Below are 107,605 nucleotides of genomic sequence, written 5' to 3'. Positions count from 1 at the left end.
GGCCCGAGGGCAACCTGCTCGAGCCGTCGCCCGAGCACGCGCACCAGCTCGTGCTCCAGCAGCCGATCCTGCGCAACCTCGAGCTCGAGAAGCTCAAGGAGTCCGGGCACGAGATCTTCGAGACCTACACGCTGGACATGACCTGGCCGATCGAGGCGGGTCCCGAGGGCATGGGCGCGCGCCTGGCCGAGGCATGTGACGAGGCCTACAACGCGCTGCAGGCCGGCGCCAACGTGCTGATCCTGTCGGATCGCCGCATGGGCAAGGAGCGCGCGCCGATCCCGGCGCTGCTGCAGGTCTCGGCCATCCATCACCACCTCGTGCGCGCCGGCAACCGCCTGCAGTGCTCGCTGGTGCTGGAGTCGGGCGAGCCGCGCGAGGTCCATCACATGGCCACGCTGATCGGCTTCGGCTGCGGCGCGATCAACCCGTACCTGCTGTTCGACACCGTCGACACGATGTTCGCCGAGGGCCGGCTGAAGGTCGACAGCGACGACCAGGCCGAGCGCAACGTGGTCAAGGCGATCGGCAAGGGCCTGCTCAAGACGATCTCCAAGATGGGGATCTCGACGATCCAGTCCTACTGCGGCGCGCAGATCTTCGAGGCCGTCGGCCTGGAGAAGGAGCTGATCGACCGCCACTTCACCGGCACCGCCTCGCGCATCGGCGGCATCGGCATCGACGTGCTGGCCCAGGAGGCGCTGGACCGCCACACGCGCGCCTTCCCGGCCCCCGAGGGCGACGTGCTGCCCGTCGGCGGCGTCTACGCCTGGCGGCGCGACGGCGAGCACCACATGTGGAACCCGGAGACGATCGCGCTGGTGCAGCATGCGGTGCGGTCCCAGAACGGGGATGCGCAGGCCAAGTACGACGAGTTCGCGGCGATGGTCAACAACGACGCCACGCGCCGCGCGACGCTGCGCGGGCTGATGACCTTCCGCACCGACGGCCTGGAGCCGATCGACATCTCCGAGGTCGAGCCGTCCAAGGAGATCGTCAAGCGCTTCGCCACCGGCGCGATGTCGCTGGGCTCGATCTCGCGCAACGCGCACGAGACGCTGGCCCAGGCCATGAACCACCTCGGCGGCCGCTCGAACACGGGTGAGGGCGGCGAGGACCCGGTGCGCTTCCTGGACGACCGCCGCTCGGCGATCAAGCAGGTCGCCTCGGGCCGCTTCGGCGTGACGATCCACTACCTGGTCAACGCCGACCAGCTGCAGATCAAGATGGCCCAGGGCGCCAAGCCCGGCGAGGGCGGCCAGCTGCCCGGCCACAAGGTCGACAAGTACATCGGCGGCATCCGCCACTCGACGCCCGGTGTCGGCCTGATCTCGCCGCCGCCGCACCACGACATCTACTCGATCGAGGACCTCAAGCAGCTGATCTACGACCTGCGCTGCGCGAACCCGACGGCGTCGGTGTCCGTGAAGCTCGTGGCCGAGGTCGGCGTGGGCACCGTCGCGGCAGGCGTGGCCAAGGCCAACGCCGACCACGTCCTGATCGCCGGCCACGACGGCGGCACCGGCGCGTCGCCGCTGTCGTCCATCCAGGCCGCGGGCGTGCCCTGGGAGATCGGCCTGGCCGAGACCCAGCAGACGCTGCTGCTCAACGACCTGCGCTCGCGCATCACCGTCCAGACCGACGGCCAGCTGAAGACCGGCCGCGACGTGGCCATCGCCGCGATGCTCGGGGCCGACGAGTTCGGGTTCTCGACCGCGCCGTTGATCGCGACGGGCTGCATCATGATGCGCGCCTGTCACCTGAACACGTGCCCGGTGGGCATCGCCACGCAGGACCCGGAGCTGATCAAGCGCTTCCAGGGCCAGCCCGAGCACGTGATCAACTACTTCTTCTTCGTGGCCGAGGAGCTGCGCGGCATCATGGCCTCGCTGGGCATCCGCTCGCTGGAGGAGCTGACCGGCCGGGCCGACCTGCTCGTCGCCGACCAGGCGATCGAGCACTGGAAGGCCCGCGGCATCGACCTGAGCGCGCTGCTGGCCGTGCCGGAGCTGCCCGAGGGCACCCCGCGCCGCCGCGTGCGCCCGCCGGAGCCGGTCCTCGACGATGCGCTGGACTGGGATCTGGTCAAGCAGGCCGAGCCGGCGCTGGCCCGCTCCGAGCGCGTCACGCTGGAGCACACGATCCGCAACGTCAACCGCTGCGTCGGGGGCATCCTGTCCTCGCACATCGCCCAGGCGCACGGCAGCGAGGGCCTGCCCGAGGGCACGATCGACGTGACCTTCAAGGGGTCCGCCGGGCAGTCGTTCGGCGGCTGGCTGGCCCCGGGCGTCTCGTTCACGCTGTTCGGGGACGCCAACGACTACACCGGCAAGGGCCTGTCGGGCGGCGTGCTCGCCGTGCGGCCGCCCGAGGGCGTCACCTACCCGGCCGAGGACAACGTGATCATCGGCAACACCGTGCTGTACGGCGCGACCGACGGCCGCGCGTTCTTCCGCGGCCTGGCCGGCGAGCGCTTCGGCGTGCGCAACTCGGGCGCCAGCGCGGTGGTCGAGGGCGTCGGCGACCACGGCTGTGAGTACATGACCGGCGGCCGCGTCGTCGTGCTGGGCCCGACCGGGCGCAACTTCGCCGCGGGCATGAGCGGCGGCCTGGCCTTCGTGCTCGACGAGGACGGGACGTTCAAGTCCCGCGTCAACCCGACGGCGCACGGTGATCTGATGGCGCTCGACGAGGGCGACCTGATCGAGGTGCGCGACCTGATCGCCGAGCACGTGCAGCGCACCGGTTCGCCGGTCGGCCAGCGCGTGCTCGACGAGTTCGAGACGCTCGCCGAGTCGTTCGTCAAGGTGTTCCCGGCCGACTACCGGCGGGTGCTGGAGCAGATGGAGCAAGAGGAAGTGGCGGCGTAGATGGGCAAGGTCGGAGGGTTCCTGCAGGTCTCGCGTCACGGGATCATCGAGCGGCCACCCGAGGAACGCGCCCATGACTACAAGGAGTTCGTCCTTCAGCGCCCCGACGCGGAGCTGAGCGACCAGGGCGCGCGCTGCATGGAGTGCGGCGTGCCGTTCTGCCACAACGGCTGCCCGCTGGGGAACCTGATCCCCGACTGGAACGACCTCGTCTACCGCGACCGCTGGCAGGACGCGATCGTCCAGCTGCACGCGACGAACAACTTCCCCGAGTTCACCGGCCGCCTGTGCCCGGCGCCCTGCGAGGCCGCCTGCGTGCTGGAGATCCGCGAGGGCGACGCGGTCACGATCAAGCAGATCGAGAACTCGATCATCAACCGCGCCTGGGACGAGGGCTGGATCGAGCCGCGCCCGCCCAAGCCGGAGTTCGAGAGCGGCCGCTCGGTCGCCGTCATCGGCTCGGGCCCGGCCGGCATGGCCGCCGCTCAGCAGCTGCGCCGCATCGGCCACCGGGTCGTGCTGTTCGAGCGCGACGAGGCGATGGGCGGACTGATCCGCTTCGGCGTGCCGGACTTCAAGATCGAGAAGTGGATCGTCGAGCGCCGCGTGCAGCAGTTGGCGGCCGAGGGCGTGGAGATGCGCCCGGGGGTCGACGTGGGCGTCGACGTCACCGTCGACGAGCTGCGCGACGACTTCGACGCGATCGTGCTGGCCACCGGCTCGCGCGTGCCCCGCGACCTGCCCGTCGAGGGCCGCGAGCTGGGCGGTGTCCACTACGCGATGGAGTACCTGTACGGCCGCAACCGCTGGGTCGCGTCCGTCGAGGGCCCCGAGCCGCTCGGCGAGGTCGATCCCGCGCTGATCGCCCCGATCACCGCCGAGGGCAAGCACGTCGTGGTCATCGGCGGCGGCGACACCGGCGCGGACTGCGTCGGCAACTCGATCCGCGAGGGCGCGCTGTCGGTCACGCAGATCGAGATCCTCGACCGCCCGCCGGAGCATCGCCCGGACGACAAGACGCCGTGGCCGCTGTGGCCGATCAAGTACCGCAAGTCCTACGCCGCCCAGGAGGGCGAGGCGCTGCGCGAGGACAACGAGCTGTCGTTCACGCAGGACTACGCGGTGGCCACGCTGCGCTTCGAGGGCGACGAGAGCGGCGTCAAGACGATGCACATCGCGGACGCCGAGAACTTCCAGCCCGTCGAGGGGACCGAGAAGACCCTGCCGGCCGACCTCGTGCTGCTGGCCATGGGCTTCCTGCACCCCGATCCCGAGCTGCTCGGCCAGCTCGACGTGGCCAAGGACCCGCGCGGCAACGTGAAGGCGTCGACCTACGCGACCAGCGAGACCGGCATCTTCGCCGCCGGCGACGCCCGCCGCGGCCAGTCGCTGATCGTGTGGGCGATCAACGAGGGGCGCCAGTGCGCGCGCGTCGTCGATCGCTTCCTGCGCGAGGACCTGCCGCCGCGCGACACGGTCTACTCCGGCAACGTGTCGGGCGCCGACGAGGGCCCTGAGGGTCCGCCCAGTCACGCGCAGGGCGGACTGCTCGGCTCCGAGTAGAGCGCCTGCGCGATCCGGTCGACGACCCAGGTGGGTTCGTCTTCGAGTTGGATCCAGGTGAAGGGCAGGACGGTGTAGCCGAGCGCGCTGAGGGTGGTGATGCGGCGGCGGTCGGTTTCGAAGGCGGCGCGGGTCTTGTGGAAGGCGTAGCCGTCGAGCTCGGCGATGGTCTGGGCGTGGGGCCAGTAGAGGTCGATCTCGTAGCCGTGGTGGTAGGTGTTCACGCTTGGCGTGGGCAGACCGGCGTTTCTGATGAGTCTGAGTGCGATGCGTTCGAGCTCGGAGCGGGTGAAGTGGGGCTCGGGGCGCAGGCGTCTGAGCGCTTGGCGGAGCTCGTCGGTTCCGCGATGGCGTGCGCCGGTGCGGACGACGTGGTCGAAGCAGCGCAGATCGAAGAGGCCGAGCTCTTCGGTGCGTTGGAGTGCGTGGTCGAGGCGTTTGGGGGTGAGGCGGGGTGCGAGGTCCAGGCAGGTGCGCGCGACGGTGGTGATCGGGATGCCGCGGTGGGTCGTGACGTCGCGGGGGTCCAGCGTCATGCGGTGGACGTCGACGCTGCGTAGGGTGCGTCCGCCGGCGCGTGGGGTGATGACCTCGTGGCGGGCGCGGGCGCTGTGGTGAAAGCCCCACACGCCCGAGGCCGAGCGGATCGCCAGGATCGCGCCGTCGCCGCAGGCCAGGACGGCGGCCAGCGCGTAGGCGTCGGGTTTGAGGGCGGTGTGGCCGTAGGCGTAGACGCCGCGGTGCATGCGCACCAGCCGCCGGGCGGCGACGTGGCGCTTGATCTGATCGACGCTGACGCCGGCGGCGATCAGCTGCCGGCGGGCGACGACGCCCCATTGGGCGGCGGCCAGCGCGGCGACCGGGTCCAGATTGGCGACTTTGGGGCGCTGGGCGCCCGTTTCTCGCCAATCTGGAAGGTGCACGGCCATGCGCCCACGATCGCGCGGGCCGTGTCACGGAACAAGACGCGTGCGGTTACGAATCTCCGCGGCCGCTGGAGCCCGAGCCCCAGCCCGCGAACATCCCCGCGACCATGCCCAGGGCCCAGAAGCCGATCGGGAAGATCGGCCAGAAGAACTGAAGCGAACCGCTGGCGATGCAGGTGATGGCCCAGATGCCGACGAGCAGCACGGAGGTGCCCGCCCACGAGCCCCAGCGCAGGCGCCAGTTGGCGCCGTCGCCCTGCGGATCGACGACCGCCGCGGGCGCAGCGGCCGGGGCTGGGGCTGGGGCCGGCGCGGACGACGGCGCCGGCGCGAGGTCGGCGGTCAGCGGCGCGAGCTCGCCGAAGGTCTTGGCCGCGTAGGCCTTCCCGAGGCGATCTTCGAGCTCGTCGGTGTCCAGCCGGCCGTCCTCGCGGGCGGCACGTAGCTGGGACGCGACCACCTCGCGATCGGCGTCGGAGGCGCGCAGCTGAGGGTCAGAACCGGTCACGAAGTGGCGACGGTACCAAGACAGCACCCCGCTACGGTGCTTCGTCGATGCTGTTCGCCGCCACATCCGCCCAGCAGCTCAGCGACGCCTGCGGGACCGACCCCAGCTGGCTGTGCCGCACCAGCCTCGACGTCACCGGCAACGAGACCGCGGCCCGGGTCATCGACGCCGTCCTGGGCAAGCCCCTGGCCATCGTCGCGATCGTCGTCGTCGCGCTGATCATCAACCGCATCGCCCGCCGGGCGATCAAGCGCGGCCTGCGCACGCTGAACTCCGGCGCGGTCAAGGAGCGCCTGGGCGCCGTCCGACGGGCCACGCCCGACGCCCTGCTCGAAACCGGGGAGACGAGCCTCAGAGCCGAGCAGCGCATCGAGGCGCTGGGCTCCGTCCTGGGCAGCGTCACCAGCTTCGTCGTGTTCGTCACCGCCGGCCTGATGATCCTCGGCGAGCTGGGCATCAACCTGGCCCCGCTGCTGGCCGGCGCGGGCATCGTCGGCATCGCGCTGGGCTTCGGCGCGCAGTCGCTGGTCAAGGACTTCCTGTCGGGCATCTTCATCCTCGTCGAGGACCAGTTCGGCGTCGGCGACATCGTCGACCTCGACCAGACCACGTCGGGCACGGTCGAGGCCGTCAGCCTGCGCACGACCCGCCTGCGCAGCGTCGACGGGACCGTGTGGCACGTGCCCAACGGCGACATCCGCCGCGTGGGCAACATGAGCCAGCACTGGTCGCGCGCGCTGCTGGACCTCGAGGTCGCCTACGGCACGGACATCGAGCACGCCAAGACGGTCATCGAGCGCATCGCCAACGAGGTCGCCCAGGAGGACGATGCCATCCTGGAGCCGCCCGACCTGTGGGGCGTCGAGCAGCTCGGCGCGCACAGCGTGACCCTGCGCCTGGTGGTCAAGACCACGCCGTCGGAGCAGTGGCGCGTCAGCCGCCTCCTGCGCGAGCGCATGAAGGCGGCCTTCGACGCCGAGGGGATCGAGATCCCGTTCCCCCAGCAGCAGGTCTGGTACCGGCCCGCGGACGAGCCGGCCCAGACCAACGGCGGGTAGCTCCCTCAGCGCCGCGCCTTGCGGTGCCCGCTGAACGAGATCACCTGCTGGATCCCGCTCGGGCGGTTCGTGTAGCGGATCTTGATGGGCAGCAGGCCCGGGGCGAACGAGATCTTCTCCGCGTCCGCGTCCGAGGTCCACGCCGCCGGATCCTCCGTGCCCTGCGAGGCGGTCAGCGCCAGGCGCGTGTCGTCCACGGCCTGCCACAGCGACGCGCGACACGCGGCCAGGTCGCCGTTGCCACAGAACTTCGTGGCGAACGGTGACTTGAACTGCGTCCCCAGCAGGGAGCGCAGGTCCTTGTCGACGTAGTTGATGCGCCCGCCGGTGAAGCCGCTGCGCGTGGAGTTCGTCGTGCCCTCCAGCTCCGACAGCTGCTGCAGCTGCGGGCCGAGCACCGGCGCCATCACGGCGTCGGCGATCCGCGGGTACAGGCTGTCCATGATCGTGGCGGCCGCGCCGCCGTCGACCTTGCCGTCACCGTCGGCGTCGACGCGCGACCCGCCGGCCGCACGCCAGGCCAGCAGGATGTCCAGGATCTGCTGGTCACGCGCGTTGGGCGCCGGACCGCTGGCCAGCACGCCCGCGATCCCGTCCATGACCGTGCCGACGACGCGCAGGTCCTGCGTCGCCGCGCCGTTCATGGCCGAGACGACCGACGCCAGGTCGTGGTTCTGCAGCTTGTCGATGCCCGCGTTGAGCATCTGCACGCGCTGGATCGAGCCGTACGTCCACTCGGAGTCCGACGAGCCGAAGCCCGGCGCGGGCTTGTTGTTCCAGTTGACGAGCTTGCCCGAGGCGGGGTTGGCCTCGTGCGGGTGGTCCATGGTCTTGAGGAAGCCCTTCCACTCGTACTCGCCCGTGCCGATCGTGGGTAGGCGCGGGTCGACCCGCGGGTCGCGGATCGGCAGCGCGCCGGCGGAGTACGTCGCGATGTTCTTGTCGTCGGCGTAGCCCACGTTGAACGTGAACGGCGAGGTGCCCGCCGCCTCGTAGAACGACTTCAGCCCGGTGACCTTGCCGTCGGTCATGCGCCGGAACATCAGCTGCCAGAGGATGTCCTTGCCGTGGCTGGAGCGCTGGAAGGAGATGGCCACGCGCTTGCCACCCACGGTCGCGTACCCGAGCACCGGGCCGTGGACCGTCGTGTAGTAGCGGACCGGGCCCTGGTCGGCGATCGTGCCCGCGTCGATCGCGGTCATCGCGCGGCACTTGCCCTTGTACAGGTACTTCACGTCCGAGCCGTCGCACAGCGTCTCGACGAACTGGTCGTTGGTGTCCGAGCCGGCCGAGGTCAGCGACCAGGCGAAGTCCGGGCCGCGCCCGATCAGCATCTGGCCGGCGCCGCCGGGGAAGGCCACGCCGCGCGACTCGATGCCCGGCGCCTTGAGGTCCATCTCCAGCGTCAGGCCGGGGTAGAAGTAGCCGATCTGCGGGCCGGCCACGAACAGCGGATGGCCCGTCGCGGAGCGGTTGCCCGCGACCATCAGGAAGTTCGACGCGTACTTGTGCGTCTTGGCCGCGTTGGCCACCGCGCGCGAGCCGGCGGCGTTCAGCGAGCCGTTGTCGACGATCGAGTTGCCGGTCGGGTTGGACGGGATCGTCTCGTAGGGGAAGCGCTGGCCGATCGTCGTGGGCGTGTCCTCGTCGAGGTGCTCGGTGAGGTCGTTCCAGACGGTCTGGCCCGGTGCGGCGCCCATGCGCGACTGCAGCGCGTTGAGCAGCATCGAGCGGCGGGTCTCGTCGCCGCCGCCCTGACCGAAGATCTGGCCGGCCAGCGCGTTGGCCGCGTAGACGTCGACGCGGGTGTACGGCTTCTGCGTCGACTTCTCGACCTTCAGGCGGGCGTTGAGGCCCTTGACGTACATCTCGACGTCGCGCAGCAGCGCCCGGCCTTCCTTGCCGCGCGACTTCAGCGCGCTGGTCTGCTCGCGGTCGATGATCGCGTCGGCCTGCTTGGTGACCGTCACCGACTTCAGGCTCGTGACCAGGCCGAAGGCGTCGATGCCCGGGGCGTCGAGCGCGGCGAAGCGGGCGGGGTAGCGCGCCTGGGCGAGCAGCAGCCCGCGGTCCTCCTGGGCGACCCAGCCCGCGGCCCAGTCGAGATCCAGCTTGTTGCGCCCGGTGATGTGGGGCACGTTGAAGCGATCGCGCACGATCTTGACCCCGCGACGGGGCACCGACTCCGTCCGGCACGGACACTGGCCCTCGGTGCCGAACGTCTCGGGCTTGAAGAACTTGGTCAGGTCGCCGGCCGTGACGTGGTTGAACAGGGGCGTCAGGCCGTCGTACATCTTGGCCTGCTCGTCGGCCCCCGCGGGGACGGGGACGCTGCCGTACTGTCCGGAGGGGACGATGTTCAGCGCGGTGCCGGCGTAGTCCTTCGCCGGTGCGCTTGCGGGAAGGGCGAAGGTTGCCGCGGCAGCGGCCAGACCCAAGCCCACGGTGAAGCGGGACATGCGCCGGAACCTACTCCTGAACGTTGACGTACGTCGAACAACGCTCTAAGGTGACGCCTGCGTCATTTTTGTCCCCGGGAGGAGAACGCGTGTCGAACCGCCTGCCCCGCACCGCCATCATCGGCGCCGGATCGTCCGGCATCACCGCAGCCAAGGGGCTGCACGAGAAGGGCGTCGAGGTCACCGTCTTCGAGGCCTCCGACCGCATCGGCGGCAACTGGGTGTTCGGCAACGTCAACGGGATGTCGGCGGCCTACCGCGGCCTGCACATCAACACGTCCCGGGAGCGGATGGAGTACACCGACTACCCGATGCCGAAGTCCTATCCGGACTTCCCGCACCACACCCACATCGCCGAGTACTTCGAGAACTACGTCGACCACTTCGGCCTGCGCCCGCTGATCCGCTTCGAGACGACGGTCGCGCACGCCGAGCACAACGACGGCGGCGGCTGGACGCTGACGCTGGGCGACGGCACCAAGGAGCGCTTCGACGCGCTGCTGGTGGCCAACGGCCACCACTGGAACGCGCGCTGGCCCGAGCCGGCCTTCCCGGGCTCCGACACGTTCGAGGGCGTCCAGATGCACGCCCACGAGTACGAGAGCGAGGACGTCCTGCGCGACAAGGACGTCGTCGTCCTGGGCATGGGCAACAGCGGCATGGACATCGCCGTCGAGTCCAGCTACGTGGCCAAGTCGACCTACCTGGCCGCCCGCCGCGGCGCCTGGATCCTGCCCAAGTACGTCTTCGGGCGCCCGATGGACCAGGTGTTGAAGAACAACCCGAAGATCCCGTGGCCGATCCGCCAGCGCTTCATGGAGGCGATCGTCATCGCCCAGGCCGGCCGCCCGGAGAAGTACGGCCTGCCCAAGCCCGACCACCACTTCGGCTCCGCCCACCCGACCGTCTCGGGCCGCATCCTCGATCGCATCGGTCACGGCACCGTCCAGCCGAAGCCGAACATCGAGCGCCTCGAGGGCGATCGCGTGGTGTTCACCGACGGCACGTCGGTCCACGCCGACGTCGTCGTCTACTGCACGGGCTACAAGATCACGTTCCCGTTCTTCGACGAGGAGCTCGTCGCCGCGCCCGACAACCACATCGAGCTGTTCCAGCGCGTCTTCCATCCCGACTACACCGACCTGGCCTTCATCGGGCTGCTGCAGCCGCTCGGGGCGATCATGCCGCTGGCCGAGGCGCAGGGCGCGTGGGTGGCCGAGTACCTGTCGGGGCGCTACGCGCTGCCGGCGCCGCCCGCGATGCGCGAGGCGATCCGCAGCGACATGGCGGCGATGAACAAGCGCTACGTCAGCTCCAAGCGCCACACGATCCAGGTCGACTTCGAGGACTACCTGCTCGACGTCGACCGCGAGCGGCGCGAAGGGGCCAAGCGCGCCGCCGCCGGCGGGTTCGCGCTCCCCGTCCCGCGCGACGAGCAGGCGGTCGCCGCTTGAGCGCGACGGAGGCCAGCGGCAAGCGCGAGCGCACCAAGCAGGCCAACCGCGAGGCGATCCTGCGCGCGGCCCGCGAGGTCTTCTCCGAGCTGGGCTACGGCGCGGCCAGCGTGCGCGACATCGTCCGGCGCACCGGCCTGGCCAGCGGCACCTTCTACAACTACTTCCCCGACAAGGAAGCGGTCTTCCGCGCGCTGATCGACGAGACCGCGCGCGAGGCGGGCAGCCGCACGCACGCGGCGCGTCTGAAGGGCACCACGCTGGAAGGGTTCGTGGCCGACGGCTTCCGCGCGTACTTCGAGCTGCTCGTCGAGGACCGCGAGATGTTCGAGCTGATGCGCCGCAACGCGGGCACGATCCGGGCGATGTTCGACGTGCCCGGGATCGCCGCGGTGATCGACGAGCTGGCCACCGACCTGCGCGACGGCATCGCCGCCGGGCTGGTGCCCGATCACGACACCAACCGGATGGCCGCGGCCATGAGCGGCACGGCCTTCGAGGTCGGCGTGCGCATGCTCGACGACGATCCGCCCGACGTCGATGGCGCCGCCGCGTTCTGCGCGAAGCTGTTTCTGGGGGGATTGGACCGTCTGGCTCGGTAAGGTCGGATGATGTTCCGCCCTCTCGTCGCGGCCATCGGCTGCGCTGCCGCCGTCGCCCTGACCGCCCCGGCCACCTCCAGCGCCGCCGAGATCGGCATCGGCGATCAGCAGGCCGCGATGTTCGCCAACCCGCTGTTCCAAGCGCTCGACGTGCCGATCGTGCGCTACATCGCACCGTACGACGCGATCAACCACGGCATCGACGCGCGCAACGCGGACGCCTTCATCAAGGCCGCCCAGCTGACCGGCAAGCAGGTCCTGGTCGCCTTCTACCACTCGCGCTACACGCCGGAGAAGCTGCCCAGCGCCGGCGCGTACTCCTCGGCCGTGAGCAAGTTCATCAAGGCGTTCCCGTACGTACGGGAGTACCAGCCCTGGAACGAGGCCAACCGCGGCACGGTCCCGGGCGCCTTCGCCAGCCCCAGCGCGAAGACCGCCGCGACGTACTACATGCAGCTGCGCAAGGTCTGCAAGGGCTGCACGGTCACCGGCCTGGACCTGCTCGACGGCGTCAACATGGAGCCGTCGCTGGCCTACCTGAAGGAGTTCCAGCGCTACGCCAAGCCGGCGCCGACGATCTGGGGCCTGCACAACTACTCCGACACCAACCGCAACTCGACCACCCGCACGAAGGCCTTCCTGAAGGCCGTGCGCGGCCAGGTGTGGCTGACGGAGACGGGCGGCATCGTCAAGTTCGGCTCGAACTTCCCGGGTGGGCGCAAGGGCCAGGCCCGCGCGGCGCGCGCGCTGAAGCTGATGTTCAAGATCGCCGCGTCCAACTCGCGGATCAAGCGCCTGTACATCTTCCAGTGGACCGGCGCGCCCTCCAGCGCCCGCTTCGACGCGGGGCTGACGAACCCCAACGGGACCGCCCGTCCGGGGTACCGCGTGGTGCGGGGAGAGATCGGCAACTGACGCAACCGCGTCTCAGGGTCCCCCGTTCGTCCAGGACCGGGGGACCCGGGTCAGGTGTCCGGGGCTCCCGCCGATGAATCTGCGGAATGCGCGTGCTCCGTCGACTGCCTCATCTGGTCTTCCTTGCCGCAGGGCTCCTGATCGGCCTGGCCCTGGCCTTGCCGATCGACACGTCCTCGGCGTCGTGCCCACCCGCCGGCGAGGGCCGCAACATGTGCCTGGTCCAGGACGTGTGGGCGCCGGCGCTGACCACGGTCGCGCTGTGCCTGATGCTGAGCTGGCTGATCGCGGACCTGCTGTTCGTCCGCCTGCCCGAGATGCGCGCGGGCAACCGCACCCGCCGGCGCCCCACGGGTGACCGCGGCCGCGAGGCGCTGGAGCGCGACGCGACCCTGCGGGCCGCGACGTGGGGCGTGCTGCCCCCGCCGCGCCGGCCCAAGGCGCGCACGCAGATCACCGTCGCGGCGATCACCGGTGGGCCGCCCAGCGTGCGGCCGATCGACCCGCTCGACCTGCCCAAGCCGCCGCCCGGCCACGGCATCCGCATCGTCACCGGTCCCGTGCGGATCGCCGACAAGACGCTGCTGACCGCGTGCTGGGAGACCGCCACGCGCCGCAGCGCCGAGCTGATCGACGCCGTCGCGCTGGAGCTGGGACTCACGCGCGACCGGCTGCGCCCGGTGGCCGTGGCGGAGCCGGATCCGCTGCTGGCCGCCGCGACGTGGTCGCGGATGGCCGCGTAACACCCGCGTCACAGACCGCGCTCTACGATCAACGGCAGTGCCCTCCTTCTGCCGTCACAACCGCTTCGTCCAGAACTGCCCGATCTGCCGTGAGCCGGAGGCGCCGCGGGAACGGGCGAAGTCGACGGCCTCGCGTCCGCGCAGCGCAGCGTCGGGCACGGCGACCCGCCGTGCGGGCGGTTCCAGCGCGGTGCGCGTGCGCCGCCTGACCCGCGCCGCGGACGACGGCTACAGCTCCTCGCTGGTCCCCGGCCTGCGCGCCACGGCCGACGCCGAGCAGCTGGCCGAGGAGATCGGCTTCGCCACCGGCCGCCTGGCCGAGCTGGCCGTCGCGCCGCCCGGGCTGTACGCCGACGCCGCCGCGGCCGCCGATCGCGACGAGGGCATCTGGCTGGCCGCCCAGATCGTGCTGCTGGGCCCGCTGGACGAGGCCGAGGATCCCTTTGCCGAGCTGGCCGACGTCGTCGTGCCCTGGAACGGCGACGCCGCCGCGCCCGCGCTGGACGGCGTCACGCTGGGCGCCCGCTCCCCGTTCGCCGACCCGGCCTCCGCCGCGCGCGGCCTGGCCTCGCTGCGCGCGTGGGCCGAGCGCAACGGCGGGCCGGCCGCCGCGCTGTCCGGCGATCCCGCGTGGACGCCCGAGCGCCGCTTCGAGCGCCTGTACGAGCGCCTGGGCACGGTGGCCGGCGTGGGCCGCGGGCGCTACGACCTGCTGGCCGTCGTCGGGCGCCTGGGCCTGGCCGAGCTCGACGGGCCGTCGCTGCTGGCCACCGGCAACGACGACGCGACGCTGGCCGCCAAGCGCGTGTTCGGCATCGGCGACACGATCCTGCTGGACCGCCGCGCGCTGGACCTGGCCACCGAGGCCGAGGTGCCGATCGCCTCGCTCGATCTGGCGCTGGCCAACCTGAACCGCCCCGGCGGCCGACCGCGCATGACGATCGGCGCCGGCTCTGCCGCCGCCGATCCCGACGCCTGGGCGCGGGCCGCCGCGGCGCTCGGCGTCGCCTAGCCCGCCAGATCGGCGCGCAGCCGCGAGGGCGGCGGCACGACGACGACCGGCACCGAGCTGTTGCTGACCAGGTGCTCGGTCACGCTGCCCAGCAGCAGCGACTGCAGCGCGCCGCGCCCGCGCGTGCCGACGACGACGAGATCGCAGCCGTGCTCCTCGATCGCGCCGATCAGCGCCGGACCGGCGTGGCCGTGGCCGAGCAGCTTGGTCACGGGCAGACCGTCGGGCACGAGCGCGATCGCCTCCTCGAGCGTCGCGCTGACCTGCTCGGTCATCTCCTGCTCGAGCGCCTGCGGGTTGCCGCCGGCCAGCCAGGCGGCCTGGACGGTTGCGGCGACGTCGGGGACGACGCTCATTACGGTCAGGCGGGCGTTGGTCGCCTCGGCGATCTCGACCGCCTGGCGCAGCGCCAGCTTGGCGTTGTCGGAGCCGTCGTAGCCGATCAGCACGTCGCGGGGCATCTCCCGACAACGGTACTCCTCGGGCTGAGGCTGCCCCCACCGCGACACACCACCGCACCTCAGTCACGGCGACCTGGCGCTGCGTCATGCTGAGCGGCATGCAGCGCTCGTCCGTCCGCATGGCCCTGGGCTTCCAGACCGGCATCTCGGTGGCCGTCGCGCTGGCCGTGTTCCTGCTCTGGTCGACCACGGGCGGCTATTTCTGGCCCGCCTGGGTCTACCTCGGGCTGGCCGTGCCGCTGGCCCTGCACGCCGGCATCTGGTGGGGCCTGGACCGCCCGAGCCCCGCCGAACGCGGCCTGGCCATCCACGTGATCGTCGGCGTCGTGCTGTGCCTGGCCGACGTGTGCGTGTGGGGGCTGACCGGCGGCGGCAACTTCTTCCCGGTGTGGCTGATCTCGCTGTTCTCGATCAGCATCCCGATCCACGCGCTGATCGTCTATCGCCGTCAGCTGTTCGCCCGCGAGCAGCAGCTGACCGAGCGCGTCGACGAGCTGACGCGCACCCGGCGCGGCGCGCTGGACGTGCAGGCCGCCGAGCTGCGGCGCATCGAGCGCGATCTGCACGACGGCGCGCAGGCGCGGCTGGTGGCGCTGTCGATGCACCTGGGCCGCGCCGAGGAGCGCCTCGACGACCGACCGGAGGTGGCCGAGCTCGTGCGCCGGGCCCGGGGCGAGGCGACGGCGGCGATCGGCGAGCTGCGCGACCTGGCCCGCGGCATCGCGCCGCCGGTGCTGGCCGACCGCGGGCTGATCGCCGCGGTCGAGGCGCTGGGCAAGCGCTCGGCGATCCCGGTCTCCGTGCACGGGAGCATCGAGGCCGACCATCGCCCCGTGCCGGTGATCGAGACCGCGGCGTACTTCGTCGTCGCCGAGGCGCTGACCAACGTGGCCAAGCACGCGCCGCGCGCCCACGCCTCGGTCACCGTGTCCCAATCGCCCGACACGCTGAGCGTGGAGATCGCCGACGACGGGCCCGGTGGCGCCGACCCGTCGGGCGGCGGGCTGACCGGCCTGCGCCGGCGGGTGGAGGCGGTCGACGGCACGCTCAACGTGACGAGCATCGCCGCGAGCGGCACACTGGTGCGCGTGGAGCTGCCATGCGGGTCGTGATCGCCGAGGACAACGCGCTGCTGCGCGAGGGCCTGATCGCCCTGCTGTCCGACCACGACATCGAGGTCGTCGCCCACGTCGACGACGGGCCCGGCCTGCTGCGGGTGATCAACGGGCACAAGCCGGACCTGGCGATCGTCGACGTGCGCCTGCCGCCGACCTTCACCGACGAGGGCGTGCGCGCGGCGATCGAGGCGCGCCGCCGACACCCCGACGTGGGGATCCTGATCCTGTCGCAGTACGTGGAGCCGGCCTACACGGCCGAGCTGCTGGCCGCGGGCGCCGAGGGCGTCGGCTACCTGCTCAAGGAGCGCGTGGGCGAGGTCAAGGGGTTCCTGGACGCGGTCAACCGCGTGGCCGCGGGCGGCACGGCGCTGGACAGCGAGGTGGTCAGCACGCTGCTGCGGGCCCGCGACCCGCGCGACGGCGAGGGCGAGCTGGGCGGGCTGTCCCCCCGCGAGCGCGAGGTGCTCGGGCTGATGGCCGAGGGCCGCACGAACGCGGCGATCGGCCGCGAGCTGGTGATCACCTCCAGCGCGGTCGAGAAGCACGTCTCCTCGATCTTCTCCAAGCTGGATCTGCCGGCCAGCGACGACGATCACCGGCGCGTCCTGGCCGTCCTGGCCTATCTGCGCTCCCTCTAGCGAACGGCCACTATGGTGGCGCCATGTCACTGAGGACTCCGCTGGCCGCGCTCGCCGCCACCGCTCTCGTCGCGGCCGCCGCCGCGGTTCCGGCCTCGGCCGCCAAGGCGCCCACCGCCGGGCAGAAGGCGGCGATCACCGCCGCCGTGAAGTCGACGCCGGTGGGCGACGTCAACCAGACGCCCAAGGCCTGGTACGTCGTCGACCGCATCAAGATCTCGTCGGTGGCCAAGAACTGGGCGATCGCCTGGCAGACCGCGACGAAGGCGGGCGAGAACAAGTTCCAGCCGGCCTACTTCATGCTGGTCAACCCCGCGGGCACCAAGGGATGGACGGTCGTCGACGTCGGCACCGCGCTGGTCGGCTGCGGGATCGCGCCCAACGCGGTGGTCAAGGACCTGATGGGCGCCTGCCCGCCCGGCGAGGGCGTCAGCTAACGACGCCTTCGAGGTGCGGCTTCCCGCTGCCTGAGCGCACGGCGAAGCCGCCCGCACCGCCGGCGAAGACCACCTGCGCGGGCAGGAACAGCGGGGCCTTGAAGCGCACGTCGACCGTGTAGGCGCCGGGCAGCACGTCCTCCAACGCGGCCAGGCAGCGGGCCTTGACCCACATCCCGTGGGCGATCGGCGCCCGCAGGCCGAACGCCTTGGCCGACAGGGCGTGCAGGTGGATCGGGTTGCGGTCGCCCGACACGGCCGCGTAGCGGCGGCCGATGTCGCCGGGCACGTCCCAGCGGGCCCGCTCGGCCAGGTCGTCGGGCACCTCGGGACCGTCGTCGTCGGCCGCGGCGGCGGCGTTGCCGCGCCCCTTGGCCAGGTAGGTCGAGACGTCCTCCCAGACGAGCTCGTCGCCGACGTGCGCGCGCCCGACGACGTCGACGGTCTGGCCCTTGGGATGCTCGGCCAGGCGCTCGGCGTGCACGGTCAGGTCCAGCGCCTCGCCCAGCCGTGCCGGGCGGTGCTGGACGATGCGGTTGCGCACGTGGACGAGGCCCAGCGCGCCGAACGGGAACGAGCGATCGACCAGCAGCCGCAGCGCCAGGGGGAAGGCGAGCACGTGGATGTAGGTCGAGGGGAGCGCGTCCCGCAGCCGAAAGCCGCACACGCGGTCGTAGGCGGCCAGCCGCTCGCGCTCGGGCTGGACGCCCGCGGCGCTCGGGGCCAGGTCGGGCAGCGTCCCGTCGCCGCCCCCGCCGACCAGCGGCAGCGACCCGACGACCGCGCGGGCGTACAGGTCCAGCATCAGGCGCCCAGCAGCGACTGCCCGCACACGCGGACGACGTTGGCGGTGATGCCGCCCGCCGCCGGGCTGGCCAGCCAGGCGATCGTCTCGGCCACGTCGATCGGCTGCCCGCCCTGGGACAGGCTGTTCATGCGCCGGCCGGCCTCGCGCGTGAAGAACGGCATCGCCGCGGTCATCTCGGTCTCGATGAACCCGGGCGCGACCGCGTTGATCGTGCGCTGCGGGCCCAGCGCGGGCGCCAGCTCCAGGGTCAGGCCGATCAGCCCCGCCTTGGCGGTGGCGTAGTTGACCTGCCCGCGGTTGCCGGCGATGCCGCTGACCGACGAGACGACGACCACGCGGCCCGCCTCGTTCAGCGTGCCCGCGTCGATCAGCGCCTGCGTGAGGCGCTGCGGCGCGGCCAGGTTGACGGCCATCAGCACGTCCCACTCGGCGTCGTCCATCCGCGCCAGCGTGCGGTCGCGGGTGATGCCGGCGTTGTGGATGACCGCATCGACGCCGCCGTGGCGCTCGGTCAGGTGGTCGATCAGCCGCTGAGGCGCATCCTCGGCGGTCACGTCGAGCTGCAGCGCGGTGCCGCCGACGGCGTTGGCCACCGCGGCCAGCGGCCCGCCCTGGGCGGGCACGTCGACGCACACGACGTGCGCGCCGTCCCGGGCCAGGACCTCGGCGATCGCCGCGCCGATGCCGCGCGAGGCGCCGGTGACGACGGCGACACGGCCGGCCTGCGGGTGCTCCCAGTCGGCGGGGATCACGCTGTCACCGGGTCCCACGCGGATCACCTGCCCGTCGACGTAGGCCGACTTGGCGGAGGCCAGGAAGCGCAACGCGGAGGCCAGGTTCTCCTCACCGCCCGGGGCCACCTCGATCAGCTGGGCGGTGGCGCCCGCGCGCAGCTCCTTGCCCAGCGCGCGGACGAAGCCCTCCAGCGCCCGCTGGGCGACGGCGGCCGGGCCTTCCGGCGGACGGCCGAGCACCAGGACCCGCCCGGACGGGGCGACGCGGCGCACCGTGGGCTGGAAGAACTCGTACAGCCGGCGCAGGTCGGCGGGCGTGACCAGGCCGGAGGCATCGAAGACCAGCGCACCCAGGCGCGTGTCGTCATCGGGAGCCTCGGGTATGGGCGGTGCGCCGGCAGTGGTCAGCACACGCTCGGCCTCGGCGCGCAGCGGCCCGTCGCCGCCGATCAGCGCCGGACCGTCGAGCAGCGACTGGCCAGGCTCGTGGCGGCGCAGCGGCGTCGCCTCGGGGACGCCGAGCTGTTTCGTGATCGCGCGCCCAGGCGGCGATTCCATGAGGTTCGTCAGCAGATCAGGCATAGTTACACGAAATGATGGTACATGGAGAGATGATGAACGTCGCGATCCTCGGTGGCAACCGAATCCCCTTTGCCCGATCCAACGGTCCCTACGCGGAAGCCTCCAACCAGGACATGCTCACGACGGCGCTCGACGGGCTCGTCGCGCGCTTCGGGCTGGGCGGCGAGCGGCTGGGGGAGGTCGTCGCCGGAGCGGTGCTCAAGCACAGCCGCGACTTCAACCTCGTGCGCGAGTGCGTGCTGGGCAGCGCGCTGAGCAGCGAGACCCCGGCCTACGACCTCCAGCAGGCCTGCGACACGGGCATCCAGGCCGCGATCGCCGTGGCCAACAAGATCGCCCTCGGCCAGATCGACGTGGGCATCGCCGGCGGCACCGACACGACGTCCGACGCGCCGCTGGCGCTCAACGAGGACCTGCGACAGGTGCTGATGCGCGCGCGGCGCACCCCGTCCACGGTGGGCCGCGTGAAGCTGCTGGGCGCGCTGCGCCCCGGGCAGGTCGTGCCCGACATCCCACGCAACGCCGAACCGCGCACGGGGCTGTCGATGGGCGAGCACGCCGCGGTCACGGCGGCCAGGTGGGGCATCACCCGCGAGGCGCAGGACGAGCTGACCGCGGCCAGCCACCAGCACGCGGCCGCCGCCTACGAGCGCGGCTTCTTCGCCGATCTGGTCACGCCGTACCTGGGCCTGGAGCGCGACCAGAACCTGCGGCCGGACTCGACGGTGGAGAAGCTGGCCAAGCTGAAGCCCGTGTTCGGCGAGAGCGACGACGCGACGATGACCGCGGGCAACTCGACGCCGCTGAGCGACGGCGCGTCGGCCGTGCTGCTGTCCAGCGAGGCGTGGGCGGCCGAGCGGTCGCTGCCCGTCCTGGCCTGGCTGCGCGACGCCGAGACCGCCGCGGTCGACTACATCCACGGCGACGAGGGCCTGCTGATGGCGCCGGTCCACGCGGTGCCCCGGCTGCTGGCCCGCAACGGGCTGACGCTGCAGGACTTCGACCTCTACGAGATCCACGAGGCGTTCGCGTCGCAGGTGCTGGCCACGCTGGCCGCCTGGGAGGCCGACGGCACGGGCGCGATCGATCGCACCAAGCTCAACGTCGTGGGCTCCTCGCTGGCGCTGGGCCACCCGTTCGCCGCGACCGGCGGGCGGATCCTGGCCACCGCGGCCAAGCTGCTGGCCGAGCGCGGGTCCGGTCGCGCGCTGATCTCGATCTGCGCCGCCGGCGGCCAGGGCGTCGTCGCGATCGTCGAACGCTGATGGCCTTCGACCTGTCGCTGACCCCGGCGCACCTGGAGCTCGTCGAGCGCGCGCACCGCTTCGCCGCCGAGCAGGTGCGGCCGGTCGCGGCGCACTACGACCGCGAGCAGGAGTTCCCGTGGCCGGTGCTGGAGGCGGCGGCGCGCGAGGGCTTCTACAACCCGCTCTTCTACCGCGACCTGATCGGCGACCCGACCGGCCTGTCGCTGCCGCTGTTCCTGGAGGAGCTGTTCTGGGGCTGCGGGGGGATCGGGCTGGCCACGGTGATGCCGGCGCTGGCGCTCTCGGCGATGGCCCAGGCGGGCACGCCCGAGCAGCTGCTGCGTTGGGCACCGGAGTGCTTCGGCGAGCCGGGCGATCTGAAGCTCGCGGCGCTGGCGGTCAGCGAGCCCCAGGGCGGCAGCGACGTGCGCAACCTGCGCACCACCGCGCGGCGCGACGGCGACGAGTGGGTGATCGACGGTCACAAGATCTGGATCGGCAACGGCGGGATCGCCAACGTCCACGTGGTCAACGCGACCGTGGATCCGAGCAAGGGCCATCGCGGCCAGGCGCTGTTCATCGTGCCGGGCGGCACGCCGGGGCTGACGCTCGTGCGCAAGCTCGACAAGCTCGGGTGCCGCGCCTCGCACACGGCCGAGCTGCTGCTGGAGGGCGTGCGCGTGCCGGCCGACCACCTGCTCGGCGGCGACGAGCGCCTGGAGCGCCAGCTGGCCAAGGCCGAGGGTGCCCGCTCCAAGACGCTGGGCGCCTTCGAGCAGACGCGTCCGATGGTCGCCGCCATGGCCGTGGGGATCGGCCGCGCGGCGCTGGAGTTCGCCACCGAGTGGGCCACCGAGCGCGAGGCGTTCGGCGGGCCGATCATCGACAACCAGGGCGTCTCGTTCCCGCTGGCCGACATCGCCTGCGATCTCGACGCCGCCCGCCTGCTCACCTGGCGCGCGTCGTGGATGGCCGCGCAGCGGATCCCCTGGCAGCACGGCGAGGGATCGATGGCCAAGCTGAAGGCCTCCGAGGCCGCGGTCCGGGCCACCGAGCAGGCGATCCAGACCTGCGGCGGGTGGGGCTACATCAACGACCTGCCCGTCGAGAAGTGGTCGCGCGACGCGAAGCTCTTCACGATCTTCGAGGGCACGAGCGAGATCCAGCGCCTGGTCATCGGCCGCGCGCTGGGCGACGGCGTCGGCGACCGGCCGCTGCACCACCGCTTCCCGGCCGACGGCGGCTGGGCCAACAAGCGCTACGGCCGCGGCACGCCGGCCCGCTCCAAGGCGGGCATGGCGATGCTCCGGTCCACCGACCACCTGCCCAAGCCGGTGCTGAAGGCGGCGATGACCGTCCTGCGCCCGCCGAAGTAGGCGGCGCCGCTCAAGCGCGGCGCTCCGGGTGCCGATGCGGACGCGATGCTCATCCGCTCGCTCGCCCTCGCCGTCCTGGCCACGGTCGCCGTTGCCGCACCGGCGGCCGCCGCGCCGCAGGTCACCGGCGCCGTGGCCTACTTCCGCCCGCTGCCGAGCTCGAAGGACTCCGCGGCCACCGTCGTGGTCTTCCGCACGGCCGCCGCGCTGCCGTTCAAGGTGGCGGGCTCCCCGAGCACGGTGGTGTCGATCGACGGGGACGAGACCTCGGTCGTCGACGTCAGCCCCAGCCTGCACTGCTACGAGGCGCGGGTGTACGGCGGGCGTGTCGGCAAGAGCGTGAGCGTGCGCATCGGGCGCGACGGCGTGCCGCAGACGCTGACCGTGCAACCGCTGGCGCCGGACATCGCGCGCGGCGGCACGCTGGGCTGCGGAGCGGACCCGGCCGCCGGCGCGGTGCTCTTCGGGCTGTATCCGGAGCCGATGGTCGAGCCCGGGCGCTGGTTCTTCACCGCCAACTCGGGTCCCTACCTGCGCGACCTGGTGTGGACCGGCTGGGGGAGCCCGACCGCGACCGCGACGGGGACCTACGTCAGCGACTGCGCCTCGTGCGGGCGCAAGCAGCGCTACCCCGTGACCGTGACGGTCGATCGCCTGGTCGACTGCCCGCAGGTGGGCGCTCAGGCCTACGGCCGCTTCTTCTTCGAGCGCGCCTCCGGCCGCCGGCCGTCCGACCCGTCGGCCAAGCGGCGGACGTTGGCCACCGAGACGCACTTCTACTGCTGAGCGCCGGTCAGAGGCCGCAGTTGGCGCTCGGCGGCGCCGGGCGCGGGCCGAACACCGGCGCGTCGCGCAGCGTCGCCGACCCATCGGCCGCGCGCAGCACGAGGCCCTGATCGGCCGCGGTCGCCGCGGCGATCGTGGTGAACGGGGCGGCGGTGAGCGCCTGGACCGCGCCGCCGGCGGCCGGCCAGCGCAGGACCTCGGTGGTCGGCTCGTCGCCCCCGTCGACGCACCGTCCGACGGCCACGATGCCCTCGGGTCCGAGCGCGGCGTCGCGCAGCTCCAGGCCCCCGCCGTCGCCCGCGTTGACCGCGGTGGCCACCGTGCGGGCGCGCCCGCTGGCCAGCGCGACGCTGATCAGGCGGGTGCTGTCGTCGGGCGCGTCGCCGACCTCGAAGCTGCTCTGGTGGATGCGCACGAGCGCGGTGGCGCCGCGCAGGTCGATCGACACGTCGACGCCGTAGAGCTCGACCGGGTTGCCGATCCGCCAGCGCTTGACCGCGTAGCGCCGCTTGGCCTGGGCCGAACCGGCGGCGCGCTCGTAGACGCCGGCGGCGCAGCGCTGGCCGGCGCGACCCTTGCGCGCGACGACGGCGAGCGCGATCCGGCCCCGGTCGATCGCGGCGCCGGTGGTCAGGCAGTGGCGCGGATCGATCGCGGCGATCCGGCCTACCGGCGTGGCGGCCGTCAGGGGCGTCGTGCACAGGGCGACCCCGCCGCCGCAGCCCGCGCGCACGAGGACCGCGGCGCCGCCGCGGTCGGTGCCCAGATCGAGCACCCGCCCGGCCGCCGACGGGGCGGCGACGAACGCGCCGCCGTCCAGCCGGGACACGGTCGCGCCGTTGGCGCTGGCCACCGTCGTGCCCGTCGAGAGCAGCCCGCCGCTGTCCGCGGTCAGGCCGGTCAGCGGCGTGTCGGCGGCCTGCGCGGTCGCCGGCAGCGCGAGGCCGGCCAGGGCGCAGAGCAGGGCGAGGGGGCGGCGCACGACGCGGCTAGCGCCACCAGCGCGGGCGGCGTGGATGCTCGAGCCGGTCCAGCAGCACGGGGTCGATGGCCACGGCCGGTGGGACCGTGGGCGAGACGAAGCCGACGCTGCCCTCGCGGCCGAAGCGGCTGTCGCTCCACTGCTGGGCCAGCAGGGTGCGGACGCGCTCCTCGAAGTCGGCGCGCTCGGCCGCGAACCAGTACGGGCCATCCGGGAGCGTGTTGGGGAAGCCGTCGCCCCGGTCGACGCCGATGTCGACCGAGATCAGCTCGCCCCGGCGCAGCATCCGCCGCGCGCGCTTGAGGCCCGCCGGGCCGCCCCAGGGCGCCAGCTCGCAGTTGCGGCGGCTGAAGTTTGCGGTGCGCCACTCCCCGTTGAGCGAGACGCGGATGACCACGGACACGGTGTTCACCATCCCCGCGATCGTGCCACAGGAACGCCCAACGCGCGCAATTTGCGCCTTTTTGGTCTCCGACGTCTGTCCAATCAGCGTCGGCGCGGGGGCGAATCCGCGCCACCGTGGCCTCGTGCAGGGCATGGACGACGGTCACGACCTCGTCGTGCGGACGATCCGCGAGCACGCGCCGGCGCTGCTGCGGACCGCACGGCGCCATTCGCTGTGTGCCGACGACGCGCACGATGCCTACCAGCGAGCGCTGGAGATCTTCCTCAAGCGGGCGGCGACGCTCGATCCCGCCACCGTCGACCGCTGGCTGCACGTCGTGGTCAAGCACGAGGCGATGGCCGTGCGCAAGGCGCGCCTGGAGCTCGTCGGCACGGAGGAGGAGGCGCTGGACGCCGCGGTCGGCGCGGGCGCGGAGGCAGCCGAGGACCGCGTGCTGCGCTGGGACCGGCTGTCGCGCTCGGCGGAGGCGCTGCAGCGGCTCAAGCCGCAGGAGCTGACCGCGCTGTGGCTGAAGGCGTCGGGCCTGTCCTACGCGGAGATCGCCGATCGCCAGGGCTGGTCCTACACCAAGGTCAACCGCTGCGTGACCGAGGGGCGCCGGGCGTTCCTGAACCGCTACGCGGGCATCGAGGCGGGGGAGGAGTGCGAGCGCTGGGCGCCGGTCGTCGCGGCGCTGGTCGACGGCGAGGCCACGGCGGAGCAGGTGGCCGCCGCGCGCCCGCACCTGCGCCGCTGTGCCGGCTGCCGGGCGACGGTCCGCGAGCTGCGGGTCGCCGGGCCCGGGCTGGCGGGCGTGCTGCCCGCCGCGCCGGTCGTGGGCGCCGCCGGCGCAGCCAGCGGCGGCGGGCGGCTGGAGGGTGCGCTGCGCGCGATCGAGGGCGCGTGGGTGGCGGTCCAGGAACGCGCCGGCCTGTGGGCGGTGAAGCTGCAGGGCGGGGCCGAGGCCGTGTCGGGCGCCAAGCTCGCGGCGGTCGCCTCGGCCGCCGTCGTGGCCGGCGGTGGCGGCGCGATCGCGGTGCACGGCGCCGGGACGGCGCCCAAGCGCACGGCGGTGGCGCGCACGACGGCACCGGTGCGGCCACCGGCCACCCGGGTGGCGCTGGTGACGCCGACCGGTCCGGTCGCCGCACCGATCCCAGCGCCCGCCGCGACGGTCGCGCCGCGGGCCACCGTGACCCAGCCGGCACGCCCGGCCCGGCCCCGACACGAGTTCACACGCACGCGCACGCGCGAGTTCCGGTCGGCCGGGCCGGCCACCACACCCCGCAACACGCGCGAATTTCGGGCCCGGGCGGCCGCGTCGTCGCCGCCGCCGCCGGCCCGCCCCGTGGAGCCGGCCGCGACGACTGCTCGCTCCGAGTTCCGGACCACGAACACGCCCACAGCAGGGACTTCGCCGGCGCCGCCCGCCGCGTCGGCGGGCTCGCCGGTCGTCGAAGGTGGTTCGGGGTCCGAGTTCGGCGGCGGCTGACGCACAGCTTTGCCGTCTGAACCGCCACCTACAGTCCCGACTCGATACGTCATCCGCCCTGTCCGGGAGCTGCGATGCCCCTCTGTTTCATCGAACCGCAAGATGCCATCCGAGTCGTAGCCGAGTCCATCGGTCGCGAGGCGCGTCGACAGCTGGTCGGCGAAGTGGTTCGCGCGTGGGTCGACGAGATCCCCGAGGGCGAGCTCGAGCGCCACTACGTGCAGGCCGTGGCCGACCTCGACGAGCACGACCTGTCGATGCTGGCCGCGTGGCACGCCTCGCTGGAGGTGGGCACGCCGATCGCCAACCGCGAGTTCCTCGTGGGCGCCTTCGCCGCGCTGGGCGACAACCGGCGCGAGGCGCTGAAGATCGCGGCGGGCTTCCGCGGCGAGGAGGCGTTCGACGCCGGCGTGGCCGAGGAGCAGGCCCTGGAGACCGTGCTCCCCAGCCTGTCGCGCGAGCGCGCGATGGAGCTCGCGTCGGAGTGCCTGGAGCTCTACATCTGGGACCGGATGGGCTGCGACAACTAAACGGCTGGAGCGCGCTCCAGCTCGTGCTCGACGCTCCGTAGGGCCCAGCCGGCGGCGATGAACAGCAGGCCGCGGATGATCAGGACGATCCCCAGGATCACCGCGAAGGTCGACAGGCCGAGGTCCGGCCAGGCCAGGATCACGACGCCGGCGACGATGTCGAGCGCGGCGATGACGAGGTTGCCGCTGCGGCCCTCGCGCTCGGCGATCGCGGCGACCAGGCGGGCGATTCCGGCGATCACGAACCACAGGCCGACGATCAGCGCGAACACGACGAGCGTGTCGAACGGGCGCTTGATCAGCAGCAGGCCGGCCAGCAGGCTGACCATCGCGATGATGGCCAGCAGGCCGCGGCCTTCACCCCGGCCGAAGATCGAGCCCAGCAGCGAGAAGATGCCGTCGACGAGCAGGAAGATCCCGGCGATCACCGTGAAGGTGCTCAGGGTCTCGTGCGGGGAGACGACGAAGAAGACGCCGACCGCGAGGACGGCGACGCCGAACAGCGCCAGCAACCACCACAGCTTGCTGACGTCCTGCAGGGTGGGAACAGGCGATGTGGACACGACCCGGCCTTCCATGTGAGGGGTGACGTGCCAAAAGTACGCCGCGCGACAGGAACTTCCTGCCGCGCGGCGCGGATCCGGCTGGCCCGTCAGGCCTGGGAGTCGGTCTCCGACTCCGGCGTCTCGGGCGCGTCATCGGCGAGGATCCGGTACAGGGACCGGCGCGCCTCGGTCAGCACCTCGCGGGCCTTGGCGACCTGCTCCTGCGAGCCGGCCTGCACGACCTGCATCGAGGCAGCGCCGAGCTGCCAGATCAGGTCGCGCAGCTCGAAGGCGCCCTCGCGGACCCCTCCGCTGGCCTGCTCCCACGGGGAGCCGAGCTCCTCGCGGTGCTCCTCGACGTGGGCGTTGCCCGTGTCGGTGAGCTCGAAGAGCTTGCGCCCCTCGCGCTCGGTGGAGCGGACGAGGCCCTCGTCCTCCAGCTGCGACAGCGCGGGGTAGACCGAGCCGGGGCTGGGGCGCCACGCGCCCTGGCTGCGCTGCTCGATCTCCTGCATCAGGCCGTAGCCGTTGCGGGGCTCCTCGGCGAGGAGCACCAGGATGGCGGCGCGGACATCGCCGCGGCCCATCCGCCGGCCGCGGCCGAAGCCACCGCCGGGTCCGCCCATCCCGGGCATCCCGAAGGGCGGCATTCCGCCCCGCGGCCCACGGCCCGGGCCGTGGCGATGGCCTCCGCCGTGCCGTCCACGACCGGTCATGGCCAGCCACTCCAGCGCGCGGGGATCCATCTGTCGGTGCATTGCATGAGCATGCATGTCGTTCTCCTATCGGTCTTTGACTATCGACGATGCATAACGATATATCGCAAACAGTCTTCTGTCAAGACGCCGCGCGGAAGCGACCCGGCGGGGCAGGGAACGGCGACAGGTCGACGCAGGGGAAGCGGAGCTACGCGCGGCGGAGGACGTCGTAGCGACCGACGCCCTCGCGGCCTTCCATGCGGAAGCGGAAGAACGCGCAGTCGAGCGTCAGGCGCCCGAGGTCCAGGGACGTGCCGCACAGGATCTCGCCGGCGCCGCGGCGGGCGTAGCCGTCCTCGTCGTCGGGCCACAGCTCCCAGCCGACGCGGCGCTGGTGGCCGTCGTCGTCGAAGGCGGTGGAGACGAGCGGGTCGGCGATCGCCACCGGCGCGACCGGAGCGCCTTCCAGGACCACGGCGTCGATCTCGTCCTTGCCGTGGTCCTTGGCCTTGGCCGGGCGGAACGCGCCGATCACGACCGCCAGCTGCGGCGACAGCCAGGCGCCCACCGTGCGGGCCATCGCCAGGTGATCCCAGTCGGGCGTGCCCCACTGATGGCCACGCTGGCCCAGGCAGTCGATGGCGATCGGGCGACCGTCGACCGTGGCGGTCCCGGTCACCCGGCACAGCTGCTCGTAGCCGCGCATCCCGCCGCCCTGCACGATGGCCGGCGCGCCGATCGCCGCGAAGGCCAGCGTGAAGCCGCCCTCGGGGGACGCGAACGTCACCGTCCAGCGCTCCAGCGGCGCGTCGACCGTGGTCGTCACGCCCGCGGCGTCGATCGCCTCCCAGCCGGAGCCGGCCAGCGCGACGCCGCCCTCGGCGCGGGCCGCGACCGGGACGCGCTCGGCGAACAGCAGCGCCAGGCCGCTGCCCGCCCCGTCGGCCAGCCCCGCGCGGGCCATCCCGAACACGCCGACGTGCTCGTCGCCGAAGGAGAACGTGACCGCGTCGGAGAACCCGGCGCCGTCGGGGACCTGGGGCGCTTCGAGCGCGGGATCGACGGTCACGGCAGCTGCTCCCGCGGCCGCTCGCTCGCGGTCCCGTCGACGTCGTAGGGCTCGCGGGGACCGCTCCAGCGGCCGGCCACGCGGCCCGCGCCCCAGCTCGCGCCGCCCGCCGCCATGCGCGTGGCGACGTTGGCCAGCGCGAAGCGCCGGATCAGGGCGCGCGTGGGGGGCAGCAGGAAGAGGATGCCGATGATGTCGGTGAGGAAGCCCGGGGTCAGCAGCGCGAAGCCGCCGGCGATGACCAGCACGCCGTCGAGCACCTCGCGCGTGGGGATGCGCCCCTCGGAGACCGCGGCGTTGAAGCGCCGCCAGGCCGCGCGGCCCTGCACGCGCAGCAGCACCGAGCCGATGATCGAGTCGGCCACGAGGATCGCGATCGTGGGCCACACGCCGATCGCCTGACCCACCTGGATGATCACGTACAGCTCCGCGATCGGGACCAGGACGAACAGGAGCAGGAGGAGCGGGAGCATCGGTAGACCTAAGCCTAGGGATGTGCGATCCGGGCGAGGTGTGGGTACCTCTACACTTCCCGTATGCCCTCCGTCGAGGATGTCGAAGAGGCCCTCTCCAACGTGATCGATCCCGAGCTCGGGTTGGATTTCGTCGAGCTCGGGCTGATCTACGGGATCGAGGTCGAAGGCGGCGCCGTCCATGTGACGTTCACGCTGACCACCCCCGGTTGCCCGATCGGACCGCAGGTGACCGAGCAGATCGATGAGTTCGTCAGCGAGCTGCCCGATGTCACCGCGGTCGAGTCGACGATGACCTTCACACCGCCGTGGTCCCCGGACCGGATGTCCGAGGACGCGAAGTTCGCGCTGGGCTTCTAGTGTCCTGAGTCGGTAATTCGTGTGCAGCTGGTGGATGGCGGGGCGGGTCTGCCGGTGATCGCCATCACCTGTCGTACTGGTGGTACGGGTGGTGATGGCGAGTGCCGGCAGACACGATTCCGGCGCCGCCAGATGCGGGCGAATTAGTGACTCAGGGCACTAGCCCCTACGCGACGACCTTCGCCTTCAGCGACGCGAACTCCTCGTCGCTCAGCACGCCCTTGCTGTGCAGGTCGGCGAGCTTGGTGAGCTCGTCGGCGGGCGACGCCGCGACGTGGCGGATGTAGGAGTCCGTCGCCTGCTGGATCTCCCGCTGCTGGGCGATCGCGCGCTCGCGCATGCCCTTGCCGCGGACGATCAGGTAGACCAGCCCGGTCAGGACCGGGATGAAGATCAGGAACAGGACCCAGGCGGCTTTCGCCCACCCGGAGATCTCGTGATCACGGAAGAGGTCCAGCATGATCGTGATCAGGATCCAGATCCAGATCACGAACAGGAAGATCTCGATGACCACGAGCAATGCTTGGCCGAACGTGAATTCGGCGAGAATGGCAGGCATGCTCCGACCGTATCCCTCGGCCGGGACCACGGTCAATGCCGGAAAGTGGTGCGTTAGCAGCGACTAAGCACGGCGGGCCCGCTCGCGATCGAGGTCGATCGCGCGGATGTCATGCTCGCCCGGCAGCTTGGCCAGCACCTCGCCGGCCACGTCACGCACGTCGTGCTCGTCGTGGCCGAGGCCATCGAAGTACGTCTTCAGCGCGGTCCACGTGACCTTCAGCTGGGCGGGGGTGAGCTCGAGCCGGTACGCGGTCTCGTCGGGGCCGATCAGGCCGGTGTCCTCGACAGCCATGCGCGAACGATACACGCGCTCGGTCGCGACGTTCGTCACTATCCTGAGCGGCCGATGCGGCGGCTCCTGCTCGTCTCCTGCGCGGTCGGGCTGCTGTGGCCTGCGGCCGCTGAAGCGCAGCCCACCGGCCGGCTGTTGGTGTCGCTGCGCCCGGACGCCCGCGCCGCCCCGGTGGCCGGCGTCCAGGCCACCGGCCGCGACGTCCCCGAGGTGGGCCTGCGGGTCGTGCGCCCGCGCGCCGGCGAGTCGCTGCGCGCCGCCGCCCGGCGCCTGCGCACCGACCCGCGCGTGCGCGCCGTCGACATCGAGCATCGCGCGCACGAGCGGCTGATCCCCGACGATCCGGGACTCCACCTCGTCGATCCGGTGCCGCAGGCCGACGGCGAGACGCTCCAGTGGTGGGCGGTGCGCGAGAACTTCCCGGCCGCCTGGGCGATCGCCGACGGCGACAGCGTCGCGGTCGCGGTGATCGACCAGGGCGTCGACGCGACGCATCCCGACCTGGCCCCGAAGATCCGCCGGGCGATCGACCGCGACGGCGACCGCCGCCACGGGTCGCCCAGGGTCGACGAGAGCGGCCACGGCACGCACGTCGCCTCGCTCGTCTGCGGTCAGCCGGGCAACGGGACCGGCATCGCGGGCGCCGGCTACGGCTGCGGGCTGATCGTCGTGCGCTCCGACCTGTCCGACAGCAGCCTGGTCGACAGCATCGTCGCGGCCACGAAGGCCGGCGCCAGCGTCATCACCATGTCGATCGGCACCGACGACCGCGCCGACCCGCCCCGGGCCATCCGCGACGCGATCGACTACGCCTACGCCCGCGGCGTCGTGATGGTCGCCGCGGCGGCCGACCACCCGACCACCGAGCAGGGCGACCCGGCGAACCTGCTGCAGCCCACGGGAACCGGCCGCTTCCTCGACGTGGGCAAGGGCCTGAGCGTCACCGCCGCCGACTTCCGCGGCGGCAAGGCCGGCTTCGCGGGCGACGGGTCGCAGATCTCCGTGGCCGCCTACGGCTCGTTCGACCGCGACGGCCCCGACGGCGTCATCGGCGCGTTCCCGACCAGCGCCGCGCGCCCGCGGATCGAGATCGGCGCGCCGGTCGGCAAGCCATGCCTGTGCCGCAGCGGCCTGCTCGGCGACGATCGCTACGCCTTCCTGGAGGGCACCTCGATGGCCACGCCGATCGTCGCGGGCGCGGCCGCGCTGGTGCGCGACCTGAACCCCGACCTCGGTCCGGGCGACGTCATCAAGGTGATCAAGCAGACCGCCCAGCGCGCGCCGCGCAGCGGCTGGAACCAGCAGCTGGGCTGGGGCATCGTCGATGCGCTGGCCGCGGTCAAGCGCGCCGCCCGCCTGGATCGGCGCCCCCCGACCTCGACGGTGACCGCGCCCGCCCAGGCCAGCGGCGACTCGGTCGTCGTCGCGGTGCAGGCCGAGGATCCGCTCGGGCCGCCTTACGTGCGCGTGGCCGGGCTGCGCAGCGTGCGCGTGTACGCGGCCAAGGACGGGGGTCAGGCCCAGCAGGTGGGCGAGCTGGCCGGCAGCGGCGAGCTGCGCGTCGACGTGCAGCCCGGGCACCACTACGCGTTCAGCAGCAGCGCGATCGACCGCGCGGGCAACGCCGAGACCGTGCCCGGACGGGCCGACGCGACGACCGACGTGGCCGCCGCCTAGGCGGGCGCCGGCGCGCCGGCGGGTGCGTCGCTGGCCTGCTTCTCGCCGGCCAGGCGCACGAGCTCGGCCAGCTCGGCCGCGATGCCCGCGGCCAGCTGGTCGATGTCGGGCAGCGCGTCGAGGTCGCCCAGCAGCCCGAAGTTGATCGAGCCGTTGTAGGACATGATCGCCACGGCCAGCGCGTGGCGCTCGGGCAGGAAGGCCACGGGATAGACGTCCTGCAGCTCGCGGCCGCACACGTACAGCGGCAGCTGCGGCCCGGGCACGTTGGTGACGATCAGGTTGAACAGCCGCGTGGAGAACTGGATGCGCGAGGCCTGGGCCAGGATCGTGGGCGGCGCGAACTCCTGCACGTTGGCGATCGCCTCCGCGCCCAGCGCCTGCTTGGACTCCTTCAGCCCGTCCATCGCCTCCTTGACCGCGGCCAGGCGGGCCAGCGGATCCCCGATGTAGACCGGCAGCGGCCCGCGCACGACGGCGATGCGGTTGCCCATCTGCCCGCGCTCGTCCTTGGCCCGGATCGACACCGGCACCAGGGCGCGCAGCTCCAGGCCCTCGCTGCGCACGCCGCGCGACCACAGCCACTCGCGCAACGCGCCGGCGACCACGGTCAGCACCACGTCGTTGATCGTCGTGCCGAAGGCCGACTTGACGGTGCGGAAGTCGCTCAGCCGGTTGCGCACGCCGACGAAGCGGCGGTGCGGGCCGATCTCGACGTTCAGCGGCGTCGCGGGCGCGGGGTTGAGGCCCAGCCAGGCGATCTCGCCGACGCCCTCCAGCGCCTCCAGCCCGGAGGCGATCGTGCGCTCGGGATGGGTCGCCGCGCGCACGGCGCCCTCCGACAGGCTCAGGCTGGTGCGGACCAGGCCGCGCACGCCCTTGGCCAGCATCTCCACGCCCGACGGCTCGCGCTGGGGCTCCCAGGGGACGCCGCCGCCGTCGACGACGCGCGGCACCGGCTCCAGGTCGAACAGCACCGTGGCCAGGTCGACGCCCGCGATGCCGTCGATCAGGCAGTGGTGCGTCTTGGTGATCATCGCCCAGCGCCCGTCCTCCAGGCCCTCGATCGCGTACATCTCCCACAGCGGCTTGGAGCGATCCAGCTGCTGGGAGAAGATCCGCCCGACGAGGTTGAGCAGCTGCTCCTCGGAGCCGGGGGAGGGCAGGGCGCTCTGGCGCAGGTGGTACTCGAGGTCGAAGCTCGGGTCGTCGACCCACAGCGGGCGGCCGGTGGCCAGCGGCGGCGTGGCCAGCTTCTGGCGGTAGCGCGGGACCAGATGCAGCCGCGAGCGCAGCAGGTCGAGCAGGTCCTCGAACGGCGGCGGCGGTCCCTCGAAGACGGTCACGCCTCCGATGTGCATGTGGGACGACGGCCCCTCCTGTGCCAGGAAGGACACGTCAACCGCGCTCAGACGATCTCCGTGTTGCTGCATCTCCTCCCCGCGAGACTACCTACGCTGGGTCGCACCGTGGCGGATGAGACACCCAATCTGACTCCGAAGCTGCTGTTCTGGGCGCTGGGCATCCAGGTCGTGCTGGGCGCGCTGCTGATCTGGCAGGCCTCGACGGGCTTCGCGCTGTTCGGGGGCGGGGACGACGACACCACCACGGTGCCGACGAAGGCCGCGCCGGCCGCCGCCGTGGCGACGGTGGCCAGCGCGCGTCCGAAGGTCGATCGCTTCGACGCGCCGGCCGCGATGGACTGGGCGCGCAAGCAGGTCGCGCTCGGCCCGCGCCCGCCGCGCTCGGAGGCCCAGCGCGCGGCCGCGGAGTTCCTGGTCAAGGCACTCCCCGACGGGCACTTCGTCGACATCGGGGACGGCCTGCGCAACATCGAGGGCGAGCTGCCGGGCCGGGGCAAGCCGATCCTGCTGGTGGCCCACTACGACACCACGCCGGTGCCCGGCTACGTCGGCGCGAACAACAGCGCGGCCGGCGTGGGCGCGGTGATCGAGCTGGCGCGGGCGCTCAAGCGCGACCAGAAGCCGACCGACCGCCCGATCCGCTTCCTGCTCACCGACGGCGAGGAGGCCGACACCTATCCCGTGCAGGGCGAGTTCTACGACCAGGCGCTGCGCGGATCCAAGGCGGCCGCCCAGACGATCGACGCCGAGGCGGTGATCGTCCTGGACTTCATCGCCCAGAAGGGGCTGAGCATCCCGCGCGAGGCGGGCTCGGACCCGGTGCTGTGGAACAAGCTGCGCGCGGCCTCGCGCAAGGTCGGGACGGCCAGCTACTTCCCCGACGACGTGCGCTCGGAGATCCAGGACGACCACACGCCCTTCGTGCGCGCGGGCATGCGGGCGATCGACCTGATCGACTTCGACTACCCGTGCTGGCAGAAGCCCTGCGACACGATGGACCAGCTCTCCACCCGCAGCCTCGACGCCTCGGGCGAGACGGTCTTGCAGCTCGTGCGCGAACTGCGACGCACCTAACAGAGCCGCCGCACCCACACCACTAGGCTGTGGGCATGGTCCAGCGCCTCCTGCTCGCCTCTCCGCGTGGCTACTGCGCCGGCGTCGATCGCGCCGTGCAGACGGTCGAACGCGCGCTCGAGCTGCACGGCGCGCCGGTCTACGTGCGCAAGGAGATCGTCCACAACAAGCACGTCGTCGAGGGCCTGCGCCAGAAGGGCGCGATCTTCGTCGAGGACGAGGTCGAGGTGCCCCAGGGCGCGACCGTCGTCTTCTCCGCCCACGGCGTCTCGCCGGCCGTCCACGCCAACGCGGCGGCCCGCTCGCTGCAGACGATCGACGCGACCTGCCCGCTGGTCACCAAGGTCCACCGCGAGGCGGTCAAGTTCGCCTCCGAGGGCTACACGATCGTCCTCATCGGCCACGGCGGCCACGAGGAGGTCGAGGGCACGATGGGCGAGGCGCCCGAGCACATCGTCCTGGTCGAGACCGAGGCCGACGTCGACAACCTCGAGGTCTCCGATCCGACGCGGATCGCCTACATCTCCCAGACGACGCTGTCGGTCGACGAGACCAAGACGATCATCGCCCGCCTGCGCGAGAAGTTCCCCCACATCACGGGCCCGCGCACCGACGACATCTGCTACGCCACGACGAACCGCCAGGCGGCCGTCAAGCAGATGGCCGGCGAGTGCGACCTCGTGCTGGTGATCGGCTCGCAGAACTCGTCCAACAGCGTCCGCCTCGTCGAGGTGGCTCGCGACTACGGCGCCGAGTCGCACCTGATCGACAACGAGTCGCAGGTGCGCGAGGAATGGCTGGAGGGCAAGCAGGTCGTCGGCATCTCGTCCGGCGCCAGCGCGCCCGAGGAGCTGGTCGAGCGGTTGGTCGGCTACTTCCGCGATCGCGGCGTCGACGACGTCTCCGAGTTCGAGGTCATCCGCGAGGACGTCCGCTTCATGCTGCCCAAGGCCATCCGCCAGGCGATGGCCGCGCAGTCAGCCTGACGGACGGGCCGCCGTTCCCACGAACGGCTCATTTCAAAACGATTTCTCAAGTCCCTGGCCGATCGTCCGACCACGGGACCACTATGAAGATCGTCAGCCCCGGGATGGCGGCGCCAGAGTCGCCGTCCGACCTTCGACGTAATCGCCTTGGCCGCCTGGTCTGCGCCGCCATCGTCGGCGGCTGGACGATCACGGCGCTGCTCGGCGCCCTGCTCGGCACCTACGCGGACCGCAACGCCTACCTGCTGGCCGCGATCGGCGTCGCCACCGGCCTGACCTGGGCCACGAAGCGCTGGAGCGCCCTCAGCGAGCGTTCGCTGCAGGTCCTCCTGCTCGCCGCCTCCCTGCAGGCCTGCGCGGCCGGCATCGCCTTCGACCGCGGCGTCATCGCCGCGTGGCCGTTCGCGATCGCCCTCGCGCTGGTGGCCGGCCAGGTCGGCCGCACCCGCGCCGAGGTGGCCTGGCAGGCCGGCGCCCTGGCCGTCGGCCAGCTGCTGGCCGCGGTCATCGGCCCGGACCGCGCGACCAGCGCCGGCCCCGCCGCGCTGATCACCGCCGGCGCCGTGATGGCCATCGCCCTGGCCGGCCGCCTGCTGTACGAGCGGCGCGAGACGGCGGGCGAGGAGCACGCGATCGCCGCTGACGCGCATCGCCTGCACGAGCGGCTGTCGGCGAACGTCGCGGCCGACCCGCAGCGCTTCGCCGTGCTGACGATGGACGTGCACGCGATGGGCAGCCCGGCGATCACCGCCTTCGGCCAGGAGCTCGCCGGCCAGCTGCGCGGCACCGATCTGGTGGCCCGCTCGGCCGGCGATCAGGTCTCCGTGGTGGCCGACTGCGACGCCGCCGGCGCCGCCGCGCTGGCCCGCCGCATCGAGCAGTCGCTGGCCGAGTACACCCGCGACGAGGTCGGTCACATGAACGCGGCGATCGGCATCGCGATGTACCCGGCCGACGGCCGCACCCCCGACGAGCTGCTGGCCAGCGCCGACGCCGCCCTGGCCGAGGTGCGCGCCGCGGCCGCCGCGGCGATGCTCGAGCCGCTCGCGCCGGTGGCCGAGGCGCCCGCGCAGATCAGCACCCTGTGACAATGCGGCGGGGCGGCCCGAGCCGCCCCGCTCCATGTCCACCAGCCTCGTCATCAGCGACCTCCACCTCGGCGGTCGCGACCACTCCGACGTCCTGCGCCACGATCCCGCCGCGCTCGACGCGCTGGTCGCCGCCCTGGACGGCGTGCAGCGGCTCGTGCTGCTCGGCGATCTGCTCGAGCTGCGCCACGGCCCGGCCCGCGAGGTGCTGGCCGCCGCGCGCCCCGTCCTGCAGCGCCTGGGGGCCGCGGTCGACGAGGTCGTCGTCGTGGCCGGCAACCACGACCACGGGCTGATCGACGGTTGGCTCGAGCGCCTCGGGCGCGACGGCCCGCCGCAGCTGGGCCTCGAGCAGCGCATCGCGCCCGCCGACGCGTCGTGGACCGCGGGCCAGGTGGCCGAGGCGCTCGGCGTCCCGACCAGCGTGGCCTATCCGGGCCTGTGGCTGCGCGACGACGTCTACGCGCTGCACGGCCACTACCTGGACCTGCACACCACGCTGCCCACCTTCGAGCGCCTGGCCGCGGGGGTGAACCTGCGCCAGCTCGGGCCGGTGCCGGCGCGGGCCACGCCGAGCGACTACGAGCGCCGCCTCACGCCCATCTACGGCTGGCTGGACGCGGTCGGGGCGTGGGCGCCGGACGAGCTCGGCACCGGCGCGTCGGGTGCGGCCTCGCAGGCCTACCGGGTGCTGACCGCCGGGCGGCGGGGCGGGCTGCGCAGCCTGCTGCTGGCCGGCGGCTTCCCGCTGGCCGTCGCCGCCGTCAACCGCGCGCGGTTGGGGCCGGTGCGGGCCGACATCAGCGGGACGGCGTTGCGCCGCGCGTCGCTGGAGGCGATGCACGCCGTCGCCGGGCACCTGGAGATCGACGCCGCGCACATCCTCTTCGGCCACTCGCACCGCACGGGCCCGCTGCCGGGCGACGACCGCAGCGAGTGGGGGCGGCTGATCAACGTGGGCTCCTGGGTGGTCGGCGGCGCGACGCGTGAGGCGGCGGCCGACAGCCCGTACCGGGCCGGCGGCGCGATCCGCGTCAGCGACGACGGCGCCGCGCCGCGGCTGGAGCGCTTGCTCTAGACGTCGGGCTCGTCGGGCGTCGCGACGGCGCCCTCGGGCGCCAGCCCCGGGGTGAAGCAGACCGCGTGGCAGCGCACGCCGGGACCGACCTGCAGGTCCAGCACGCCCTCGCTGTGGCGCTCGTGCTCGATCAAGCGATACGCGCCCGCGTGGTCGACCTCGACCTCGTGGCCGTTGACCTCGACCGCGCCGGTGCCGTCCAGCACGGCCCACACGCCGCCCGCCTCGTAGGGGCCCGACCACGGGCCCGGCTGGTCGGCCGTGGGCACGACGACGAGCGCCTCGGGCGCGTCCTCCGGGTGCAGCGGGGGCAGCGGCGCGACGTCGAGGCCGAGCAGCTCGCCGATGGCCAGCTCGGTCTCGGCGTAGCCGCCCTCGCCGAAGTGGACGTCGAAGAGCATGCCGTGCTGGTCGAACAGGTACCGCGCGGGCCAGCCCTCGTTGCCGTACAGCGACCACAGCTCGAACTCGGTGTCGATCAGCACCGGATGCTCGATGCCCAGCCGCTGCACGGCCTCGCGCACGGCATCGGGGTCCCGCGACGCGGCGAAGCCCGGGCAGTGCACGGAGACGACCCGCAGGCCGGCTTCGGCGTAGCGCTCGTGCCACGCCTTCAGGTAGGGGAGCGTGCGCAGGGAGTTGACCCGGCAGAAGTCCCAGAACTCGATCAGGACGGGGCGCCCACGCTGCTTGTCCATGCGCAGCGTGGCCACGTTGATCCACTTGAGCTTGACCGGGAACGGCGGGGCGGCGATGTCGGCGACGGGCGGGCGCACGGCAGGCGACGGAAGGTAGCGGCGCGAGTTCGCCACCTCGGGGTTGCTTCTGGACGGGGAGTCGTGAACACTGGCGCCTTTCCAACCCCGTCTCTTGGAGGAGAGAGGATGCGAAAGATCACTGTGCTGGCGGTCACCGCCATCGCGGCGCTCGTCGTTGCCGCGGTCGCCTACGGCGCCCAGGTCAACACCTACACGGTCACCGGGAAGACCTCACCGTCTTCGCCGGGCAGCAAGAAGAAGCCGTTGCCGATCTCGCTGGACTTCGACTACACCGTCGGCGAGGCCACCGGTCAGCGGCCCAGCCCGGTCAAGCGCTACACGATCGGGTTCTACGGCGTGCAGTCCAACGGCGGGCTGTTCCCGAAGTGCACCGCCGCGCAGATCAACGCGGCGCAGAGCATCAGCGGCTGCCCGAAGGGCTCGGTCGTCGGCTCCGGCTACATCATCAACGCCGCCGGCTCGACCGCCGATCCGACGGACAAGTCGATCGAGTGCAACCTGAACCTGACGATCGTCAACAGCGGCCAGGGCCGCGCGTCGATCTTCCTGCAGGGTGGCCCCTCGACGATGGTTCAGGGCAAGCCGTGCGTGATCGGCATCAGCCAGGCGATCGACGCCCGGTACGTGTCGTTCGACGGTGGCGGCACCGCGCTGCAGTTCGATGTGCCCGCCAACCTGCTGCACCCGATCGGCGGCCTGGACAACGCCGTCGTGCAGGTGCAGTCGACGATCAAGAAGCTGACCGTCAAGAAGGGCGGCAAGACCCGCGGCTACTACGAGTCGGTGGCCTGCAAGGGCAACAAGCGCCCGATCGCCGTCGACTTCCTGTCGGAGGCCGGCCAGTCCGAGACTGCGACAGCGGATCTCGCCTGCTGATCGGCTGATCGTCAGCGTTCAATCGCTAGTGTGACGACCCTCACGCGCGGGGCGGTCTTTCCGGCCGTCCCGCGTGTTGTCTGTGTGAAAGCACCACCCCACCCGGAGGAGTCCCACCCTTGCGAAAGCTCGCTGTCCTCGGCGTCACTGCTGCGGCGCTGCTCACCACGTCGACTGCCGCGTTCGCGCAGGCGACCAGCTACGACATCGCCGCGTCGACGTCGCCCGCGACCGCTGGTTCCACGAAGAAGCCCGTCCCGGCGTCGCTGACGCTGACGGTCAACGCGACGGGCACCGCTCGTCCGACGACCGCCTCGGCCTTCAAGGTCACGTTCGCCGGCATGAAGGCCAACACGGCCGGTCTGAAGACCTGCACGGTTGCTTCGATCAACTCCGCCCAGTCCGACACGGGCTGCAACAAGGCGGCCAAGATCGGTAGCGGCTACGTGAAGAACCTGGTCGGCACGGCCACCGACCCCAACGACACGTCGATCGCCTGCAACCTGGCGGTCACGCTGTACAACGCCGGCAACGGCGCGGTCGCGGTGTTCCTCAAGGGCGCCCCGACGATCACGGTTGCCGGTGGCAACTGCGTCATCGGCGTCAACCAGGCGCTGGACGGCAAGTTCACGTCCAACCGCTCTGGCGTCTCGCTCTCGTTCTCGATCCCGTCGAACCTGCAGCACCCGATCGGCGGCCTGAACCAGGGCATCTCGGCGATCGAGACGACGATCGACAAGAAGACCTTCACCTCGAAGGGCAAGAAGGTCGGCCTGCTCGAGGCGGTCGGCGGTTGCAAGGGCGGCTCGCGTGCGGTCACGCTCGAGCTGACCCAGGAGGCCGGCGGCGTCGGTACGTCGAAGGGCTCTGCCAAGTGCTGATCAGCGCCTCGCGCTGATCTGAAGGACCGCGACGGGGCGGGCACGGTGTGCCCGCCCCGTTCGTATCATCGGGGCATGACCCTGCGGGCCGCCGCTCTGCTGGCCCTCGCCATCCTCGGCATCCACGAGGTCGGCGACGTCTTCGCCACCGACGATCATGCCTCGGCCGGGCATCACGTCCTGCTCGCCGTCCCCGGCCTGCTGGCCATGGCGCTGGCCGTGCTCCTCGGCCGCGCGCGGCGCCTGCTCGTCCACGCCGCACCCTTGCGGCCCGACCTGCGCCTGCAGGTCGTCGGACCGTCCGCGCTGCTCGTCCTGATCGCCGCCCCGCTGGCGGTCGCCCGTGGCCTGGCTCGCAACCTGGCCGGTCGCGCCCCTCCAGCCTTCGGCTGACCCCGACCCCGTCAACCGAAGGAGCATCGAACCACCGCATGTCCAACATCCAGCGCTGGAGCCTGCTGGGCCTCGCCGTCGTCGTCCTCGTCGTCGGGTACATCGTGCTGCGGCCCAAGGACGACGACAGCGACCCGTCCGCCACGATCTCGGTGCCCGCGAGCACGCAGTCCGCCCCGGTGGAGACCACCGCCACGACCGAGACGCCGGCGACGACCGAGACGCCGCCCACCACGACCGAGACGACGCCGCCCGCGCCGCAGATCCAGACGATCACGGTGCAGGACGGCGAGCCGGTCGACGGCGTGCAGGAGCTCGACTTCACCAAGGGCGACACGATCGCCTTCAAGGTCACCGCCAACGCCCCGGGCGGCGAGGTCCACTTCCACGGCTACGACATCGCCAAGGAGATCCCGGCCTCCGGCGGCAGCGTGACCTACAAGGTGCCCGCCACGATCGAGGGCATCTTCGAGGTCGAGCTGGAGGCGACCGGCGTCCAGATCGCCAAGGTCGTGGTCCAGCCGTGATCCGCCGCGCTCTGCTGGCCGGCGGCGCGCTCGCGGCCGTCGCGCTCGCGCTGCCCGCCGTCGCCTCCGCCCACGGGCTGGTGGGCAAGCAGGACCTGCCCATCCCGCGCTGGATCTTCGCGTGGGCGGCGGCCGCGGTCCTGATCGTCTCGTTCGTCGCGCTGGCCACGATGTGGGCCACGCCGAAGCTGCAGGTGCTGCGCGAGAAGCGCGTGTGGCGCATCCCCGCCCCCGCGGTGTGGGAGCTCGTCGGCGGCGCGATCGGCGTCGTCGTCTTCGGGTTCGTGGTCTACGCCGGCCTGGCCGGCACCCAGACCGCCGACGCCAACCTGGCGCCGACGTTCATCTACTACGTCTTCTGGGTCGGCATCCCGTTCGTCTCGGCGATCTTCGGCAACGTCTTCGCCCTGTTCAACCCGTGGCGCGCGCTGGCCCGCGGCGTCTCCTGGGTGGCCGGCCGGATCGCCGGCGGCGAGACCCCCGAGCCGCTGGCCTACCCGCGCTGGCTGGGGCGCTGGCCGGCGGCCATCGGCATCCTGGGCTTCGCCTGGGTCGAGCTCGTGCTGCCCGTCCAGGACCGCACCGACCCCTCGACGCTGGCCATCATGGCGCTGGCCTACGCGGCGGTGCAGCTGATCGGCATGAGCGTCTACGGCATCGAGCCGTGGCTGCGCAACGCCGACCCGTTCGGCGTCGCCTTCGGGCTGATCGGGCGGCTGGCCCCGCTGCACTGGGTCGATGGGGAGCTGCGCACGCGCAAGCCGCTGGCCGGGATCGTGTCGCTCGACCCGCGCCCGGGCACCGTGCCGCTGGTCTGCATCATGATCGGCACCACCGCCTTCGACGGGTTCTCGCTCGGTGCGTTGTGGAACGACGTCGCGCCCGACATCCAGCGGTGGTTCATCGACATCGGCTTCAACGCGGAGAGCGCGTTGGAGGTCACGTTCACGATCGGCCTGATCGCGATGGTGCTGCTGGTCAGCGCCGTCTACCGGCTGGGCGTGACCGGCATGCGCACGGTCGACGAGACGCGCTCGGTGCGCGAGCTGTCGGGGCTGTTCGCCCACACGCTGGTGCCGATCGCGCTGGCCTACATCGTCGCCCACTACTTCTCGGCGCTGACCTACCAGGCGCAGGCGATGGCCTACCTGATCTCCGATCCGCTGGGCGACGGCTCCAACGTGTTCGGGACCGCGTCGGCGACGATCAACTACGGCTGGATCAGCGCCAACGCGATCTGGTACGTGCAGGTGGCCGCCTTGATCATCGGCCACGTCGGCGGCCTGATCCTGGCCCACGACCGGGCGCTGGCCACCTACAAGGACCCCGGCGACGCGACCCGCTCGCAGTACTGGATGCTCGTCGTGATGGTCGGCTTCACGAGCCTCGGCTTGTGGCTGCTGTCCGCGGCGGCGCAGTGATGGCGCCGCCCTTCGCGCACGTCGGCCACTGGTGGGGCTCGATCCTCTATCTGGCTCCCGTCGTGATCGTCGTTGTGTTCCTTGCCGTACAGAGTTGGCGCAGCAAACGCCGTGAGGGCCGATCCGGATGAATCGACTGGCCATCTAGGGGGAATGGAGCGGCCAGCATGATGACCGCGCAGCAACTGCACGATCTGCTCGAAGAGGTCCCCGACACGCGGGAGATCGTGGTCGCCTGCACGGACGACGACGGGCTGACCGCGGCCTGGCAGGCCGCCGAGGCCGAGGCGTCGATCGCACTCGACAGCTGGCGCGCGTGGCCGGGCGGCGAGTCCTTCGCCACCTACCGCGCCGCGCAGGACCGCGCGGACGCCGCGCAGGACGCGCTGGTCGCGCAGGCCGCCTGAGCGGCAGACGACGGGCATCAGGGACGAGACTGGGCGGCGCCGTAGCCGCGACCTACTTCGGCGCCGGCTCGGCCTCGAGCTTGCGGATGTCGTGCACGAGCCCCTCGGGCGTGAGCTGGTCGACGGGGAAGCCGATCCGCTGGCGGCCCTGCTTGTCGATCAGCAGGACGTAGGCGGAGTGCTCGAAGCCCTGGCCCTGGGGCTGGATGCCGTAGGCCTTCCAGATCGGCGCCAGCTGCGCGCGTGAGCCGAGCAGGAAGCGCATGCGGTCGGTCAGATGCTGCTGGAGCAGGAACCGCTGCGCGTGGAACTCGGTGTCGTCGGCCGGATCGACGCTGACCGCCAGCGCGGGGAGGTCGTGGCCGAGCTGGTCCATCGCCCCGCGGATCTGCTGGGCGGTGACCGGGCAGGTGTCCTGACAGGTCGAGTACATGAACGTCAGCACGACGACCTGGCCACGGTACTGGGCCAGGCTGGCCGGCTTGCCGTCCTGATCGACCAGCTGGAAGTCCTGGGGCGGGATCCCGGGCGGCCGCAGACCGCCGGCGAACCCGTTGACCACGGTCGACGCGGTGGAGGAGGATCCGCCTCCACCGCCGGCGGCCAGCAGGAGGGCGACGACCACCGCCGCCAGGCAGGCGAGGACGGTGGCCATGACGAGTCGCAGACGTTGCATCGATCCCTCATCATGGCGAAGGCGGCGACGACCCCCCGCTATACTTTTTGAAGTACCGGAACCCGGATAGGATTTCACCCATGAGCCCCAGCGGCGCCGACTACATCCGCAGCATCAAGGAGCAGATCGCCGAGATCGACCCGTCCGAGGTCCACGGCCTGCTCGACGATGGGATCGCCCTTCTCGACGTCCGCGAGAGCGAGGAGTGGGACGCCGGCCATCTGCCGGGCGCCACCCACGTCGCTCGCGGCTACCTCGAGTCCCGCATCGACGGGGCGATCCCCGACCACGACCAGCGCGTCGTCGTCTACTGCGCCTCGGGCACGCGCTCCGCGCTGGCCGCCAAGACGCTCACCGACCTCGGCTACGGCAACGTCGAGTCGATGACCGGCGGCATCACGCTGTGGAAGGACCGCGGCTACGAGGTCGACCAGCCCCGCAAGCTCACCGCCGAGCAGCGCGAGCGCTACTCCCGCCACTTCCTGCTGCCCGAGATCGGCCAGGCCGGCCAGGAGAAGCTCCTGGACGCCAAGGTGCTGCTGCTCGGCGCCGGCGGCCTGGGCTCGCCGACCGCGCTGTACCTGGCCGCGGCCGGCGTGGGCACGATCGGCATCATCGACAACGACGTCGTCGACCTCTCCAACCTGCAGCGCCAGGTGATCCACACGACCGACCGCGTCGGCACCAAGAAGGTGGACTCCGCCGAGGAGTCGATGAAGGCGATCAACCCCGGCGTCAACGTCGTCAAGTACGACTTCCGCCTGGACTCGTCCAACATCATGGACGTGATCGAGGGCTACGACGTGATCGTCGACGGCCTGGACAACTTCCCGACGCGCTACCTGCTCAACGACGCCTCCGTGCGCCTGCAGATCCCGGTCGTGTCGGCCTCGATCCTCGGCTTCGACGGCCAGCTGACGATCTTCAAGCCCTACGACGGCCCGTGCTACCGCTGCCTGTACCCGGTGCCGCCGCCAGCCGAGCTGGCCCCGTCCTGCGGCGCCAACGGCGTGCTCGGCGTGCTGCCCGGCACTATGGGCCTGCTGCAGGCCACCGAGGTCGTGAAGCTGATCATCGGCATCGGCGAGCCGCTCGTCGGGCGCCTGCTGCTCTACGAGGCGCTCGGCGCGACGTTCACCGAGCTCAAGGTCCGCCGCGACCCGGAGTGCCCGATCTGCTCACGCGATCCCTCCGAGATCACCGACGAGGAGATGGGCGTGTTCCCCGACTACGAGGCGTTCTGCGCCGCGGCGGGCTAGCCTCCGAATCTCTATGGCAACGGTTCGCATTCCCCCTGTCCTGCGCGCGTCGACCGGCGGCGCCAAGGAAGTCGGTGCCGACGGCAGCAACGTCGGCGAGGTCCTGCGCTCGCTGGCCGAGGAGCATCCGGCCACGCAAGGCCAGCTGTTCGGCGACAACGGTGACCTCAACCGCTACGTCAACGTGTACCTCAACGACGAGGACGTGCGCGTCCTCGACGGGCTGGACACGGCGGTCGAGGACGGCGACGTGCTGGTCATCCTGCCGGCCATGGCCGGCGGGGCGCGCTAGCGCCCTCCCGAGCGTCCGCGCCGGCGGGTCCGGCGAACGACGGGCATCGAAGACGAACGGGCCTTCGCCCGCCGCCGTCCCTCGTGCCAAGCGGGCCGGGGGTCGGTTCGAGTTTCGGACTCTGACGTGCCTGCTGTTACGGGCGCTATACACCCTTTACAGCAGGCACGTCGCCCTTTTCTCGCGAGCTACGGCTGCTGCGGCAGCCCGAACAGCGGCGTCTTCACCGGCGCCGCTGCGCCGACCAGCTTCACCAGCCCGTTCCCGCCGACGAACTCCTCGGGCACCGGCGATCCGGTGGACCAGTTGTTGGCCAGCCACACGTTGCCCGACGCATCGATCTGCACGGCCGTGATGTGCTGGAACGAGGTGCTGGTGTAGCCGTGCTTGCGGGGTGAGATGGAGTCGCCGGCCTTCGCGCCGGACGGGCAGGTCTCCGTGCGCACGCCGCACAGCTCGCTGACCGTGGCCGGGAAGAAGTCGGCGACCCAGACGTGGTCGTCGCCGTCGATCGCGGTGCTCCACGCGCCCTTGACCGCCGGGCTGCGGTGCGCCGTGGCCACGCCGGCCGGCGAGATCTGGGTCACCGCGTTGGAGAACAGGTTGGCCACCCAGGCGTTGCCCTGGCTGTCCAGCGCCAGGCTCATCGGCGAGCGCAGACCGCCGCCGGTGATCGGGCTGCCCAGGAACGAGCCGTCCGGGTTGATGCGGACGACCGACCCCTTCAGCCGGGGCGAGATCGAGTTGTTCGTGATCCAGGCGGTGCCCTTGTCGTCGAACTGCAGGCCGAACGGCTTCTCGAGCCCGCCGCCGGTGATCGTCCTGGCCTGGTTGGGGTCGCCGCCCGGGTAGACGGTCACGGTCGAGGTGCCGAAGTTGGCGAACCAGACGTTGTCCTGCGCGTCCACGGCCAGACCCTGCGGCTTGCTCGGGTTGCCCTGCTTGAAGCCGCCGGCGGGGGAGACGGGCACGCCCAGCGAGGTGAACAGGGAGATGCTGTCGCCTGCGTAGTTGCCGGTCCAGATGCGGCCCTGGTGGTCCACCGCGGTACCCCAGCCGACGCCGTAGACGCCGCCGCCGGTGAACGGCGCGCCGGGCAGGGAGCGCCCGCCGGTCGGGTCGGTCGCCGTCAGCTCGAGCCCTGCCGTCGTGCCGAAGCCCTGGAAGTTGTTGCCCACCCAGGCGTTGCCCAGCGCGTCGAAGGCCATGCGCCCGGGCGCGTTGAGCCCCAGGCCGGTGAACGTGATCGCGACGAGCCAGTTGCTGGGCGGCGCGGTCAGCTGCACCGGGTAGGCGTGGGCGACCTGCAGCCCGTAGAGCTTCTTCAGGTTCAGCGTCGAGTTGTGGGCCAGGTTCAGGGCGATCTGCAGCGTGTCGGCCGGGCGGCCGCCCCGCGGCGGGGTGGCGGCGCGGCGCACGAGCGTGCAGCCCTTCGGGTCGGCCGATGCGACCGTGCAGCGCTGCAGCAGGGCGGCGATCGAGTTGAACTTCGGCAGCGCGTCGGTCGTGGTGCCGTTGGGTGCGCCCGAGAACGGGAAGGCGATCTTCCCGGTGCCCGGCTCCATCAGCGACGTCGACGTGAGCGCCGCGTTGGGCAGGCCGGGGAAGGCGCCGTGGATCGCGCCCTGGCCGTCGAAGAACTGCGCGAACGAGTACGCGGTCGCCACGGTCGTCTGCTCGTTGATGGGCAGCGCGTCGGGCACCGCGTCGGCGGGCGCGTTGGCGGCCAGGCGCAGGGTCGCCGGCACGCCGCTGCCGTCCGTGGCGACCGCGTAGATCGCGCCCGCGTCGGCGGGGAGGGCGTAGGAGAGCGTGTACGCGCCGCTGCCGGTCGTCGTCGCGGCGGCCAGGCGGGTCGCTGCCTGGGCGCCCGCGGCGTAGAGCGAGACCGTGGTTCCGGCGACGGGGGTCCCAGCCGCCGTGACCGTGCCGGAGAGGGTGGCCGCGGAGGCGGGCGCGGCCAGCGTCAACGTGGCCGCGACCCCGGCCAGCAGTCCCTTGCGAAGCATGCGCGGGACCTTAACGGCCGACGCTATATTTCGTGAAGTGACTCCTGTCCCTGAGCTGCGCAACCGCCCCTGCGGAGGTCGCTACGGCGACATCGTCCAGGCGATCGGCAACACCCCGCTGATCGAGCTGAAGCGCCTGTCGCCCAAGCCGGGTGTGCGCATCTGGGCCAAGATGGAGTCGTTCAACCCGACGGGCTCGGTCAAGGACCGCGTGGCCCGCGCCCTCATCGAGGACGCCGAGGCCAAGGACGCGATCAAGCCCGGGATGACCATCCTCGAGCCGACCTCGGGCAACACCGGCATCTCGCTGGCCATGATCTGCTCGCGCAAGGGCTACAAGCTCAAGGTCGTCATGCCCGACAACGTGACCCCCGAGCGCACGCAGCTGCTGCAGATGTACGGCGCGGAGATCGTCTACTCGCCGGGCAACCAGGGCTCCAACGGCGCGGTCGCGATGGCGCTGGAGATGGCCGAGGACCCGCAGTACTACATGCCCTACCAGTACGGGAACCCGGCCAATCCCGGCGCGCACTACAACGGCACGGCGCCCGAGATCCTCGAGGAGCTCGACGGCGACATCACCGCGTTCGTGGCCGGTCTGGGCACGGGCGGCACGCTGATGGGCAACGCGCGGCGCTTCAAGGAGGAGCTCGGCGACCAGGTCAAGATCGTCGCGGCCGAGCCCATGCAGGGCGAGCCCGTCCAGGGCCTGCGCTCGCTGGACGACGGCTTCATCCCGCCGATCATCGACCTGTCGCTGCTGGACCGCAAGATCTTCGTGACCAACCGCGACGCGATCATCTGGACGCGCAAGCTGCTCGACGAGGAGGGCGTCTTCGCCGGCGTCTCGTCGGGGGCGATCGCCCGGGTCGCGGTGCGCATCGCCAACGAGATCGACGAGGGCAACGTGGTGTTCCTCGTTTGCGATGATGGCTGGAAGTACTTGTCCAGCGGGATCTACACGCTTCCCGTGGACGAGGTCGAGAACCTCGACTCCACCGTTTGGTGGTAGTCGCTCACTAGGAGCGCGCCGCAATGTTTCCCGGATCCGTTGGCCCCATGGAGATCGTGCTGGTCCTTGTGATCGCGCTGCTCGTGCTCGGCCCCAAGAAGCTTCCCGACGTGGCTCGCTCCGTCGGCAAGGGCATGCGCGAGTTCAAGGACGCGCTGTCTGACGCCGACCCGCGCCACCACAAGGACGACGACGCCGAGTTCCCGGGTCTGGGCGAGTCCAGCTCGTCCAACAAGTCCTAGCGGTGCAGGTCGACGAGGCGCTGGTGGCCGAGATGGTCGCCCATGCGCGGGAGGACTTCCGCGACGAGTGCTGCGGGCTCGTGGCCATGCGCGACGGGGTCGCCGTCGAGGTGCGCCGCACGGAGAACCTGGCGCACACCTGGTTGAAGTTCGAGATGGACGGCCTCGAGGTGCTGCGCGCGCTGGACGACTTCGAGGAGTCGGGCGCCGAGCTAGGGGCGATCTACCACTCGCACACCAAGACGCCGCCGTATCCGTCGCAGACCGACATCAACTTCGCGGCCAACTGGCCCGGCGTCGAGTGGATCATCATCGGGCTGACCAGTCGCGACGGCGAGGCGACCGTGCGCACCTACGTGATCGAGGACGGCAACGTCACCGAGCGCTGACCTGCGCTGCCCGGCCTGCGGGTCGGCGCACGCGGGTGACGAGCGCTTCTGCCCGGACTGCGGGTTGCCGCTCGTCGCGCCGGGCGCGGCCGAGGCCGAGTTGACCGAGCGCCAGGCCCGGGCGCGCAAGATCAAGCCGCAGTACGCCGAGGGCCCGCTCGTGCGCGTGGCCGGCGCGGCCAACCAGCCCGAGGCCGAGTTCCTGCAGGGGCTGCTGCTGGAGGAGGGCGTGCCGTCGACGACCCGCCGCGCGGCCGGGTTCGACGTGCCCGACTTCCTGGCCGCCGGCCCGCGCGACATCCTCGTCGCCGCGTCGGGCGCCGATGTCGCCCGCGAGGTCCTGCTGCAGTCCGACCTGGGCGCGAAGGTCGCCGACCGCTCCACGCGCCCGGTGGCGCCGCTGCCGCTCGCGCTCGTGCTCGGCGGCGTGCTCGTGATCTTCGTGCTCGTGTTGCTGCTCGTCGTCTAGCGGCGCTCCAGCACCCAGAACGGGACCGTGGCGATCGCCGAGCGCGCGCCGTCCGCAGCGACGGCCTGCACGACGACGCGGTAGCGACCAGGGGCCAGTCGCCTGTCCGCCCGCAGCGTCCGCGGCAGCCAGAGGCGGTGCCGGCCCGCCGTGGCGGCGAGCGTGCGCGTGAGCGCGAACCGCGTGGGGCCGTGGCTCGTCCGCCGGGTCTGGGTCACCGTCGCGTAGCTGGAACCGTCGCCCGTGGGGGAGTCGGGGAGGACGTAGACCGCGGGGCTCGTCGTCCGCCGCGGCGTGCGGCAGCGGGCGCGCGGAGCCCGCGGGGGGACACGGCGCCGCTGCACGGTGAAGGTGACCTTCGCCGCCCGGCTGAGCCGGTAGGACAGCCGCGCGGCGGACACGCTGGGCGCCAGGCACCGTGGCGTCAGCGCCACGTCGGACAGCGTCAGCGAGGGCACGACCGGGGCGATCGGGGACGACGACGGTGAGGACGTCGGTGGGGCCGGCGGGACCGGTGGCGCCGGTGGGGCCGGCGGAACGGGGGGCGTCGGGGGCGGCGCCGTCGCCACGGTGACGCCGGCCGTCGCGCTCGTCGAGGGCGCGAAGTCGTTCTGGGTCCCGTCGCCGGAGTAGGCGGCGGTCGCGGTCCAGGTCCCGGTCGTCGGGTAGGTGACCGTGCACGTGGCCGTCGCGCCGGTGAGGGGCTGGGCAGGGCACTGCGTCGTGGCCAGGCCGCCCACGCCGTCGTCGAAGGCGACCGTGCCGCCGGTCGCGGTGGACGGGGTGACCGTCGCGACCCAGGTCACGGGACTGCCCGGGGTCACCGACGGTGCCGCGGGGGCGAGCGACGTCGACGTGGCCTGCAGGAGGTAGGCGCCGATCGCGCAGTTCGCGCCGGCCATCGGCGTCACGCCACGCTGGTCGGCCGTCGCGCAGGCCCGGGTCTCGCCGTCGATGGCAACGGGCAACGTGAACGCCGGAGGGACGACGTCGAACGCCGGGTCGGCCAGCGGAGTGGCGGGGATCGGCGTGTTGCGCAGCGCGATGGTCTGCGTCGGGCCGCCGTTGTTGGCGGGCGCGCCGGCCAGGTAGGCCTGCAGGACCTGCCCGTAGGTGGAGGCGCCGTAGGCGGTCGTGCCGTTGTGGCTGCCGGTCGCCGGCGTGGTGGCGGAGATGCAGGTGCCGTCGGTGTCGAGGTTGTAGCCGGCGTCAGTGACGGCGCTGTTGCCCGGATAGCAGGCGCGGCCGGCGGCCTGCGGACCGATGAGGTTGGCCGCGAACGTGACGTTGCTGTTGCTACTGAAGAGCACCGAGCTGCCGGTGCCCTGGTTGGCGACGAACGTGGACCCCTGCACGGCGATGGTCCCGAGGTTCACGATCGTGCCACCGAAGTCACCCTCGTTCCCCGACAGCGTGGACCGGCTCAGCGTGAGGTTCGCGGCCGTCTGCACGTTGATGGCGCCGCCTTCGTCACCGGTGTTGCCCAGGAAAGCGGAACGGGTCACGATGGTCGTGCCCAGCACGACCATCGCTCCGCCGCCGACGGCGCTGGCGACGTTGCCGGCGAAGGTGGAGTCCCGCACGGTGGTCACCGAGCCGGCCTCGTTGCGGATCGCGCCGCCGTTGGGCGCGGTGTTGTCCGAGAACGTCGCGTCCTGGACCGTCAGCGTCCCGGCGTTCTCGATCGCTCCGCCTTGCGGGCCCTGGCCGGACGCGCGACGGAAGTCGACGCCCTGGACGACCACCGTCGAACCCACCGCGATGGTCAGGAGCTGCGTCGCGCTCCCGCCGTCGAGCACCGGCTCGGCGCCGGGCGCGGCCGCGAGCGTGAGGCTCGGCCCCGTGAACGTGACGGCCAGGGCGGTCGGTGTCGTCGCGGAGACGTCGTAGGTGCCGTCGGCCATGGTGATGCGCACCGAGTCGGACGTCGACTGCGCGTTGGCGCTCGTGACGGCAGCGACGATCGTGCACGCGTCCGCCGCGGTGCTGCAGTCGCCGGCGCCGGTCGCCACTGGTGCGGCGAACAGGCTCACCGTCGCCGCCTGCGCGGCTGCCGTGCCGACCAAGACGTTCACGAGGAGCGCCAGCGCGGCGGCCCGCCCCACCGTCCGTGGATCCATGGTGCGGGCGAGCGTATGCGATTCAGGCGCTGTCGGCCACCAGCCCGCTGAACAGCGCGATGTCGTCGGGCTGCAGCTGGCAGATCTCGATCAGGTGGCCGAGCTGGTCGCTGCAGTCGACGTAACCCGCGCGCACCCGGTCGGGGATGATCACCTGGTAGTCGATGGCCAGGTTGGACTTGGCCAGGAGCTGAACGATGTCGGCCCACGGCTGGTCGCCGACGGGGATGAACGTGGCGTAGTGGTGGAATCGGATCGCGTAGGAGCCGTCGTCGGGTAGGAACCGGGTGTAGTACTCGACGTCACCCGAGATCGGCTCGATCAGCTCGATGATCATGCCGCCGCGCGAGCCCATCGCGATGCGCGTCTCCCACGGGCGCTCGGTGCCGTCCGGGCCCAGGAACGTGGCCCCGACCGGGACCTCGACGCAGTGCTCCAGACCCCAGTCGTCCTTCAGCTCCGCCATGGCCCGATCGAGGTCGGTGGTCACGTAGCCCATCTGCCACGTGTTGGCGAACAGATCGGCCAGCGTCTCGACGGGGCGGGGGTCGGTGAACAGGTCACCCCTCACGCGACCGCCACCTCTCGCTTGTCGCTCAGGTAGCCGTGCGGGTCGGCGTCCAGGTGCGACGCCAGCCGGGTGGCCAGCGCCATGATCGTCAGCGACGGGTTGACCGACAGCGTGCGCGGCATGGCCGAGGCGTCGCCCACGAACAGACGCTTGACCTCGTGCGACTCGCCGTGGCTGTCGACGACGCTGCGGCTCGGGTCGGTGCCCATCGCGCACCCGTTCTGGACGTGGGTGCACGACGTCCCGCTGCGCAGGAACGACGTCGCGCCCGCGGCCCGCAGGATCTCGCGGCCCTTCTCGAACGCGCCCTGGGCCCGATCCAGCTCGTGCGGCTGGAAGTCGGTGAAGATCCGCTCGTTGCCGGCGTCGTCCAGCTCGATCCAGCCGTTGTTGTCGTCGTTGACCATCAGCAGCAGGCCGACCCAGTGGCGGTAGCCGCGACAGGCCTCGTTCAGCGCCCGGCCCCACAGCGGCACACCCGCCTCGTCGCACGCCGACACGCTGAAGCCGATCGGGTCCTGGACGGTCAGCGCCTCGATGATGAACCCGCCGTCCTCGTCGCGCTGGTTCTCCAGGCAGTGCGCGCTGATCGGGTAGACCCGGTGGGCGTCCTGGGGCTCGTCGAAGTAGCCGAACACGAACGACGCGGGGTGGAACCCGAGGTTGCGGCCGATCTGGGGGTTGCTCAGGCCCGATCGCCACAGCACCTGCGGGGTGTTCAGCGCGCCCGCGGCGACGACGACGGCGCCGGCCTGGACCGTGTGCGACACGCCCTCGGCGTCGGTGTACGCGACCCCGTTGGCCTCCCCGTTCTCGATCAGCACACGGTCCACGAAGCAGCCGGCGCGCAGGTCCAGGCGACCGATCGCCCACTGGCGGTGGATGTAGGTGTTCAGCGTCGACTTGCCGGCGTTCGTCGGGCAGCCCTGCAGGCAGGAACCGCACTTCATGCAGTTCTCGTCGGTGTAGGAGTAGACGGGCTCCAGCTCGGAGCCGATCGCCTCGAAGCCCTTGGCGATCATCTGCAGGTTCTCGGGCCAGTCCGCGCGTTCGCGGATGCCCAGCTGCTGCTCGACGCGGTCGTAGTACGGCGCCAGGTCCTCAGGACCGAGATCGAGGCCGGCGAACGCGTGCCACTTGTCGAACTCGTGCTGGGTGGCCCGCAGCGCGACCTTCGTGTTGATCGTCGTCGTGCCGCCCACGCAGCGCCCGCCGATGATCGGCACGGGCGGCTGGGTCATGTCCGACGCCGGCATGGCGAAGCGCATGGGCCACCAGATGTCGGCCGACGCGTGCGACTCCCAGCGGGTGAAGTCGGCGGCCGTGCGGTGCGGGCCGGTCTCCAGCAGCAGGACGTCGCGGCCGGCCTGCGCCAGCTCGCCGGCGATCACACCGCCGCCGGCCCCAGAGCCGACGACGATCACGTCGAAGCGTTCCTCGCTGCTCATGCGTGGACCCCCAGGTAGGACCAGTCCTTGACGTACTTGTCGGCCAGCGGGAACACGAAGCCGATCTCCTGCCACGCGCCGGGCTCGTCGATCCCGGGCGCGACGAAGTCGCTGTAGTAGGCCTCGGCGGCCATCGCCCGGAGCATCTGGAACTCGGGCGTGGGGGCCATCGGCGCGAGCGCCTCTTCGCCGCCGTCGGCGTAGGGCGCGAGCGTGTCGATCGCCCCGATCGCCGCCTCCTGCACCGGTGGTGGCGCGGCCGCCAGCACCGCGTCGATGTACACCTCGGCTCCGACGCGGGCACAACCGGGCACAAGCGTCTCGCACAACGATGCGAGCACGTCAGCGCGCCGGTCGTCCAGGCACCGCAGCTCTCTCCTCCTCGAGCCGGACATGGGGCGACGGTACGCCTCGGCACGCCGGGCGGCTTGCTCCTGCGTGCCGCGAGGCTTGTTCGACCGTGCAGAGTTACAGCAGCGCGGGCAGGCCGTCGACGATCGCGTCGGCCTGCCGCAGGTCGGCATCGGCGTGCGTGGTGCGCAGCGCGATCACGGTGGCCCCCGCCGCGCGACCGGCGGCGATCCCGGCGGGCGCGTCCTCGAGCACGACGCAGTCGGCCGGGTCCACGTCGAGGCGGCGGGCGCCGAGCAGGAACGGCTCGGGGTCGGGCTTGCCGTGCTGGATGTCGTCGGCGGTGACCAGCACGTCGGGCGCGGGCAGGCCGGCCGCGTGCAGGCGCGCGTGGGCCAGCGCGTCCGTGCAGGAGGTGACGATCGCCAGCGGCCGGTCGGTGCGCTCCAGCAGCTGCTGGGCTCCGGGCAGCGCGACTACGCCGTCGGTGTCGGCCACCTCGTCGCGCTCGAAGCGGGCCGCTTCGGCCGGCACGTCGACGCCGTCGGGGGCCAGCGCGCGCACGGACTCGCGCGACGGACGGCCGTGCGCGGCGTGGATGACGGTCTCGGGATCGAGGCCGTGCCGGCGGGCGAACGCGCTCCACGCGCGGCGGACCGCGCCGTCGGAGTCGATCAGCGTGCCGTCGAGGTCGACGAGCAGCGCCCGGGCCTCGGTGAAGAGCGGGCGGGGGTCGGTCATGTGGTGGGTCTCGGGTCGGGGGTGGGGCGGGGCCGCGACGGGCGGGCGGTGCCGGCCAGCGCGAACACCAGCGCGCCGGCGGCCACGAGCGCCAGCGCGGCCGCGCGCAGGGAGGTGGCCTCGGCCAGGCCGCCGATCAGCGGCGGGCCGGCCAGGAAGCCGAGATAGCCCAGCGAGCTGGTCGCGGCCAGCGCCGGGCCGGTGGGGATGCCCGGCTCGTCGGCGGCCGAGCGGAAGAGCGTGGGGGCCACGCCGGACAGGCCGAGGCCGAGCGCGCCGAAGCCGACGATCGCCGCGGCGGGCGTCCCGATGGCCAGCGCGGCGCCGAAGCCGACGGCGGCCAGCACGCCCGAGCGGCGCAGCAGGCCGACCGCGCCCCAGCGCGCCCACAGCCGGTCGGCGACCAGGCGGCCGATGCCCATCCCGGCGGCGAACACGGCGTAGGCGATCGCGCCCAGCGCGGCCGAGCCGGCCAGGTCGTCGTCGACCAGCTTGGCGCTCCAGTCCTGCGCGCCGCCCTCGCCCAGGAAGCAGAAGAAGCAGGCCACGCCCATCAGCAGCAGGCGGGGCGGGAGCCGGTGCCAGGGGACGCGCTCGGCGCCGGCGTCGGGATCCTCGTCGAGCACCAGCAGCGGACGGGTGGCCAGCAGGCCCGGCACCCCGAACAGGACGGCGGCGAAGGCGATGTGGGGGAGCGGCGCGACGTCGAGCGCGGCGGCCGCGGCGCCCAGGCCGGCGCCGGCGAACCCGCCGAAGGAGAAGGCGGCGTGCAGCGAGGAGAGGATCGGCTTGCCCATGCGCCGCTCGATCGTCACGCCCTGCGCGTTCATGGCGATGTCCAGCGCCGAGTTGGCCACGCCGACGAAGAACAGCCCGAGCGCGAGCAGGCCCAGCGTCGGGGCCAGCGCGGGCAGGAGGATCGCCACGGCCAGGCCGCCCACCCCGAACGCGCAGAACGCCCGGCTGGAGCGGCCGGGCAGCAGGTGCCCGACCAGCGGCATGGTGACCAGCGCGCCGACCGCGGGGGCCAGCAGCGCCAGCCCGAGCTGGCCGGTGGTCGTGCCGACGTGGTCGGCGATCGCCGGGATCCGCGAGGCCCATGACGCGAACAGCGCGCCGTTGGCGAAGAAGACGATCGTGATCGCGGCGCGCAGGCGGGTCATACCGAGAGCACCTCGATGCCCAGCGCCTGGTAGGGCGCCAGCGTGGCATCGCCCTCGGGCGCGTCGGTGACCAGATGGGTCACGGCGGACATCGGCGCGACGACGAAGGCCATCGCGGTGCCGAGCTTGTCGTGATCGGCCAGCGCCACGACCTCGCCGGCCCCGGCGATCATGGCCGCCTTCACGTGGCGCTCCTCGAGGTCATCGGTGGTGACGCCGATCTCGGGATGCAGGCCGCAGATGCCCAGGAAGACGACGTCGGCCCGGATCGCCTCCAGCGCCGCGACCGTGGCGGCGCCGACGGTGACCAGCTTGCTGGAGCGCAGCGTGCCGCCGACCACGGTCACGTCGAGGCCGGGATGTCCCGCCAGCTCCATGGCGATCGGCGGGCTGGTGGTGATGACCGTCGCGCGCAGGCCGTCGCGCAGGCCGCGGGCCAGCTCGAGCGCCGTGGTGCCGCCGTCGAGCACGATCACCTGGCCGTCGCGCACGTGCGCGGCGGCGCGCCGGGCGATGCTCGCCTTGGCCGCGGGGGCCCGCTCGGCGCGCTGGGCGAACGGGCGATCGTCGCCCTGGCGCGGGAGCGCGCCGCCGTGCACCCGCCGCAGCAGGCCCGCCTCGTCGAGCTCGCGCAGATCACGGCGGATCGTGTCGGCGCTGACGTCGAGCTCGGCGGTCAGATCCGCGGCCAGAACCCGGCCCTGCGAGCGCAGGCGGTCGAGGATGAGGGCGCGTCGCTCGTCGGTCAGCACTGCACGATCGTACACGTTCGTGCACAAACGTGCAGCCGCCTCCCCGCCGTTGTCCGCTTCGACCCGGATAGCGGGTCGAAGCGGACAACGGCGCGGGGGGCCGGACGGACGTGCTAGTCGAGGCCGTGCGTGCGCACCAGCTCGACCAGGTCCGGGCCCGCCTTCGCGGGCGTGCCCGAGTCGAACGGCGGCTGCGGGTCGTACTCGATCCCCAGCTGGATCGCGCGGGCGACGTTCTCGTGGGTCAGGCGCGCGACGAGCAGCAGGGCCATGTCGATCCCGGCCGAGACGCCCGCGCCGATCATGATCTTGTCGTGCTCGACGATGCGCTCGGCGATCGCCACCGCGCCGGTGGCCTCGAGCTCCTCGTACACCGCCCAGTGCGTGGTCGCGTCCAGGCCGTCGAGCAGTCCGGCGGCGCCGAGCACGATCGACCCCGTGCACACCGAGGCGGTCCACTGCGTCGTCGCGTGCGCGCCGCGCACCCAGTCCAGGACGCGCGGGTCGCGGGCCAGCTTGCGGGTGCCGAACCCGCCCGGGAAGACGAGCACATCCGGCGACGGGACGTCCTCGAGCACCGCGTCGGGGAGGATCCGCAGGCCCCGGTCGGCGCGCACCGGGTCCAGCGTCAGCCCGACCCAGGCGACGGCCGCGCCGGGGATCCGCGAGAGCACCTCGTAGGGGCCGACGGCGTCCAGCGCGGTCATCTCGTCGAAGGCCGGGATCGCGATCTGCATGATGGGGCTCCTTCTCAGGCGGCCGCGCGAAAGCGGCTGCGGTAGGCCGAGGGTGAGACGCCCAGCCGGCGGGCGAAGCTGCGGCGCAGCGTCTCGACCGAGCCGAAGCCGCACTGCGCGGCGACGGTCTCGATCGGCGTGTCGGACGACTCCAGGGCCAGCCGCGCGCGCTCGACGCGCAGACGCTCGACGTAGGCCGCGGGCGTCAGGCCGGTCTCGGCCTTGAAGGCGCGCGCGAAGTGCCGCTCGCTCAGGCAGGCGCGATCGGCCAGGGCGCCGACCGACAGGTCGGCGTCGAGGTGGTCGACCATCCAGGCCTGCAGCTCGCGCAGCGGCGCGCGCTCGGCCGCCTGCATGGCGAGCTGGGCGCTGAACTGCGACTGGCCACCGGGCCGCTTGACGAACACCACCAGGTAGCGGGCGACGGCCAGCGCGACCCGCGCGCCGTGGTCCTCCTCGACCAGGGCGAGCGCCAGGTCCATGCCGGCGGTGACGCCGGCCGACGAGCGGATCGGCCCGTCGAAGACGAAGATCGGCTCCGGGTCGACCGACGCCGCCGGGCAGCGGGCGGCCAGCTCGTCGGCGTAGGCCCAGTGCGTCGTCACCCGCCGGCCGTCGAGCAGCCCCGCGTCGGCGAGCACGAACGCGCCGGTGCACACCGAGGCCACGCGTCGGGCGTGGCCGGCCAGGCGCCGCACCTGGGCGACCACCTCGGGCGCCGCGTGCCGCGCGCCCTCGCCGCCCGCGACGATCAGCGTGTCGATCGGTCCGTCGACGTCCTCCAGGGCGCCGGCCGGGGCGATCGCGTAGCCGGCCGCGGTGGCGATCGGCGTGCCGCCGGGGGAGACCACGCTGAGCGCGTAGGAGCCGGGTCGCCCGACGTTGACGCTGGCCAGCACCTCGGCGGGGCCGGCGACGTCCAGCGGCTGGGCCGGGGCGAAGGCGACGATTACGACACGGCGTTCCATGACGCGACCATCGTCGCGCCCCAGCCCTCTGGCAGCAAGGACGATCATCGGGCAGATTCGGCCACGATTGGCAATGCACCTATTCTTGGACCGTGCATCTGGCCCTGGTGGCGTTCGTCGAGACGGTCGCCCTCTTGTTTCCGATCGTCAATCCCGCCGCGGTGGCCCCGATCTTCGTCGCCTTCAGCGGCGATCGCAGCCCGTCGGATCGACGCGCGCTGCTCAACCGGGTGGTGCTCAGCGTGGGTGCCGTGCTGATCGTGTTCGCGATCGTCGGCGAGCACCTGCTCCAGGCGCTGGGGATCTCGCTCGAGGCGCTGCAGATCGCCGGCGGCCTGATCATCGGCTACGCCGGGTTCCGCATGGTCACCGCCACCGACGACTTCCTCAACCCGCCGCCCACGGAGGGGGATCCGGCCTTCGCGCCGCTGGCCATCCCCCTGCTGGCGGGCCCCGGCGCGATGGCCGCGCTGCTCGCGCTGGAGAGCCGCGAGGAGGACTTCTGGGTCGCGCTGCCCGGCGTGATCGTGGGGATCCTGGTGATCTGCGGGCTGGTCTACCTGTGCCTGGGCGCGGGCGAGCTGATCAGCCGCAAGCTCGGCCGGGGTGGCCTGGCCGCGATGACCCTGATCTTCGGCCTGCTCGTGCTGGCCATCGGGGTCGAGATGATCGTGCACGGCATCACCACCCACGGCGCGATCGTCAAGAGCTAGCCGGCGCATGCACGCGACGCTGATCGCCTTCGCGGAGGCCTTCGTGGTCCTGTTCGTGATCGTCCACCCGCTCGGGGTGGCGCCGGTGTTCGCCGCCTACACGGCCGGCCTGGGGGTCGACCAGCGGCGCGCGATGCTGCGCCGCGTCGTGCTGATCGTCGGGATCACGCTGATCGGCTTCGCGGTCCTGGCCGAGCCGCTCCTGCACGCGTTCGGTCTGTCGATCGAAGCGCTGCAGATCGCCGGCGGCGTGCTCACCGGCGTGGCGGGCTTCCGCATGGTCACCGCCACCGACCAGATCCTCGACCCGCCGCTGACCAACCGCGAGGACCCGTCGCTCATGCCGCTGGCCATCCCCCTGCTGGCCGGCCCCGGCGCGATGGCCGTGCTGCTCGGGCTCGAGAGCCGCCAGGCGGACGTGTGGCGCTCGATGCCCGGCACGATCGCGGCGATCCTGGTCATCTGCGGCTGCGTGTACGCGTGCCTGGGCGCCGGCGACCTGATCGGCCGCAAGCTCGGCCGCGGTGGGCTGGCCGCGCTCACGCTGGTCTTCGGGCTGAGCGTCACCAGCCTCGGCGTCGAGATGATCGTGCACGGCATCACCACGCATGGCGCCTTCGTCGAGGACTGAGCGTCTAGTGCCCTGAGACTCAGGGCACTAGGCCGACGTCGCCATGCGCGCGAGGTGCGCGCGCCAGGTGCCCTCCGTGTGCGTCAACGAGCGCCCGTGGAACGCGTGCACCAGCCCGCCGCGCGGGCCGCCCGGATCCAGGCGCACAGCGAAGTCGACCGCGGCCTGCTCGCCCTCCTCGCGGGCCAGCAGGTCGACCACGGTGCCCCCCAGCAGCGGCGCGTCGCGCAACGCTGGGGGAAACGCCGGCGGCGGGCCCTCGTGCAGTCGGCGGCCGATCGCCGGCCGGGCCAGCGCGGTCTGGCCCGACAGCCAGGCGCCGATCCCGTCGACCAGCCACACCCACCGCGCCGCGCGCACGAGCGTCCCGATTCGCGCGGGCGGCGGGAGACGCGGGGAGGCCCAGCCGATGGCCAGCCGCGCGTACAGCGCCGCCGGGGTCAGGCCGAGCATCGCCTCCGAGCCCTCGGCGCCCGATGCGCGCTCCACCAGCAGGGGCGGCGACAGCACGTGGATGTCGGTGCCCGACAGCGCGCCCGCGATCAGGCGCCGTCCGGCGGGCGCGGTCAGCGCGCGGCGCACCGGCAGCACCGGCCGGGCCATGGCCAGCTGGCTGTCGGAGCCGTGCAGCACGATCGCCACGTCCTGCGGCTGGGCCTCGAGCAGGCCGCCCAGCCGGTCGCGCATCGCCTCCAGCTGCGCCAGCACGACGAGGGCGTGTTCAGCGTCCTCCTCGGCATGGCGGGCGGTGAAGTGCGGGGATGCGGTCTCCAGCCATGACCTCACCCCGCACCGTTCGCTACCGCGGCCGGTGCCCCTGCACCTCGACCACCTGCTGGTAGGTGGGCCGGTTGATCCAGGCCATCATCGGCTGGCTGGCGCCGCCCAACGGCCGGAAGACGATCTTGTCGTAGCAGTCCTGGTCGTGGGGCTCCTTGGCGTCGGTGCACGCCTTGTCGCCGTTGTAGACCGTGTCGTTGGGCGTGTTGACCGCCTGGCGCAGCGTGTCCTGCAGCATCGCCTTGCAGGCCGCCGCGTCCCCGCCACCGCAGTAGGTCAGGGAGTAGGGCTGCTTGACCTTCAGCTTCAGGACGTCCTGGAGGTCCTTCTTGGCGTAGCCGTACCAGCCGTTCTGGTAGGCCGAGCCCATGTGGGCGCCGTCGTTGTTGGGCTCGTTGTCGAACCCGACGTTGGCCACCAGCTGATCGAACAGCGCGGGGCCGAGCGTCGGCTTGAACTCGCCGGTCATCCACAGCGGCCACCACGCATCCAGGATGCGGATCGCGTTGCTGTGCTCGTAGGTGCCGTCGGCGTCCTTGTCGCGCCGGTGGGCGCCGTCCTTGACCCACGCCTTCAGCTCGTTGACCGCCGCCGCGAGCTGCGGGTCACTGGGCGTCCCGATCACGCGCAGGGCGAGCGGCAGGACCGACTCACCGCGCAGGTCGGTCGAGCCCGCCTCCTCCATCGCGTCGACGAGCTCGGGCAGGCGCATCTTCCGGCCCCCGGCCAGGCGCGCGTCGATCTCCTGATCGAGCATGTCGGAGCGGAACACCGACGAGAACACGTTGCTGTCGGCGCCGGCGAACCCGGGCGCCTGCTTGTTGTTCCAGCTGGTGATGTAGTCCTGCCCGTTGATCAGCTGCGGGTGCTCGCTGTCGGGCGTGAGCTTGCTCGTCCAGTTGTCGGCGTTCCAGCCCTGCCAGGCGTCCGTGGCGGCCATCGGCAGCTGCCCGGTGGTGCCCGGCTGACGCAGCGGGTTCGCGCCCGAGTTGAAGTACGCCATGTCGCGATCGTCGGCGTACAGCCAGTTGAACGTGTAGCCGATCTTCGCCGCGGCCTTCTGGAAGTCGCGCGCGTTGCGCATCTTGTCGGGGGCGTTGAAGTCGGCGAAGCCGCGCGCCGAGTCGATCTCGTGGAAGTACGTCGAGCGCAGCTGCGTGTAGGCGACGGGCTCGCCCCGGGACGTGCCGCGGGCGATCACGATGCCCAGCTTCGTGCGCTGCACGCGCAGCGTCTCGCTGCCGGGCGCGGTCTGGTCGGCCAGGTTCGGCGTCCAGGAGTTCTTGCGCTCCAGCGTCTCCATGGCCAGGCACTGCCCCTGGTAGAGGTAGTGGTCGTTGTCCTGGCACAGCGGCACGGCGAACGAGTCGATGATGTCCTGACCGGCCGAGGTGGCCGACCACGCGTAGTCCTGGCCGCGGCCCAGCTGCACGTACAGGTTCACGCCGGGGAAGGCCGAGCCGCGCGCGTCGATGCCGGGCGCGTGCACGTCCTGCTCCATGAGGATCTGCGGCGCGAAGTAGCTGACCTGCGGGCCGAACACGGCCAGCGGACGCCCGGAGGCCGAGCGCTTGCCCGACACGACGAGCGCGTTGGACATCGACTTGGGCAGCAGCCCGCTCTGGACCTGGTTGAGCAGGCCCTGGATGAGCGCCAGCGGATCGGTCGGCGAGGGCAGCTGGGAGACGTCGGGCAGCGAGGGCAGCCCGATCTCCGGGAGGCCGGTGGCCGGGGTCGTGTCGGGCGTGGCCACGGGCGCGAGCTGGATCGAGCCGGGATCGGGGCGCGCCCAGCGGCCGGTGGCCGACCCGTCGGGCGGGGTCTGGTACGGGAAGGCCTTCCCGTGGATCGTGGTCGGCGCGTCGGGGTCCTCGTAGGCCGCCCACTCGCGCCACAGCCGGTCGCCGTCGCCGGAGAAGCGATCCTGGAAGGACTGCAGCAGGATCGCCTGGGTCAGGTCGTGGCCGCCGCCCTTGCCGAAGATGCCGCCGACCATCGACGCGGTGGCGATCAGGTCGGTGACCTTCCACGGGTCGGGGCCCAGCGGCTTGCCGATCGCCGCGTACTCACCGGGCATCTTCGTCGGGTCCAGCTTGGCCTCGGAGATGTACTTGTTGACGCCGGCGACGTACTCGGCCGCGTCGTCCTGGATCTGCTTGCCGTCGGCCCCGTACAGGTCGTCGAGCTGGTCGGCCTGCTTCTGCAGGTCGGCCTCGGTGTAGGGCGCGAGCGTCCACTGCTCGTGGTCCATCTCGCGGTTGCCCTCGGCCCCGCCGGCGAAGCTGGACAGCTGCGCCCGGCCGGCGTGCCGCAGCACGTCGATGAAGAACAGGCGGTCCTCGGCGGCCGCGTAGCCCAGGCCGAACATGGCGGCGGCCCGCGTGGAGCCGTACACGTGGGGGACGCCGAACTCCTTGTCGCGCACGATCGTCACGTCGGCGCGGGGTGAGTAGGTCCGCTCGGCCTGGCCGGCGCGAACGCCGAAGGTCGAGTCCTTGAAGTAGTCGGGGATCTGCGCGCTGGTCAGGCCGGGCGTCGCGCGCACCAGCGACTCGTACATGTCGCGCTGGTCGTCGTTGTGCTTGGGGCGCGTGCCGGCGGTCAGGAAGGCGCCCAGCTCGACCAGGTTCGTGCGGCCGTTGGTGCCCGGGGGCAGGATGTCGTGGAAGCCGCCGTAGTCGTTGGTGCCGTAGGCCTGTGGCGTGGGCGCCGCGGTGGCGACGCCAGGGACCAGCAGCGCGAACGCGGCCAGCCCGGGAACCCAGCTCCTCCTGCGCATGGCGCGGAAGCGTAAAGCGAACGCTGGCGTTTTACAACAAACCAGCGTAATGGTCGCGCTCGAACGCGAGCTCGCTGCGAATCCCCTCGGCATGGAGCAGTGCCTCCGCATCTTCCAGTGACCCGGCGTTCTGCATCAGCGCGGCCATCGGTGCCGCGCGGCTGTCCAATGCCCGCCGCGGATCGAAGACAAACGTCAGCCCGCCGACCGGGCTGAGGGGCACGGTGCGGGCGCCGTTGCGGATGTGCGCGGTGCCGTACTGGCCCTTCACGCAGGCCACCGCCATCGCGCTGGCCTCGGTGGGCACGACGGCGATCGCCCGCTCGAGCTCCGCGATCAGCTCCAGGGGCGTTCCCCAGGTGCCCAGCAGGGCGCCGGCGGCGGCCAGCGCGGCGATCCGCTCGAGCACCTCGTCGAGGGTCAGCTCGCCGTCGCAGGCGGCGCCCCACACCGCGGCGATGACCGGCGTGCGCAGATGGACCCCGGCGGCCAGCAGCAGCGAGTCGGCCAGCGGGCTGCCCAGGCCCGGTTCGTGGCCGACGGCGAGCACGTCGCCGCCGACGTCGACCAGCGCGATCAGGTCGCAGCCCAGCCGGTGCGCGGCGTCATCCAGGCCGGCCGCGACGCCCGCCGGGCCGGCGTGCGGATCGACCAGCAGGACCGGCTGGCCCAGCAGCTCGGCCAGATGCGACTCGGTGAAGCGAAACCCGCCGGGACCGGTCGTGTCCGGGTGGGCCCACGCGACGACGTCGTTGATCGGCTCGGCGCCGATCACCTCGTCCAGGCGCCGCGGGCCCGGGAGCGGGTCGATCACGCGACGCTCCCAGGTCAACCCACCGGGAATCGCCTCGGCGCCGAAGCGCCGGGCCAGGTCGGCCACCACGAGGGTGCCGACGCAGTCGCCACCGCCACCGATGCCGACGCACAGGACGCGGGTCGCGTCCCGGAAGACCCGTTCGATGCTCAGATCGCTAGGCGAGGGCGAGCTCACGCCCGCCGACGATGGCGCAGATCTGCTCCGAGGCCCGCTCGAACTCGTCGTCGGAGAGGACCGGCGTGCCCTCGAAGGGCAGGTCGCGCTGCAGCTCCAGCCACGACCGACAGCCCAGGTACTCGTCCTTGACCTTGACGGTCACCGGGCGGGGGATGCGGTAGGTGCGCAGCAGCAGGACGTGCAGCGGGTGGCGGCGCTTCCAGGCCAGCCGCTTCTCCGCGTAGTCCGGGGTCCACACGTAGTACGGCGACAGGGCGTCGACGCAGCGTGGGTCGTCGATCTCGAAGTGGGCGGCGACCTGCGCCCAGGCGCGGATGCGCACCCGGTCGGGCTGGTCGATCCCGCCGTCGAACCACAGCGAGTCCTCGGGCGTCTCGCCCTCCGGCCAGACCCCCTCCTCGAGGGCACGACGCAGCTCGGGCTGGTGCGACTCGCGCACCAGATCACCGCGCTGATGATCGAAGGTCGGATAGAGGAAGAAGCGGTCATGCTCGAGACGGAAGTTCTTGTCCGTCTCGCGGATGCCGCCCTTCCGGAGGGTCACCAGCTGCTCGCCTTCGGCGAGCGCCCGGACGGTGACCGCCCATTCCTTGAAGGCAGTTGGCATAGGAAGGAAAGGTTCGGGTTCAGGACGACGAAAGTCCCGCGCTTGGCCCGAATCAGTCGCTGCTGAGGGCGGCGCGGGAGCGTGAATGCATCGTTGCAGACATACACGCCGATGTCCAAGTACCCCCACCCATTAGGGGGAAACGACTGGCCGTCCGGCCAAACCCTCCAGGACCTCCAGGACGGCCGAGAAATCGGCGTCCGCCAGCCCGCGGGCCATGCCGCCCTCCAGCAACTGAGCGGCATCCGCGGCGGCGGGGAAGGGGACCTTGGCCTCGTGGGCCTGCTCCAGCGCCAGGCGCACGTCCTTGAGCATGTGTTCGAGCTTGAACAACGTCGTCCAGTCGTGCTCGATCATCGGCTTGGCCTTCAGGTCCAGCATCGCGGAGGCGCCGGAGCTGACCGACAGCACGTCGATCATCTTCTCCAGGTCGATGCCCGAGGCGTCCGCGGCGATCAGCGCCTGAGCCAGGATGATCGCGTTCGAGGACGAGACGACGTTGCCGATCACCTTGATCGCCTGGCCGTGCCCCACGGGGCCCATGTGGACGATCTTCTCGCCCATCGCCTCCAGCAGCGGCATCGCGAAGGCGACGTCCTCGTCGCGCCCGCCGACCATGATCGTCAGCGTTCCCGCCTCGGCGCGCGGGCTGGAGCCGGTCACCGGCGCGTCGACGAAGCGGCGGTCCTGGGCCAGCGTCCGGGCCATCGGCGCGCCGATCGAGGTCATGTCGAGGAACAGCAGGTCGTCGCGGGGCGGCACCTGCTCGATCAGGGAGGTCACCTGGGCGCCGTCGACGAGCATCGTGATGAGCACGTCGGCGCCCTCGGCCGCCTCCGCCGGCGTGTCCGCGGCGCGCGCGCCGTGCTCGTCGGCCCAGGCCTGCGCCTTGCCCTCGGTTCGTGTCCAGGCCGTGACGTCGTGGCCCGCGTTGACGACCTGCGCCGCCATGCGCGACCCCATGATGCCCAGCCCGCAGAAGCCCACCTTCATGGGGCGCAGGATGTCAGTTCGGCGCCGTGCCGTGCCCGCCGCCGCCCGGCGTCTCGATGCGCAGCCGCTGGCCGGCGCGCAGCGTGCCGATCGCCTTGGGCCCGACGTCGGTCCCGTCGACCGTGTTGCGGCCGGTGGCGCCGGGCGCCCCGCCGTCGGCGCCGGGCGGGTGGTGGCGGCGGCGCTCGCTGATCAGCGAGTAGGTCACGTCCTCGAGCGCCTCGACCTCGCGGGTGACGCCGTCGCCCCCGTGATGCGCGCCGGCGCCGCCGGTGCCCCGCCGGATCGCGTACCGGACCATCCGCAGAGGGAACGAGCGCTCGAGCGCCTCGATCGGCGTGTTGAGCGTGTTCGACATCGCCACGTGCACGCCCGACGGTCCGTCGGCGTCCGGGCAGGCGCCCTGGCCGCCGCCGATCGTCTCGTAGTAGGTGAAGCGCTCGTTGCCCAGCGTCAGGTTGTTCATCGTGCCCTGGCCGCAGGCCCGGCCGAACGCGCGCAGCACCAGGTCGGCGACGCGGCTGGACGTCTCGACGTTGCCGCCGACCACCGCGGCGGGCGGGCGCGCGTTGAGGATGCTGCCCGCGGGCGCGATCACCTCGATCGGCCGGTGCGCGCCCGCGCTGGAGGGGATGTCCGGGTCGGTGAGCACCCGGACCGCGAAGAAGCAGGCGCTGCGGGTCACGGCCAGCGGGCAGTTGAGGTTGCCGTCGACCTGGTCGGCGGAGCCGCTGAAGTCGAGGATCAGCCGGTCGCCGTCGACCGTCGCCCGCACGCGCAGCGGCACGTCGTGGTCGGGCATCTCCAGCACGTCGCTGGCCTCCAGCGTGCCGTCGGGCATCGCGGCCAGGCAGGCGCGGGTGCGGCGCTCGGCGTAGTCGAGCACCTCCGCGTGGCCGGCGCGCAGGCCGTCGAGGCCGATCCGCTGGGCCAGCTCGATCGTCCGCCGGACGCCGATGCGGTTGGCGGCCAGCTGGGCACGCAGGTCGGCGCGGCGCTCCTGCGGCTGGCGCATGCGGCCGGCCAGGTCGGCGATCGCCGCGTCGTCGAGCACGCGCGGCGCGATCACCACGCCCTCCTCGTCCAGCGTGCGCGAGTCCGCGGGCATCGAGCCGGGGATGCGGCCGCCCACGTCGGCGTGGTGGGCGCGGCTGGCCGCGAAGCCCAGGTGGTCGTCGTCGTCGAAGATCGGCGTGATCACCGTGATGTCGGGCAGGTGCGTGCCGCCGCGGTAGGGGTCGTTGAGCACCCACGACACGCCCGGGCGGTGCTCCTGGCCCAGCACCGCCTCGACCGCGACCGGCATCGCGCCCAGGTGGACGGGGATGTGCTCGGCCTGCATGACCATCCGGCCGTCGGCGTCGAACAGCGCCGTGGAGGCGTCGCGGCGCTCCTTGATGTTGGAGGAGTGGGCCGAGCGGATCAGCACCGCGCCCATCTCCTCGCAGGCCGCGTGCAGCGCGCCCGCCACCACCTGCAGCTCAATCGCGTCCAAGGATCACCGTCCCCGCGTCGTCGACGGCGCCGCTCCAGCCGGGCGGCACCAGCAGCGTGGCCTCCGGGCCCTGGATCACCGCGGGACCCGTGATACGTGCGCCGGTGGCCGGATCGCCGATCCAGATCGCGGCCTGGTGGCGGTCGCCGGCGATGGTCACGGCCCGCGTGTCGGTGGCCTCCCGCGCGCCGGCGCTGGTGGCCAGCTCGACCGCCGGGCCGGGATCGGTGAGCGTCACCTGGACGGTGACCAGCTCGACGACGCCGTCGGGATCGCGGTAGCCGTAGCGCTCCTCGTGGCGCGCGTGGAAGGCCTCGCGCACGTCGCCGTCCCAGGGGACGGTCAGCTCGAACGACTGGCCGGCGTAGCGCAGGTCCAGGCTGACCGCCTGGCGCTCGGCCGCGGGTGCGTCGGCCAGCAGCTCGGCGACGGCCCGTTCGATCGCCTCGTCGGTGAGCTCGTCGCCGGCCAGCAGCACGCTGCGCCGCACGTCCGTGCGCCGGTCGGCCACGGCCAGGCCCAGGGCCGACAGCACGCCGGAGGCGCGGGGCACCACGACGCGGTCGATGCCCAGCTCGTCGGCGATCGCCGTCGCGTGCAGGCCGCCGGCGCCGCCGAAGGCCAGCAGCGCGTAGCCGCGGGGGTCGACCCCGCGCTGGACGGTCATGACGCGCAGGGCGCGCACCATCTCGGCGTTGGCCACGCGCACGATCCCCTCCGCGCAGGCGGTCTCGTCGAGATCCAGCGCGCTGGCCAACTCGCCCACGGCGGCGCGCGCGGCGTCCAGGTCCAGCGTCACGCCGCCGGCCAGCTCGGCGGCGGGGTCCAGGCGGCCGAGCACGAGGTTGGCGTCGGTCACCGTCGGCTCGGTCCCGCCGCGCCCGTAGGCCGCCGGGCCAGGGTCGGCGCCGGCGCTGCGCGGCCCGACGCGCAGGGCGCCGCCCGCGTCGCGCCAGCCGATCGAGCCGCCGCCCGCGCCGACCGTGTGGATGTCGACCATCGGCAGCGCCAGCGTGCGCCCGCCGACCTCGCGGCCCGAGGTCTCGCGCACGACGCCGCCGTCCACCACGCACACGTCGCACGAGGTGCCGCCCATGTCGAAGCAGAGCAGGTCGCCGATGCCGCTCTGGGTCGCGATCAGCGCGGCCGCCGCGGCCCCGCCGGCCGGGCCGGACAGGACGGTCAGCGCCGCGTGGGCGGCCGCCGTGCGCAGCGGTGCCAGCCCGCCGCTGGACTGCATGATGTCGGGCTCGGGCAGGCCGGCCTCGCGGGTGCGCTGGGCCAGCGCGTCGAGGTAGCGGCCGAGCAGCGGGGAGAGCGCCGCGTCGACCTCGGTGGTGCTGGCGCGCTCGACCTCGCGGAAGGTCCCGACGACGTCGTGGGAGAGCGACACGTGCACGTCGGGGAGCCGCGCCGCGATCGCCTCGCCCAGCGCGCGCTCGTGCTCGGGGTGCGCGTAGGAGTGCAGCAGGACGACGGCGACGCTCTCGGGCGCCAGCGCGGCCAAGCGCTCCAGCACCGCCTCGACCGCCGCGTCGGTCAGCGGCTCCAGGATCCCGTCGGGCAGCGTGCGCTCGGGTACCGCGACGCGCCGCTGCGGCGGCACCAGCGGCGCCGGGTGGGCGGCGCACAGGCGGTACAGCTGGGCGCGCGCCTGGCGGCCCAGCTCGATCACGTCGGTGAAGCCCTCGGTGGCCAGCAGCGCGGTGCGCGCACCGCGGCCTTCCAGCAGCGCGTTGGTGGCGACGGTCATGCCGTGCGCGAACGCCTCGACGTCGCCGGCCTCCCGGTCGGCTCGCTCCAGCGCCGCCGCGATCGCCGCCATCACGCCGCGCGACTGGTCGTCGGGCGTCGTGGGCGCCTTGGCCGTGATCAGGCGCCCGTCGAGCGCCAGCACGGCATCCGTGAAGGTCCCACCGACGTCGACGCCGAGCAACATGCGCGGTCAGAGTACGCGCGCCCTCCAGAACGCGCGTACCCAAACCGGGTGTGTGGACCTGCTTCTCTCTCCTCCGCGCCGCTAGGCGGCGACGAGCTCGACGACGACCGTCTCCTCGGTGTCGGCGAGATGCTGGTGCGACGGGCAGTAGCCGTTGCGGGGCAGCGGCATCCGCTGGCATGCGGTGCCCTTGCGCGTCGTGGCCCGGCACTGCAGCGGGTTGCCGTGGATGTCGAACCCGCGCCGGGGCTGGTTGTCGAGCCATTCCTCGGCGAGCGCCAGCACACGCGTCACCGTCTGGCAGACACGTGCCTGCTGGCTCATCGGGAAGTACATCCGGATGTCGTTGAACAGCGTCCGTGCCGGCCGCGCGAAGTAATGGCGGTCGTTGGCCAAGCGCTCGAGCGTCGACTCACACGCTCGCAGCACCTCTGCGTGGGCATCGACGCCGTGCGACGGGTGCGGCTCCTCGATGAACGGAGCGAGCTCCCGATAGATCACGCGGCTGAATTGATACATGCGAACCCTTGCGCTCCTCGCGTCGCCGAAACCTCTCCTCAGGTCTCCGGCAGGCTGAACCCTCGATGTGAAGAAGAACCGGAATGATGTTGAGTTCGCGTTAAGGCGTGTCTGAGCGCAGCGTCACTTCCAGGGCTCGAACCGGGGTGGCTCGCCCGGCGCGACCACCGTGTGGTGGAGGTCCAAACCCGCATCCTGCTCGGGAAAATCGACCCGATAGTGGGCGCCGCGCGACTCCTCGCGCAGCAGGGCGCAGGCCCCGATCATGCGGGCCAGCGGATACGGATCCAGGCGCAATGTGACCAGGTCGTCGTGGGTGCGCTCGATGCCCGCGTTGCGCCACAGCGCGTCCTTGGTCTCGCGACCGGGCACCGGCAGGGGCACGACGGCGGGCGGCAGCGGGTCGCCGGTCGGGCTCGGTTCGTCCAGCGCGGCCAGCGCGGCGCGGCGTCCGAAGACGCAGCATTCGCTCAGCGAGTTGGAGGCCAGGCGGTTGGCGCCGTGCAGCCCCGTGCAGGCCGTCTCGCCCACCGCGTACAGCCCCGCCACGTTGGAGCGCCCGTTGAGGTCGGTGACGATCCCGCCCATCCCGTAGTGCGCCGCGGGGGCGACGGGAACGAGCTCGCGGGTCACGTCCAGCCCGGACTCGCGCATCGCGGCGACGACGTTGGGAAACAGCTGCGGGTCCACGTGGCGCATGTCCAGGCCGACGCTGCGCGCGCCGGTCCGGCGCATCTCCAGGTAGACGGCGCGGGCCACCTCGTCGCGCGGGCTGAGCTCCTCGACGAACCGCTCGCCGTCGGCGCCGTGCAGCGTGGCGCCTTCGCCGCGGATCGCCTCCGTGATCAGGAAGCCCTCGCGCCCGCCGATGCCGGTCACCGCGGTCGGGTGGAACTGCATGAACTCCAGATCGGCGAGGTCGGCGCCTGCGCGGTGGGCCAGCAGCAGGCCGCTGCCCAGCGAGCCCGGCGGGTTGGTCGTGCGCGACCACAGCGCGGCGGTTCCCCCGGTGGACAACACGAGGCCGCGGGTGGTCAGCGCGCGCCCGTCCTCGAGCACGAGCCCGCGGCAGGCGCCGCTGTCGGGATCGATCCAGGCGGCCGCGGCCCGCGAGCCCTCCAGCACCTCGATCCTCGGATGCTCGACCGCCAGCGCGGACAGCTGGCGGACCAGGCGCCGCCCCGTGGCGCTGCCGCCCGCGTGGACGATGCGACGGATCGAGTGGCCGCCCTCCAGGCCCAGCGCGAGCTGGCCGAAGCGGTCGGCGTCGAACACCACGCCCATCGCGACGAGCTCGTGCACGCGCTCGGCGGCCTCGTCGGTCAGCACCCGCGCGGCGCTGCGGCGCACCAGGCCGCGGCCGGCCCGCTCGGTGTCGACCAGGTGCTGCTCGGGCGTGTCGTCGGCGGCCAGCGCGGCGGCCAGGCCGCCCTGGGCCCAGTAGCTGGCCGTGCGGGCCAGCGGGGTGGCGGAGACGAGCGCGACGCGGGCGCCGGCGTTGGCGGCGGTCAGCGCGGTGAACAGGCCCGCGGCGCCGGCGCCGACCACGGCGACGTCCGCGCGGCGAACGCTGGTAGCGGGGGCGGGCATCGTCGGGCTACCGTACCCGCGTGGCCGATCCGGTCCTGCTCAGCCATCCGTCGTCGCTTGCGCACGACACCGGCCCGCACCCCGAGCGCGCGGCGCGCATCGTCGCGATCGAGCGCGAGCTCGAGCGGCGCGGCGGCCTGGGCTGGGAGCGGCGGCGCTCCACCGCGGCCACGGTCGACCAGCTGGAGCGGGTGCATCCGCCGGCCTACGTCGAGGGCATCCGCGCGCTGTGCGCGGCCGGCGGTGGGCGCATCGACGCCGATACGGTCGTCGTCGAGGCCTCGTGGGAGGCCGCGCTGCACGGCGCCGGCGGGGCCTGCGAGGCCGCTTCGCTCGTGGTCGGGGGCGCGGCGCCCGTCGCGTTCAGCGTGCACCGCCCGCCCGGCCATCACGCCGAGGCCGCGCAGGCGATGGGGTTCTGCCTGCTCAACAACGTCGCCGTCGCCGCCCAGCACGCGCGCGACGCGCTGGGCCTGGAGCGGGCGCTGATCCTCGACTGGGACGTGCACCACGGCAACGGCACCAACGACATCTTCCACACCTCCGACCAGGTGCTGTTCGTCTCGATCCACCAGTCGCCGCTGTATCCGGGCACCGGCTCGATGCACGACGTGGGCAGCGGGATCGGCGGGGGCTACACGGTCAACCTGCCCGTGCCGGCGGGCTCGGGCGACGACGTGTGGACCTCGCTGGTCGCGCACGTCGCGGTGCCGCTGATCCGCGACTTCGAGCCGCAGCTGGTGCTCGTCTCGGCCGGCTTCGACGCCCATGCCGACGATCCGCTGGCCGGCTGCGAGGTGACCGACGGCGGGTTCGCGCAGATGGCCGCGCTGGTGGCCGGCGCGTGCGTCGAGCGGGGGATCCCGTTCGCCGGGGTGCTCGAGGGCGGCTATGACCTCGACGCGCTGTCGCGCTCGCTGTGCGACGTGCTCGACGTGTGGGGTCGCGGCCAGACGGCGTCACCGGACGCGGTCGCCGTGCACGGGCTGTCGCTGCGCGCCCAGGAGCGGCTGGCCAAGGGCGGCGTGTGGCCCACGCTGGGCCAGCAGGCGGTCTAGCGAATCACGACACCAGCGCCGCTACCCGCCGGGGAGCTCGGTGGCCGCGGGGGCCTGGGTCGCCGAGGTGGACGCCTTGACCGCGTCGTCGTTGTTGGTCAGCTCGACGAACGCCCAGGCGACGGCGATCGCGAACACCACGGCGACGACGGCCAGCAGCGCGACCGGCAGGCGCCAGTTCGGCGTCGCCGCGATCGCCGTGCGGGCGGCGGTCCCGCAGTGCAGGCACCACTCCTGCTCGGGCCCCAGCGGCGTCGAGCAGCGCGGGCACAGGAACGGTCCGCGGGTGGGCGCGGGCTCGGGGGCCGGGGGCGCCTCGGGTGCGACCGACGCCTCGGTCTCGGTCGAGCTCACGGCGTGGTGGGCGGGTGCTCGTCGGGCGGGGACTCGCCCTCCGCCACCGCCTCGGTGGCCACGGGCTCCTGCGCCGGGTCGACCGGGTCGGGCTCGGGTTGCGCGACGGCGGCCGCGCTCACCGGCGTGACGGGATCGACCTCGGGCTCGGCGACCGCCTCGGCGGCGGGCGACGGCAGCGCCGGGACGGGGCCGGCCAGCGCGGGGCCGCTGGGCAGGTGGGCGCTGCGGCTGACCGGGAGCCCGCAGGCCGAGCAGTAGGCGGCGTCGCTGGCGTGCAGCGCGCCGCAGCGCGGGCAGCTGGCCAGGCCGGGCTCGTGCAGCACGGTGACGTCGGGATGGTCGTCGAGCAGCGCCTCGAGCGCGCGCATCTCGGAGTCCAGCGTGGCCAGGGCGCCCAGCTTCTGGTCGACGAGGTCGCTGCGCTCGCGGCCGAAGCGGTGCAGGTCGAAGATCAGGCCGCCGAGGTCGCGCAGGGCCAGCTCGCGGGCCCGGCGCACGAAGCGCAGGCGGCGGCGCAGCTTGCCGCGTTCGATGAACCCGGGCGTCTCGTCGCCGGCCACCGTGTCGGCCGCGATCGGCTCTTCGGTGACGACGACCTCGTCCGCGACCGGCGGCGGGGGCGCCTCCTCGGTCGTGGGCGTCTCTTGGGCAGGGGCAGCGGCGGCGGCCACCTGCTCGGCGGTCACGGGCTCCAGCATCTCGGTCGGGGCGTCGGGAGTGGGCTCTTCGCTCTCTCCCCGGCGCAGGCGTGCGAACGGTCCGGCCATCGGCGTCACACCCTAGAACGATCGCTGGGAAGCGGAGATGCGGTGATTGTGCGCCACGCGTCGGCGACGCGCGCCGCCATCGCGTCCGAGCTCCAGCGCCCGGCGCGCTCGCGGCCGCCGGCGACGCGGGTGGCCGGATCGGCCAGGACCGGGCGCAGCGCGGTCGCCCACGCGGCCCGGTCGTAGGGGGCGCACAGCGTGTTGGGCAGGCCGTCGAGCGCCGCGGGATGGATGCCGACGGGCGTGGCCAGGACCGGCGTCTGGCAGGCCAGCGCCTCGATCACCGCCAGGCCGAAGCCCTCGGCCTCGGAGGGCACGAGCACCGCGTTGGCGGCGTTGATCCAGTCGGGCATCCGCTCGGGCGGCGTGTCGCCCAGCGTGACCAGGCGCGCGCCGGTGTCCGCGGCCAGCTCCTGGGCGCGGTCGACGCGCTTGCCCGCGCGGGCCGGGTCCGCGGGGAACAGCAGCAGCGGCTGGTCGGGGTCGAGGCGCAGGCGCGCGCGGGCCTCGGCCCGGGGCAGCGGCTGCAGGCGGTGCAGGTCGGCGCCGCAGGGCAGCACGAGCACCCCCGGGCGGTGCAGCTCGTCGGCCAGCTCCTGGGAGACGGCGGCCACGAGGTCGTAGCGGGGCAGGATCGCCCGGGTCAGCCGGCCGGTGCGAGGGTGGCGCACGTCGGTGCCGTGCAGCGTCAGCGCGCGCTGGGCGCCGGGGACGACGAGGGCGGGGTAGCCGGTCAGGCCGAAGTGGGCGTGGACGACGTCGTAGCCGCGGCGGCCGCGCAGCTCACGGGCCAGCTCCAGGTAGCCGCGGCCGCCGGGCGCGCCCTGCACGAGGTCGACGTCCAGGCCGTCGATGCGCCGCAGCGCGGCCACCTGATCGCGTACGAAGCTCCCGCGGGCGGGGTGCGCGGAGTCTTGACGCATGTTCGACACAACCAGGGCACGCATTTGCAGCAGGTTTGTAGCTGACTGGTGTAGCGCTGTGACGCGACGCCGTCGAGCATCGACATCCGAAGCTGGCAACGACGACGGAGGTCGAGATGGTGCTGTACGGAGTCATGGGGCGCATGCACGCCCTGCTGATGGGCCTGCGCGACGAGCGCGGACAGGGGACGGTCGAGTACGTCGGGTTGATCCTGCTGCTCGCCGGGGTGATGGCCGCGGTGATCGCCTTCGGGGCCGGCAACGCCGACGGGATCGGCAAGGCCGTGATCGACAAGCTGCAGAAGGCGATCGACGGGGTCAAGGGCAAGTGACCACCGCGCCGGGCGTGCACGCGACGCGTGGACGCCCGGCCGGGTTCTGCGACGATCCGCGCCATGAGCACACGGTCCTACGACCGCGGTCCCGACGGGCTGCGTCCCACCCGCATCGAGCCCGGCTTCGTGGCCTCGGCCACCGGTTCGGCGCTGATCACCCAGGGCGAGACGCGGGTCATCTGCACGGCCTCGGTCGACGAGTCCGTCCCGCGCTGGATGGCCGGCCGCGGCACGGGCTGGGTGACCGCCGAGTACGGGATGCTCCCGGCCTCCACCGGCGACCGCAAGGCGCGCGACGTGACCAAGGGCCGGCCCGACGGGCGGACGGTCGAGATCCAGCGGCTGATCGGTCGCTCGCTGCGCGGCGTGATCGACTTCGCCGCGCTGGGCGAGCGCACGGTGTGGCTGGACTGCGACGTGCTGACCGCCGACGGCGGCACGCGCTGCGCATCGATCACCGGCGCCTACGTCGCCCTGGCGCTGGCCATGCAGCGGCTGATCGACGAGGGCAAGCTGAAGACGTCGCCGCTGACCAGCTCGGTCGCGGCGGTCTCGGCGGGCGTCGTCAACGGCACCCCGGTGCTCGATCTCGACTACTCCGAGGACTCGATGGCCGAGGTCGACGCCAACGTCGTGATGACGGGCGAGGGCGGGCTGATCGAGGTGCAGGCCACCGCCGAGCGCACGCCGCTGTCGCGCGCCCACCTCGACGAGCTGCTGGCGCTGGCGTCGGTGGGGATCGTGGAGCTGCGTCAGATCCAGACGCACGCGATCCGCGGCTGACCGGCGATGACCCGGCTGCTGCTGGCCACCCGCAACGACCACAAGGTGCGCGAGTTCGACGCGCTGCTGCCGGCCGGTGTGGACCCGTTGCCCGACGACGTCGTGCTGCCGCCCGAGGACGGCGACACGTTCGCGGCCAACGCGCTGGGAAAGGCGCGCGCGGCCGCGGCGGCCACCGGTCGGGTGGCGATCGCCGACGACTCGGGGATCGAGTCGGCGGCGCTGGGCGGCCGACCGGGCGTTCGCTCCGCGCGCTTCGCCGGTGAGGACGCCACCGACCAGGAGAACCTCGACAAGCTGCTGGCGCAGGCGCCGGCGGGCAGCGCGCTGGCCTACGTGTGTGCGATCGCCTATGTCGACCCCGAGCACGGCGTCGAAGAGGTGTTCGAGGGGCGCTGCACGGGGACGCTGGCCTCGGAGCCCCGCGGTCTGGGCGGCTTCGGCTACGACCCCGCCTTCGTCCCCGACGATCGACCCGACGTGACCATGGCCGAACTGGACCCTGCCGAGAAGGACGCGATCAGCCATCGTGGCCGCGCGGTCGCGCTGCTGCGGGACTGGCTGGCTCAGGGGCCGGGTTGAACGACGCCGTCGAGCGCGCCCAGCGCCGGACGGCGCTGGCCTCCGTGCTGGCCGCGGGCGTGCTCGTCGCGCTCAAGCTCGGCACCGGCCTGGCCACCGGCTCGCTGGCGCTGATCTCCGCCGGCATCGAGTCCAGCGGCGACGTCGTGGCCGCGCTCCTGACGCTCCTGGCGGTGCGCACCGCGCTGCGCCCGGCCGACAACGAGCACAACTACGGCCACCAGCGCGCGCAGAACCTGGCGGCGCTGGGGGAGGCCGCGATCGTCGCCGCCGGCGGCGGCATCATCGCCTTCGAGGCGATCCGCCAGCTGGTCTCCTCCGACGAGTCGCACGTCACCACGGCGTGGTGGCTGTTCGTGGTCATCGGGATCGCGATCGCCATCGACATCAGCCGGATCGTCATCTCCACCCGCGCCGCGGCGCGCTACGAGAGCGCGGCGTTCCGCTCCAACGCGTTCAACTTCGCCGGCGACCTGGCCGGCTCGCTGGCCGTGCTCGTGGGGCTCGCGCTGGTGGCCGCGGGGTGGAAGTCCGGCGACGCGGTGGCCGCGCTCGTGGTGGCCGGCGTGATCTTCTTCGCCGTCGGGCGCCTGATCATCGAGAACGCGCGGGCGCTGATGGACTACGCCCCCGAGGACGTCCGCAACCGGATGCTCGAGGCGATCGCCCAGGTGGTGCCCGAGAACGACCTGCGCCGGCTGCGCCTGCGCGAGGTGGCCGGGCGCTTCTTCGCCGACGTGACGATCGGCCTGTCGCCCGCGGCGGCCGTCGCGGCCAGCCACGACCTGGCCGACCGCGTCGAGCAGGCGGTCCGCGCCTCGGTGCCCAACAGCGACGTCGTCGTCCACGTCGAGCCCCAGGAGACGGGCGTCGAGCTGCGCGAGCGGATCCTGGCCACCGCGCTGGCCGATCCCGGTGTGTCGGACGCGCACGACATCGGGATCTTCTCCCGCGGCGGGCGCTCGATCGTCTCGCTGCACCTGAAGATGCCGCTGGACAGCTCGATCGCCGACGCCCACGAGATCGCCGAGCGCGTCGAGGCGGCGATCGCCGACCTGGGCGGCATCGACGAGGTCCACACGCACCTCGAGCCGCTCGAGCAGCCGATCCGCGTGCGCCGGCCGTCCTCGTCGGCGGAGGACCGGCGCGAGCGCATCCGCGCCGCCGTCGTCGCCTTCAGCGGCGAGGAGCCACGCGAGCTGCAGGTGATCGACACCAGCGTCGGCCCGGTCGTCTTCCTGGCCATCGGCGTGCCGGACGGCGAGTCGCTCACCGACGCCCACCAGGTCGCCTCCGAGCTGGAGAGCGCGCTGCGCCTCGAGCATCCGGAGCTGGCCGAGGTGGTCGTCCACACCGAGCCCTGCTGACCGGTGCGAGCGGGCGCCGAAGCCCGATGCTCACAGGAAACTGCACGTTTGCGCCTGTCAGCACCGGGCAGCCCAGGTGACATGACGCACACCGATCCACCCAGCGAGCCAGACCCTGCCCCGGTACCCGTCGCCGAGCGCGAGGCGCGCTTTGACCGACCGGACCTGCGCGGGCCCCGAGGCAATCCGCAGATCGAGCAGATCGATCTCGAACGCGGCGAGGGGAAGATCGACCGGGTGCTCGGCTGGTGACCCGGGCGGGCGTCAGCGCAGGTTGAACGCCGCCGCCACGGCGACGACGAACGACAGCGCGCCGTAGCCGTCGTATCCGTTGAGCAGCACGACGATCCCGGTCAGGACGGCGACGGCCACGGTGACGAGCCAGGCGATTCGGGGGAGAGGCATGCCCGACACATTGTGCTGACCTCACCCGACAGCCGTCCGACGGGGGCGCGATGATCGCCGCCGCCAAAGCCGCAAACAGCGCAAAAACCGCGCTGGCATCGGGAGAAACGTCCGAAAGCGCTGTTAGCGTCGGACGTTGCTCGCACACCATCCGAAGGAGGAGCAACAGCCGTGACGAAGTCCGAGTTCGTCGATCACATCGCGCAGAAGGCCGGCCTGGCCAAGACCGACGCCGGCAAGGCCGTCGATGCCGTGATCGAGACCATTCAGGACACGCTGCAGCGCGGTGGCGAGGTCAACTTCTCCGGGTTCGGGAAGTTCCACGTGACGGAGCGCGGCGCTCGTGAGGGCGTCCATCCCCGGACCGGCGAGAAGATCACCATCGCCGCGGCCAAGCTGCCGAAGTTCACTGCCGGATCGGGCCTGAAGAAGGCCGTCAAGGGCAGCTAGGACCGCGATCGCCGCCGAAGCGACAGTCCATCGCTTCGATGTCGGACGACGACGGCGGCGCGCGGGCGGTCGGGACCGGGTTCTCCGGCCGGCTGGCCGCGCGCGTCGCCGGACGCGAATCCCAGATCGTCCTGGGGCTGGATCCCGATCCCTCGCGCCTGTGGCCGGACGCCGCTGAGGCGGCCGCCGGTTCCGGCCCCGCCGAGCGCGCGGCCGCCGCGGTCACCGCGCACTGCCGCGCGCTGATCGACGCCGCCGGCCCGGCCTGCGTGGCGGTCAAGCCCCAGGTCGCCTGCTTCGAGCGGCTCGGCCCGCCCGGGTGGGTCGCGCTCCAGGACGTCGCCGCCCACGCGCGCGCCGCCGGCCTGATCGTCATCGCCGACGCCAAGCGCGGCGACATCGACGTGACCGCCGCCGCCTATGCCCACGGCCTGCTCGGCGGCCTGTCCACGCCGTTCGGGGACATCGACGGCCTGCGCGCCGACGCGGTCACGGTCAACCCCTACATGGGGGCCGACACCCTCAAGCCGTTCACCGACGCCGCCCAGCCGATCGGCTCCGGCCTGTTCGTGCTCGTGCGCACCTCCAACCCGGGCGCCGCCGACGTCGAGGATCTCCAGCTGGCCGCGGGCGGCGCGCTGTGGGAGCACGTCGCGGCGATCGTCGACCGCGTCGGCCAGGCCTTCGACGGCGACACCGAGCCGGCCCTCAGCGCGATCGGCGCCGTGATGGGCGCGACCCGGCCCGAGCACCTGGCCCGCGCTCGCGAGCTGATGCCGCGCACGCCCTTCCTGCTGCCGGGCATCGGCGCCCAGGGCGGCCGGGTCGAGGACCTGGTCCCCGCGTTCGCGCCCGGTCGGGCCGGTGGCCTGGTCACCGCGTCGCGCTCGATCGCTCGAGCCCACGAGGCCGCCGGGGGCGATCCGGCGACGGCGGCTCGGGCCGAGGCCGAGCGCCTGCGCGCCGCTGCCTGGTCGCTGGCCTGAGCCACCAACGGCGGGGCCGCCGATGAAATCCCGGATTCATCGTGATTCGGGCGGCAAAGCCACAGCTATGCTTGCGCCCGCATGCACCGTCGCCGCAGCCCCGCGCGCTTTCTCGCGCCCATCGCCCTGGTCGCTGTCGTGGTCGCCGGCTACATGATCTACACGAACAACCGCGACGCGGCCAAGAAGGACGACTCCGCCACGTCGACCGCGACGTCGACCGTCTCCGGCGGGTCCACGACGACCGCGTCCGACGGCTCCGAGGCCAAGAAGAAGCCGAAGAAGAAGGCCAAGAAGACGTACACGGTCAAGCCTGGCGACATCCTCTCGACGGTCGCCGAGAAGACCGGCCTGACCGTCGAGGAGCTGCAGGAGCTCAACCCGGACATCGACCCGCAGGCGCTGCAGGTCGGGCAGAAGCTGAAGCTGAGCGGGAGCGGATCCAGCTCCTCGTCCGGCGACGGCGACGCGACGGACACCACGACGACCCCGTGAGGCGGCTCGCCGCGCTGCTGGCGGTGCTCGCGGTCGCGGGCGCCGCGGCACCCGTCGTCCATGCCGCAACGCCGCCGCCGCAGCTCAGCGCCACCGCCGCGATCCTCGTCCAGCCCGACAGCGAGGACATCGCCTACCGCGACCACGCGACGTCGCGCAAGCCGATCGCCTCGACGACCAAGCTGATGACCGCGCTGCTGACGCTCGAGAACGCCGACCTCGACGACACGGTCACGACGATCAACTACCGCGCCGCTCCGGCCGAGTCGCTGATGGGCCTGCGGCCCGGCGAGAAGGTCACGATCCGCGACCTGATGGAGGGGCTGCTGCTGGCCTCGGGCAACGACGCCGCCGCGACGCTCGCCGTGCGGGTGGGCGGGACCGAGCGCCACTTCGTGGAGATGATGAACGAGCGCGCCCAGGAGCTCGGCCTGAAGGACACGCACTACGCCAACCCGATCGGCCTCGACGACCCGGAGAACTACTCCAGCGCCGAGGATCTGGCCAAGCTCGCGCTCGTCCTGCTGCAGGACCGGTTCTTCGCCCGCACCGTCGACCGCAAGAGCGCCGAGGTCGTCTCCGGCGGCCGCGAGCGCACGCTGGTCAACCGCAACGCGCTCGTGCAGACGGTCCCGTGGGTCGACGGCGTCAAGACCGGCCACACGTCGATCGCCGGCTACGTGCTCGTCGCGTCGGCCAAGCGCCACGGCATCCGCCTCGTCTCCGCGGTCCTGGGCACGCCCAGCGAGGCGGCCCGCAACAGCGACTCGCTGGCGCTCCTGAACTGGGGCATGAAGCGCTACAAGCGCACGACGCCGGTCAAGCCCGGCCAGCAGGTCGACACGGTCAAGCTCGACTTCCGCGAGGAGACGGTGCCGGTCGTGGCCGACGGCCGCGTCCAGGGGATCATCCGCCGCGGCTCCAAGGCGCGGGTGACGGTCACCGGCGTGCCCGCCGAGCTGTCGGGCGCCTATCGCAAGGGCGACCGGGTCGGCACGATCACCGTCACCTATCGCGGGCGCACGCTGGGCAAGGTGCCGGCGGTGCTGGCCCAGGACGTCCCGGCGGCCGGCGTCGTCGACAAGGTCTCCTCCGCGATGCCGCCCTGGTGGGTCATCGCGGTGGGTGCCGTCGCCGTGATCGGTAGCCTCCTTCTGGCCGTCCGGCACCGGCGACGGGTTCGCCGTCGCCGGGCGCAATCCCGGAGGCGTGGAGGCACCGAGACGGCATGATCATCACGGTCACGCTCAACGCGGCAATCGACCGCACGCTGTCGGTTCCCAACTTCCGGCCCGGTCGTCGCCACCGCACGGTCGAGTCGACGACGATGGCCGGCGGCAAGGGCGTCAACATCGCCCGCACGCTGAAGACGCTCGGTCAGCCCGTGATCGCCACGGGGTTCGCGGGCGGCGCGACGGGCACGCGCATCGTCGAGCAGCTCACCGAGGAGTCGATCCTCACGGACTTCGTGCGCATCCGCGCCGAGTCGCGCACGAACCTCTCGGTGGTCGACCCGACCACGGGCGAGCAGACCGAGGTCAACGAGCGCGGCGCGCAGATCACCAGCCGCGAGATGGAGCTGTTCCACGACAAGCTGATGTACCTGGCGCGCGGCGCCGAGGTCGTGGTGTTCGCCGGCTCGCTGCCGCCCGGGGTGGAGGCCGACGCCTACGCCAACCTCATCCACGAGCTGCGCAAGCAGGGCCTGACCACCGTCGTCGACACCGACGGCGAGCCGCTGCGCCTGGCCGTGCGGGCCGAGCCGAGCGTCGTCTCGCCGAACGTGCTGGAGGCCGAGGAGCTGGTCGGCCACGAGTTCAACGACGACGAGGACCGCACGATCGCCGTGCGCGAGATGCTCGATCTCGGCGCCCAGGAGGCGATCATGACCGTCGACGACGGCTGCTTCGCCGCGCTGCCCTTCGAGGGCGGCCATCGGATGGTCCGCGTGCGCGTGGCCATGCGCGAGCCCGTCGCCACCGTCGGCTCGGGCGACGCCTTCCTGGCCGGATACGTGGCCGCGCGCTACAGCGGCGAGGCGCCCGAGGAGTGCCTGCGCTTCGGCGTGGCCTGCGGCGCCGAGTCGACGCAGCGCCTCGGCGCCGGCGTCGTCGATCCGCGCGGGGTCGACCGGCTGCTCGGGGAGGTCTCCGTCGAGACGCTCTCCTCCGGGGCCGAGGTCGGCTGAGATGCGTCGGCCCCGGTCGTTTCCAGGGGCTTCTGTGAGACTCGTTCGCAGCCGAAGGATCCGCCTGATCCGTTGGTAGTGTGAATCCCAGCCGCCGTCCGCCCTGGGAAGTTGAGGATCGTCCAAATGGAAGTAGAGATCGGTCGCGGGAAGAAGGCCCGCCGCGCCTACGGATTCGACGACATCGCGATCGTCCCGTCTCGCCGGACCCGGGATCCCGACGATGTCGACATCACCTGGAAGCTCGGTGACTACCGCTTCGAGCTGCCGCTGCTGGCCTCCGCCATGGACGGGGTGGTCTCGCCGCAGACGGCGGGGATCATCGGGAAGCTCGGTGGTCTGGCCGTGCTCAACCTCGAGGGCATCTGGTGCCGCTACGAGGACGCCGACGAGCAGCTCGAGCGCATCGCCGGCCTGCCCAAGGACGTCGCCACGCGCGAGATGCAGGCGATCTACCAGGCGCCGCTGATCCCGGAGCTGATCGCGCAGCGCATCCGCGAGATCAAGGACATGGGCGTCGTCGCCGCCGCGTCGCTGACGCCGCAGAAGGTGCGCGAGCACTTCGAGCTGGCCCTCGACGCCGGCCTGGACATCCTCGTCGTCCAGGGCACCGTGGTCTCGGCCGAGCACGTCTCCCAGGACGAGTCGCGCCCGCCGCTGAACCTCAAGGAGTTCTGCCGCGAGGTGCCGGTGCCCGTCGTCGTGGGCGGTTGCGCCAGCTACCACACGGGCCTGCACCTGATGCGCACCGGCGCGGCCGGCGTGCTCGTCGGCGTGGGCCCCGGCGCGGCGTGCACCACGCGTGGCGTGCTGGGCATCGGCGTCCCGCAGGCGACGGCGATCGCCGACGTCGCGGCCGCCCGCTCGCAGCACATGCTCGAGACCGGCGAGTACTGCCAGGTCATCGCCGACGGCGGGATGCGCACCGGCGGTGACGTGGCCAAGGCGATCGCCTGCGGCGCCGACGCCGTCATGGTCGGCTCGCCGCTGGCCCGCGCCTACGAGGCGCCCGGTCACGGCTACCACTGGGGCATGGCCACGTTCCACGCCACGCTTCCGCGGGGCGCGCGCGTGCAGACCGTGCAGAACGGGTCGATCCAGGACATCCTCACCGGCCCCGCCCGCGAGAACGACGGCACGTTCAACCTGATGGGCGCGCTGCGCACGTCGATGGCCACGACCGGCTACCGCGACATCGCGGAGTTCAACCGGGCCGAGCTGATGATCGCGCCGTCGCTGCAGACCGAGGGCAAGGCGCTGCAGACGGCGCAGGGCGTCGGCATGGGCGCCAAGGGCGCCAGCGTCGCCGCCCACGCGCCCAACGGCTCCAACGGCGTGGTGGCCGAGAAGGAACTGCAGGAGGCGTGACGCATCCCGACCACGTCGTCACCGCCGCGACGGCCGCGACCGAGCTCGTCGACGAGTCGACGCTCGACGTCGAGGCCCCGCGCGCGGTCGACGAGGTCGTCGTCCTCGACTTCGGTGGGCAGTACTCGCAGCTGATCGCTCGTCGCGTGCGCGAGTGCGGCGTCTACTCCGAGCTGCTGCCCCACCACGTCGGTCTGGAGGAGGTGCGCAAGCGCAAGCCGAAGGGCCTGATCCTCAGCGGCGGGCCCGCCTCGGTGTACGCCGACGGCGCGCCGCGCCTGGAGAAGGAGCTGCTCGAGCTCGGCATTCCCGTGCTGGGCATCTGTTACGGCATGCAGCTGATCGCCCGCGAGCTGGGCGGCACGGTCGAGGGCGCCGAGGTCGGCGAGTTCGGCCGCAGCGACCTGACCGTGCGCGAGCAGGGCCGCCTGCTGGCCGGCACGCCCAACGAGCAGACCTGCTGGATGTCGCATCGCGACACGGTCTTCGCGCCCCCGCCCGGGTTCACGGCGCTGGCCTCGTCGACGGCGTCGCCGGTGGCCGCGCTGGAGAACGTCGAGCGCGGCATCTACGGCATCCAGTTCCATCCCGAGGTCGTGCACACGCCCTACGGGCAGCAGGTGCTGACGACCTTCCTGGTCGACATCTGCGGCTGCGAGACGACCTGGTCGGCGGCGAACATCGTCGAGGAGCAGATCGAGCGCATCCGCGCGCAGGTCGGCGACGGCCGCGTCATCTGCGGCCTGTCGGGTGGCGTGGACTCCAGCGTCGCCGCGCTGCTCGTGCACCGGGCGATCGGCGACCAGCTCACGTGTGTCTTCGTCGACCACGGGCTGATGCGCAAGGGGGAGGGCGAGCAGGTCATCTCCGCCTTCCGCGACTACTTCAAGGTGCCGCTCGTGCCGGTCGACGCGGAGGAGCGCTTCCTGGCCAAGCTCAAGGGCGTCACCGAGCCCGAGGCCAAGCGCAAGGTGATCGGCGCCGAGTTCATCCGCGTCTTCGAGGAGGAGGCGACCAAGCTGCAGGGGGCCAAGTTCCTCGTGCAGGGGACGCTGTACTCCGACGTGATCGAGTCCGGCGGCGGGACCGGCGCCGCGACGATCAAGTCCCACCACAACGTCGGCGGCCTGCCCGAGGACCTCGAGTTCGAGCTGATCGAGCCGCTGCGGGCGCTGTTCAAGGACGAGGTGCGCGCCGTCGGCGCCGAGCTGGGCCTGCCCGAGCGCCTGGTCTGGCGCCAGCCCTTCCCGGGCCCGGGCCTGGCCATCCGCGTGGTCGGCGGCGAGGCGACCAAGGCGCGCCTGGACGTCCTGCGCGACGCCGACGCGATCCTCCAGGACGAGATCCGCAAGGCCGGCCTGTACCGCGAGCTGTGGCAGTCCTTCTGCGTGCTGCCCGACGTGCGCACGGTCGGCGTGCAGGGCGACGAGCGCACGTACGGCTACGTCGTGGTGATCCGCGCCGTGACCAGCGACGACGCGATGACCGCCGACTGGGCGCGGCTGCCCTACGACCTGCTCGAGCAGATCGCCTCACGCATGATCAACGAGCTGCGCGAGGTCAACCGGGTCGTGCTCGACATCACGAGCAAGCCGCCCGGCACGATCGAGTGGGAGTAGCGCGGCCTACGCGCCGCAGCGGGCGACGAGGTTGACGCGGCCCGGCCGTCCGGCGCGGCCGCGGCTGAGCTTGGCCAGGCAGCCCGGGCTGACGTAGAGGCCGCCGCGAGTGCGCACGGCGATGCCCGTCGACACCCCGCGAACACGGAACAGGGCGATCGGCCGACCGGCCACCTCGGGCGGCGGGTCGTCGCCGATGACGTCCTGGCAGACGGGCACCTGTCCGCCGGTCAGGCGCCGCCCGGCGGCCGGTGCGGTGACCGTGGAGGGGACGGCCAGGTAGGTGGCGCCGTGCCACTCCACCGCCTTGGCGCAGATGGCCTGGGCGGGCGAGGCGACGCTCAACGTCGCGCCGAGGACCAACGCAGCGAGAACGACGATCCGGAGCATGCGCCGACCGTACCGGGCGTCAGCAGCTGCCGTCACCCCAGGGCACGCAGGCCAGCACGACGTCGCGGTAGCTGCTCAGGCGGATGGCGCCACCCGCCCGCGGGAAGATCGGCGTGCCCTGACCCCAGCCGCGCAGCAGCGGCTGATCCTCGTCGGGGTCGCGCTCGACGGCGATGCGCAGCGTCTCACCCGGCTGCAGGGTCGTGTCCGGCGCGAACGTGTAGACGTGGTTGGGCTTCTCCATCGAGAGCCGGTAGTCCTCCAGGCCGACCGGGTGGATGGAGATGTTGCGCACCTCGACGTACTGGCCGCCGGTGGTCTTGACCGCCAGCTGCAGCGCGCCCTGGTTGGGGTCGCCGCAGTTCACCCGGCACGGGTACATCATGTAGGCGCGCAGGTCGCCGTCGGGGTCGAACAGGTAGGCGCCGTCGCCCGCTTCCTTGTCGCGGTCGACGTTGTCCAGCAGCGGCACGTTCAGGCCCCAGAAGCGCGTCGTGTCGGTGTTGACGCCCGGGCCCAGGTAGACGGTCATCGTGCCGCCCGGCGGGACCACCGCGTCGCGGCCGAAGACGTACTGGCGGCGCTCGAGCTGCTTGGGCAGATCCGCGTCGCGCAGCCACCAGCCGGCCAGCGGCAGCGGGTTCACCGCGTCGAGGTTCTTGATCCGCACCCACTCGCTGTTCGGGCCGAACAGGTAGTCGTCGGGACCGTCGCCGTCCCAGTTGGCCCATAGCTTGATCGGCTGGCCCTCGTTGGGCCCGTCGCCGCAGGCCGAGGCGTCCCACAGGCCGACGCGGCGGGCGGCGGCGTCCTCGACGATCGTCGAGTAGCGCGCGTTCCAGGCCCATTCCTTGGTCGGCGGAAGCCACAGCGCCAGGCCCTCGGACAGCAACGTGCGGCCCAGGTCGACCCAGCGGCGGCCGATCAGCAGCTCGACCGAGCGGCGCTCGCGGTTGCGCGAGTGCGAGCTGGGGTCGATCGCGCTCAGGCGGACGCGTCCCTTGGCCGCCTTGACCAGCGCCGACGTGCGGTCAGCCGCGTCGACGCCGTGGCAGGCGCCGGCGCGCTGGCGGGTGTTGTAGTCCGTCAGCTCCATCGCGTTGATGCCGGTCACGCGGACGATCACCTCGGGCCCGCCGGTCAGACGCACGCGCATCGTGTCGCCGTCGCTGACCGACGTCACCGTCCCGCCCCAGAACGTGCAGCGCGGCGTGGTCGTGCCGGGCACGCACGGGCCGGTCGCGGCGCGCGCGCTGGCCGACAGCACGGTGGCCATCGCGAGCAGGACGAGAATGGGGAGGAGACGGCGGAGCATCGGTGCGTACGAACCCATCGGCAGCCGCGGAGGTGCGGTCTGCAGGACGTCGTTCAACGCCGAGCGCGCGGTTCCTGGGGCGCTACAGGCCGCAGCGGGCGGGCAGGCGCGTCGGCACGGGGAGCGTCTCGGCCAGCTGGTCGTTGCAGGCCACCGTGATGTACAGCTGCCCGCGGTAGAGGACGGCCACGCGCGCGTCGACGTTGCGGGCCCGGCGCAGCGTCACCGGCGTGGCGGGCTCGTCGGCCGGGACGCCGTTGACCACCGTGTCGTTGCAGGGCGGGATCTCGCCGCCGCGCAGCGCCTTGCCCTTGGCGACGTGGGGGACGGCCAGCGTGCTCGGCGCGGTCAGGTAGTACGTCGACTGCCAGCGCACCGACGCGATGCACGACGCCTGCGCCGGGCTGGCGGTCCACACGGCCAGCAACGTCAGCAAGGCCAGCACGGCGAGAGGGGCGAGGCGACGCATCGTCTTGGCGACGGTAGCGAGGGTTGGGGCGCGCTCGCGCTCGTCCGTTCGTCCAGCTTCAGACCGGCCCGCTGATGCCTGCGACCTGGGGGTAGGTCACCGTGCCGCCCCAGGACGCGAACAGCCGCTCCAGCCAGCGTGGTCCGTCGACCTCGATCTGGCCGGCGTGCATCGCCTGGCCGAGGGTCACGTCGCCGGTGTGCCAGCGCACGAGCGTCTCGGCGTGCTGGACGCGCACGACGAGGTCGTCGCGGTCGCCCACCGGCCGGCGGCAGACCTCGACGGTGGGCCGGTCCAGCACGAGCCAGAAGTGCTCGCGCAGGGGCGCCGCGACGTCGAAGCGCAGCACGTGCCGCTCCGCGGGCAGCGTCGCCTCGTCGATCTTCACGCTCAGCGCCCACAGCACCTTGGACGCGTCGAACTGCTCGGGGGCCAGCTCGATCCACAGCTCGCCCCAGCGGCCCAGCGCGTCGCACACCACGCCCAGCTCGCGGCCGGCCTCGGTCAGCGCGTACTGCCGCGTGCCGTCCGGGCGCTCGACGATGCCGTGGTGCTCGAGCATGCGCAGCCGCTGGCTGAGCAGCGTGCGCGAGATGCCGGGCACCCCGGCATGGATCGCGCTGTAGGTGGTGCAGCCCATCTGCAGGTTGCGCACGATCAGCGGCGTCCAGCGGGTCGCGAAGATCTCCGCTGCGCGCGACAGCGGGCAGTAGTCGCCGTACTGGGCCATGCCCGCGATGGTCCCACTCCGGGCCGGGCGTGGGAAGTCCAATTCCTGGACTCGATCCGCGTTCAAAACGGCGGGATCGTCACCCCATGTCCCAATCGACTACCACGACCTCCACCCCCGCCGTCGACGCGCTGAAGGCCCAGCATCGGGCCACCTGGGCCGACGGCGACTACCCCGCGGTGGCCGAGCACATCGCCGCCGTCCCGCCCGCCGCCGCGTTGGCCCAGGTCGGCGTCGCCGGCGCCCGGCTGCTCGACGTCGCGACCGGCAGCGGCAACCTGGCGCTCGACGCCGCCCGGGCCGGCGCGACGGTCACCGGGCTCGACCTCGTGCCCGACCTGCTCGACGTGGCCCGCGAGCGCGCCGCCGCGGCCGGCCTGGAGATCGAGTGGCTGGAGGGCGACGCCGAGGCGCTGCCCTTCGCCGACGACGCGTTCGACGTCGTCACCTCGATCTTCGGGGTCCAGTTCGCGCCGCGCAGCCGCGTCGTCGCCGACGAGCTGCTGCGCGTGACCCGTCCGGGCGGCACGATCGTGCTCGTCAACTGGACGCCCGGCGGCCTGATCGGGCAGCTGTTCGCGACGATGAGCCGCCACCTGCCGCCGCCGCCCGAGTGGGTCACCACGCCGCCCGTGTGGGGCTCGGACGACCACCTGCACGAGCTGTTCGCCGACGCCGGCGAGGTGTCGCTGAGCTACGGCCTGAACCCGTTCGTGTTCCCCTCGATCGAGGCCTACATGACGTTCTTCGAGGAGAACTACGGCCCGACCAAGCGGGCCCGCGAGAAGCTCGAGGCCGAGGGCCGCTGGCAGCCCCTGGAGGACGACCTGCGCGCGCTGTACACCCGCCTGAACCGAGCCGACGACGGCTCCCTGCACATCGACAGCGAGTTCGTCGTCTGCACGGTGCGCGTTCGGTAGAACCTCTCAACCAGGGCTGGCGCCTGTCCGAGAATGGGGGGGGAACAGGAGACCGGCTCGGCCGGCGCGGTGGCGGTCCTGACGGTCGCGGCGCGCCTGCCCGGCGTCCTATTCGCCGCCCATTCCGGGGCGTCGCCTACGCCGGCACCGCCCCGGCGTCGGCGACGTCGGCCTCGAACCCCTCCTCGCGGGCCCGCTTGGGCAGCAGGAAGGCGAGCGTGAAGGTCAACGCGATCAGGCCGAGCTCGATCCAGAACACCGAGCCGATCGCCGCGTGGAAGGCCGCGGCGGCGCCGTCGGCCACCCGGTCGTCGGCCACCGAGAAGAACACGGTGCCCAGCACGGCGACCCCGATCGAGCCGCCGAGCTGCTGGACCGCGTTCAGCGTGCCCGAGGCCGAGCCGACCTCGTGGTCCTCGACGCCGGCCAGGACGATGTCGAAGAACGGTCCGAACATCATGCCCAGGCCCCAGCCGAAGACGGCCAGGCCGGGGGCCAGCGCCCAGGCGCTGACCGTGTCGCCGCCGTCGTGCAGCGCGAGCTGGATGCCCAGCACGCCGGCGGCCATGATGAGCAGGCCCGCGAACATCGTCGCCCGGCCGAACTTCGCCGTCAGCACGGCGCCGGCCAGCCCGGCGCCGATGGTCAGGCCGATCGACAGCGGGATCAGGGCCAGGCCGGTGGCGGTCGGATCGAACCCGCGACCGAACTGCAGGAACAGCGTCACGCAGAACAGCAGGCCGGTCATGCCCGAGAACAGGGCGAGGCCGACGAGCAGGCCGCCGGAGAACGCCGGCTTGCGGAACAGGCTGGTCACGACGAGCGGCGACCGATCGGCCCGCTCCAGCCGGCGCTCGTAGGCGATGAACCCGGCCAGGACCACGACCGCCGCGGCCATCAGCACGAACATCCAGGCCGGCCAGCCGCGCTCGCGGCCCTCCACGAGCGGGAACAGCAGCGCGAACATGCCGACGCTGACGATGCCCATGCCCACGAGGTCGAGCGTGACCTTCTGCGGGGAACGCGACTCGCGCATGAAGCGCACGGCGGCCAGGACCGCGACGATGCCGACCGGGACGTTGATCAGGAAGACGACGCGCCAGCCCAGGCCGGCCAGGTCGGTGTCGATCAGGAAGCCGCCGAGGATCGGTCCGCCCACCGAGGAGAGCGCCATGATCGGGCCCCACAGGCCGAACGCGGTGGCCATCTCCTTGGGCGGGAACTGCGTCTTGATCATGCCCAGACCCTGGGGGATCATCAGCGCGCCGAAGCCGCCCTGCAGGGCCCGGAACGCGATCAGGGAGCCGGGCGACCAGGCGGCCGCGCACAGTCCCGACATCGCGGTGAAGCCGATCGCGCCGAGGATGAAGATGCGCTTGCGCCCGTAGATGTCGCCCAGGCGGCCGCCGGTGATCAGGCCGACGGCGAAGGCGAGCGTGTAGGCCGCCGCGAGCCACTGCATCGTGGTGTCGCCACCGCCGATGTCGCGGACGATCGACGGCGCGGCGATCGACGAGATCGTCGCGTCCAGCAGGTCCATGATCTCGGCGGCCAGGACGATGCCCAGGACGACCCAGCGCCAGCGGTACGGAGCGGATTCGGAAACGGTGTTCGACATGACGAACGCCGTTCTACACGCGAACGATGTTCGTGTCAAGTACAGTGTTCGAACCGTGACCTCTGAGGATCCGCTCCCGCCGCCCCCCTGGCACAAGGCGCCCCGCGCCGCCCCCAAGCGCCAGCTCACGCGCGACGCGATCGTCGATGCGGCGCTGGTGCTGCTCGACCGCGAGGGGATCGACGCGCTCTCGATGCGCCGCGTGGCCCAGGCGCTCGACACGGGCGCCGCGTCGCTCTACCAGCACGTGGGCAACAAGGACGAGCTCACCACGCTGGTCTTCGACCGCGTCACCGGCGAGGTGCCGCTGCCCGAGCCGCCGGATCCGGCGCGCTGGACCGAGCAGGTGCGCGAGGCCATGACGAACGTGTGGCTGGCGATGACCGCCCACCGCGGCATCGCCTCGGTGGCCATCGGGAGCATCCCCAGCGGGCCCAACGCGCTGGCCTTCACCGACCGCCTGATCGCGATCCTCCTGGCCGGCGGCCTCTCGGCGCAGCAGTGCTCGTGGGCGACCGACAACCTGTTCAAGTTCGTCACCGCCGACGCCTACGAGCAGAGCCTGTTCGCCTCCGAGGGCGTCGAGGAGGCGCACTACCGCGAGATCGAGCAGTACTTCCGCTCGCTCCCGCTGGAGCGGTTCCCGAACATCGCCGCGACCGTCGACGAGCTGTTCACCGGCGACGGTGAGGAGCGGTTCGCGTTCGGCCTGGAGATGATGATCTCCGGCCTGCAGGCGATGGTCAGCCGTCCCAGCTCTTGAGGAACGGCAGCGGGTCGATCGGCTGCCCGCCTTCGTACCAGCCCGGGGCGTCCCAGATCTCGAAGTGCAGATGGCACTCGGTCGCGTCGCCCGTGTCGCCGGCGTAGCCGATCAGCTGGCCGGTGCCCACGTGCTCGCCCTTGGCGGGCAGCGCGGGATCGCGCAGGTGCATGTAGGCGGTGTCCTGGGCGGTGCCGTCGCCGTCGATCACGACGTAGTTGCCGGCGGCCGCGTGGAACTCCTTGAACTGCACGGTGCCGCCGCGGGCGGCCAGCACCGGCGTGTCGCAGGCGGTGAAGACGTCCTGGCCCTGGTGGGCGTGGCCGCTGCGGCCGGTGCCGAACCGGCCGTTGCCGCCGATCCCGTAGTCGTGCTTGCCGGCCAGCGGATAGGCGAACGGCCGCAGCTCGACCGTGTCGGCCAGGACGGGCGTGGGTGAGAGCTGCGCGGCGATCGCGCTGCCGGCGGGCGGGGCGGTCCACACCTGGAACTGGAAGCGGGCGGTCTTGGCGGGCACGCCCTTGCCGACGATGCCGTCCCAGACGATCGCCTGCGTGGCGGCCGGGGCGACCGGGAGGGTGGTCCAGCGCCGCACGACGCTGCTGTCGCTGGCCCGCACCAGCGCGACGTTGAGCGCGACGGGGGCCGTGCCGGTGTTGGTGACGTTCAGCGTGGCCGGCGTGGCGCCCGCGTAGTACACGGTCCGGGCCACGACGGCGGCGGCCAGGCCGGGCGTCGCCCGTTGGTTGGCCACGACGGGGGAGATCGTCGGGGTGGTCAGCGGCTGCTCGGTCACCGCCGCCGTGGTCGACGCGGCGGTCGTCGTCGACGACGTCTTGGGTGCGGGCATCGCCGCGCCTCCGGTCGCGGGAGGGGCGGTCGCCACCGCGGGTGCGGCGACGAGGGCAGCGAGGGCGGCCAACCCGGTGGGAATGGCCCAGAACCTCGCGTTTCGCGGGTTTCTCACGTCGTCAAATCGGCCACGTCGGAGGATGTGGCACCATATACGCCCGCTCGGCGCACACGCAGGAATCGCGCTGAATTCAGGATTGCCTATCCTCTGTCCCCGGCCGCGCCCTGACGCGGCCCTCACGCTGCCATGACCAAGACCTTTGTTGCCACCCCCGCTACCGCCGAGCGCAATTGGCTCGTCGTCGACGCGAACGGCCAGACGCTCGGCCGTCTCGCCACCCAGATCGCCGATGCCCTGCGCGGCAAGCGCAAGCCCGAGTACACCCCGCACTGCGACACGGGTGACTTCGTCGTGGTCATCAACGCCGAGAAGATTCAGGTGACGGGCAACAAGCGCACCGAGAAGCGCTACTACCGCCACTCCGGCTACCCGGGCGGTCTCAAGAGCCGCACGTTCGAAGAGATGATCGAGCGTCGTCCTGAGGACGTCATCCGGCTCGCGGTCAAGGGGATGCTTCCGCGCAACCGCCTGGCCCGCAAGCAGATCACGAAGCTGAAGATCTACGCCGGCCCGGAGCATCCGCACGTCGCCCAGAAGCCGCAACCCATGGAGATTTCGTAGGCATGGCCGACGACGCCACCCCGCAGGACGAGCAGGTCGAGGAGACTCCCGCCGTCGAGGAGACCCCGGCCGCCGAGGCTGACGAGGCGACCGAGGTCGCCGCCGCCGAGGTCGAGGAGCCGGTCGCCGACGCTCCCGCCGAGGAGCCGGTCGCCGAGGCCCCCGCCGCCGCCGAAGAGGACGACGACGAGGAGCCCGCTCCCCGCGTCAAGCCCGCGATTCCGGGCATGGACCTCGAGGTCGACATCGTCCCCGAGGGCGTCGATCCGCTGACGCGCGAGGAGGCCGAGGAGGAAGAGGCCGCGCGTCTCGCCGCCGAGGCCGAGGAGGATCTCGACGACCAGCCGGTCGCCGCGACCATCGACCTGGGCGCCAGCGCGCGCTACACCGCGACCGGCAAGCGCAAGACGGCCATCGCCCGCGTGATCCTCAAGCCCGGAACCGGCGCGTACACGATCAACGGCAAGACGCTCAACGAGTTCTTCCCGCGCGCCACGCTGCAGCGCAACATCCGCCAGCCGCTGGAGGCCGTCGGGTACGACGACCGCATGGACGTCATCGCGACGATGACCGGCGGCGGCGTCTCGGCTCAGGCCGGCGCGCTGCGCCACGGCGTCTCCCGCGCGCTGCTCGAGGCCGACCCGAACCTGCGTGGCGAGCTCAAGCGCCGCGGCTTCCTGACGCGTGACTCGCGCGCCAAGGAGCGCAAGAAGGCCGGCCTCAAGAAGGCCCGCAAGAAGCCGCAGTTCTCCAAGCGCTAGCGAGCCCTGTGGCTCGCAAGCTCTTCGGCACGGACGGTGTTCGTGGCGAGGTCGGGTCCGTTCTGACCGCCGACCTCGCCCTGTCCCTGGGGCGAGCGGCGACGGCCGGCCTGCCCGCCCGGGCCGACGGCACGCCCCCGCGCGTGCTGCTGATTCGCGACACCCGCGAGTCGGGCGAGATGCTCCAGGCGGCGCTGGCCGCCGGCATCACCGCCGCGGGCGGCGACGCCCACCTGGGCGGCGTGCTGCCCACGCCGGCCGCGCCGCTGCTCGTGCGCCGCTACGGGTTCGACCTGGCCGCGGTGATCAGCGCCTCGCACAACCCGTTCGCCGACAACGGCATCAAGTTCTTCGGCCCGGACGGCTTCAAGCTGTCCGACGACGCCGAGCTGGAGATCGAGCAGGCCCTGGAGGGCCCGATCGCCACGCCCGACCGCGTCGGCCGCGTGCAGGACCTGCTGGGCACGCAGGAGGACTACCTGCGCGAGCTGCTCACCCGGTTCGGCTCGCTGGACCTGAGCGGCCGGCGGATCCTGCTGGACTGCGCCAACGGGTCCACGTTCGCCGTGGCCCCGGAGATCTTCCGCCGGCTGGGCGCCGAGGTCACGACGCTGGCCGCCGATCCCGACGGGCGCAACATCAACGACGGCTGCGGCTCGACCCATGTCGAGGTGCTGGGCGCCTACATCGCCCAACATCCCCACGACGTCGGCTTCGCCTTCGACGGCGACGGCGACCGCCTGCTGGCGGTCGATCGCACCGGGACCGTGGTCGACGGCGACGAGCTCGTCGCGCTGGCCGCGCTGCATCTGCAGGTGCCCGGCGTGGCGATCACCGTGATGACGAACTACGGCTTCCACGCGGCGATGAACGCCGCGGGCGTCGAGATCGCCACCACCAGCGTCGGCGACCGCTACGTGCTGGCCGAGCTGCGCGCCCGCGACTGGCGCCTGGGCGGCGAGCAGTCGGGCCACATCATCGACATGGCCTTCTGCCCGTCGGGCGACGGCATCGCCAGCGCGCTGCTCACGCTCGAGGCGCTGGGCGACGGCGACCTGGCCGACCGCGGCGTGATGGAGAAGCTGCCCCAGCGCCTGGTCAACGTCCGCGTGACCGATCGCGACGCCACGATGGCCGCGCCCGCGGTGACCGAGGCGACCGCCCGCGAGACCGACGCGCTGGCCGGCCGCGGCCGCGTGCTGCTGCGCCCCAGCGGGACCGAGCCGCTGGTCCGCGTGATGGTCGAGGCCCCGTCGGCCGAAGAGGCCGACGCGGTGTGCGAGCGCCTCGTGGCCGTCGTCACGGACGCGGCGTAGCCCCGGCGCAGGCCGGGTCACGCCCTACCATCCCTGGCCATGTGCGGGATCGTGGGATACGTCGGCAGTCGCCAGGTTCAAGAGATCCTGCTGCAGGGGCTGCGCAAGCTGGAGTACCGGGGCTATGACTCGGCCGGGATCTCCGTCATCTCCGGTGGCGAGATCGAGTCCGTGCGCGCGGTCGGCAACCTGAGCCACCTCGACGACGCGATGCACGCCGCCGGGAACGTCGCCGTGGCCACGCAGCCCGCGACGATCGGGATCGGCCACACGCGCTGGGCCACGCACGGCCGCGTGTCCGAGCAGAACGCCCATCCGCACTTCGACACCCGCCACCACGTGCACGTGGTGGTCAACGGGATCGTCGAGAACTACATGACCCTCAAGGACCGCCTGATCGAGGGCGGGGCGGTGTTCACCTCCGAGACCGACGCCGAGGTGATCGCCCACCTGACCGCGACGTACCTGGTCGACGGCAACCTGCCCGAGGCCGTGCGCCGCGCCTACGCCGACCTCGAAGGGCACTTCGCCTTCGTGGCGATGTCGCTGGACGACCCCGACACGCTCGTCGGCGTGCGCAAGGAGTGCCCGCTGATCGTGGGGCGCGGCGACGGCGAGCAGTTCGTCGCCTCGGCCGTGCCGGCGTTCATGGCCTACACGCGCGAGGTCCAGTACGTCGAGAACGGCGAGCTCGTGGTCCTGCGCCCGGAGGGCGTCGAGCTGATCCGCCCCGAGGACGGCTCGCCGATCGAGCGCGAGGTCGTGCACGTCGACTGGGACGAGGAGACCGCCGAGAAGGGCGGCTACGAGACGTTCATGCTCAAGGAGATGTGGGAGCAGGCCGACGCGCTGGCCGACACGATCTTCGACCGCACCGCGCGCGGCGACGGGGTGGACCTCGACGAGGAGGACGCCCTCGACGAGGCGCTCCTGGCCGACACCAAGCGCATCGTGGTGGTGGCCTGCGGCACGTCCTTCCACGCCGGCCTGATCGGCCGCTACGCCGTCGAGGCCTGGGCGCGGGTGCCCGTCGACGTGGAGATCGCCTCCGAGTACCGCTATCGCGACCCGATCGTTGGTCCCGGCGACCTGGTCATCGGGATCACGCAGTCGGGCGAGACGGCCGACACGCTGGCCGCCATGCGGCTGGCCCGTGAGCGCGGCGCCACCGTGCTGGCCGTGACCAACGTGCGCGGCTCGCAGGCCACGCGCGACGCCGACGGCGTGCTCTACACGCGCGCCGGGCTGGAGATCGGCGTGGCCGCCACGAAGACCTTCACCTGCCAGGTCGCGGTGATGCTCCTGCTGGCGCTGCGCCTGGCCGAGCTGCGCGGCACGCTGACCCCGGAGCGCCTGGGCGAGCTGGTGCCGGAGGTCAAGCACCTGCCCAGCCTGGTCACGGAGCTGATGGAGACGCTCAGCGAGCCGGTCGACGCGCTGGCCGAGCGCTGGTGGCAGGCGAACTTCTTCCTGTACCTGGGCCGCCACGCCGGGCTGGCCGTGGCCCACGAGGGCGCGCTGAAGCTCAAGGAGATCTCCTACATCTCCACCGACGCCTACGCGGCGGGCGAGATGAAGCACGGGCCGATCGCGCTGCTGGACGAGATGACGCCGGTGGTCTGCGTGGCCACCGACTCGCCCGTGCTCGACAAGGTGATCTCCAACATGGAGGAGGTCCGGGCGCGCGGTGCGCACGTGATCGCCATCACCACCGCGGGCAACGAGCAGATGGCCAGCCACGCCGAGTCGACGCTGGCCATCCCGCGCACCGACTGGATGCTCCAGCCGATCCTCGCGGTGATCCCGCTGCAGCTGCTGGCCTACGGCATCGCCAAGCGACGCGGGCTGAACGTCGACCAGCCGCGCAACCTGGCCAAGACGGTCACCGTCGAGTAGCGGCTCCCGCGTGTCCGCCGTCGGCCTGGACCTGCTGGAGATCGATCGGCTGGAGCGCGCGCTCGCGCGCCGGCCGCGCCTGGCCGACCGCCTGTTCACCGAGGGCGAGCGGGCCTACGCCGCCGCCCGGACCCGGCCCGCGCAGCACCTGGCCGCCCGCTTCTGCGCCAAGGAGGCGGTGGCCAAGGCGCTGCGGTTGACCGCGTGGAGCTGGCAGGACATCGAGGTGGTCAGCGGCGACGACGGCCCGCACGTGCGCCTGCGCGGCGCGCTGGAGTCCCTGGGCGTCGACGTGGACGTCTCCCTGACCCACACGGGCGCCATGGCCGGCGCCGTCGCCCTGATCCGATGACCGAGGCGCTGCGGCCGCTCTACGCGGCGCCGGAGATGCGCGAGAGCGATCGCTGGGCGATCGAGGAGCGCCGGGTGCCCTCGCTGGAGCTGATGGAGCGGGCCGCCGCCGGCCTGGCCGCGGTGACCGCCGGCGTGGCGCCCGAGGGGCTCGTGGTGGTCCTCTGCGGGATTGGCAACAACGGCGGCGACGGGTTCGCGGCCGCGCGCATCCTGCACGACGCGGGGCGCGACGTGCGCGTCGTCCTGGCCGGGGACCCCGAGAAGGTGTCGGGCGACGCGGCCGAGAACCTGCGCCGTCTGACGATTCCCGTGGCCGCCTGGGACCCCGGGTGTCTGGACGGCGCGGCGGTGATCGTCGACGCGCTGCTGGGCACCGGCTTCAGCGGGGCGGTCCGGGGCGTCGTGGGGGAGGCGGTGCGCGCGCTGGCCGACCCGCCCGTGTCGGTGGTCGCCTGCGACGTGCCCTCCGGCGTGGACGCGTCGACCGGCGAGGTCGAGGGACCCGCCGTGCGCGCCGTGGCCACCGCGACCTTCCACGGACCGAAGATCGGCCTGTGGGTCGCGCCGGGCAAGACCTACGCGGGCGACGTCACGGTCATCGAGATCGGGATCCCGGAGGAGGCGCCGGTCGTGCCGTCGGCCGGGCTGATCGCCCCCGCGGCGACCGAGCTCCTGCCCCGGCGGCTCCCGGACTCGACCAAGTTCTCGTCCGGCCACGTGCTGGTCTGCGGCGGCTCGATCGGCCTGTCGGGTGCGCCGTCGATGTCGGCCCAGGCGGCGATGCGAGCCGGCGCGGGCTACGTGACCGCGTGCGTGCCCCGCTCGCTGAACCTCGTCTTCGAGATCCGCCTGACCGAGGTGATGTCGATCCCGCTGCCCGACGACGACGGCACGCTGACCGTCGCGGGCGCCGGCGCGGTGCTGGCCGAGGCCCACAAGCGGGGCGGGGCGCTGATCGTCGGGCCCGGCTTCGGGCGGACCGACGGGGCGGTCGCGCTGGCCCGCACGCTGGCCGCCCAGGCCGCGGTGGCGCTGGTGCTCGACGCCGACGGCCTCAACGCCCACGCGGGCGAGCTCGAGCGGCTGGCCGCGCGCACCGCGCCGACGGTGATCACGCCCCACGCGGGCGAGCTGGGCCGCCTGCTGGAGGTCGAGTCCGCCGAGATCGGCCGCCGGCGCCTGCATCACGCCCGCGACGCCGCCCGCCGCTCCGGCGCGATCGTGGTGCTCAAGGGCGACGACACGATCGTGGCCGAGCCCGAGGGCCGCGTCGCGGTCAGTCCCGGCGGCGCGGGCGCGCTGGCCACCGCGGGCACGGGCGACGTCCTGTCGGGCGTGATCGCCGCCGCGCTGGCCGTCGTCGACGATCCGTTCCTGGCCGCGTGCGCCGGGGTCGAGCTGCACCGGCGGGCCGGGCGTCAGGCCGCGCTGGACGTCGGCGCCGCCGAAGGCGTCATCGCGTCGGATGTGATCGCGGCGCTACCGCGCGCACGGGCAGCGCGCTGACCACGAGGATCGCCGCGCCCACCAGGATCGTCACGGAGCCGCTCGTCCACCGGCTGAGCGCCCCGCCGGCCACCGCGCCGCCCAGATAGGCCAGCCAGGTCAGCGGCGGCGCCGATTCGACCGCGGTGCCCCGGCGCCGGACGAACTGCATGCCCATGCGGGTCATCGTGCCGCTGACGAACGTCGTCGAGACGCCCGGCACGCCGATCTGGATCCCCACCGCGCTCTGCAGGCCCATGGCCAGCGACACGAGCGCGATCAGCGCGATCGTGCCCAGCGGGCCCCACAGCGCCGCGATGACCACCAGCAGCAGCGCCTCGGCCACGAGCAGCGCGCTGATGCGCACGTGCCAACCGGGCGCCAGCTCGCGGACGACGAGCCCGGCCAGCATCACGCCGATCAGGAACCCGGCCACCGACACGCCGGTGCGGGCGATCGCCGCGCCGTCGCCCTCGCCCAGGGCGATCCCCAGCAGCACGGTGTTGCCGGTCTGGTTGGCGGTGAAGACCTGATCGAGGCCGAGGAAGCTGGCCGCGTCGACGCAGCCGGCGGCCGCGGCGAGGGCCACGAGCCGCACGTGGATGTAGGCTCTGGCGCTCATGACGGTCCGCGCCGGAATTATGCAGCGGGACCCGGTCAGCGCCGGGAAGTAGCGCGCTGGTGCCGCGCGCCGAAGCGCTCGTCGACCTCGACGCCATCCAGGCCAACGTCGCGCGCCTGCGCGACGACCTCGCGCCCGGCGTGCAGCTGTGCGCGGTCGTCAAGGCCGACGGGTACGGCCACGGGGCGATCGCCAGCGCCCGCGCCGCGCTGGCCGGCGGTGCGACCTGGCTGGCCGTGGTGACCGGCGCCGAGGCGCTCGCGCTGCGCGAAGCGGGCATCACCGCGCCGCGCATCCTGGCCATGGGCGCGCTGGACCAGACCGAGCTGGAGCGCGCGATCGCCGCCGACGCCGACTTCGGCGCCTGGAGCGCACGCTGGCTGCGCATGCTGGGCAACCGCCCCGCGCGCGTGCACGTCAAGCTCGACACCGGCATGGGCCGCCTGGGCACGCGCGACCCGCGGCAGGCCGACGAGGTCGTCGCCGCGCTGGGCGAGCGCTGTGTCGGCCTGTGGACGCACTTCGCCACCGCCGACGAACGCGACGATCGGTTCTTCGGCGAGCAGCTGCGCCGCTTCCGCGACTGGGCGCTCCCGCACCGGGAGCGCGATCCCGGCCTGCTGCTGCACGCGGCCAACAGCGCCGCGACGCTGCGCGACCCCGACAGCCACTTCGACCTGGTGCGCTGCGGCATCGCGATCTACGGCCTGGACCCCTTCGGCGAGAGCGCGCCGGCCGAGCGGTTGCGCCCGGCGCTGCAGCTGCGGTCCTACGTGGCCGCGCTGAAGGACGCCCAGCCCGGCGACAGCGTGGGCTACGGCCGCCGCTTCATCGCCGAGGAGCCCACGCGCGTGGCCACGCTGCCGATCGGCTACGGCGACGGCTGGCGGCGCGGGTTCTCCAACAACGCCGAGGTGGTCATCCGCGGGCACCGCTACCCGGTGGTCGGCAGCGTGTCGATGGACAACATCACCGTCGACGTCGGCCTGGACTCCGACGTGCGCCCTGGCGACGAGGCGCTGCTGATCGGCGGCGGCCTCACGGCCGAGGAGCTGGCCGAGCGGCTGGGCACCATCAACTACGAGATCACCGCCGGCCTGCTGCCCCGCACGCAGCGCACGTACGTGGGAGCCACCGCGTGAGCGGGGCCGGACCGCTGGACATCGTCGCCGCCGCGCTGGGCGATCAAGCCGCATGGGTCGTCGGTGGCGCCCTGCGCGACGAGCTGCTCGGGCGCGCGGGCGTGGTCTCCGACGTCGACGTCGCGCTGGACGGCGACGTGCGCGCGGCCGCCGCCGCGGTGGCCGCGGCCGCCGGACCAGGCGCCGCGCGCTTCGAGCTCTCGGGGCCGTTTCGGACCTGGCGGGTGGTCGGGCCCGCGCACGCCTGGCAGGTCGACATCAGCGGGCTGCGGGGCGGATCGATCGACGTCGACCTGCACTTCCGCGACCTGACGATCAACGCGATGGCCCGGCCGGTGGCCGGGGGCGAGCTGATCGATCCCACCGGCGGGCGCGCCGACCTGGAGGCGCGCGTCGTGCGCGCGGTCTCCGAGCAGGTGCTGCGCGACGACCCGCTGCGCACGCTGCGCGTCGCCCGCTTCGCCTGCGAGCTGGACATGACGGTCGATCCGCAGACCGCGCGGCTGACCGCCGAGCACGCGCGCGGCCTGGACGGTGTCGCCGGCGAGCGCATCTTCGCCGAGCTCAAGCGGATCATCGCCGCGCCGCGCATCCGGGCCGGCCTGGCGCTGATGGACCAGCTCGGCCTGACCGCGCACGCGCTGCCCGAGCTGGACGCGCTGGCCGGGGTCGAGCAGAACCGCTACCACCACGCCGACGTGCTCGGGCACACGCTCGAGGTCCTCGACGAGGCGCTGGCCATCGAAGCCGATCCGGCGGCCACGTTCGGTCCCGAGCGGGCCGACGAGGTGCGAGCGCTGCTGGCCGAGCCGCTGGCCGACGGCCTGACCCGCGCCCACGGCCTGCGCTTGGGGGCGCTGCTGCACGATGCGGCCAAGCCGCACACGCGCGCCGTCGGCCCGGACGGCGAGACGCTCGGCTTTCCCCGCCACGACGTGGAGGGCGCCGCGCTGGTGCGGGAGCTGTTCGGACGCCTGAAGACCAGCGAGGCGCTGCGCGCGCACGTGGCCGCGCTCACCCGCTTCCACCTGAAGCTCGGCTTCCTGGTCCACGAACGCGACGAGCTGGGCGTGCTGCCCCGCCGCGCCGTCTACCGCTATCTGGTCACCACGGACCCGGTCGAGGTCGACGTGACGCTGCTGTCCACCGCCGACCGCCTGGCCACCCGCGGGCGCAAGGCCGACGAGGCGATCGCCAAGCACGTCGCGCTGGCCCGCCTGATGCTCGCTGACGCGCTGGACTGGCGCGCGGGAGGCACCCGGCCCGCGCCCCTGCTGCGCGGCGACGAGCTGGCCCGTGAGCTGGGGATCGATCCCGGACCGCGGCTCGGGGAGCTGCTGGCCGCCCTGGCCGAGGCGCGCTTCGCCGGCGAGATCGGCGACCGTCAGGAAGCGCTGGCCGCGGCGCGCGCGCTGCTGGACGCCTCGCCGTCGGAGGCCTGAGCGGCCAGCACGCGCACGGTCGCCTCGACCGCGCGGGCCGCGTCGACGACCGTCTCGTAGACCACGTTGTCGGCGTGGTCGCTGGGCCAGTGGTAGTTGGCCGGCTCCTTGCGATGGTTGACCGAGCCCATCAGCGCGGTCCGGTAGCCGTCGCGCACGCCGATCAGCGCGTCGGAGCCGAAGCTGAACTTCAGGCCGCGGCGCAGCGTGACCCCGACGCCCCGGGCCGCCGCTTCGACGGTGTCCTTGAGCTCTGAGTCGTAGCGGTAGAAGCGGAGCATGCCCTCGCGCTCGGGCAGCGTCAGCTCGGGTGAGCCGACGGTGTCGATGACCAGCACCTGCGTCGTCTCGCGCGGCAGCTTCGGCCACCACTCGCGCGCGAAGCCCTGCATGCCCTCCTCGAAGGACTCCTCGCTGCCGGTGGAGACGAGCAGGACGCGCAGGCCCTCGACCGGGCGCTCGCGCAGCAGGCGGGCCACGGCCAGGACGGTGGCCACGCCGGTCAGGTTGTCGTTGGCCCCGGGCACGACCTGGCGCGCGCCGATGTCGGCGAACGCGGCGGCACTGCCCAGGGAGATCAGCGTGCCCAGGATCCGCGCGCGCCGCGAGCCGGTCACGCCGCCGGCGGCCACCAGCACGGGCCCGCCGAAGACCAGCCACATCAGCGGCGGCGAGGTGTCGAGCTTCTGGAACACCCACGGTGCGACGCGGTCGATCGCGTCGGGCACCTGCGGGTCGAAGATCGCGCCGGAGTGCGCGGCGTCGTGATGGGCGACGACGACGAGCGTGCGCTGGGCGTCGCGGTCCCCGGCCTCGGCCACGACGTTCCAGGTGCGCTTGCGCCGGCCGGCCAGGCGGCGCGTCCAGTGCCTCCAGATGACCAGGTCGTCCCACACGGCGGCCGCACCGGCGGCGCCGACCAGCGCGGCCAGCCCGCGGCGGTTGGCCCCCAGCAGACCGGCGACGCCGGCCGCCGCCGTGGCCACGCCCAGCGGCCACCAGTAGCCGCCGTGGGCGGGATGGTCGGTCAGCTCGGGGGCCAGGCCCTCCTCGCGCAGGCGTTGCGCGATCCACTCGGCCGCCTCGCGCTCGCCCGGCGAGGCCGAGCCGCGCTCGATCGCCGCCAGGTGGCGGATGGCCGTCTCGATCAGGTCACGGTCCGGATCCATGCGCAGCGCGCCCAATGTATAGCCTCGCGTCCATGTCCCTGCGCCTGGAGCACGACGGCCCGCTGGCCATCCTGACGATCGACCACCCGCCGCTGAACCTGTTCGATCGCGACCTGATGGGCGACCTCGCGACGCGCATCGACGAGCTGTCGGCCAACCCGCCTCGGGGCCTGCTCATCTGCGCCGAGGGCAAGGTCGTCTCGGGCGGCGTCGACGTCGGCAACGTGTTCGACGGCCTCGACGCGCAGGACGCCGCGCGGCTGTGGTCGCAGCTGCTGGCCGTCATCCACCGCATCGAGCAGCTGCCCTGCCCGACCGTGTTCGCGGCGCACGCGCTGACGCTGACCGCGGCGTTCGAGGTCTCGCTGGCCTGCGACCTGCTGATCGCCGCCGAGTCGGCCAAGTTCGGCCTGGTCGAGCGCGTCGTGGGGCTGACCCCGTCGATGGGCGGCACGCAGCGGCTGGCCGAGCGCGCCGGCCCGGCGCGGGCGCGCGAGCTGGTGATGACCGGCGAGCTGTTCTCCGCCACCACGCTGGCGCAGTGGAACGTCGTCAACCGCGTGCTGCCCGACGAGGGCTTCCAGGCCGCCGCGCGGGGCTTCGCGCGCGGGCTGGCCGAGGGTCCGACGCTGGCCCACAACGTGACCAAGCAGCTCGTGCGCGCCTACCTGGACGGCGGCGTGCTGCGCGCCGACTACGCGGTGCCCAAGCTGTCGGGCGAGCTGTTCGCCACCGACGACCTGCGGAACGCGGTGCGCTCGTTCATCGACCGGGGGCCGGGGAAGGCGACGTTCGAAGGGCGTTGAGCCGGGCGCGCATCGCGGTCTCCGCGCGCTCGAAGACCGCCTCGCCCTCGCCCATCAGCGCGGCCGCGTTGGCCGCGCCGACGAACGCATCGAGCTCGAACGCCAGCTGGCCGGTGTCCACGTCGGCGGCCAGCTCGCCCGCCTCGCGGGCGCGCTCGATCGTGTGCTCCAGCAGCTGGGACCACTGCTCCTTCTCCGCGGCGATCGCGTCGTGCACGCGGCCGGGGCGGCCGGCGAACTCCATCTCCACCGAGTAGAAGAAGCAGCCGCCCGGGAAGATGCGGGCGCGCTGGTAGGCCAGGCGGTTCTCGCACATCGCCCACAGGCGATCCACGCCGCGCAGCTCGCGGGCCGGGGCGATCACCTCGTTGATGAACACCTCGCGGGCGCGCTCGATCGTGGCCAGCTGCAGCTCCTCCTTGGAACCGAAGTGCGCGAAGACGCCACTCTTGGACACCTGGAGCTCCGTGGCCAGCCGTCCGATCGACAGCCCTTCGAGGCCCTCGACGGTGGCGATCTGCGCGGCCCGCTGCAGGATCGCGCGGCGCGTCTGCTCGCCGCGCAGCACGCGTCCATCGGTGGTCGTCATCGAATCGCAGCTTGACAGGTCCGCCATGAGCAACTAATAGTACGACCGTTCGTACAGTTTGTCGAGGCGAAGGGAAGCAGGCTGATGAGAGTGCTGACGCTGGCTGCCGGGGCGACGTTCCTGGCCATGCTCGACGCGACGGTCGCCAACCTCGCGGTGGCCGATCTGGGTCGGGACTTCGGCGCCCCGATCGCCGACCTGTCGTGGGTGGTCAGCGCCTACTTCATCGCCTTCGCGGCGCTGCTCACGCCGGCCGGGCGGCTGGCCGGCGTCCTCGGCCTGCGCACGCTGTTCGCGGCCGGCGTGGGCCTGTTCACGCTGATGTCGCTGGCCTGCGCGCTGGCGCCGACCCTCGGTTGGCTGATCGCCGCGCGGTGGCTGCAGGGTGCCGGCGCCGCGGCGATGATCCCCGCGTCGCTGGCCGTGCTGCTCGTCGCGGTGCCCGCCGAGCGGCGCACCGGCGCGATCGGCCTGTGGAGCGCCGCCGCCGCCCTGGCCGCCGCGGCGGGTCCGTCGCTGGGCGGCGTGCTGGTCGACGGGTTCGGCTGGCGCTCGGTGTTCGTCATCAACGTCCCGCTCGGCCTGGCCTTGGTCCTGCTGGCCCGGCGGACCCTGCCCGCCACCGCGCGGGACGGCCGCCTGCCGGATCTGGCCGGCACCGCGCTGCTGGTCGGCGGCGTCGCCGCCGTGGTGCTGGGGCTGACCGAGGGCCCGCAGTGGGGCTGGGCCGCGCCCGCGACCGTCGCGGTGCTGACCGGCGGGGCGCTGGCCACGCTGGCCGCGCTGTGGCGCAGTGCGCGTGTGCCCGTGCCCGCCATCGAGGTCGGCCTGTGGCGGTCGCGGACCTTCGCCGTGGCCAACGTCGCCTCGCTGCTCTACGGCCTGGCGCTGTACCCGTGGATGCTGCTCGGCGTCCTCGTGCTGACCGACCTGTGGGGCTACTCGGTGTTGGAGGCCGGCCTGGCCATGAGCCCCGCCGCGGTCGTCGCGGCGGCCGCGGCGATCACCGCGGGGCGGCTGAGCGCCCGGGTCGGCACCCGCGCGATCGTCGCCGTCGGCGGCGCCGTGCTGACCGCCGCCGCGCTGTGGATCTCGCTGGCGCTGACCGCGCAGCCGGACTTCTGGGGGCTGTGGCTTCCGGGCGGCCTGCTGATCGGGATCGGCACCGGCGCGCTGACCACGGGCACGTCGACGGCGGCCGCGCTGTCCGTCGCCCCCGCCCGGTTCGCCGACGCGACCGGGCTGAACACCACCGCCCGCCAGCTCGGCGGCGCGCTGGGCATCGCCGCCCTGGCCGTGCTGACCGCGTCGAGCGGCGGTCTGGACGGCTACCTCGACGTCTACCGCTTCTGCGCGCTGGCCTCGGCCGGCGCCGGGCTGGCCGGCCTCGCGCTGGTCTCGCCCGCACCGCTCACCCGCACCGCCCCGATCCCCGAAGGGAGCCACTGACCATGGACCACATCACCGAACCCCTGCTGACCGCGCCCTGGCGCCGCTTCGCCGTCCTCGGCGACTCGGTGGCCGAAGGCCTCGGCGACCCCGTCGACGGCTACGCGCACCGCGGCTGGGCCGACTCGGTGGCCGCCGCCCTGCGCGGCGCCCACCCCGAGCTGGAGTACCGCAACCTCGGCGGTCGCGGGCTGCTCATCGAGGAGGTGCGCGAGACGCAGCTGGACGCCGCGCTGCGCTTCAAGCCCGACCTGGCCCTGATCGTGGCCGGCGGCAACGACCTGCTCGGCCCGGGCTTCGACGGCCCCGGGGTCGAGGACGAGCTGGAGGAGATGGTCGCGGCGCTGCGCGGACGCGGCGCCGACGTGATCACCACCGGCATGTTCGACATCAGCCAGGCGCCGGGCGTCGTGTCCGAGCCCTACCGCCTGATCGTCGGCGAGCGGCTGCGCGAGCTGTCCTGGCGCACGCGCGCCGTGGCCGGCCGGCACGACACGATCCACGTCGAGCTGACCTACCACCCGCTGAGCGCCGACCCGTCGATCTACAGCGCCGACGGGCGCCACTGCAACGCCCGCGGCCACGCGATCGCGGCGGCCGAGGCGCTGAAGGTGCTCAGCGCCCGGTCCGGCGCATTCCTCGTGCCGCCAGTGAGCCCAGCACCGTGGCCATTCCGGCGACGGCCAGCAGCGCCGGCCATGTCGACGCCCAGCTGACCGGGCCGATGAAGCCCTGGCGGACGCCCTCGAGGACGTAGGTGACCGGGTTGATCGTCGCGATCGCGTGCATCCACCCGGCCAGCAGCTCCATGGGGGCGAACGCCGGGGTGAACAGCACCAGGACGAAGCCGCCCATCTGCATCAGCGGCGCGGCCTGCTGCGTGCGGAAGTGCAGGGCCAGCGTGACCGAGTAGCAGGCCAGGCACATGGCCAGGCCCATGACCAGCACGTAGGCGATCAGGAGGCCGAGCAGACCGGGCCACTGCGCGCCGATGGCCAGGCCGGCGATCAGCACGACGCTGCTGGGCAGCAGGCCGCGGACGGCGGCCGACACGACGATCCCCGACAGCAGCGTCGTGCGCGGCGCCGGCACCAGCAGCAGGCGGTCGAACCAGCCGCGTTCGATGTCGCGGGCCAGGTTGACGCCGGTGGCCGCGCCGCTGAACGCCGCGCCCTGCAGCATCCCGACCGGGACGATGTAGTCCTTGAAGCTGGCGCCGCTGAAGCCGGGCAGCTGCGCGGCGGCGCCGAACACGCTGGTGATGCCCAGCATGAAGATCGTCGGCGCCAGCAGCCCCGGGATCGACGCTCCGGGCACGCGCAGGATCTCGTTGAGGCCGCGCTGGCCCAGCCGCCCGACGATGCGCAAGGAGGCGGTCATGCGCGCCGCAGCCGGTGGCGGAGGGCGACGACGGACAGCGAGATCATCACGGCGGCCAGGCCCAGCGCGGCGCCGAGGCCTTCCAACACGGGCTCCAGCGAGGTGCTCGACGTGATCGGGTCGCGGATGCCGCTGGCGATGTAGCTCAGCGGGTTGTAGACGGCGATCGCCTTGACCGGGTCCTGCAGCAGGTCGGCCGGGAAGTAGGCCGAGCTGGCGAACAGGATCACGAACGTCAGCGGGAAGACGCCCTGGACCGTCGAGGCGTTGCGGGCCAGGAGCGCGATCAACACGCCGATCGCGCTGAAGCCGATGCCCGCGATGATGCCGATCGCGAAGATCGCCACCACGCCGACGAACCCGCCGTGGATGGCCGCGCCGAAGATCAGCCCGATGGCCAGGAAGTAGATGATCTGCACCGTGGCCAGGGCGCCGCCGGCGGCCAGGCGGCCGAGCACGATCGTCGTGCGCGGGATGGGGGAGACGACGAGGCGGTCGAAGAACCCGGACTCGATCTCCAGCGCCACCGCGATGCCCGACGAGAGGCCGCCGATCAGCAGCGCCTGGGTCATCGCGCCCGGGAGCTGGAAGTCGAGGAAGTTCTCCACCGGCGGGAAGCCGGGCAGGTCGGTCGTGTGGGTCAGCCCGCCGACGTTGGCGGCCAGGAACAGCGTGGGGAAGACCAGCAGCGGCGCGGCGAACTGGGGCCGGCGCAGCGTGTTGACCAGTGCCCGCCGCGCCAGCGCGGCGACGACGGCGATCACGCCGCCTCGTCGCCCTCGAGCCGGTGGCCGGTGTGGGCGGCGAACACGTCGTCCAGCGTGGGCTGCACGACCTCCAGCCCGGCGACGACCAGGCCCGCCTCGTCGAGCGCGCGCACGATCGGGGCGAGCTCCTCGGCGCCGCCGTTGAGCGCCAGCGACAGGTGCGCGGCCAGGCCGTCGCGGTGGGGCGTGGACTCGCCGAACGGGCGCAGCGCCTGCGCGGCGCGCTCCAGGTCACAGGCCGCGTCGGCGAAGGTCAGCTCCAGGTGCGCCTTGCCGATCTGCGCCTTCAGCTCCGCGGGGGTGCCCTCGGCGACCAGCCGTCCGCCGTCGATGATCCCGACGCGGTCGGCCAGCTGGTCGGCCTCCTCGAGGTACTGCGTGGTCAGGAAGACGGTCGTGCCCGCGTCCTTCAGGCGGCGCACCTCCTCCCACAGCGTCATGCGCGACACGGGGTCCAGACCGGTGGTCGGCTCGTCGAGGAACAGCACCTCGGGCTCGTGCACGAGCGCCAGCGCGAGGTCCAGGCGGCGC

General features: G+C 72.7%; 114 protein-coding genes (2 of these 114 only partly in view). 62 read left to right on the top strand and 52 right to left on the bottom strand.

Going from position 1 to position 107,605, the window contains the following annotated elements:
• Nucleotides 1-2,870, top strand: partial view of a glutamate synthase large subunit gene (gene gltB / locus ACZ5UI_RS13450; protein ID WP_464187550.1) — the 3' portion only. 1,618 nt of this gene lie to the left of the window's left edge; only the last 2,870 of its 4,488 coding nucleotides appear in the window; the start codon falls outside the window, past its left edge; its stop codon occupies nucleotides 2,868-2,870.
• A complete protein-coding gene (locus ACZ5UI_RS13445; protein WP_464187548.1) occupies nucleotides 2,871-4,433 on the top strand; it encodes a glutamate synthase subunit beta in 1,563 nt (520 codons plus the stop codon).
• Here ACZ5UI_RS13445 and ACZ5UI_RS13440 read toward each other — a convergent pair.
• Both ACZ5UI_RS13440 and ACZ5UI_RS13435 read right to left on the bottom strand, forming a co-directional pair.
• The gene (locus ACZ5UI_RS13440) at nucleotides 4,400-5,362 is read right to left on the bottom strand and encodes a type IV toxin-antitoxin system AbiEi family antitoxin domain-containing protein (protein ID WP_464187545.1); all 963 of its coding nucleotides are present in this window, start codon (nucleotides 5,360-5,362) and stop codon (nucleotides 4,400-4,402) included. The two genes, ACZ5UI_RS13445 and ACZ5UI_RS13440, sit on opposite strands and share 34 nt — an antisense overlap.
• 46 nt (nucleotides 5,363-5,408) lie before the next feature.
• Nucleotides 5,409-5,867, bottom strand: coding sequence for a DUF1707 SHOCT-like domain-containing protein (locus tag ACZ5UI_RS13435; protein ID WP_464187543.1), 459 nt, complete (start codon nucleotides 5,865-5,867; stop codon nucleotides 5,409-5,411).
• Nucleotides 5,868-5,914: 47 nt separating this feature from the next.
• Here ACZ5UI_RS13435 and ACZ5UI_RS13430 point away from each other — a divergent pair, with 47 nt between their 5' ends.
• A complete protein-coding gene (locus ACZ5UI_RS13430; protein ID WP_464187540.1) occupies nucleotides 5,915-6,925 on the top strand; it encodes a mechanosensitive ion channel family protein in 1,011 nt (336 codons plus the stop codon).
• A gap of 5 nt (nucleotides 6,926-6,930) precedes the next feature.
• Here the strand turns inward: ACZ5UI_RS13430 and ACZ5UI_RS13425 are convergent, their stop codons facing one another.
• Nucleotides 6,931-9,384, bottom strand: a complete 2,454-nt coding sequence (locus ACZ5UI_RS13425; RefSeq protein ID WP_464187538.1) for a penicillin acylase family protein — start codon at nucleotides 9,382-9,384, stop codon at nucleotides 6,931-6,933.
• A gap of 89 nt (nucleotides 9,385-9,473) precedes the next feature.
• Here ACZ5UI_RS13425 and ACZ5UI_RS13420 point away from each other — a divergent pair, with 89 nt between their 5' ends.
• The 5 genes from ACZ5UI_RS13420 to ACZ5UI_RS13400 all read left to right on the top strand — a co-directional run bounded on the left by ACZ5UI_RS13420 (nucleotide 9,474) and on the right by ACZ5UI_RS13400 (nucleotide 14,110).
• Nucleotides 9,474-10,838 (top strand): flavin-containing monooxygenase, encoded by a 1,365-nt coding sequence (locus ACZ5UI_RS13420; protein WP_464187535.1) that lies wholly within the window; start codon nucleotides 9,474-9,476, stop codon nucleotides 10,836-10,838.
• A complete protein-coding gene (locus tag ACZ5UI_RS13415) occupies nucleotides 10,835-11,440 on the top strand; it encodes a TetR/AcrR family transcriptional regulator (protein ID WP_464187533.1) in 606 nt (201 codons plus the stop codon). Before ACZ5UI_RS13420 ends, ACZ5UI_RS13415 begins: the two co-directional genes overlap by 4 nt.
• Before the next feature lie 9 nt (nucleotides 11,441-11,449).
• Entirely contained in the window at nucleotides 11,450-12,355 is a 906-nt protein-coding gene (locus tag ACZ5UI_RS13410) for a hypothetical protein (protein WP_464187531.1), read from the top strand.
• Nucleotides 12,356-12,441: 86 nt separating this feature from the next.
• Nucleotides 12,442-13,098, top strand: a complete 657-nt coding sequence (locus ACZ5UI_RS13405; RefSeq protein ID WP_464187528.1) for a hypothetical protein — start codon at nucleotides 12,442-12,444, stop codon at nucleotides 13,096-13,098.
• Between the two features lie 37 nt (nucleotides 13,099-13,135).
• Nucleotides 13,136-14,110, top strand: coding sequence for a hypothetical protein (locus ACZ5UI_RS13400; RefSeq protein ID WP_464187526.1), 975 nt, complete (start codon nucleotides 13,136-13,138; stop codon nucleotides 14,108-14,110).
• Here ACZ5UI_RS13400 and ACZ5UI_RS13395 read toward each other — a convergent pair.
• Nucleotides 14,107-14,571 carry a universal stress protein gene (locus ACZ5UI_RS13395; RefSeq protein WP_464197727.1) on the bottom strand — a complete coding sequence of 155 codons (465 nt, stop codon included), beginning with the start codon at nucleotides 14,569-14,571 and terminating at the stop codon, nucleotides 14,107-14,109. The two genes, ACZ5UI_RS13400 and ACZ5UI_RS13395, sit on opposite strands and share 4 nt — an antisense overlap.
• Before the next feature lie 98 nt (nucleotides 14,572-14,669).
• Between ACZ5UI_RS13395 and ACZ5UI_RS13390 the strand changes: the two genes are divergently transcribed.
• The 3 genes from ACZ5UI_RS13390 to ACZ5UI_RS13380 are packed head-to-tail and all read left to right on the top strand — an operon-like array spanning nucleotide 14,670 to nucleotide 16,764.
• Nucleotides 14,670-15,683: a sensor histidine kinase gene (locus ACZ5UI_RS13390; protein ID WP_464197725.1), complete on the top strand. Its 1,014-nt coding sequence runs from the start codon at nucleotides 14,670-14,672 to the stop codon at nucleotides 15,681-15,683.
• Nucleotides 15,671-16,327 (top strand): response regulator, encoded by a 657-nt coding sequence (locus ACZ5UI_RS13385; RefSeq protein WP_464197723.1) that lies wholly within the window; start codon nucleotides 15,671-15,673, stop codon nucleotides 16,325-16,327. Before ACZ5UI_RS13390 ends, ACZ5UI_RS13385 begins: the two co-directional genes overlap by 13 nt.
• 23 nt (nucleotides 16,328-16,350) lie before the next feature.
• Nucleotides 16,351-16,764, top strand: coding sequence for a hypothetical protein (locus tag ACZ5UI_RS13380; protein ID WP_464197721.1), 414 nt, complete (start codon nucleotides 16,351-16,353; stop codon nucleotides 16,762-16,764).
• Here the strand turns inward: ACZ5UI_RS13380 and ACZ5UI_RS13375 are convergent.
• Both ACZ5UI_RS13375 and ACZ5UI_RS13370 read right to left on the bottom strand, forming a co-directional pair.
• Nucleotides 16,757-17,569 (bottom strand): MaoC family dehydratase, encoded by an 813-nt coding sequence (locus ACZ5UI_RS13375; RefSeq protein WP_464197719.1) that lies wholly within the window; start codon nucleotides 17,567-17,569, stop codon nucleotides 16,757-16,759. The two genes, ACZ5UI_RS13380 and ACZ5UI_RS13375, sit on opposite strands and share 8 nt — an antisense overlap.
• Nucleotides 17,569-18,888 (bottom strand): 3-oxoacyl-ACP reductase, encoded by a 1,320-nt coding sequence (locus ACZ5UI_RS13370; protein WP_464197717.1) that lies wholly within the window; start codon nucleotides 18,886-18,888, stop codon nucleotides 17,569-17,571. The genes ACZ5UI_RS13375 and ACZ5UI_RS13370 overlap by 1 nt, the downstream gene beginning before the upstream one ends.
• A 29-nt stretch (nucleotides 18,889-18,917) precedes the next feature.
• Between ACZ5UI_RS13370 and ACZ5UI_RS13365 the strand changes: the two genes are divergently transcribed.
• From ACZ5UI_RS13365 to ACZ5UI_RS13355, 3 genes are read left to right on the top strand one after another with little or no spacing between them, the layout of a single operon-like run.
• Complete coding sequence (locus ACZ5UI_RS13365; RefSeq protein ID WP_464197715.1) at nucleotides 18,918-20,153, top strand: acetyl-CoA C-acetyltransferase; 1,236 nt, start codon at nucleotides 18,918-18,920, stop codon at nucleotides 20,151-20,153.
• Nucleotides 20,153-21,511: an acyl-CoA dehydrogenase family protein gene (locus ACZ5UI_RS13360; RefSeq protein WP_464197713.1), complete on the top strand. Its 1,359-nt coding sequence runs from the start codon at nucleotides 20,153-20,155 to the stop codon at nucleotides 21,509-21,511. The genes ACZ5UI_RS13365 and ACZ5UI_RS13360 overlap by 1 nt, the downstream gene beginning before the upstream one ends.
• A gap of 45 nt (nucleotides 21,512-21,556) precedes the next feature.
• On the top strand, nucleotides 21,557-22,297 hold the full coding sequence (locus ACZ5UI_RS13355) for a hypothetical protein (RefSeq protein WP_464197711.1): 741 nt from the start codon (nucleotides 21,557-21,559) through the stop codon (nucleotides 22,295-22,297).
• A gap of 7 nt (nucleotides 22,298-22,304) precedes the next feature.
• Here the strand turns inward: ACZ5UI_RS13355 and ACZ5UI_RS13350 are convergent, their stop codons facing one another.
• Together ACZ5UI_RS13350 and ACZ5UI_RS13345 are read right to left on the bottom strand one after the other, a co-directional pair.
• Nucleotides 22,305-23,279, bottom strand: a complete 975-nt coding sequence (locus ACZ5UI_RS13350; protein WP_464197709.1) for a hypothetical protein — start codon at nucleotides 23,277-23,279, stop codon at nucleotides 22,305-22,307.
• Between the two features lie 7 nt (nucleotides 23,280-23,286).
• On the bottom strand, nucleotides 23,287-23,682 hold the full coding sequence (locus tag ACZ5UI_RS13345) for a hypothetical protein (RefSeq protein WP_464197707.1): 396 nt from the start codon (nucleotides 23,680-23,682) through the stop codon (nucleotides 23,287-23,289).
• Between the two features lie 133 nt (nucleotides 23,683-23,815).
• Here ACZ5UI_RS13345 and ACZ5UI_RS13340 point away from each other — a divergent pair, with 133 nt between their 5' ends.
• Both ACZ5UI_RS13340 and ACZ5UI_RS13335 read left to right on the top strand, forming a co-directional pair.
• Entirely contained in the window at nucleotides 23,816-25,156 is a 1,341-nt protein-coding gene (locus tag ACZ5UI_RS13340; RefSeq protein ID WP_464197705.1) for an RNA polymerase sigma factor, read from the top strand.
• Nucleotides 25,157-25,320: 164 nt separating this feature from the next.
• Nucleotides 25,321-25,686 (top strand): hypothetical protein, encoded by a 366-nt coding sequence (locus ACZ5UI_RS13335; RefSeq protein ID WP_464197703.1) that lies wholly within the window; start codon nucleotides 25,321-25,323, stop codon nucleotides 25,684-25,686.
• Here the strand turns inward: ACZ5UI_RS13335 and ACZ5UI_RS13330 are convergent.
• The 4 genes from ACZ5UI_RS13330 to ACZ5UI_RS13315 form a co-directional block, all read right to left on the bottom strand.
• Nucleotides 25,683-26,249 carry an HdeD family acid-resistance protein gene (locus tag ACZ5UI_RS13330; protein WP_464197701.1) on the bottom strand — a complete coding sequence of 189 codons (567 nt, stop codon included), beginning with the start codon at nucleotides 26,247-26,249 and terminating at the stop codon, nucleotides 25,683-25,685. The genes ACZ5UI_RS13335 and ACZ5UI_RS13330 overlap by 4 nt on opposite strands.
• An 89-nt stretch (nucleotides 26,250-26,338) precedes the next feature.
• Complete coding sequence (locus ACZ5UI_RS13325; RefSeq protein WP_464197699.1) at nucleotides 26,339-26,989, bottom strand: PadR family transcriptional regulator; 651 nt, start codon at nucleotides 26,987-26,989, stop codon at nucleotides 26,339-26,341.
• Nucleotides 26,990-27,137: 148 nt separating this feature from the next.
• Complete coding sequence (locus ACZ5UI_RS13320; RefSeq protein WP_464197697.1) at nucleotides 27,138-27,998, bottom strand: hypothetical protein; 861 nt, start codon at nucleotides 27,996-27,998, stop codon at nucleotides 27,138-27,140.
• Complete coding sequence (locus ACZ5UI_RS13315; RefSeq protein WP_464197695.1) at nucleotides 27,995-28,471, bottom strand: FxsA family protein; 477 nt, start codon at nucleotides 28,469-28,471, stop codon at nucleotides 27,995-27,997. Before ACZ5UI_RS13315 ends, ACZ5UI_RS13320 begins: the two co-directional genes overlap by 4 nt.
• Before the next feature lie 63 nt (nucleotides 28,472-28,534).
• On the opposite strand from ACZ5UI_RS13315, the gene ACZ5UI_RS13310 reads away from it, so the two are divergent.
• Nucleotides 28,535-28,831, top strand: a complete 297-nt coding sequence (locus tag ACZ5UI_RS13310) for a metal-sulfur cluster assembly factor (protein ID WP_464197693.1) — start codon at nucleotides 28,535-28,537, stop codon at nucleotides 28,829-28,831.
• A gap of 166 nt (nucleotides 28,832-28,997) precedes the next feature.
• On the opposite strand, the gene ACZ5UI_RS13305 is transcribed toward ACZ5UI_RS13310, so the two are convergent.
• Complete coding sequence (locus ACZ5UI_RS13305; protein WP_464197691.1) at nucleotides 28,998-29,390, bottom strand: SHOCT domain-containing protein; 393 nt, start codon at nucleotides 29,388-29,390, stop codon at nucleotides 28,998-29,000.
• A gap of 63 nt (nucleotides 29,391-29,453) precedes the next feature.
• Nucleotides 29,454-29,684 (bottom strand): hypothetical protein, encoded by a 231-nt coding sequence (locus ACZ5UI_RS13300; RefSeq protein ID WP_464197689.1) that lies wholly within the window; start codon nucleotides 29,682-29,684, stop codon nucleotides 29,454-29,456.
• Nucleotides 29,685-29,738: 54 nt separating this feature from the next.
• Between ACZ5UI_RS13300 and ACZ5UI_RS13295 the strand changes: the two genes are divergently transcribed.
• Complete coding sequence (locus tag ACZ5UI_RS13295) at nucleotides 29,739-31,361, top strand: S8 family peptidase (RefSeq protein WP_464197687.1); 1,623 nt, start codon at nucleotides 29,739-29,741, stop codon at nucleotides 31,359-31,361.
• Here the strand turns inward: ACZ5UI_RS13295 and ACZ5UI_RS13290 are convergent.
• A complete protein-coding gene (locus ACZ5UI_RS13290) occupies nucleotides 31,358-32,758 on the bottom strand; it encodes a WS/DGAT/MGAT family O-acyltransferase (RefSeq protein ID WP_464197685.1) in 1,401 nt (466 codons plus the stop codon). The genes ACZ5UI_RS13295 and ACZ5UI_RS13290 overlap by 4 nt on opposite strands.
• Nucleotides 32,759-32,830: 72 nt before the next feature.
• Between ACZ5UI_RS13290 and ACZ5UI_RS13285 the strand changes: the two genes are divergently transcribed.
• The 4 genes from ACZ5UI_RS13285 (at nucleotide 32,831) to ACZ5UI_RS13270 (ending at nucleotide 36,951) form a co-directional block, all read left to right on the top strand.
• Entirely contained in the window at nucleotides 32,831-33,799 is a 969-nt protein-coding gene (locus ACZ5UI_RS13285) for a M28 family metallopeptidase (RefSeq protein WP_464197683.1), read from the top strand.
• 35 nt (nucleotides 33,800-33,834) lie between these two features.
• Complete coding sequence (locus tag ACZ5UI_RS13280; RefSeq protein WP_464197681.1) at nucleotides 33,835-34,785, top strand: 4-hydroxy-3-methylbut-2-enyl diphosphate reductase; 951 nt, start codon at nucleotides 33,835-33,837, stop codon at nucleotides 34,783-34,785.
• A gap of 83 nt (nucleotides 34,786-34,868) precedes the next feature.
• Nucleotides 34,869-35,873 carry a diguanylate cyclase domain-containing protein gene (locus ACZ5UI_RS13275; RefSeq protein ID WP_464197679.1) on the top strand — a complete coding sequence of 335 codons (1,005 nt, stop codon included), beginning with the start codon at nucleotides 34,869-34,871 and terminating at the stop codon, nucleotides 35,871-35,873.
• Between the two features lie 34 nt (nucleotides 35,874-35,907).
• On the top strand, nucleotides 35,908-36,951 hold the full coding sequence (locus tag ACZ5UI_RS13270) for a metallophosphoesterase (protein WP_464197677.1): 1,044 nt from the start codon (nucleotides 35,908-35,910) through the stop codon (nucleotides 36,949-36,951).
• Here ACZ5UI_RS13270 and ACZ5UI_RS13265 read toward each other — a convergent pair.
• Nucleotides 36,948-37,727, bottom strand: coding sequence for a redoxin domain-containing protein (locus tag ACZ5UI_RS13265; protein ID WP_464197675.1), 780 nt, complete (start codon nucleotides 37,725-37,727; stop codon nucleotides 36,948-36,950). The two genes, ACZ5UI_RS13270 and ACZ5UI_RS13265, sit on opposite strands and share 4 nt — an antisense overlap.
• 108 nt (nucleotides 37,728-37,835) lie before the next feature.
• Here ACZ5UI_RS13265 and ACZ5UI_RS13260 point away from each other — a divergent pair, with 108 nt between their 5' ends.
• From ACZ5UI_RS13260 to ACZ5UI_RS13235, 6 genes are all read left to right on the top strand, one after another.
• A complete protein-coding gene (locus ACZ5UI_RS13260; RefSeq protein WP_464197673.1) occupies nucleotides 37,836-38,606 on the top strand; it encodes a hypothetical protein in 771 nt (256 codons plus the stop codon).
• Between the two features lie 119 nt (nucleotides 38,607-38,725).
• Complete coding sequence (locus tag ACZ5UI_RS13255; protein ID WP_464197671.1) at nucleotides 38,726-39,487, top strand: hypothetical protein; 762 nt, start codon at nucleotides 38,726-38,728, stop codon at nucleotides 39,485-39,487.
• Nucleotides 39,488-39,562: 75 nt separating this feature from the next.
• Nucleotides 39,563-39,880 carry a hypothetical protein gene (locus ACZ5UI_RS13250; RefSeq protein ID WP_464197669.1) on the top strand — a complete coding sequence of 106 codons (318 nt, stop codon included), beginning with the start codon at nucleotides 39,563-39,565 and terminating at the stop codon, nucleotides 39,878-39,880.
• 38 nt (nucleotides 39,881-39,918) lie between these two features.
• Nucleotides 39,919-40,407 carry a hypothetical protein gene (locus ACZ5UI_RS13245; protein ID WP_464197667.1) on the top strand — a complete coding sequence of 163 codons (489 nt, stop codon included), beginning with the start codon at nucleotides 39,919-39,921 and terminating at the stop codon, nucleotides 40,405-40,407.
• Nucleotides 40,404-41,828, top strand: a complete 1,425-nt coding sequence (locus ACZ5UI_RS13240; protein WP_464197665.1) for a fenitrothion hydrolase — start codon at nucleotides 40,404-40,406, stop codon at nucleotides 41,826-41,828. Before ACZ5UI_RS13245 ends, ACZ5UI_RS13240 begins: the two co-directional genes overlap by 4 nt.
• A 170-nt stretch (nucleotides 41,829-41,998) precedes the next feature.
• Nucleotides 41,999-42,235, top strand: coding sequence for a hypothetical protein (locus ACZ5UI_RS13235; protein ID WP_464197663.1), 237 nt, complete (start codon nucleotides 41,999-42,001; stop codon nucleotides 42,233-42,235).
• 52 nt (nucleotides 42,236-42,287) lie between these two features.
• On the opposite strand, the gene ACZ5UI_RS13230 is transcribed toward ACZ5UI_RS13235, so the two are convergent.
• Nucleotides 42,288-42,890: an SCO family protein gene (locus tag ACZ5UI_RS13230; protein WP_464197661.1), complete on the bottom strand. Its 603-nt coding sequence runs from the start codon at nucleotides 42,888-42,890 to the stop codon at nucleotides 42,288-42,290.
• A 101-nt stretch (nucleotides 42,891-42,991) separates the two neighbouring features.
• Between ACZ5UI_RS13230 and moeB the strand changes: the two genes are divergently transcribed.
• Nucleotides 42,992-44,170, top strand: coding sequence for a molybdopterin-synthase adenylyltransferase MoeB (gene moeB / locus ACZ5UI_RS13225; RefSeq protein ID WP_464197659.1), 1,179 nt, complete (start codon nucleotides 42,992-42,994; stop codon nucleotides 44,168-44,170).
• 13 nt (nucleotides 44,171-44,183) lie between these two features.
• A complete protein-coding gene (locus ACZ5UI_RS13220; RefSeq protein ID WP_464197656.1) occupies nucleotides 44,184-44,462 on the top strand; it encodes a ubiquitin-like small modifier protein 1 in 279 nt (92 codons plus the stop codon).
• Between the two features lie 188 nt (nucleotides 44,463-44,650).
• Here ACZ5UI_RS13220 and ACZ5UI_RS13215 read toward each other — a convergent pair whose 3' ends face one another.
• Nucleotides 44,651-46,471 (bottom strand): NHL repeat-containing protein, encoded by a 1,821-nt coding sequence (locus ACZ5UI_RS13215; protein ID WP_464197654.1) that lies wholly within the window; start codon nucleotides 46,469-46,471, stop codon nucleotides 44,651-44,653.
• Between the two features lie 37 nt (nucleotides 46,472-46,508).
• Between ACZ5UI_RS13215 and ACZ5UI_RS13210 the strand changes: the two genes are divergently transcribed.
• The 4 genes from ACZ5UI_RS13210 (at nucleotide 46,509) to ACZ5UI_RS13195 (ending at nucleotide 48,583) form a co-directional block, all read left to right on the top strand.
• Complete coding sequence (locus tag ACZ5UI_RS13210) at nucleotides 46,509-47,483, top strand: PLP-dependent cysteine synthase family protein (RefSeq protein ID WP_464197652.1); 975 nt, start codon at nucleotides 46,509-46,511, stop codon at nucleotides 47,481-47,483.
• Nucleotides 47,484-47,530: 47 nt separating this feature from the next.
• On the top strand, nucleotides 47,531-47,725 hold the full coding sequence (tatA, locus tag ACZ5UI_RS13205) for a twin-arginine translocase TatA/TatE family subunit (RefSeq protein WP_464197651.1): 195 nt from the start codon (nucleotides 47,531-47,533) through the stop codon (nucleotides 47,723-47,725).
• A gap of 2 nt (nucleotides 47,726-47,727) precedes the next feature.
• Nucleotides 47,728-48,114 carry a M67 family metallopeptidase gene (locus tag ACZ5UI_RS13200; RefSeq protein WP_464197650.1) on the top strand — a complete coding sequence of 129 codons (387 nt, stop codon included), beginning with the start codon at nucleotides 47,728-47,730 and terminating at the stop codon, nucleotides 48,112-48,114.
• A gap of 64 nt (nucleotides 48,115-48,178) precedes the next feature.
• Nucleotides 48,179-48,583, top strand: coding sequence for a hypothetical protein (locus ACZ5UI_RS13195; protein WP_464197649.1), 405 nt, complete (start codon nucleotides 48,179-48,181; stop codon nucleotides 48,581-48,583).
• Here ACZ5UI_RS13195 and ACZ5UI_RS13190 read toward each other — a convergent pair.
• The 9 genes from ACZ5UI_RS13190 to ACZ5UI_RS13150 all read right to left on the bottom strand — a co-directional run bounded on the left by ACZ5UI_RS13190 (nucleotide 48,580) and on the right by ACZ5UI_RS13150 (nucleotide 57,434).
• Nucleotides 48,580-50,703: an Ig-like domain repeat protein gene (locus ACZ5UI_RS13190; RefSeq protein WP_464197648.1), complete on the bottom strand. Its 2,124-nt coding sequence runs from the start codon at nucleotides 50,701-50,703 to the stop codon at nucleotides 48,580-48,582. The genes ACZ5UI_RS13195 and ACZ5UI_RS13190 overlap by 4 nt on opposite strands.
• A gap of 22 nt (nucleotides 50,704-50,725) precedes the next feature.
• Nucleotides 50,726-51,274 carry a hypothetical protein gene (locus ACZ5UI_RS13185; RefSeq protein ID WP_464197647.1) on the bottom strand — a complete coding sequence of 183 codons (549 nt, stop codon included), beginning with the start codon at nucleotides 51,272-51,274 and terminating at the stop codon, nucleotides 50,726-50,728.
• Nucleotides 51,271-52,722 carry a GMC family oxidoreductase N-terminal domain-containing protein gene (locus ACZ5UI_RS13180; protein ID WP_464197646.1) on the bottom strand — a complete coding sequence of 484 codons (1,452 nt, stop codon included), beginning with the start codon at nucleotides 52,720-52,722 and terminating at the stop codon, nucleotides 51,271-51,273. The genes ACZ5UI_RS13185 and ACZ5UI_RS13180 overlap by 4 nt, the downstream gene beginning before the upstream one ends.
• A complete protein-coding gene (locus tag ACZ5UI_RS13175; RefSeq protein WP_464197645.1) occupies nucleotides 52,719-53,063 on the bottom strand; it encodes a gluconate 2-dehydrogenase subunit 3 family protein in 345 nt (114 codons plus the stop codon). Before ACZ5UI_RS13175 ends, ACZ5UI_RS13180 begins: the two co-directional genes overlap by 4 nt.
• A gap of 127 nt (nucleotides 53,064-53,190) precedes the next feature.
• Nucleotides 53,191-53,814, bottom strand: coding sequence for an HAD-IA family hydrolase (locus tag ACZ5UI_RS13170; protein ID WP_464197644.1), 624 nt, complete (start codon nucleotides 53,812-53,814; stop codon nucleotides 53,191-53,193).
• Entirely contained in the window at nucleotides 53,811-54,977 is a 1,167-nt protein-coding gene (locus tag ACZ5UI_RS13165) for an MFS transporter (protein ID WP_464197643.1), read from the bottom strand. Before ACZ5UI_RS13165 ends, ACZ5UI_RS13170 begins: the two co-directional genes overlap by 4 nt.
• Nucleotides 54,974-55,729, bottom strand: a complete 756-nt coding sequence (locus ACZ5UI_RS13160; protein WP_464197642.1) for a DeoR/GlpR family DNA-binding transcription regulator — start codon at nucleotides 55,727-55,729, stop codon at nucleotides 54,974-54,976. Before ACZ5UI_RS13160 ends, ACZ5UI_RS13165 begins: the two co-directional genes overlap by 4 nt.
• A gap of 113 nt (nucleotides 55,730-55,842) precedes the next feature.
• Nucleotides 55,843-56,466, bottom strand: coding sequence for a DJ-1/PfpI family protein (locus tag ACZ5UI_RS13155; protein ID WP_464197641.1), 624 nt, complete (start codon nucleotides 56,464-56,466; stop codon nucleotides 55,843-55,845).
• 14 nt (nucleotides 56,467-56,480) lie between these two features.
• The gene (locus ACZ5UI_RS13150; RefSeq protein WP_464197640.1) at nucleotides 56,481-57,434 is read right to left on the bottom strand and encodes a GlxA family transcriptional regulator; all 954 of its coding nucleotides are present in this window, start codon (nucleotides 57,432-57,434) and stop codon (nucleotides 56,481-56,483) included.
• Nucleotides 57,435-57,526: 92 nt separating this feature from the next.
• On the opposite strand from ACZ5UI_RS13150, the gene ACZ5UI_RS13145 reads away from it, so the two are divergent.
• Together ACZ5UI_RS13145 and ACZ5UI_RS13140 are read left to right on the top strand one after the other, a co-directional pair.
• Nucleotides 57,527-58,147 carry a MarC family protein gene (locus ACZ5UI_RS13145; RefSeq protein WP_464197639.1) on the top strand — a complete coding sequence of 207 codons (621 nt, stop codon included), beginning with the start codon at nucleotides 57,527-57,529 and terminating at the stop codon, nucleotides 58,145-58,147.
• A 7-nt stretch (nucleotides 58,148-58,154) separates the two neighbouring features.
• Nucleotides 58,155-58,778, top strand: a complete 624-nt coding sequence (locus ACZ5UI_RS13140) for a MarC family protein (protein WP_464197638.1) — start codon at nucleotides 58,155-58,157, stop codon at nucleotides 58,776-58,778.
• Between the two features lie 27 nt (nucleotides 58,779-58,805).
• Here ACZ5UI_RS13140 and ACZ5UI_RS13135 read toward each other — a convergent pair whose 3' ends face one another.
• The 9 genes from ACZ5UI_RS13135 to ACZ5UI_RS13095 form a co-directional block, all read right to left on the bottom strand.
• Nucleotides 58,806-59,564 (bottom strand): hypothetical protein, encoded by a 759-nt coding sequence (locus ACZ5UI_RS13135; RefSeq protein ID WP_464197637.1) that lies wholly within the window; start codon nucleotides 59,562-59,564, stop codon nucleotides 58,806-58,808.
• Between the two features lie 13 nt (nucleotides 59,565-59,577).
• Nucleotides 59,578-62,337, bottom strand: a complete 2,760-nt coding sequence (locus tag ACZ5UI_RS13130) for a penicillin acylase family protein (protein ID WP_464197636.1) — start codon at nucleotides 62,335-62,337, stop codon at nucleotides 59,578-59,580.
• Nucleotides 62,338-62,368: 31 nt separating this feature from the next.
• Nucleotides 62,369-63,328 carry a DUF1152 domain-containing protein gene (locus tag ACZ5UI_RS13125; RefSeq protein WP_464197635.1) on the bottom strand — a complete coding sequence of 320 codons (960 nt, stop codon included), beginning with the start codon at nucleotides 63,326-63,328 and terminating at the stop codon, nucleotides 62,369-62,371.
• Nucleotides 63,309-63,938, bottom strand: a complete 630-nt coding sequence (locus ACZ5UI_RS13120) for a DUF1802 family protein (RefSeq protein ID WP_464197634.1) — start codon at nucleotides 63,936-63,938, stop codon at nucleotides 63,309-63,311. Before ACZ5UI_RS13120 ends, ACZ5UI_RS13125 begins: the two co-directional genes overlap by 20 nt.
• Before the next feature lie 132 nt (nucleotides 63,939-64,070).
• The gene (locus tag ACZ5UI_RS13115; protein WP_464197633.1) at nucleotides 64,071-64,931 is read right to left on the bottom strand and encodes an NAD(P)-dependent oxidoreductase; all 861 of its coding nucleotides are present in this window, start codon (nucleotides 64,929-64,931) and stop codon (nucleotides 64,071-64,073) included.
• 13 nt (nucleotides 64,932-64,944) lie between these two features.
• Nucleotides 64,945-66,426: a hydantoinase B/oxoprolinase family protein gene (locus ACZ5UI_RS13110; RefSeq protein WP_464197632.1), complete on the bottom strand. Its 1,482-nt coding sequence runs from the start codon at nucleotides 66,424-66,426 to the stop codon at nucleotides 64,945-64,947.
• Complete coding sequence (locus tag ACZ5UI_RS13105; RefSeq protein WP_464197631.1) at nucleotides 66,413-68,365, bottom strand: hydantoinase/oxoprolinase family protein; 1,953 nt, start codon at nucleotides 68,363-68,365, stop codon at nucleotides 66,413-66,415. The genes ACZ5UI_RS13110 and ACZ5UI_RS13105 overlap by 14 nt, the downstream gene beginning before the upstream one ends.
• Nucleotides 68,366-68,446: 81 nt before the next feature.
• A complete protein-coding gene (locus ACZ5UI_RS13100; RefSeq protein ID WP_464197630.1) occupies nucleotides 68,447-68,866 on the bottom strand; it encodes a hypothetical protein in 420 nt (139 codons plus the stop codon).
• Nucleotides 68,867-69,007: 141 nt separating this feature from the next.
• Nucleotides 69,008-70,474: an L-aspartate oxidase gene (locus ACZ5UI_RS13095; RefSeq protein WP_464197629.1), complete on the bottom strand. Its 1,467-nt coding sequence runs from the start codon at nucleotides 70,472-70,474 to the stop codon at nucleotides 69,008-69,010.
• Nucleotides 70,475-70,494: 20 nt separating this feature from the next.
• On the opposite strand from ACZ5UI_RS13095, the gene ACZ5UI_RS13090 reads away from it, so the two are divergent.
• Nucleotides 70,495-71,532 carry a histone deacetylase family protein gene (locus ACZ5UI_RS13090; RefSeq protein WP_464197628.1) on the top strand — a complete coding sequence of 346 codons (1,038 nt, stop codon included), beginning with the start codon at nucleotides 70,495-70,497 and terminating at the stop codon, nucleotides 71,530-71,532.
• 21 nt (nucleotides 71,533-71,553) lie between these two features.
• On the opposite strand, the gene ACZ5UI_RS13085 is transcribed toward ACZ5UI_RS13090, so the two are convergent.
• From ACZ5UI_RS13085 to ACZ5UI_RS13075, 3 genes are read right to left on the bottom strand one after another with little or no spacing between them, the layout of a single operon-like run.
• Nucleotides 71,554-71,886 carry a hypothetical protein gene (locus ACZ5UI_RS13085; protein WP_464197627.1) on the bottom strand — a complete coding sequence of 111 codons (333 nt, stop codon included), beginning with the start codon at nucleotides 71,884-71,886 and terminating at the stop codon, nucleotides 71,554-71,556.
• Nucleotides 71,883-72,656, bottom strand: a complete 774-nt coding sequence (locus ACZ5UI_RS13080) for a hypothetical protein (RefSeq protein ID WP_464197626.1) — start codon at nucleotides 72,654-72,656, stop codon at nucleotides 71,883-71,885. The genes ACZ5UI_RS13085 and ACZ5UI_RS13080 overlap by 4 nt, the downstream gene beginning before the upstream one ends.
• A 5-nt stretch (nucleotides 72,657-72,661) precedes the next feature.
• Complete coding sequence (locus tag ACZ5UI_RS13075) at nucleotides 72,662-73,579, bottom strand: glycosyltransferase (protein ID WP_464197625.1); 918 nt, start codon at nucleotides 73,577-73,579, stop codon at nucleotides 72,662-72,664.
• A gap of 143 nt (nucleotides 73,580-73,722) precedes the next feature.
• Between ACZ5UI_RS13075 and ACZ5UI_RS13070 the strand changes: the two genes are divergently transcribed.
• From ACZ5UI_RS13070 to ACZ5UI_RS13050, 5 genes are all read left to right on the top strand, one after another.
• Nucleotides 73,723-73,911 carry a hypothetical protein gene (locus ACZ5UI_RS13070; RefSeq protein WP_464197624.1) on the top strand — a complete coding sequence of 63 codons (189 nt, stop codon included), beginning with the start codon at nucleotides 73,723-73,725 and terminating at the stop codon, nucleotides 73,909-73,911.
• Nucleotides 73,912-73,974: 63 nt separating this feature from the next.
• The gene (gene rph, locus ACZ5UI_RS13065; protein ID WP_464197623.1) at nucleotides 73,975-74,697 is read left to right on the top strand and encodes a ribonuclease PH; all 723 of its coding nucleotides are present in this window, start codon (nucleotides 73,975-73,977) and stop codon (nucleotides 74,695-74,697) included.
• A gap of 6 nt (nucleotides 74,698-74,703) precedes the next feature.
• Nucleotides 74,704-75,279 (top strand): non-canonical purine NTP pyrophosphatase, encoded by a 576-nt coding sequence (locus ACZ5UI_RS13060; protein WP_464197622.1) that lies wholly within the window; start codon nucleotides 74,704-74,706, stop codon nucleotides 75,277-75,279.
• Complete coding sequence (locus ACZ5UI_RS13055) at nucleotides 75,276-76,646, top strand: cation diffusion facilitator family transporter (protein WP_464197621.1); 1,371 nt, start codon at nucleotides 75,276-75,278, stop codon at nucleotides 76,644-76,646. Before ACZ5UI_RS13060 ends, ACZ5UI_RS13055 begins: the two co-directional genes overlap by 4 nt.
• A gap of 81 nt (nucleotides 76,647-76,727) precedes the next feature.
• On the top strand, nucleotides 76,728-76,898 hold the full coding sequence (locus ACZ5UI_RS13050) for a hypothetical protein (RefSeq protein WP_464197620.1): 171 nt from the start codon (nucleotides 76,728-76,730) through the stop codon (nucleotides 76,896-76,898).
• Nucleotides 76,899-76,910: 12 nt separating this feature from the next.
• On the opposite strand, the gene ACZ5UI_RS13045 is transcribed toward ACZ5UI_RS13050, so the two are convergent.
• A complete protein-coding gene (locus tag ACZ5UI_RS13045) occupies nucleotides 76,911-77,051 on the bottom strand; it encodes a hypothetical protein (protein WP_464197619.1) in 141 nt (46 codons plus the stop codon).
• Between the two features lie 171 nt (nucleotides 77,052-77,222).
• On the opposite strand from ACZ5UI_RS13045, the gene ACZ5UI_RS13040 reads away from it, so the two are divergent.
• From ACZ5UI_RS13040 to guaA, 7 genes are all read left to right on the top strand, one after another.
• Nucleotides 77,223-77,501 (top strand): HU family DNA-binding protein, encoded by a 279-nt coding sequence (locus ACZ5UI_RS13040; protein WP_464197618.1) that lies wholly within the window; start codon nucleotides 77,223-77,225, stop codon nucleotides 77,499-77,501.
• A gap of 38 nt (nucleotides 77,502-77,539) precedes the next feature.
• Nucleotides 77,540-78,487, top strand: a complete 948-nt coding sequence (gene pyrF, locus ACZ5UI_RS13035; protein WP_464197617.1) for an orotidine-5'-phosphate decarboxylase — start codon at nucleotides 77,540-77,542, stop codon at nucleotides 78,485-78,487.
• An 81-nt stretch (nucleotides 78,488-78,568) separates the two neighbouring features.
• Complete coding sequence (locus ACZ5UI_RS13030) at nucleotides 78,569-78,982, top strand: LysM peptidoglycan-binding domain-containing protein (protein WP_464197616.1); 414 nt, start codon at nucleotides 78,569-78,571, stop codon at nucleotides 78,980-78,982.
• Nucleotides 78,979-80,214 (top strand): D-alanyl-D-alanine carboxypeptidase family protein, encoded by a 1,236-nt coding sequence (locus ACZ5UI_RS13025; RefSeq protein ID WP_464197615.1) that lies wholly within the window; start codon nucleotides 78,979-78,981, stop codon nucleotides 80,212-80,214. Before ACZ5UI_RS13030 ends, ACZ5UI_RS13025 begins: the two co-directional genes overlap by 4 nt.
• Nucleotides 80,211-81,170: a 1-phosphofructokinase family hexose kinase gene (locus ACZ5UI_RS13020; protein ID WP_464197614.1), complete on the top strand. Its 960-nt coding sequence runs from the start codon at nucleotides 80,211-80,213 to the stop codon at nucleotides 81,168-81,170. The genes ACZ5UI_RS13025 and ACZ5UI_RS13020 overlap by 4 nt, the downstream gene beginning before the upstream one ends.
• Before the next feature lie 126 nt (nucleotides 81,171-81,296).
• Nucleotides 81,297-82,538 (top strand): GuaB3 family IMP dehydrogenase-related protein, encoded by a 1,242-nt coding sequence (locus tag ACZ5UI_RS13015; RefSeq protein ID WP_464197613.1) that lies wholly within the window; start codon nucleotides 81,297-81,299, stop codon nucleotides 82,536-82,538.
• 131 nt (nucleotides 82,539-82,669) lie between these two features.
• Nucleotides 82,670-84,157: a glutamine-hydrolyzing GMP synthase gene (guaA, locus tag ACZ5UI_RS13010; protein ID WP_464197820.1), complete on the top strand. Its 1,488-nt coding sequence runs from the start codon at nucleotides 82,670-82,672 to the stop codon at nucleotides 84,155-84,157.
• Between the two features lie 6 nt (nucleotides 84,158-84,163).
• Here guaA and ACZ5UI_RS13005 read toward each other — a convergent pair whose 3' ends face one another.
• The 4 genes from ACZ5UI_RS13005 to ACZ5UI_RS12990 form a co-directional block, all read right to left on the bottom strand.
• Nucleotides 84,164-84,547, bottom strand: a complete 384-nt coding sequence (locus ACZ5UI_RS13005; protein ID WP_464197612.1) for a DUF6281 family protein — start codon at nucleotides 84,545-84,547, stop codon at nucleotides 84,164-84,166.
• 19 nt (nucleotides 84,548-84,566) lie between these two features.
• Entirely contained in the window at nucleotides 84,567-85,862 is a 1,296-nt protein-coding gene (locus ACZ5UI_RS13000; protein WP_464197611.1) for a lamin tail domain-containing protein, read from the bottom strand.
• A gap of 82 nt (nucleotides 85,863-85,944) precedes the next feature.
• On the bottom strand, nucleotides 85,945-86,331 hold the full coding sequence (locus ACZ5UI_RS12995) for a hypothetical protein (RefSeq protein WP_464197610.1): 387 nt from the start codon (nucleotides 86,329-86,331) through the stop codon (nucleotides 85,945-85,947).
• 58 nt (nucleotides 86,332-86,389) lie between these two features.
• The gene (locus ACZ5UI_RS12990) at nucleotides 86,390-87,061 is read right to left on the bottom strand and encodes a winged helix-turn-helix transcriptional regulator (RefSeq protein WP_464197609.1); all 672 of its coding nucleotides are present in this window, start codon (nucleotides 87,059-87,061) and stop codon (nucleotides 86,390-86,392) included.
• 86 nt (nucleotides 87,062-87,147) lie between these two features.
• Between ACZ5UI_RS12990 and ACZ5UI_RS12985 the strand changes: the two genes are divergently transcribed.
• Nucleotides 87,148-87,981, top strand: coding sequence for a class I SAM-dependent methyltransferase (locus tag ACZ5UI_RS12985; protein WP_464197608.1), 834 nt, complete (start codon nucleotides 87,148-87,150; stop codon nucleotides 87,979-87,981).
• Nucleotides 87,982-88,117: 136 nt separating this feature from the next.
• On the opposite strand, the gene ACZ5UI_RS12980 is transcribed toward ACZ5UI_RS12985, so the two are convergent.
• The gene (locus tag ACZ5UI_RS12980; RefSeq protein ID WP_464197607.1) at nucleotides 88,118-89,599 is read right to left on the bottom strand and encodes an MFS transporter; all 1,482 of its coding nucleotides are present in this window, start codon (nucleotides 89,597-89,599) and stop codon (nucleotides 88,118-88,120) included.
• A 55-nt stretch (nucleotides 89,600-89,654) separates the two neighbouring features.
• Here ACZ5UI_RS12980 and ACZ5UI_RS12975 point away from each other — a divergent pair, with 55 nt between their 5' ends.
• Nucleotides 89,655-90,362: a TetR/AcrR family transcriptional regulator gene (locus ACZ5UI_RS12975; protein WP_464197606.1), complete on the top strand. Its 708-nt coding sequence runs from the start codon at nucleotides 89,655-89,657 to the stop codon at nucleotides 90,360-90,362.
• On the opposite strand, the gene ACZ5UI_RS12970 is transcribed toward ACZ5UI_RS12975, so the two are convergent.
• The gene (locus tag ACZ5UI_RS12970; RefSeq protein ID WP_464197605.1) at nucleotides 90,343-91,212 is read right to left on the bottom strand and encodes a M23 family metallopeptidase; all 870 of its coding nucleotides are present in this window, start codon (nucleotides 91,210-91,212) and stop codon (nucleotides 90,343-90,345) included. The genes ACZ5UI_RS12975 and ACZ5UI_RS12970 overlap by 20 nt on opposite strands.
• A 249-nt stretch (nucleotides 91,213-91,461) precedes the next feature.
• Between ACZ5UI_RS12970 and rplM the strand changes: the two genes are divergently transcribed.
• Genes rplM through ACZ5UI_RS12940 form a run of 6 tightly spaced genes read left to right on the top strand, consistent with a single transcriptional unit; the run spans nucleotide 91,462 to nucleotide 97,729 of the window.
• Nucleotides 91,462-91,896 carry a 50S ribosomal protein L13 gene (rplM, locus tag ACZ5UI_RS12965; RefSeq protein WP_464197604.1) on the top strand — a complete coding sequence of 145 codons (435 nt, stop codon included), beginning with the start codon at nucleotides 91,462-91,464 and terminating at the stop codon, nucleotides 91,894-91,896.
• A gap of 2 nt (nucleotides 91,897-91,898) precedes the next feature.
• A complete protein-coding gene (rpsI, locus tag ACZ5UI_RS12960) occupies nucleotides 91,899-92,657 on the top strand; it encodes a 30S ribosomal protein S9 (protein ID WP_464197603.1) in 759 nt (252 codons plus the stop codon).
• Between the two features lie 8 nt (nucleotides 92,658-92,665).
• On the top strand, nucleotides 92,666-93,973 hold the full coding sequence (gene glmM, locus ACZ5UI_RS12955) for a phosphoglucosamine mutase (protein ID WP_464197602.1): 1,308 nt from the start codon (nucleotides 92,666-92,668) through the stop codon (nucleotides 93,971-93,973).
• Nucleotides 93,974-94,012: 39 nt separating this feature from the next.
• Nucleotides 94,013-95,869: a glutamine--fructose-6-phosphate transaminase (isomerizing) gene (gene glmS / locus ACZ5UI_RS12950; RefSeq protein ID WP_464197601.1), complete on the top strand. Its 1,857-nt coding sequence runs from the start codon at nucleotides 94,013-94,015 to the stop codon at nucleotides 95,867-95,869.
• A 10-nt stretch (nucleotides 95,870-95,879) separates the two neighbouring features.
• A complete protein-coding gene (locus ACZ5UI_RS12945; protein ID WP_464197600.1) occupies nucleotides 95,880-96,221 on the top strand; it encodes a holo-ACP synthase in 342 nt (113 codons plus the stop codon).
• Nucleotides 96,218-97,729 (top strand): NAD(P)H-hydrate dehydratase, encoded by a 1,512-nt coding sequence (locus ACZ5UI_RS12940; RefSeq protein ID WP_464197599.1) that lies wholly within the window; start codon nucleotides 96,218-96,220, stop codon nucleotides 97,727-97,729. The genes ACZ5UI_RS12945 and ACZ5UI_RS12940 overlap by 4 nt, the downstream gene beginning before the upstream one ends.
• On the opposite strand, the gene ACZ5UI_RS12935 is transcribed toward ACZ5UI_RS12940, so the two are convergent.
• Complete coding sequence (locus ACZ5UI_RS12935) at nucleotides 97,677-98,330, bottom strand: YoaK family protein (RefSeq protein ID WP_464197598.1); 654 nt, start codon at nucleotides 98,328-98,330, stop codon at nucleotides 97,677-97,679. The genes ACZ5UI_RS12940 and ACZ5UI_RS12935 overlap by 53 nt on opposite strands.
• A gap of 59 nt (nucleotides 98,331-98,389) precedes the next feature.
• On the opposite strand from ACZ5UI_RS12935, the gene alr reads away from it, so the two are divergent.
• The gene (alr, locus tag ACZ5UI_RS12930) at nucleotides 98,390-99,472 is read left to right on the top strand and encodes an alanine racemase (RefSeq protein ID WP_464197597.1); all 1,083 of its coding nucleotides are present in this window, start codon (nucleotides 98,390-98,392) and stop codon (nucleotides 99,470-99,472) included.
• Nucleotides 99,469-100,914 (top strand): HD domain-containing protein, encoded by a 1,446-nt coding sequence (locus tag ACZ5UI_RS12925; RefSeq protein ID WP_464197596.1) that lies wholly within the window; start codon nucleotides 99,469-99,471, stop codon nucleotides 100,912-100,914. Before alr ends, ACZ5UI_RS12925 begins: the two co-directional genes overlap by 4 nt.
• Here the strand turns inward: ACZ5UI_RS12925 and ACZ5UI_RS12920 are convergent.
• Nucleotides 100,857-102,083 (bottom strand): M28 family metallopeptidase, encoded by a 1,227-nt coding sequence (locus tag ACZ5UI_RS12920; RefSeq protein WP_464197595.1) that lies wholly within the window; start codon nucleotides 102,081-102,083, stop codon nucleotides 100,857-100,859. The two genes, ACZ5UI_RS12925 and ACZ5UI_RS12920, sit on opposite strands and share 58 nt — an antisense overlap.
• Nucleotides 102,084-102,115: 32 nt before the next feature.
• Between ACZ5UI_RS12920 and ACZ5UI_RS12915 the strand changes: the two genes are divergently transcribed.
• Nucleotides 102,116-102,889 carry an enoyl-CoA hydratase/isomerase family protein gene (locus ACZ5UI_RS12915; RefSeq protein ID WP_464197594.1) on the top strand — a complete coding sequence of 258 codons (774 nt, stop codon included), beginning with the start codon at nucleotides 102,116-102,118 and terminating at the stop codon, nucleotides 102,887-102,889.
• On the opposite strand, the gene ACZ5UI_RS12910 is transcribed toward ACZ5UI_RS12915, so the two are convergent.
• Nucleotides 102,846-103,478: a TetR/AcrR family transcriptional regulator gene (locus tag ACZ5UI_RS12910; RefSeq protein ID WP_464197593.1), complete on the bottom strand. Its 633-nt coding sequence runs from the start codon at nucleotides 103,476-103,478 to the stop codon at nucleotides 102,846-102,848. The two genes, ACZ5UI_RS12915 and ACZ5UI_RS12910, sit on opposite strands and share 44 nt — an antisense overlap.
• A gap of 84 nt (nucleotides 103,479-103,562) precedes the next feature.
• On the opposite strand from ACZ5UI_RS12910, the gene ACZ5UI_RS12905 reads away from it, so the two are divergent.
• Together ACZ5UI_RS12905 and ACZ5UI_RS12900 are read left to right on the top strand one after the other, a co-directional pair.
• The gene (locus tag ACZ5UI_RS12905; RefSeq protein WP_464197592.1) at nucleotides 103,563-104,927 is read left to right on the top strand and encodes a DHA2 family efflux MFS transporter permease subunit; all 1,365 of its coding nucleotides are present in this window, start codon (nucleotides 103,563-103,565) and stop codon (nucleotides 104,925-104,927) included.
• Nucleotides 104,928-104,929: 2 nt separating this feature from the next.
• Nucleotides 104,930-105,643, top strand: coding sequence for an SGNH/GDSL hydrolase family protein (locus ACZ5UI_RS12900; RefSeq protein ID WP_464197591.1), 714 nt, complete (start codon nucleotides 104,930-104,932; stop codon nucleotides 105,641-105,643).
• On the opposite strand, the gene ACZ5UI_RS12895 is transcribed toward ACZ5UI_RS12900, so the two are convergent.
• The 3 genes in view from ACZ5UI_RS12895 to ACZ5UI_RS12885 are tightly spaced (each overlapping or abutting the next) and all read right to left on the bottom strand, a layout consistent with a single transcriptional unit that may run on beyond the window.
• Entirely contained in the window at nucleotides 105,543-106,307 is a 765-nt protein-coding gene (locus ACZ5UI_RS12895) for an ABC transporter permease (protein ID WP_464197590.1), read from the bottom strand. The genes ACZ5UI_RS12900 and ACZ5UI_RS12895 overlap by 101 nt on opposite strands.
• Nucleotides 106,304-107,071 carry an ABC transporter permease gene (locus ACZ5UI_RS12890; RefSeq protein WP_464197589.1) on the bottom strand — a complete coding sequence of 256 codons (768 nt, stop codon included), beginning with the start codon at nucleotides 107,069-107,071 and terminating at the stop codon, nucleotides 106,304-106,306. Before ACZ5UI_RS12890 ends, ACZ5UI_RS12895 begins: the two co-directional genes overlap by 4 nt.
• Nucleotides 107,068-107,605 carry the 3' portion of an ATP-binding cassette domain-containing protein gene (locus ACZ5UI_RS12885; protein ID WP_464197588.1) on the bottom strand. It continues 422 nt past the right edge of the window, so only the last 538 of its 960 coding nucleotides appear in the window; its start codon lies off the right edge, out of view — the gene reads right to left on this strand; the stop codon is at nucleotides 107,068-107,070. Before ACZ5UI_RS12885 ends, ACZ5UI_RS12890 begins: the two co-directional genes overlap by 4 nt.

Source organism: Conexibacter sp. JCM 18997, from assembly GCF_055391915.1.
The sequence above is the reverse complement of the archived record's forward strand: the minus strand, read 5'-3'. Positions and strand labels throughout refer to the sequence as shown.

Excerpts from the sequence above, each read along its gene's own strand:
- ACZ5UI_RS13030 (WP_464197616.1), top strand. The coding sequence starts at position 78,569 with ATGCACCGTCGCCGCAGCCCCGCGCGCTTTCTCGCGCCCATCGCCCTG.
- ACZ5UI_RS13315 (WP_464197695.1), bottom strand. The coding sequence starts at position 28,471 with ATGCTCCCGCTCCTCCTGCTCCTGTTCGTCCTGGTCCCGATCGCGGAG.
- ACZ5UI_RS13440 (WP_464187545.1), bottom strand. The coding sequence starts at position 5,362 with ATGGCCGTGCACCTTCCAGATTGGCGAGAAACGGGCGCCCAGCGCCCC.
- ACZ5UI_RS13190 (WP_464197648.1), bottom strand. The coding sequence starts at position 50,703 with ATGGATCCACGGACGGTGGGGCGGGCCGCCGCGCTGGCGCTCCTCGTG.
- ACZ5UI_RS13130 (WP_464197636.1), bottom strand. The coding sequence starts at position 62,337 with ATGCGCAGGAGGAGCTGGGTTCCCGGGCTGGCCGCGTTCGCGCTGCTG.
- ACZ5UI_RS13260 (WP_464197673.1), top strand. The coding sequence starts at position 37,836 with ATGCGAAAGATCACTGTGCTGGCGGTCACCGCCATCGCGGCGCTCGTC.
- pyrF (WP_464197617.1), top strand. The coding sequence starts at position 77,540 with ATGTCGGACGACGACGGCGGCGCGCGGGCGGTCGGGACCGGGTTCTCC.
- ACZ5UI_RS13250 (WP_464197669.1), top strand. The coding sequence starts at position 39,563 with ATGACCCTGCGGGCCGCCGCTCTGCTGGCCCTCGCCATCCTCGGCATC.
- ACZ5UI_RS13165 (WP_464197643.1), bottom strand. The coding sequence starts at position 54,977 with ATGACCCGCCTGCGCGCCGCGATCACGATCGTCTTCTTCGCCAACGGC.
- ACZ5UI_RS13150 (WP_464197640.1), bottom strand. The coding sequence starts at position 57,434 with ATGGAACGCCGTGTCGTAATCGTCGCCTTCGCCCCGGCCCAGCCGCTG.
- ACZ5UI_RS13275 (WP_464197679.1), top strand. The coding sequence starts at position 34,869 with ATGAAGATCGTCAGCCCCGGGATGGCGGCGCCAGAGTCGCCGTCCGAC.
- ACZ5UI_RS13140 (WP_464197638.1), top strand. The coding sequence starts at position 58,155 with ATGCACGCGACGCTGATCGCCTTCGCGGAGGCCTTCGTGGTCCTGTTC.
- rph (WP_464197623.1), top strand. The coding sequence starts at position 73,975 with ATGAGCACACGGTCCTACGACCGCGGTCCCGACGGGCTGCGTCCCACC.
- ACZ5UI_RS13365 (WP_464197715.1), top strand. The coding sequence starts at position 18,918 with ATGATGAACGTCGCGATCCTCGGTGGCAACCGAATCCCCTTTGCCCGA.
- ACZ5UI_RS13410 (WP_464187531.1), top strand. The coding sequence starts at position 11,450 with ATGTTCCGCCCTCTCGTCGCGGCCATCGGCTGCGCTGCCGCCGTCGCC.
- ACZ5UI_RS13020 (WP_464197614.1), top strand. The coding sequence starts at position 80,211 with ATGATCATCACGGTCACGCTCAACGCGGCAATCGACCGCACGCTGTCG.
- ACZ5UI_RS13280 (WP_464197681.1), top strand. The coding sequence starts at position 33,835 with ATGGTCCAGCGCCTCCTGCTCGCCTCTCCGCGTGGCTACTGCGCCGGC.
- ACZ5UI_RS13060 (WP_464197622.1), top strand. The coding sequence starts at position 74,704 with ATGACCCGGCTGCTGCTGGCCACCCGCAACGACCACAAGGTGCGCGAG.
- rplM (WP_464197604.1), top strand. The coding sequence starts at position 91,462 with ATGACCAAGACCTTTGTTGCCACCCCCGCTACCGCCGAGCGCAATTGG.
- ACZ5UI_RS13075 (WP_464197625.1), bottom strand. The coding sequence starts at position 73,579 with ATGCGTCAAGACTCCGCGCACCCCGCCCGCGGGAGCTTCGTACGCGAT.
- ACZ5UI_RS13270 (WP_464197677.1), top strand. The coding sequence starts at position 35,908 with ATGTCCACCAGCCTCGTCATCAGCGACCTCCACCTCGGCGGTCGCGAC.
- ACZ5UI_RS12980 (WP_464197607.1), bottom strand. The coding sequence starts at position 89,599 with ATGTCGAACACCGTTTCCGAATCCGCTCCGTACCGCTGGCGCTGGGTC.
- ACZ5UI_RS13045 (WP_464197619.1), bottom strand. The coding sequence starts at position 77,051 with ATGCCTCTCCCCCGAATCGCCTGGCTCGTCACCGTGGCCGTCGCCGTC.
- moeB (WP_464197659.1), top strand. The coding sequence starts at position 42,992 with ATGAGCCCCAGCGGCGCCGACTACATCCGCAGCATCAAGGAGCAGATC.
- ACZ5UI_RS13425 (WP_464187538.1), bottom strand. The coding sequence starts at position 9,384 with ATGTCCCGCTTCACCGTGGGCTTGGGTCTGGCCGCTGCCGCGGCAACC.
- ACZ5UI_RS12935 (WP_464197598.1), bottom strand. The coding sequence starts at position 98,330 with ATGAGCGCCAGAGCCTACATCCACGTGCGGCTCGTGGCCCTCGCCGCG.
- ACZ5UI_RS12920 (WP_464197595.1), bottom strand. The coding sequence starts at position 102,083 with ATGGATCCGGACCGTGACCTGATCGAGACGGCCATCCGCCACCTGGCG.
- ACZ5UI_RS13395 (WP_464197727.1), bottom strand. The coding sequence starts at position 14,571 with ATGCCCCGCGACGTGCTGATCGGCTACGACGGCTCCGACAACGCCAAG.
- ACZ5UI_RS13105 (WP_464197631.1), bottom strand. The coding sequence starts at position 68,365 with ATGTTGCTCGGCGTCGACGTCGGTGGGACCTTCACGGATGCCGTGCTG.
- ACZ5UI_RS13380 (WP_464197721.1), top strand. The coding sequence starts at position 16,351 with ATGTCACTGAGGACTCCGCTGGCCGCGCTCGCCGCCACCGCTCTCGTC.
- ACZ5UI_RS13430 (WP_464187540.1), top strand. The coding sequence starts at position 5,915 with ATGCTGTTCGCCGCCACATCCGCCCAGCAGCTCAGCGACGCCTGCGGG.
- ACZ5UI_RS13220 (WP_464197656.1), top strand. The coding sequence starts at position 44,184 with ATGGCAACGGTTCGCATTCCCCCTGTCCTGCGCGCGTCGACCGGCGGC.
- ACZ5UI_RS13115 (WP_464197633.1), bottom strand. The coding sequence starts at position 64,931 with ATGAAGGTGGGCTTCTGCGGGCTGGGCATCATGGGGTCGCGCATGGCG.
- ACZ5UI_RS13235 (WP_464197663.1), top strand. The coding sequence starts at position 41,999 with ATGACCGCGCAGCAACTGCACGATCTGCTCGAAGAGGTCCCCGACACG.
- ACZ5UI_RS13360 (WP_464197713.1), top strand. The coding sequence starts at position 20,153 with ATGGCCTTCGACCTGTCGCTGACCCCGGCGCACCTGGAGCTCGTCGAG.
- rpsI (WP_464197603.1), top strand. The coding sequence starts at position 91,899 with ATGGCCGACGACGCCACCCCGCAGGACGAGCAGGTCGAGGAGACTCCC.
- ACZ5UI_RS12995 (WP_464197610.1), bottom strand. The coding sequence starts at position 86,331 with ATGCGTCGCCTCGCCCCTCTCGCCGTGCTGGCCTTGCTGACGTTGCTG.
- ACZ5UI_RS13215 (WP_464197654.1), bottom strand. The coding sequence starts at position 46,471 with ATGCTTCGCAAGGGACTGCTGGCCGGGGTCGCGGCCACGTTGACGCTG.
- ACZ5UI_RS13325 (WP_464197699.1), bottom strand. The coding sequence starts at position 26,989 with ATGCACCGACAGATGGATCCCCGCGCGCTGGAGTGGCTGGCCATGACC.
- ACZ5UI_RS12900 (WP_464197591.1), top strand. The coding sequence starts at position 104,930 with ATGGACCACATCACCGAACCCCTGCTGACCGCGCCCTGGCGCCGCTTC.
- ACZ5UI_RS13370 (WP_464197717.1), bottom strand. The coding sequence starts at position 18,888 with ATGCCTGATCTGCTGACGAACCTCATGGAATCGCCGCCTGGGCGCGCG.
- ACZ5UI_RS13180 (WP_464197646.1), bottom strand. The coding sequence starts at position 52,722 with ATGAGCAGCGAGGAACGCTTCGACGTGATCGTCGTCGGCTCTGGGGCC.
- ACZ5UI_RS13245 (WP_464197667.1), top strand. The coding sequence starts at position 39,919 with ATGTCCAACATCCAGCGCTGGAGCCTGCTGGGCCTCGCCGTCGTCGTC.
- ACZ5UI_RS13120 (WP_464197634.1), bottom strand. The coding sequence starts at position 63,938 with ATGCCAACTGCCTTCAAGGAATGGGCGGTCACCGTCCGGGCGCTCGCC.
- ACZ5UI_RS13005 (WP_464197612.1), bottom strand. The coding sequence starts at position 84,547 with ATGCTCCGGATCGTCGTTCTCGCTGCGTTGGTCCTCGGCGCGACGTTG.
- tatA (WP_464197651.1), top strand. The coding sequence starts at position 47,531 with ATGGAGATCGTGCTGGTCCTTGTGATCGCGCTGCTCGTGCTCGGCCCC.
- ACZ5UI_RS13230 (WP_464197661.1), bottom strand. The coding sequence starts at position 42,890 with ATGGCCACCGTCCTCGCCTGCCTGGCGGCGGTGGTCGTCGCCCTCCTG.
- ACZ5UI_RS13015 (WP_464197613.1), top strand. The coding sequence starts at position 81,297 with ATGGAAGTAGAGATCGGTCGCGGGAAGAAGGCCCGCCGCGCCTACGGA.
- ACZ5UI_RS13445 (WP_464187548.1), top strand. The coding sequence starts at position 2,871 with ATGGGCAAGGTCGGAGGGTTCCTGCAGGTCTCGCGTCACGGGATCATC.
- ACZ5UI_RS13300 (WP_464197689.1), bottom strand. The coding sequence starts at position 29,684 with ATGGCTGTCGAGGACACCGGCCTGATCGGCCCCGACGAGACCGCGTAC.
- ACZ5UI_RS12895 (WP_464197590.1), bottom strand. The coding sequence starts at position 106,307 with ATGACCGCCTCCTTGCGCATCGTCGGGCGGCTGGGCCAGCGCGGCCTC.
- ACZ5UI_RS12940 (WP_464197599.1), top strand. The coding sequence starts at position 96,218 with ATGACCGAGGCGCTGCGGCCGCTCTACGCGGCGCCGGAGATGCGCGAG.
- ACZ5UI_RS13375 (WP_464197719.1), bottom strand. The coding sequence starts at position 17,569 with ATGCTGGACCTGTACGCCCGCGCGGTCGTCGGGTCGCTGCCGCTGGTC.
- ACZ5UI_RS13155 (WP_464197641.1), bottom strand. The coding sequence starts at position 56,466 with ATGCAGATCGCGATCCCGGCCTTCGACGAGATGACCGCGCTGGACGCC.
- ACZ5UI_RS13390 (WP_464197725.1), top strand. The coding sequence starts at position 14,670 with ATGCAGCGCTCGTCCGTCCGCATGGCCCTGGGCTTCCAGACCGGCATC.
- ACZ5UI_RS13305 (WP_464197691.1), bottom strand. The coding sequence starts at position 29,390 with ATGCCTGCCATTCTCGCCGAATTCACGTTCGGCCAAGCATTGCTCGTG.
- ACZ5UI_RS13355 (WP_464197711.1), top strand. The coding sequence starts at position 21,557 with ATGCTCATCCGCTCGCTCGCCCTCGCCGTCCTGGCCACGGTCGCCGTT.
- ACZ5UI_RS13295 (WP_464197687.1), top strand. The coding sequence starts at position 29,739 with ATGCGGCGGCTCCTGCTCGTCTCCTGCGCGGTCGGGCTGCTGTGGCCT.
- ACZ5UI_RS13310 (WP_464197693.1), top strand. The coding sequence starts at position 28,535 with ATGCCCTCCGTCGAGGATGTCGAAGAGGCCCTCTCCAACGTGATCGAT.
- ACZ5UI_RS12910 (WP_464197593.1), bottom strand. The coding sequence starts at position 103,478 with ATGACGACCACCGATGGACGCGTGCTGCGCGGCGAGCAGACGCGCCGC.
- ACZ5UI_RS12905 (WP_464197592.1), top strand. The coding sequence starts at position 103,563 with ATGAGAGTGCTGACGCTGGCTGCCGGGGCGACGTTCCTGGCCATGCTC.
- ACZ5UI_RS12915 (WP_464197594.1), top strand. The coding sequence starts at position 102,116 with ATGTCCCTGCGCCTGGAGCACGACGGCCCGCTGGCCATCCTGACGATC.
- ACZ5UI_RS12970 (WP_464197605.1), bottom strand. The coding sequence starts at position 91,212 with ATGCCCGCACCCAAGACGTCGTCGACGACGACCGCCGCGTCGACCACG.
- ACZ5UI_RS12990 (WP_464197609.1), bottom strand. The coding sequence starts at position 87,061 with ATGGCCCAGTACGGCGACTACTGCCCGCTGTCGCGCGCAGCGGAGATC.
- ACZ5UI_RS13095 (WP_464197629.1), bottom strand. The coding sequence starts at position 70,474 with ATGCCCGCCCCCGCTACCAGCGTTCGCCGCGCGGACGTCGCCGTGGTC.
- ACZ5UI_RS12985 (WP_464197608.1), top strand. The coding sequence starts at position 87,148 with ATGTCCCAATCGACTACCACGACCTCCACCCCCGCCGTCGACGCGCTG.
- glmS (WP_464197601.1), top strand. The coding sequence starts at position 94,013 with ATGTGCGGGATCGTGGGATACGTCGGCAGTCGCCAGGTTCAAGAGATC.
- ACZ5UI_RS13340 (WP_464197705.1), top strand. The coding sequence starts at position 23,816 with ATGGACGACGGTCACGACCTCGTCGTGCGGACGATCCGCGAGCACGCG.
- ACZ5UI_RS13385 (WP_464197723.1), top strand. The coding sequence starts at position 15,671 with ATGCGGGTCGTGATCGCCGAGGACAACGCGCTGCTGCGCGAGGGCCTG.
- ACZ5UI_RS13050 (WP_464197620.1), top strand. The coding sequence starts at position 76,728 with ATGACGCACACCGATCCACCCAGCGAGCCAGACCCTGCCCCGGTACCC.
- ACZ5UI_RS13405 (WP_464187528.1), top strand. The coding sequence starts at position 12,442 with ATGCGCGTGCTCCGTCGACTGCCTCATCTGGTCTTCCTTGCCGCAGGG.
- ACZ5UI_RS13170 (WP_464197644.1), bottom strand. The coding sequence starts at position 53,814 with ATGACCGACCCCCGCCCGCTCTTCACCGAGGCCCGGGCGCTGCTCGTC.
- ACZ5UI_RS13070 (WP_464197624.1), top strand. The coding sequence starts at position 73,723 with ATGCACGCCCTGCTGATGGGCCTGCGCGACGAGCGCGGACAGGGGACG.
- ACZ5UI_RS13080 (WP_464197626.1), bottom strand. The coding sequence starts at position 72,656 with ATGGCCGGACCGTTCGCACGCCTGCGCCGGGGAGAGAGCGAAGAGCCC.
- ACZ5UI_RS13000 (WP_464197611.1), bottom strand. The coding sequence starts at position 85,862 with ATGCTCCGCCGTCTCCTCCCCATTCTCGTCCTGCTCGCGATGGCCACC.